Annotated in this window: 97 protein-coding genes, 1 other RNA gene and 5 pseudogenes (2 of these 103 running past the window's edge); 39 read left to right on the plus strand and 64 right to left on the minus strand. The window is 63.1% G+C overall.

The genetic code is table 11. The features are described 5' to 3' along the window. The 5 genes in view from X743_RS158795 to mraZ are tightly spaced (at most 54 nt apart) and all read right to left on the minus strand, a layout consistent with a single transcriptional unit that may run on beyond the window. Positions 1-965: the 5' portion of a UDP-N-acetylmuramoyl-L-alanyl-D-glutamate--2,6-diaminopimelate ligase gene (locus tag X743_RS158795; RefSeq protein WP_023765132.1), read on the minus strand. 493 nt of this gene lie to the left of the window's left edge; the window shows 965 of its 1,458 coding nt (coding positions 1-965); the start codon lies at positions 963-965; its stop codon lies beyond the left edge, outside the window. A 54-nt stretch (positions 966-1,019) separates the two neighbouring features. Next, the gene (locus X743_RS158790; RefSeq protein ID WP_023765133.1) at positions 1,020-2,729 is read right to left on the minus strand and encodes a penicillin-binding protein 2; all 1,710 of its coding nucleotides are present in this window, start codon (positions 2,727-2,729) and stop codon (positions 1,020-1,022) included. Further along, the gene (locus X743_RS158785; protein ID WP_023765134.1) at positions 2,726-3,121 is read right to left on the minus strand and encodes a hypothetical protein; all 396 of its coding nucleotides are present in this window, start codon (positions 3,119-3,121) and stop codon (positions 2,726-2,728) included. The genes X743_RS158790 and X743_RS158785 overlap by 4 nt, the downstream gene beginning before the upstream one ends. 4 nt (positions 3,122-3,125) lie before the next feature. Continuing rightward, on the minus strand, positions 3,126-4,142 hold the full coding sequence (gene rsmH, locus X743_RS158780; RefSeq protein ID WP_023765135.1) for a 16S rRNA (cytosine(1402)-N(4))-methyltransferase RsmH: 1,017 nt from the start codon (positions 4,140-4,142) through the stop codon (positions 3,126-3,128). Further along, complete coding sequence (mraZ, locus tag X743_RS158775) at positions 4,139-4,597, minus strand: division/cell wall cluster transcriptional repressor MraZ (RefSeq protein ID WP_023765136.1); 459 nt, start codon at positions 4,595-4,597, stop codon at positions 4,139-4,141. Before mraZ ends, rsmH begins: the two co-directional genes overlap by 4 nt. A 409-nt stretch (positions 4,598-5,006) precedes the next feature. On the opposite strand from mraZ, the gene X743_RS158770 reads away from it, so the two are divergent. Then, the gene (locus X743_RS158770) at positions 5,007-6,122 is read left to right on the plus strand and encodes a cystathionine gamma-lyase (protein WP_023765137.1); all 1,116 of its coding nucleotides are present in this window, start codon (positions 5,007-5,009) and stop codon (positions 6,120-6,122) included. A gap of 9 nt (positions 6,123-6,131) precedes the next feature. Here the strand turns inward: X743_RS158770 and X743_RS158765 are convergent, their stop codons facing one another. The 7 genes from X743_RS158765 to X743_RS158740 all read right to left on the minus strand — a co-directional run bounded on the left by X743_RS158765 (position 6,132) and on the right by X743_RS158740 (position 10,126). Next, on the minus strand, positions 6,132-6,434 hold the full coding sequence (locus X743_RS158765) for a type II toxin-antitoxin system RelE/ParE family toxin (RefSeq protein WP_023765138.1): 303 nt from the start codon (positions 6,432-6,434) through the stop codon (positions 6,132-6,134). Next, on the minus strand, positions 6,431-6,706 hold the full coding sequence (locus X743_RS158760; RefSeq protein WP_013894659.1) for a type II toxin-antitoxin system ParD family antitoxin: 276 nt from the start codon (positions 6,704-6,706) through the stop codon (positions 6,431-6,433). Before X743_RS158760 ends, X743_RS158765 begins: the two co-directional genes overlap by 4 nt. Before the next feature lie 167 nt (positions 6,707-6,873). After that, positions 6,874-7,273: RNase P RNA component class A (gene rnpB / locus X743_RS1000000169810), an RNA gene on the minus strand. An 80-nt stretch (positions 7,274-7,353) separates the two neighbouring features. Further along, positions 7,354-8,073 carry a transglycosylase SLT domain-containing protein gene (locus tag X743_RS158755; protein ID WP_023765139.1) on the minus strand — a complete coding sequence of 240 codons (720 nt, stop codon included), beginning with the start codon at positions 8,071-8,073 and terminating at the stop codon, positions 7,354-7,356. Between the two features lie 211 nt (positions 8,074-8,284). Then, on the minus strand, positions 8,285-9,040 hold the full coding sequence (locus tag X743_RS158750; RefSeq protein WP_023765140.1) for an N-acetylmuramoyl-L-alanine amidase: 756 nt from the start codon (positions 9,038-9,040) through the stop codon (positions 8,285-8,287). Beyond that, complete coding sequence (locus X743_RS158745; RefSeq protein WP_023765141.1) at positions 9,037-9,756, minus strand: DnaJ family molecular chaperone; 720 nt, start codon at positions 9,754-9,756, stop codon at positions 9,037-9,039. Before X743_RS158745 ends, X743_RS158750 begins: the two co-directional genes overlap by 4 nt. A 160-nt stretch (positions 9,757-9,916) precedes the next feature. Next, positions 9,917-10,126, minus strand: a complete 210-nt coding sequence (locus X743_RS158740) for a hypothetical protein (protein ID WP_023765142.1) — start codon at positions 10,124-10,126, stop codon at positions 9,917-9,919. Between the two features lie 181 nt (positions 10,127-10,307). On the opposite strand from X743_RS158740, the gene X743_RS158735 reads away from it, so the two are divergent. The 5 genes from X743_RS158735 to X743_RS158715 all read left to right on the plus strand — a co-directional run bounded on the left by X743_RS158735 (position 10,308) and on the right by X743_RS158715 (position 16,909). Next, on the plus strand, positions 10,308-14,057 hold the full coding sequence (locus X743_RS158735) for a hydantoinase B/oxoprolinase family protein (protein WP_023765143.1): 3,750 nt from the start codon (positions 10,308-10,310) through the stop codon (positions 14,055-14,057). A 158-nt stretch (positions 14,058-14,215) separates the two neighbouring features. Next, on the plus strand, positions 14,216-15,514 hold the full coding sequence (locus tag X743_RS158730; protein WP_031250049.1) for a DUF3419 family protein: 1,299 nt from the start codon (positions 14,216-14,218) through the stop codon (positions 15,512-15,514). Then, entirely contained in the window at positions 15,511-16,176 is a 666-nt protein-coding gene (locus X743_RS158725; RefSeq protein ID WP_023765145.1) for a class I SAM-dependent methyltransferase, read from the plus strand. Before X743_RS158730 ends, X743_RS158725 begins: the two co-directional genes overlap by 4 nt. 119 nt (positions 16,177-16,295) lie before the next feature. Further along, complete coding sequence (locus X743_RS158720; protein WP_023765146.1) at positions 16,296-16,592, plus strand: type II toxin-antitoxin system RelE/ParE family toxin; 297 nt, start codon at positions 16,296-16,298, stop codon at positions 16,590-16,592. Positions 16,593-16,600: 8 nt separating this feature from the next. Continuing rightward, a complete protein-coding gene (locus tag X743_RS158715; RefSeq protein ID WP_013894649.1) occupies positions 16,601-16,909 on the plus strand; it encodes a HigA family addiction module antitoxin in 309 nt (102 codons plus the stop codon). A gap of 34 nt (positions 16,910-16,943) precedes the next feature. On the opposite strand, the gene X743_RS158710 is transcribed toward X743_RS158715, so the two are convergent. Next, positions 16,944-18,323 carry a serine hydrolase gene (locus X743_RS158710; RefSeq protein ID WP_023765147.1) on the minus strand — a complete coding sequence of 460 codons (1,380 nt, stop codon included), beginning with the start codon at positions 18,321-18,323 and terminating at the stop codon, positions 16,944-16,946. Positions 18,324-18,581: 258 nt separating this feature from the next. Between X743_RS158710 and X743_RS158705 the strand changes: the two genes are divergently transcribed. Then, positions 18,582-19,382, plus strand: a complete 801-nt coding sequence (locus X743_RS158705; protein ID WP_023765148.1) for a GH25 family lysozyme — start codon at positions 18,582-18,584, stop codon at positions 19,380-19,382. Positions 19,383-19,794: 412 nt separating this feature from the next. Beyond that, on the plus strand, positions 19,795-20,973 hold the full coding sequence (locus X743_RS158700) for a lytic murein transglycosylase (RefSeq protein ID WP_023765149.1): 1,179 nt from the start codon (positions 19,795-19,797) through the stop codon (positions 20,971-20,973). 64 nt (positions 20,974-21,037) lie between these two features. Here X743_RS158700 and X743_RS158695 read toward each other — a convergent pair whose 3' ends face one another. Next, positions 21,038-22,258: an alanine racemase gene (locus X743_RS158695; RefSeq protein WP_023765150.1), complete on the minus strand. Its 1,221-nt coding sequence runs from the start codon at positions 22,256-22,258 to the stop codon at positions 21,038-21,040. A 223-nt stretch (positions 22,259-22,481) separates the two neighbouring features. On the opposite strand from X743_RS158695, the gene X743_RS158690 reads away from it, so the two are divergent. Next, entirely contained in the window at positions 22,482-23,399 is a 918-nt protein-coding gene (locus tag X743_RS158690; protein WP_023765151.1) for a DMT family transporter, read from the plus strand. Positions 23,400-23,779: 380 nt separating this feature from the next. Here the strand turns inward: X743_RS158690 and metF are convergent, their stop codons facing one another. Both metF and X743_RS158680 read right to left on the minus strand, forming a co-directional pair. After that, positions 23,780-24,697 (minus strand): methylenetetrahydrofolate reductase [NAD(P)H], encoded by a 918-nt coding sequence (gene metF / locus X743_RS158685; protein WP_013894643.1) that lies wholly within the window; start codon positions 24,695-24,697, stop codon positions 23,780-23,782. Beyond that, complete coding sequence (locus X743_RS158680) at positions 24,697-25,719, minus strand: metalloregulator ArsR/SmtB family transcription factor (protein ID WP_023765152.1); 1,023 nt, start codon at positions 25,717-25,719, stop codon at positions 24,697-24,699. The genes metF and X743_RS158680 overlap by 1 nt, the downstream gene beginning before the upstream one ends. Before the next feature lie 191 nt (positions 25,720-25,910). On the opposite strand from X743_RS158680, the gene tsaA reads away from it, so the two are divergent. Continuing rightward, complete coding sequence (tsaA, locus tag X743_RS158675) at positions 25,911-26,450, plus strand: tRNA (N6-threonylcarbamoyladenosine(37)-N6)-methyltransferase TrmO (protein ID WP_023765153.1); 540 nt, start codon at positions 25,911-25,913, stop codon at positions 26,448-26,450. Continuing rightward, a complete protein-coding gene (locus tag X743_RS158670) occupies positions 26,447-26,761 on the plus strand; it encodes a DUF2293 domain-containing protein (RefSeq protein WP_023765154.1) in 315 nt (104 codons plus the stop codon). Before tsaA ends, X743_RS158670 begins: the two co-directional genes overlap by 4 nt. A gap of 6 nt (positions 26,762-26,767) precedes the next feature. On the opposite strand, the gene X743_RS158665 is transcribed toward X743_RS158670, so the two are convergent. Beyond that, positions 26,768-27,271 (minus strand): hypothetical protein, encoded by a 504-nt coding sequence (locus tag X743_RS158665; RefSeq protein ID WP_023765155.1) that lies wholly within the window; start codon positions 27,269-27,271, stop codon positions 26,768-26,770. A gap of 159 nt (positions 27,272-27,430) precedes the next feature. Between X743_RS158665 and X743_RS158660 the strand changes: the two genes are divergently transcribed. Both X743_RS158660 and X743_RS158655 read left to right on the plus strand, forming a co-directional pair. Further along, positions 27,431-28,393 (plus strand): D-amino acid aminotransferase, encoded by a 963-nt coding sequence (locus tag X743_RS158660; protein WP_023765156.1) that lies wholly within the window; start codon positions 27,431-27,433, stop codon positions 28,391-28,393. Positions 28,394-28,525: 132 nt separating this feature from the next. Next, positions 28,526-29,368 (plus strand): SDR family oxidoreductase, encoded by an 843-nt coding sequence (locus X743_RS158655; RefSeq protein ID WP_023765157.1) that lies wholly within the window; start codon positions 28,526-28,528, stop codon positions 29,366-29,368. 50 nt (positions 29,369-29,418) lie between these two features. Here X743_RS158655 and X743_RS158650 read toward each other — a convergent pair whose 3' ends face one another. Together X743_RS158650 and X743_RS158645 are read right to left on the minus strand one after the other, a co-directional pair. Continuing rightward, positions 29,419-30,036, minus strand: a complete 618-nt coding sequence (locus X743_RS158650) for an MOSC domain-containing protein (RefSeq protein ID WP_023765158.1) — start codon at positions 30,034-30,036, stop codon at positions 29,419-29,421. A gap of 4 nt (positions 30,037-30,040) precedes the next feature. Continuing rightward, positions 30,041-30,610, minus strand: coding sequence for a TetR/AcrR family transcriptional regulator (locus X743_RS158645; RefSeq protein ID WP_245264197.1), 570 nt, complete (start codon positions 30,608-30,610; stop codon positions 30,041-30,043). A gap of 199 nt (positions 30,611-30,809) precedes the next feature. Between X743_RS158645 and X743_RS158640 the strand changes: the two genes are divergently transcribed. The 3 genes from X743_RS158640 to X743_RS01000000168850 all read left to right on the plus strand — a co-directional run bounded on the left by X743_RS158640 (position 30,810) and on the right by X743_RS01000000168850 (position 32,320). Further along, on the plus strand, positions 30,810-31,232 hold the full coding sequence (locus X743_RS158640; protein ID WP_023765160.1) for a hypothetical protein: 423 nt from the start codon (positions 30,810-30,812) through the stop codon (positions 31,230-31,232). Positions 31,233-31,251: 19 nt separating this feature from the next. Then, positions 31,252-31,650, plus strand: a complete 399-nt coding sequence (locus X743_RS158635; protein ID WP_023765161.1) for a glyoxalase/bleomycin resistance/extradiol dioxygenase family protein — start codon at positions 31,252-31,254, stop codon at positions 31,648-31,650. A 154-nt stretch (positions 31,651-31,804) separates the two neighbouring features. Next, positions 31,805-32,320 carry an isoprenylcysteine carboxylmethyltransferase family protein gene (locus X743_RS01000000168850; protein ID WP_245264198.1) on the plus strand — a complete coding sequence of 172 codons (516 nt, stop codon included), beginning with the start codon at positions 31,805-31,807 and terminating at the stop codon, positions 32,318-32,320. A gap of 21 nt (positions 32,321-32,341) precedes the next feature. Here the strand turns inward: X743_RS01000000168850 and X743_RS158630 are convergent, their stop codons facing one another. From X743_RS158630 to ettA, 5 genes are all read right to left on the minus strand, one after another. After that, positions 32,342-33,463, minus strand: coding sequence for a beta-ketoacyl-ACP synthase III (locus X743_RS158630; RefSeq protein WP_023765162.1), 1,122 nt, complete (start codon positions 33,461-33,463; stop codon positions 32,342-32,344). Between the two features lie 148 nt (positions 33,464-33,611). Continuing rightward, the gene (gene tam / locus X743_RS158625) at positions 33,612-34,406 is read right to left on the minus strand and encodes a trans-aconitate 2-methyltransferase (RefSeq protein ID WP_023765163.1); all 795 of its coding nucleotides are present in this window, start codon (positions 34,404-34,406) and stop codon (positions 33,612-33,614) included. Next, entirely contained in the window at positions 34,403-34,669 is a 267-nt protein-coding gene (locus X743_RS158620) for a type II toxin-antitoxin system RelE/ParE family toxin (protein ID WP_023765164.1), read from the minus strand. Before X743_RS158620 ends, tam begins: the two co-directional genes overlap by 4 nt. Then, positions 34,666-34,914, minus strand: a complete 249-nt coding sequence (locus tag X743_RS158615) for a DUF6290 family protein (protein WP_023765165.1) — start codon at positions 34,912-34,914, stop codon at positions 34,666-34,668. The genes X743_RS158620 and X743_RS158615 overlap by 4 nt, the downstream gene beginning before the upstream one ends. Before the next feature lie 62 nt (positions 34,915-34,976). After that, on the minus strand, positions 34,977-36,626 hold the full coding sequence (gene ettA / locus X743_RS158610) for an energy-dependent translational throttle protein EttA (protein WP_013894629.1): 1,650 nt from the start codon (positions 36,624-36,626) through the stop codon (positions 34,977-34,979). A gap of 243 nt (positions 36,627-36,869) precedes the next feature. Between ettA and X743_RS1000000173930 the strand changes: the two genes are divergently transcribed. Continuing rightward, positions 36,870-38,156, plus strand: coding sequence for a GGDEF domain-containing protein (locus X743_RS1000000173930; protein WP_023765167.1), 1,287 nt, complete (start codon positions 36,870-36,872; stop codon positions 38,154-38,156). A 46-nt stretch (positions 38,157-38,202) separates the two neighbouring features. Here the strand turns inward: X743_RS1000000173930 and X743_RS158600 are convergent, their stop codons facing one another. Further along, positions 38,203-39,210 (minus strand): ribonuclease, encoded by a 1,008-nt coding sequence (locus tag X743_RS158600; protein ID WP_023765168.1) that lies wholly within the window; start codon positions 39,208-39,210, stop codon positions 38,203-38,205. Between the two features lie 188 nt (positions 39,211-39,398). Between X743_RS158600 and X743_RS158595 the strand changes: the two genes are divergently transcribed. The 3 genes from X743_RS158595 to X743_RS158585 all read left to right on the plus strand — a co-directional run bounded on the left by X743_RS158595 (position 39,399) and on the right by X743_RS158585 (position 43,235). Beyond that, positions 39,399-40,331: an alpha/beta hydrolase gene (locus tag X743_RS158595; protein ID WP_023765169.1), complete on the plus strand. Its 933-nt coding sequence runs from the start codon at positions 39,399-39,401 to the stop codon at positions 40,329-40,331. An 82-nt stretch (positions 40,332-40,413) separates the two neighbouring features. Beyond that, entirely contained in the window at positions 40,414-41,589 is a 1,176-nt protein-coding gene (locus X743_RS158590) for a CaiB/BaiF CoA-transferase family protein (RefSeq protein WP_023765170.1), read from the plus strand. Next, a complete protein-coding gene (locus tag X743_RS158585) occupies positions 41,586-43,235 on the plus strand; it encodes a thiamine pyrophosphate-binding protein (RefSeq protein ID WP_023765171.1) in 1,650 nt (549 codons plus the stop codon). The genes X743_RS158590 and X743_RS158585 overlap by 4 nt, the downstream gene beginning before the upstream one ends. Positions 43,236-43,270: 35 nt before the next feature. On the opposite strand, the gene X743_RS158580 is transcribed toward X743_RS158585, so the two are convergent. From X743_RS158580 to X743_RS158560, 5 genes are all read right to left on the minus strand, one after another. Continuing rightward, the gene (locus X743_RS158580; RefSeq protein WP_023765172.1) at positions 43,271-43,711 is read right to left on the minus strand and encodes a CHRD domain-containing protein; all 441 of its coding nucleotides are present in this window, start codon (positions 43,709-43,711) and stop codon (positions 43,271-43,273) included. A 170-nt stretch (positions 43,712-43,881) separates the two neighbouring features. After that, positions 43,882-44,853 (minus strand): ABC transporter substrate-binding protein, encoded by a 972-nt coding sequence (locus X743_RS158575; RefSeq protein WP_013894623.1) that lies wholly within the window; start codon positions 44,851-44,853, stop codon positions 43,882-43,884. A 40-nt stretch (positions 44,854-44,893) separates the two neighbouring features. Next, on the minus strand, positions 44,894-46,048 hold the full coding sequence (locus tag X743_RS158570) for an ABC transporter permease (RefSeq protein WP_023765173.1): 1,155 nt from the start codon (positions 46,046-46,048) through the stop codon (positions 44,894-44,896). Continuing rightward, positions 46,045-46,923, minus strand: coding sequence for an ABC transporter permease (locus X743_RS158565; RefSeq protein WP_023765174.1), 879 nt, complete (start codon positions 46,921-46,923; stop codon positions 46,045-46,047). The genes X743_RS158570 and X743_RS158565 overlap by 4 nt, the downstream gene beginning before the upstream one ends. A 430-nt stretch (positions 46,924-47,353) precedes the next feature. Beyond that, positions 47,354-48,145 carry an ABC transporter ATP-binding protein gene (locus X743_RS158560; protein ID WP_023765175.1) on the minus strand — a complete coding sequence of 264 codons (792 nt, stop codon included), beginning with the start codon at positions 48,143-48,145 and terminating at the stop codon, positions 47,354-47,356. A gap of 130 nt (positions 48,146-48,275) precedes the next feature. Between X743_RS158560 and X743_RS158555 the strand changes: the two genes are divergently transcribed. Continuing rightward, a complete protein-coding gene (locus tag X743_RS158555) occupies positions 48,276-48,680 on the plus strand; it encodes a cupin domain-containing protein (protein ID WP_015317160.1) in 405 nt (134 codons plus the stop codon). Positions 48,681-48,697: 17 nt separating this feature from the next. On the opposite strand, the gene X743_RS158550 is transcribed toward X743_RS158555, so the two are convergent. The 6 genes from X743_RS158550 to X743_RS158530 form a co-directional block, all read right to left on the minus strand. Beyond that, positions 48,698-49,075, minus strand: a complete 378-nt coding sequence (locus X743_RS158550) for a hypothetical protein (RefSeq protein WP_023765176.1) — start codon at positions 49,073-49,075, stop codon at positions 48,698-48,700. A gap of 23 nt (positions 49,076-49,098) precedes the next feature. Continuing rightward, the gene (locus tag X743_RS158545; protein WP_023765177.1) at positions 49,099-49,470 is read right to left on the minus strand and encodes a hypothetical protein; all 372 of its coding nucleotides are present in this window, start codon (positions 49,468-49,470) and stop codon (positions 49,099-49,101) included. 2 nt (positions 49,471-49,472) lie between these two features. After that, the gene (gene hydA, locus X743_RS158540) at positions 49,473-50,924 is read right to left on the minus strand and encodes a dihydropyrimidinase (protein WP_023765178.1); all 1,452 of its coding nucleotides are present in this window, start codon (positions 50,922-50,924) and stop codon (positions 49,473-49,475) included. A gap of 65 nt (positions 50,925-50,989) precedes the next feature. Next, entirely contained in the window at positions 50,990-52,240 is a 1,251-nt protein-coding gene (locus X743_RS158535) for a Zn-dependent hydrolase (protein WP_023765179.1), read from the minus strand. Between the two features lie 3 nt (positions 52,241-52,243). Continuing rightward, positions 52,244-52,690, minus strand: a complete 447-nt coding sequence (locus X743_RS21040) for an endonuclease domain-containing protein (RefSeq protein ID WP_023765180.1) — start codon at positions 52,688-52,690, stop codon at positions 52,244-52,246. A gap of 112 nt (positions 52,691-52,802) precedes the next feature. After that, positions 52,803-54,131 carry an aspartate aminotransferase family protein gene (locus X743_RS158530; protein WP_013894612.1) on the minus strand — a complete coding sequence of 443 codons (1,329 nt, stop codon included), beginning with the start codon at positions 54,129-54,131 and terminating at the stop codon, positions 52,803-52,805. Between the two features lie 226 nt (positions 54,132-54,357). Here X743_RS158530 and X743_RS158525 point away from each other — a divergent pair, with 226 nt between their 5' ends. Next, complete coding sequence (locus X743_RS158525) at positions 54,358-54,993, plus strand: TetR family transcriptional regulator C-terminal domain-containing protein (protein ID WP_023765181.1); 636 nt, start codon at positions 54,358-54,360, stop codon at positions 54,991-54,993. A gap of 21 nt (positions 54,994-55,014) precedes the next feature. On the opposite strand, the gene X743_RS158520 is transcribed toward X743_RS158525, so the two are convergent. Continuing rightward, positions 55,015-55,887: a helix-turn-helix transcriptional regulator gene (locus tag X743_RS158520; protein ID WP_023765182.1), complete on the minus strand. Its 873-nt coding sequence runs from the start codon at positions 55,885-55,887 to the stop codon at positions 55,015-55,017. A 118-nt stretch (positions 55,888-56,005) separates the two neighbouring features. Between X743_RS158520 and X743_RS158515 the strand changes: the two genes are divergently transcribed. Continuing rightward, entirely contained in the window at positions 56,006-56,845 is an 840-nt protein-coding gene (locus X743_RS158515; RefSeq protein ID WP_023765183.1) for an SDR family NAD(P)-dependent oxidoreductase, read from the plus strand. Continuing rightward, a complete protein-coding gene (locus X743_RS158510; protein WP_023765184.1) occupies positions 56,842-57,564 on the plus strand; it encodes an SDR family oxidoreductase in 723 nt (240 codons plus the stop codon). The genes X743_RS158515 and X743_RS158510 overlap by 4 nt, the downstream gene beginning before the upstream one ends. A 27-nt stretch (positions 57,565-57,591) precedes the next feature. On the opposite strand, the gene X743_RS158505 is transcribed toward X743_RS158510, so the two are convergent. The 8 genes from X743_RS158505 to X743_RS158470 form a co-directional block, all read right to left on the minus strand. Continuing rightward, a complete protein-coding gene (locus tag X743_RS158505) occupies positions 57,592-58,044 on the minus strand; it encodes a hypothetical protein (protein ID WP_156934411.1) in 453 nt (150 codons plus the stop codon). 158 nt (positions 58,045-58,202) lie between these two features. After that, on the minus strand, positions 58,203-58,580 hold the full coding sequence (locus X743_RS158500; RefSeq protein WP_023765186.1) for a DoxX family protein: 378 nt from the start codon (positions 58,578-58,580) through the stop codon (positions 58,203-58,205). A 70-nt stretch (positions 58,581-58,650) separates the two neighbouring features. Next, positions 58,651-59,109, minus strand: coding sequence for a carboxymuconolactone decarboxylase family protein (locus tag X743_RS158495; protein ID WP_023765187.1), 459 nt, complete (start codon positions 59,107-59,109; stop codon positions 58,651-58,653). Then, entirely contained in the window at positions 59,106-59,642 is a 537-nt protein-coding gene (locus X743_RS158490) for an Rrf2 family transcriptional regulator (RefSeq protein ID WP_023765188.1), read from the minus strand. The genes X743_RS158495 and X743_RS158490 overlap by 4 nt, the downstream gene beginning before the upstream one ends. Positions 59,643-60,057: 415 nt before the next feature. Further along, complete coding sequence (preA, locus tag X743_RS158485) at positions 60,058-61,371, minus strand: NAD-dependent dihydropyrimidine dehydrogenase subunit PreA (RefSeq protein ID WP_023765189.1); 1,314 nt, start codon at positions 61,369-61,371, stop codon at positions 60,058-60,060. 12 nt (positions 61,372-61,383) lie between these two features. Then, complete coding sequence (locus X743_RS158480; RefSeq protein WP_023765190.1) at positions 61,384-62,226, minus strand: methyltransferase domain-containing protein; 843 nt, start codon at positions 62,224-62,226, stop codon at positions 61,384-61,386. A gap of 5 nt (positions 62,227-62,231) precedes the next feature. After that, a complete protein-coding gene (locus X743_RS158475) occupies positions 62,232-63,587 on the minus strand; it encodes an NAD(P)-dependent oxidoreductase (protein WP_023765191.1) in 1,356 nt (451 codons plus the stop codon). Positions 63,588-63,704: 117 nt separating this feature from the next. After that, positions 63,705-64,448: a gamma-glutamylcyclotransferase gene (locus X743_RS158470; protein ID WP_023765192.1), complete on the minus strand. Its 744-nt coding sequence runs from the start codon at positions 64,446-64,448 to the stop codon at positions 63,705-63,707. A 170-nt stretch (positions 64,449-64,618) separates the two neighbouring features. Here X743_RS158470 and X743_RS158465 point away from each other — a divergent pair, with 170 nt between their 5' ends. Further along, positions 64,619-65,395 (plus strand): VOC family protein, encoded by a 777-nt coding sequence (locus tag X743_RS158465; RefSeq protein ID WP_023765193.1) that lies wholly within the window; start codon positions 64,619-64,621, stop codon positions 65,393-65,395. A gap of 125 nt (positions 65,396-65,520) precedes the next feature. On the opposite strand, the gene X743_RS158460 is transcribed toward X743_RS158465, so the two are convergent. After that, positions 65,521-66,009 carry a hypothetical protein gene (locus X743_RS158460; protein ID WP_023765194.1) on the minus strand — a complete coding sequence of 163 codons (489 nt, stop codon included), beginning with the start codon at positions 66,007-66,009 and terminating at the stop codon, positions 65,521-65,523. A gap of 199 nt (positions 66,010-66,208) precedes the next feature. Here X743_RS158460 and X743_RS158455 point away from each other — a divergent pair, with 199 nt between their 5' ends. Beyond that, positions 66,209-66,601 carry a DoxX family protein gene (locus X743_RS158455; RefSeq protein WP_023765195.1) on the plus strand — a complete coding sequence of 131 codons (393 nt, stop codon included), beginning with the start codon at positions 66,209-66,211 and terminating at the stop codon, positions 66,599-66,601. Positions 66,602-66,622: 21 nt separating this feature from the next. Here the strand turns inward: X743_RS158455 and X743_RS158450 are convergent, their stop codons facing one another. Together X743_RS158450 and X743_RS158445 are read right to left on the minus strand one after the other, a co-directional pair. Further along, positions 66,623-69,049 (minus strand): FAD-dependent oxidoreductase, encoded by a 2,427-nt coding sequence (locus X743_RS158450; RefSeq protein WP_023765196.1) that lies wholly within the window; start codon positions 69,047-69,049, stop codon positions 66,623-66,625. A 93-nt stretch (positions 69,050-69,142) separates the two neighbouring features. Continuing rightward, positions 69,143-70,681 (minus strand): trimethylamine methyltransferase family protein, encoded by a 1,539-nt coding sequence (locus X743_RS158445; RefSeq protein WP_023765197.1) that lies wholly within the window; start codon positions 70,679-70,681, stop codon positions 69,143-69,145. A 216-nt stretch (positions 70,682-70,897) separates the two neighbouring features. On the opposite strand from X743_RS158445, the gene X743_RS158440 reads away from it, so the two are divergent. Further along, positions 70,898-71,488, plus strand: coding sequence for a transglycosylase SLT domain-containing protein (locus X743_RS158440; protein ID WP_023765198.1), 591 nt, complete (start codon positions 70,898-70,900; stop codon positions 71,486-71,488). An 88-nt stretch (positions 71,489-71,576) separates the two neighbouring features. Here X743_RS158440 and X743_RS158435 read toward each other — a convergent pair whose 3' ends face one another. The 8 genes from X743_RS158435 to X743_RS158405 form a co-directional block, all read right to left on the minus strand. Continuing rightward, entirely contained in the window at positions 71,577-72,014 is a 438-nt protein-coding gene (locus tag X743_RS158435) for a TA system VapC family ribonuclease toxin (RefSeq protein WP_023765199.1), read from the minus strand. After that, positions 72,011-72,238, minus strand: a complete 228-nt coding sequence (locus tag X743_RS158430) for a hypothetical protein (RefSeq protein ID WP_023765200.1) — start codon at positions 72,236-72,238, stop codon at positions 72,011-72,013. The genes X743_RS158435 and X743_RS158430 overlap by 4 nt, the downstream gene beginning before the upstream one ends. Positions 72,239-72,392: 154 nt before the next feature. Then, on the minus strand, positions 72,393-74,597 hold the full coding sequence (locus X743_RS158425) for an ABC transporter ATP-binding protein (protein ID WP_023765201.1): 2,205 nt from the start codon (positions 74,595-74,597) through the stop codon (positions 72,393-72,395). Positions 74,598-74,652: 55 nt separating this feature from the next. Continuing rightward, positions 74,653-75,810 carry an ABC transporter permease gene (locus X743_RS158420; RefSeq protein ID WP_023765202.1) on the minus strand — a complete coding sequence of 386 codons (1,158 nt, stop codon included), beginning with the start codon at positions 75,808-75,810 and terminating at the stop codon, positions 74,653-74,655. Positions 75,811-75,821: 11 nt separating this feature from the next. After that, positions 75,822-76,856 carry an ABC transporter permease gene (locus X743_RS158415; protein ID WP_013894591.1) on the minus strand — a complete coding sequence of 345 codons (1,035 nt, stop codon included), beginning with the start codon at positions 76,854-76,856 and terminating at the stop codon, positions 75,822-75,824. A gap of 149 nt (positions 76,857-77,005) precedes the next feature. After that, the gene (locus tag X743_RS158410; RefSeq protein ID WP_023765203.1) at positions 77,006-78,664 is read right to left on the minus strand and encodes an ABC transporter substrate-binding protein; all 1,659 of its coding nucleotides are present in this window, start codon (positions 78,662-78,664) and stop codon (positions 77,006-77,008) included. Between the two features lie 253 nt (positions 78,665-78,917). Next, positions 78,918-83,354 (minus strand): translocation/assembly module TamB domain-containing protein, encoded by a 4,437-nt coding sequence (locus X743_RS1000000174105; protein WP_348625898.1) that lies wholly within the window; start codon positions 83,352-83,354, stop codon positions 78,918-78,920. Between the two features lie 1,677 nt (positions 83,355-85,031). After that, positions 85,032-86,960, minus strand: a complete 1,929-nt coding sequence (locus tag X743_RS158405; RefSeq protein ID WP_023765204.1) for an autotransporter assembly complex family protein — start codon at positions 86,958-86,960, stop codon at positions 85,032-85,034. 282 nt (positions 86,961-87,242) lie between these two features. Between X743_RS158405 and X743_RS158400 the strand changes: the two genes are divergently transcribed. The 9 genes and pseudogenes from X743_RS158400 to X743_RS1000000174110 all read left to right on the plus strand — a co-directional run. Continuing rightward, the gene (locus X743_RS158400; protein ID WP_023765205.1) at positions 87,243-92,741 is read left to right on the plus strand and encodes an alpha-2-macroglobulin family protein; all 5,499 of its coding nucleotides are present in this window, start codon (positions 87,243-87,245) and stop codon (positions 92,739-92,741) included. Positions 92,742-92,921: 180 nt separating this feature from the next. Continuing rightward, on the plus strand, positions 92,922-95,012 hold the full coding sequence (pbpC, locus tag X743_RS158395) for a penicillin-binding protein 1C (protein ID WP_023765206.1): 2,091 nt from the start codon (positions 92,922-92,924) through the stop codon (positions 95,010-95,012). Between the two features lie 255 nt (positions 95,013-95,267). Next, positions 95,268-95,966 (plus strand): M15 family metallopeptidase, encoded by a 699-nt coding sequence (locus X743_RS158390; protein ID WP_023765207.1) that lies wholly within the window; start codon positions 95,268-95,270, stop codon positions 95,964-95,966. Between the two features lie 217 nt (positions 95,967-96,183). Further along, positions 96,184-97,160 (plus strand): annotated as a pseudogene (locus tag X743_RS01000000168860) (sulfate ABC transporter substrate-binding protein). A gap of 81 nt (positions 97,161-97,241) precedes the next feature. Next, complete coding sequence (cysT, locus tag X743_RS158385; RefSeq protein ID WP_023765208.1) at positions 97,242-98,093, plus strand: sulfate ABC transporter permease subunit CysT; 852 nt, start codon at positions 97,242-97,244, stop codon at positions 98,091-98,093. A gap of 41 nt (positions 98,094-98,134) precedes the next feature. Continuing rightward, positions 98,135-98,374, plus strand: a pseudogene (locus X743_RS158380) (molybdate ABC transporter permease subunit); the annotation flags it as partial. Then, complete coding sequence (cysW, locus tag X743_RS158375) at positions 98,367-99,251, plus strand: sulfate ABC transporter permease subunit CysW (RefSeq protein ID WP_023765210.1); 885 nt, start codon at positions 98,367-98,369, stop codon at positions 99,249-99,251. The pseudogene X743_RS158380 and the gene cysW, both read left to right, overlap by 8 nt. 350 nt (positions 99,252-99,601) lie before the next feature. After that, positions 99,602-100,261, plus strand: a pseudogene (locus tag X743_RS1000000173270) (ATP-binding cassette domain-containing protein); the annotation flags it as partial. A gap of 384 nt (positions 100,262-100,645) precedes the next feature. Beyond that, a pseudogene (locus X743_RS1000000174110) lies at positions 100,646-100,915 on the plus strand (TOBE-like domain-containing protein); the annotation flags it as partial. A gap of 24 nt (positions 100,916-100,939) precedes the next feature. Here the strand turns inward: X743_RS1000000174110 and X743_RS158365 are convergent. The 4 genes and pseudogenes from X743_RS158365 to X743_RS1000000172000 all read right to left on the minus strand — a co-directional run bounded on the left by X743_RS158365 (position 100,940) and on the right by X743_RS1000000172000 (position 103,868). Then, a complete protein-coding gene (locus X743_RS158365) occupies positions 100,940-101,176 on the minus strand; it encodes a hypothetical protein (RefSeq protein WP_023765213.1) in 237 nt (78 codons plus the stop codon). A 178-nt stretch (positions 101,177-101,354) separates the two neighbouring features. Continuing rightward, positions 101,355-102,083, minus strand: a pseudogene (locus X743_RS01000000168865) (sulfate ABC transporter substrate-binding protein). 551 nt (positions 102,084-102,634) lie between these two features. After that, complete coding sequence (locus X743_RS158360) at positions 102,635-103,189, minus strand: transglutaminase-like cysteine peptidase (RefSeq protein ID WP_031257638.1); 555 nt, start codon at positions 103,187-103,189, stop codon at positions 102,635-102,637. A gap of 433 nt (positions 103,190-103,622) precedes the next feature. Further along, positions 103,623-103,868, minus strand: a complete 246-nt coding sequence (locus tag X743_RS1000000172000) for a hypothetical protein (RefSeq protein ID WP_156934412.1) — start codon at positions 103,866-103,868, stop codon at positions 103,623-103,625. A 226-nt stretch (positions 103,869-104,094) separates the two neighbouring features. Between X743_RS1000000172000 and X743_RS20855 the strand changes: the two genes are divergently transcribed. From X743_RS20855 to X743_RS158345, 3 genes are all read left to right on the plus strand, one after another. Then, positions 104,095-104,448 (plus strand): metalloregulator ArsR/SmtB family transcription factor, encoded by a 354-nt coding sequence (locus X743_RS20855; RefSeq protein WP_023765216.1) that lies wholly within the window; start codon positions 104,095-104,097, stop codon positions 104,446-104,448. Positions 104,449-104,813: 365 nt separating this feature from the next. Next, entirely contained in the window at positions 104,814-106,595 is a 1,782-nt protein-coding gene (locus tag X743_RS158350; protein WP_023765217.1) for an adenylate/guanylate cyclase domain-containing protein, read from the plus strand. Positions 106,596-106,712: 117 nt separating this feature from the next. Next, positions 106,713-110,948 carry a cytochrome P450 gene (locus X743_RS158345; RefSeq protein ID WP_023765218.1) on the plus strand — a complete coding sequence of 1,412 codons (4,236 nt, stop codon included), beginning with the start codon at positions 106,713-106,715 and terminating at the stop codon, positions 110,946-110,948. 28 nt (positions 110,949-110,976) lie between these two features. Here X743_RS158345 and X743_RS158340 read toward each other — a convergent pair whose 3' ends face one another. The 4 genes from X743_RS158340 to X743_RS158325 form a co-directional block, all read right to left on the minus strand. Next, complete coding sequence (locus tag X743_RS158340; RefSeq protein WP_023765219.1) at positions 110,977-111,663, minus strand: Crp/Fnr family transcriptional regulator; 687 nt, start codon at positions 111,661-111,663, stop codon at positions 110,977-110,979. An 844-nt stretch (positions 111,664-112,507) separates the two neighbouring features. Beyond that, positions 112,508-113,047 (minus strand): NADH-quinone oxidoreductase subunit B family protein, encoded by a 540-nt coding sequence (locus X743_RS158335; RefSeq protein ID WP_023765220.1) that lies wholly within the window; start codon positions 113,045-113,047, stop codon positions 112,508-112,510. A 12-nt stretch (positions 113,048-113,059) separates the two neighbouring features. Beyond that, a complete protein-coding gene (locus X743_RS158330; protein ID WP_023765221.1) occupies positions 113,060-114,577 on the minus strand; it encodes an NADH-quinone oxidoreductase subunit C in 1,518 nt (505 codons plus the stop codon). An 18-nt stretch (positions 114,578-114,595) separates the two neighbouring features. Further along, positions 114,596-115,343: the 3' portion of a hydrogenase 4 subunit F gene (locus X743_RS158325; protein WP_023765222.1), read on the minus strand. 704 nt of this gene lie beyond the right edge of the window; only the last 748 of its 1,452 coding nucleotides appear in the window; its start codon lies off the right edge, out of view; the stop codon is at positions 114,596-114,598.

Below are 115,343 nucleotides of genomic sequence, written 5' to 3' on the forward strand. Positions count from 1 at the left end.
GACATCAAAGTCTTGGCAGTGGGTGTTCCCGTGGAAATGGCGAGCCCCGCGGAAACCAGCGCGTTCGAAATCTGGAAATCGCCGGCCAGCGGCAAGTCGATCTCGTAAAGCACACCGTCGGCCTCGACCTCGGCGCGCTGGCGATGACGCTCATGCTCGACCCGCTTCAGCCGGAGGAAATCGCCATGGCGGCCAACGGTCAGCACCTCGAGCCCGGCGGCCCACGCCGCCTGGATCGTCGGCGCCGACCACGGATCGTCGGCGAAGATGACCGCCGGCGCGCCTTTCGGCAGCAGCGTGTCGAACAGGCGCAATTTGGCGCGGTGATAATCCTCGACCGTTGGATGGTAGTCCATGTGGTCGCGGCCAAGATTGGTGAAGCCGCCGGCGGCGAGCTTGACGCCGTCGAGGCGGCGCTGGTCGAGCCCGTGGCTGGAAGCCTCCATCGAGGCGTGGGTAACGCCGGCGTCGGCCAATTCCTTGAGCAGTTGGTGCAGGGCGACCGGATCGGGAGTCGTCAGAGAACCATATTCGTTGCGGCCCGGCGCCACCACGCCGGTGGTGCCGATCGAGGCGGCGGCGTAGCCCGCCTGCTCCCAGATCTGCCTGGTGAAGGCGGCGACCGACGTCTTGCCGCTGGTGCCGGTCACCGCAATCATGGTTTGTGGCTGCTTGCCGAAAAAGCGGGCGGCTCCGAGCGCCAGCGCCAGGCGCGGATCGTCCACCGCCAGCACTGGCACCTGCTGCCCGCCAACGGCGGTGCCCTTGGCTGTTACGATCGCCACGGCACCGCGCCTGGCGGCATCGGCGGCATAGGCCGAGCCGTCGGCTTTGCTTCCCGCAAGCGCGAAGAAGATGACGCCGGGTTTAACCTGCCGGGAATCCGACGAGATGCCGGTAACCTCCAGATCGGCGGAAGCTGTTCCTTCGACTGGCAGGATACCGTCTAGATCTCTGAGCTTCATCGAGTTCCGTTCACCGCAACAAAATAGCGCGCAGTTACCGGCGCGCCCCAAGAATCACTGATAGGACACCAGCGTTGCACCATTTTCATGGCTGAAATCTGGCTTCACGCCAAGCATGGCCGCTGAACGCCTGATGATATTACCGGCTATAACCCCGGCATTCGCCGCCGCGACGTCGGTCATCCCGGGCTTTTCGGGGTGCGGGGCATCGGCAATCGTAAACACGAGATATTGCGGATCGTCCATCGGGAAGGCGGCGACGAAGGTGTTGAAATTCAAATCCTTAGAATAGCGGCCGTTGATCACCTTCTCGGCCGTTCCGGTCTTGCCGCCGACCCGGTAGCCGGGGACCCTGGCGTTTCTGGCCGAGCCCTTCTCGGCGTTGAGCGTATAGAGGTAGCGCATGCCTTCGACGGTTTTGTCGCTGACCACTTTCTTGGCCGTCGCCATCGCTTCCTGCTCGCTGCGGACCAGGAACGTCGGTTCCATCAAGTAGCCGCCATTCATCAGCGCCGCGCAGCCGACAGCCGCTTGCAGCGGTGTCGTCGACACGCCATGGCCAAAGGCGATGGTGAACGAATTGACCTGTTTCCAGACCTTCGGTTCCGTCGGGCGGGCGACTTCGGGCAGTTCGGTCTGCATCTTGTCCAGGATGCCAAGGCGATGCAGGAATTCCCGGTGCCCGGCGATGCCGACCAGTTCGGCCTCTCGGGCCGACCCGATATTGGACGAATAGAGGAACACCTCCGGCAACGACAGCACACGGTTCTTGCCGTGGAAATCATGGATGGCCTGATGGCCGACCCGGATTGGATGCGAAGCGTCGAAGCGGCTCGCCATCGTCGCCTTGCCGGAATCGAGCGCCATGGCCGAGGTGAAGCTCTTGAAAGTCGAGCCCATCTCATAGAGCCCCGCCGACATCCGGTTCAGCCGGTCCTTTTCCTGTGCATTGTAGGGATTATTCGGATCGAAATCCGGCACCGAAGCCATGGCCACCACTTCGCCAGTCTTGACGTTGAGCACGACGGCTCCGGCGCCCATGGCGCGATAGCGCTCCAGGCCGGCGGCGATCTCGTCACGCACCACATGCTGGATGCGCAGATCGATCGAAAGCTTCACCGGCTTGAGATCCTTGGCCACCGCCAGGCCCGACGCCTGCAGGTCGCTCAGGCCCTGCTCGTCGATGTACTTCTCCATGCCGGAGATGCCCTGGTTGTCGATGTTGGTCAGGCCGACAATGTAGGAGGAGGTCTCGCCACTTGGATAGAAACGGCGCTTCTCGGTGCGGAAGCCGAAGCCGGGAATGCCGAGCTGCATGATGTCGGCCTGCTGCTTGGGCGTCAGCTGGCGCTGCAGCCAGACGAAGCCGGCGCCGCTCTTGAGCTTGTGGTAGGTCTGCTCATAATCGATCTCGGGCAGAACGGTCGACAGTTTTTCGATCGCCTCGTCGGCATCGACGATGCGGCGCGGCTCTGCGAACAATGACGCTGTCTTGATGTCGGTAGCCAGCACTTCGCCATTGCGGTCGACGATGTCGGGCCGCGAGGCGGTGACCCGGCTCTGCGGGCCGCCCGACAGGTCGGGTGTCTGGAAGCCGAGATAGACCAGCCGCCCGGAAATGACCGAGAAGATGCCGAAGAACACCGCCATCGTCATCACGATGCGCGCCTTGCCCTTGCCGCCGGTCGCCTTGCGGGCGCCCTCGACGACGATGGACCCGTCCTCGACCGTCCTGGCCCGGCGCTTCAGCAGTTTGCCGATCATTGGGCGATGCCTCCGGTGACGACGGGATCCTTGTCGCCCGGGGGCGCCTTGTCGGAATTGTCGGCCATGCCGCCCTGGCGGCCGTTCAGTATGTCCTGGATGTCCAGGGCCTTGGACGGCAGGTCGCCCAGGCCCACGATCTGGCGCGCGCTGACCGGCTCGAGGGCGAGCTGCGCCTTGTAGAGTTCGGCGAGCTTCTGCAGCCGCGACGGCTGGGTGAGCAGGCTCCAGTCGGCTTTGAGCAGGTCGATCGTCTCCTCCTCGTAGCGTATCTGGGTATGGATCTTCTGCACCGCCGCCAGTTGGTCCTCGGCCTCGCGCTTGATCTTGTAGGTCAGGGCCGCCGCCGAAACCATGACGGCGATCAGGACAATGTCGCTGGTACGGAACACGTGTTTACCTCTCCCCCTGCCGGTCGATACCGGGAAGCTTTGGAAGGCCGAAAATCGAAAAATCGCCGGGGCGCGCCGGCGCCTCGGTGCGGATCGCGGCGCGCAGCCTCGCCGAGCGGGCGCGTGGATTGGCCGCGATCTCGGCGTCACCAGGCGTCACGCCGCCGCCTGCCTTGCGGAAGGTGGCGGTGCGCGCCGGCGCCTCGGGCATGTGGCGAGACCCCGTCACGGCATCGGCGCGGTCGGCTATGAAGCGCTTGACGATACGGTCTTCCAGCGAATGGAACGTCACCACGACGAGGCGTCCGCCCGGCTTCAGCGCGCGTTCGGCAGCGAACAGGGCCTTGGCCAACTCGCCGAGCTCGTCGTTGACGAAGATGCGCAGCGCCTGGAAGACGCGGGTGGCCGGATGGATCTTGTCCTTCGGCGCGCGGCCGATATGCGTCTCGATGGCGTCGGCGAGTTCCAGCGTGCGTTCGAACGGCCGCTTTTCGCGGCGCGCCTCGATCATGCGGGCGATACGCCCGGCGTGACGCTCCTCGCCGAGAAAGCCGAAGATGCGGGCAAGGTCGCCCGGCTTGAAGCTGTTGACGACATCGGCGGCGCTGAGACCCGCCTGCGCCATGCGCATGTCGAGCGGCCCGTCGGAGCGGAAGGAAAACCCGCGTTCGGCCTGGTCGAGCTGCATCGAGGACACGCCAATGTCGAGCACGACGCCATCAACGCTTTCGGCATGCTCGTCCAGCGTCGAGAACGGCGCCTGCACCAACTTCAGCCTGCCGCCCGAGTGTGCCTCGAGATCGCGACCGGCGGCGATCGCATCCGGGTCGCGGTCGATGGCCACCACCGAAGCCCCCGTCGCCAGGATGGCTTTGGTGTAGCCGCCGGCGCCGAACGTGCCGTCAATGATGATGTCGCCTTCCGCCGGCGCCAGTGCCTTTAGCACTTCGCCAAGGAGGACCGGAATGTGGCGGGCCGATCCGCCAACGGCGTTGATGTCATCGCCGTGGCCCGCCGTCATTCCGGTCGCTCCCCAGGCTTCGTCCCCTGCCGAAGCTGCAAAAGCCGGGCGCGCGCCTGCGCGCCATAGGCAGCAAGCCGTCCCGGCTCCCAGATCTGAAAGAAATTGCCGCGGCCGACAAAGGTCACCTCCGCCGAGATGCCGGTATGCTCGCGAATGAAATCGGTCATGGTGATGCGGCCATCCTGGTCGAGTTTCAGGAACGCGCCATCGCCATGACAGAAGAAGGACATGTCGTCCGCCGTCTGCAGGAAGGGATCCTCGAGCGCGATGCGCTGCTCGTACCGATCGAGCAGGTCGAGCCCACCGACATCCATCGCCGGCAGATCCAGGCAACGCAGCGCGTAGAGTTCCGAATAGCCGCGCTTCTGCACGACGGCACGGAAATGCGCCGGAACGGATACCCGTCCCTTCGCATCGATCCTGCTCACCGTGTTCGACAGAAACCGGTCCATCACGCGTTACAGCCGCTTGCGCCGCCGCACCCCTCTTCATGGTGTCGCACGCGCCGCCGCAGCGCGTTCCCTGCCTTGCACCCACCTCGTTTACGCGGGCAAAAACCGGCAAACGCGCAGCCGCCGCGGCTGCCCGATTGGCGTACGCTTTACCCTGACGCGGAACGAAGGCTTGAGTATCGGAATGGGATATCATGGGGCACTATGGGCGTCAACGGGAATAGGCTTCACAAACACGCGCATCGCGACCGATGAGGGCAGCCGTTACGGCACGTCTCGTCTTTATGGATCATTAAGCCTAACGAAGCGTTTAGAGCGCTTGGCCCAACCGGAGGCGGCTTGCTGGGGCGCGTTGCCGGGCATAGCGTTCGCTCGCGTCCGGCCGGTCACCAGGAGGGTTTGAGAATCGATGCCTGAATCAGCGAACACACGCGCTGCAGCACTTCCCCATCTGCGCAACAACGGGCTCGCCATGGGCGACCCGATCCCGCTGCCTCTGACCATGGCCGCGATCTACCATGCGCCTGGCGATGCCACCGGCTACGATCAGTATGGCCGCTTCAGCAATCCGACCTGGGACGCGGTCGAACATATGCTGGCGCATCTGGAAGACGCGCCCTGTGTGGCCTTCCCTTCCGGAATGGGCGCGATCTCGGCCGTGTTCTTCGGACTGCTCAAGACTGGCGACCGTATCCTGCTGCCGTCGGACGGCTATCACACGACAAGGGCACTGGCCGATCGCTTCCTGAAGCCTTTCGGCGTCAGCTATGATGTCCGTCCGACCTCGGCGTACCTCGATGGCGGCTTCGATGGCTACCGGCTTGCTTTCGTCGAAACCCCGGCCAATCCGGGACTGGATATCTGCGACATAGCGGCCGTTGCCGCGGCGGTTCACAAAGCAGGTGCGCTGCTGGCGATCGACAACACGACGATGACGCCGTTCGGCCAGCGCCCGCTCGACCATGGCGCCGATATCGTCGTCGCCGCCGACACCAAGGCGCCGAACGGCCATTCCGACGTGCTGTTCGGCCACGTCGCCAGCCGCAACGCCGACATCATAGCCGCCGTGACCGGCTGGCGTGAAATTTCGGGCAGCATTCCCGGACCATTCGAAGCCTGGCTGGTGCACCGTGGCCTGGAGACACTCGATGTGCGCTTCGACCGCATGTGCACCTCCGCGGAAGTGATCGCGCGGCGACTGCAGGGCCACCGGGGGATCAGCGGCCTGCGCTTTCCCGGACTGGAGAGCGATCCGTCGCACAACCTTGCCCGCGCCCAGATGGAGCGCTTCGGCTTTCTCATCTCGTTCGAGCTTGCCTCGGAACAGAAGGCCGAGGATTTCATCAACAATTGCGACCTGATGCAGGCAGCGACATCCTTCGGCGGCGTCCACACCTCGGCCGAGCGGCGCTTGAAGCGAGGCGATGCGGTTGCGCCTGGCTTCGTACGCCTCTCGGTCGGATGTGAACCGGTGGAAGAACTCTGGAAAGCAATCGAGATGTCGCTGGACGGGATCAGAGGCTGACAGGATCGATCACGAACCGAGATCGTCGGCTTCGATGTCGCGATGGCCGTGCAGCACGCGAAGAATTTCGATCGCTTCGCCACCGACGCGATACAGGGTGAGATAATCGCCGACCACCAGATGACGGATGCCGGGCGCAATATCGTCGCGTGGCGCACCTGAGAGGGGAAAGATGGCCAGTTGCTGCCATCGCGCTTCGATGCGATCGAGGAGCCGATCGGCTGCAGCCTCGCTGTCCTGGGCAATATGCAGCCAGATCGCGATCAGATCGTCTTCAACGCGTGCATTCCGGACGATGGACAACAGATTCATGCTGCGTCGTCAGATCGCAACCGTCTCCGCGCCTCGGCTTTGATTTCATCCATCGATGCAAATCGACCAGGCCCGCTATCGGTCCCTTCCTGCACCAGCTTGCGCAGTTCCTCGACCGTATAGCCGAGCAGATCGCGGCGGTCCTTCCATTGCCGCAGCGCATCGCGGATCACTTCGCTCGCCGAAGCATATTCGCCGGCGGCAACCACATCGTCCACCGCTTGCGCCAGTTCCGGCGACAGCGTGATGCTGCGTTTATCGACATGTCCCATGATAGGCTCCCGATGCCTTTCGTCGATCCTATGGTACGATTTAATCGTACCTGCTTCAAGCAATGGCTTGGTGTCGATCCAGCCGGCAAAAGCCGCACCGACTTGAATCGGCAGGCGCGCTGGAGGGCGCAACCTGCTGATCTCAAGCGTTTTTCTTTCGAAGGAAAACTGCCAGCCGGCCTGTAAGCCGGGTTTTGTATGGCTCTCGCCCCTTGCGGGACGAGAACGTGGCGGCCATTCATCTTGGGCGCATGTCGCCATGCGCCTCACGCAACCTACCCGGACGGTGAGCCGGAAACAGCCCTCGAGGGTTTCCCCTCGCACCGCCCCTATTCGGTCTTGCTCCCGGTGGGGTTTACCGTGCCGCTCCTGTTGCCAGTCGCGCGGTGGGCTCTTACCCCACCCTTTCACCCTTACCACGGTGAAACCGTGGCGGTTTGCTTTCTGTGGCACTTTCCCTGGGGTCGCCCCCGCCGGCCATTAACCGGCACCGTGTCTCCATGGAGCCCGGACTTTCCTCACCCGCGGCCTTTCGGCGTTTGCGAGTGCGGCCGCCCGGCCAGCTGGCAAGGCGTATAAAGGGGTTCAGCCCAGAAAACGCAACCGAAAAAGCCGGTTGCGGCCAGCTCTTCTTACGCCAACTCTTCTCAGGCAGGCGCACCAACGGCGGCCAACTGCACCTTGACCTTGCTGCAATAGGCGGCAGAGACAGGGTTCATCCGTGTCGCGCCATGGCCGGCATTGTATTTCAGGATCGTGCCGCAGGTCGTGCCGCCGCCGAGATCCCGCGCCATGGCGAGATACTTCATGCCGTATTTGATGTTGGTATCGGGATCGAAGAGGCCCTTGGCCGAACCGTTGTAGCCCATCATCCGCGCCGTTGCCGGCTTGATCTGCATCAGGCCGATCTCGCCGGCGCCGCCGACCATGTTCGGCCGGTAATTGCTCTCGATCTTGATGACGGCATTAGCCAGTGACACCGGGATGCCGTAGCTCGCCGCATAGCGGGCGACGATCGCGGAATACTGGCCGCTGCTGGCCACCGCTGCCGTCGACGCGGCTGCATTCCCGAGGCCGATCGATGCCGTCGTCATCATGTCGACGGTCTTGCGTCCGCGCTTGGTCTGCTTTTTGGCGGTGGATTTCTTCGCCTTGGTCCAGCTTGCCTTTTCCACTTTCGCGGAAGCCTGCTTCTTCGCCGTCTTCACACTCCTGCTGCTTTTGGCCGAAATGGCCTTGCCCTTGGCGGTTGCCACTACGAGCCCTTGATCGGCCCGGGGGCTTAACGGCGCAGCATTGGCCGCACCAAAGGCAAAAGTCATTACGCCGGCAGCAAGAGCTGCCGTTACAACGGTCAATTTCTGCATGTGATCCTGTTCTGTTTGGACCACGCGAAGATCATCGCGTGGCACGCCTTGATTAATATCGGAACATCCGGGGGGATAGACGTCCGACAAACTGTACGAATTGCCCTTTGAAGTCCGAATTGGCGCCAATGAAGGCGGGGCAAGTCACTTTAAGTGACAGTTTGTAACCTGAAAGGCGAAAAGGATTACTTGGGCAGGCCTTGACCCTGGGTCAGCGGCTCATGGAGGCAAGCAGTTTTTGCAGCGTACGCATCGTCGAGCCGTCGGCCAGCCCGTCAACCAGGCGGGGCCGGAAATGCCGTTGGAAAGCCTCGACGACAATCCGTGTCTGATGATCGAAAACGCCCGATATCTCGGCACCATAGCCATAGAGCGCCAGCATCGACTGCAGTGCCTCGACATCGGCGCCGCTGTCGCCGGGCTTCAGCGCGGCTCCACGCCTCACGGGAACGGCCGGCACGAGATGGCCGACGCCGGCGTCGAACAGCGCGCGCCACGGAAACTTCTCGCCTGGATCGACTTTGCGCCCAGGCGCCACGTCCGAATGGGCCAGCACCCGCGTGGCGGGGATCGCATGCCGCGCGGCAATGCCTTTGCACAGGCCGATCACCGCGTCGATCTGGCGCTGGGGAAATCCGCGATAGCCCAGCGAATGTCCCGGATTGACGATCTCGATGCCGATCGAACAGGAGTTGATGTCGCTGTGTCCGAACCAGGAACTCTTGCCGGCGTGCCAGGCGCGGTCGCTTTCCCTGACCATCTGCACGATGTGGCCCTTCTCATGCACGAGATAATGCGACGAGACTTCGCTGGCCGGGTCGCACAGCCACGCCTCCGCCCCGGCACCCGTTGCCATGCCGGTATAGTGCAGCACGATCATGTCGGGTTTCAGCGTGTCGCGCCTTGGCCCGAAATTCGGCGACACCCTGACCTCGGCGCGCGGCTCGTCGGGCAGGAAGCCGCTCATACGTGCCGCAGGCCTCGCTCGATCATCTCATAGGCGGCGTTGATCGCCGCGACCCTGGTCGTCGCGATCTTGATGAATTCCTGCGGCAGGCCGCGCGCGATCAGCCGGTCGGGATGATTGTCGGAAACCAGCTTGCGGTACCGCTTCCTGACCTCCTCGAACGGCTTGCCGCGCTCGATGCCGAGCACGACATAGGGGTCGCCAGCGCCAAGATTGACGTGCCGCGCCAGGATGGCCTCGTAATGCGCCTCGTCGATGCGGAAAATCTCCGCTATCCGGTGCAGGAAGACGCCTTCATGCTCATGCACCAAGCCGTCGGCCTTGGCGATGTGGAACAGGCCGTCGAGTATGTCTTCCAGCATCACGCAGTTAGAATGCCCCGAGCCGCACATCTGCGCAATCCGTTCGGCATAGGTCTCGAAACCGGCCACGTCGCGCTGCGCCAGATCGAACAGCCGCGCCACATTGCGCGTCTCCTTCGGGGGCACTTCGAAGATTTCCTGGAAAGCGCGCACCTCGTCCTGGGTGACGATGCCGTCGGCCTTGGCCATCTTGGCCGAAAGCGCGATCATGGCCACCGAGAAGGCGACGCGGCGGCGCAGGTCCGCGTCGCCGGAGAACACCGTGCGCACGGCCTCGACGACGTCGGCGACGCCCGACGTCGTCGAAGACGAAACCCGTGTTATGAATTCGCCAAGGCGGTCCCAAATCGACATGGCCAGCTTCATAGAGCCAACCGGACCCCGCTATCAAGCCAATAACGGCCACTGTCCGGGGTCGGTGAGGAGAGCGCCTCGTCGGTTCCGATGGCCGCCTCCACAAGAAAAGGCCGGCATGACGCCGGCCTTTTCTCCCAAGACACTTACTGCTTACAAGCTACTGCGCGGGCGCAGGAGCAGGCGTTGCCGGAGCCGGCTCGGCAGGCTTGGTCGAATTATCGGCGGGGGCCGCGGGTTTCATCGGCTCGGAGGCCGGCGGATTGGTGCTCTGCGTGGTGGTGTTGTCAGTGCCTGTGCCGCTGTCGCTGCAGGCGGCGAGGCCCAGCAGGGCAAGCGCGGACACGGACGCAAGAATGAGCTTTTTCATGACATCTCTCCTTCAACACACGTTCACGTTGCAGTGAACGGTCGAAGGGGAAATGCATCACATCGCCATGAGTTTCGTAACGTTGCGTTTCCGCGTGTAACATCAACGGGATGCGTTGCCGCTGATGCCTTAGCGCATTAACAACGAAAGCTGGAAACGAAAAATGCCGGAGACAGCCGCCATGGCCGCGAAATGGGACTTCTGGATCGACCGCGGCGGCACCTTCACCGATGTCGTCGGCCGAGACCCGCAAGGGGGGCTGCATCCGCGCAAGCTCCTTTCGGAGAACCCGGAAGCCTATGGCGATGCCGCCATCCAGGGCATCCGTGACCTGCTCGGGCTTGAACCTGGGGTCGCGCTTCCGCCCGGCCGGCTCGGCGACATCAAGATGGGCACCACGGTGGCTACCAATGCGCTTCTGGAGCGCAAGGGCGACCGCGTGCTCCTGCTCATCACCAAGGGGTTTCGCGATGCGCTCAGGATCGCCTATCAGGCGCGCCCGGACATCTTCGCCAAGGAGATCATCCTTCCCGAACAGCTTTATGAGCGCGTCATCGAGGTCAACGAGCGTGTGCTGGCCGATGGCTCCGTCGAACGGCTGCTCGACATCGCCGCTTGTCGGCCGGCAATCGAACAGGCCAAGGCCGACGGCATCGATGCCGTAGCCATCGTCTTCATGCATGCCTGGAAATACCCCGATCACGAGAAGGCCGTGGCAAAAGTCTGCCGCAAGCTTGGTTTCGGCCAGGTCTCGGTCAGCCACGAGGTTTCGCCGCTGATCAAGCTGGTGGGCCGCGGCGACACAACCGTGGTCGACGCCTATCTGTCGCCCATCCTGTCGAGGTATGTGCAGAAGGTGGCGGGAGAACTGGGTGCGGCGGAAGAGACTGACCAATCCCCCCGCCTGATGTTCATGATGTCTTCTGGCGGCCTCACCGCCGCCAATATGTTCCAGGGCAAGGACGCGCTGCTGTCGGGTCCGGCCGGCGGCGTCGTCGGCATGGTCGAGACAGCGAAATCCGCCGGTTTCGACAAGGTCATCGGCTTCGACATGGGCGGTACATCAACCGATGTCGCCCACTATGATGGCGAGTATGAACGCGCCTTCGATACCGAAGTCGCCGGCGTGCGGGTCCGCGCCCCGATGATGCGCATCCACACCGTCGCCGCTGGCGGCGGTTCGATCTTGCACTACGAGGCCGGCCGCTTTCGTGCCGGCCCGGACTCCGCCGGCGCCAATCCCGGCCCCGCCGCCTACCGGCGTGGCGGACCGCTCGCCGTCACCGACGCCAACGTCATGCTGGGCAAGCTGCAGCCTGATTTCTTCCCGGCGATCTTCGGCCCCGGCCAGGATCAGCCGCTCGACGTCGAGGCCGTGCGCGCGAAATTCAGCGCACTTGCCGCCGAGATCGGTGACGGCCGCTCGCCCGAGGCGGTCGCGGAAGGCTTCATCACCATCGCCGTCGAGAACATGGCCAACGCCATCAAGAAGATTTCCGTGCAGCGCGGCTACGACGTCACCGAATATCTGCTCAACTGCTTTGGCGGCGCCGGCGGCCAGCACGCATGCCTGGTTGCCGACGCGCTCGGCATGGAGGCGGTGCTGATCCACCCTTTCTCCGGCCTGCTTTCGGCCTATGGCATCGGCCTGGCCTCCGTCTTTGCCTCGCGCCAGCAGGCGCTGCTAAAGCCGCTTGCGGAGGAGTCCCGAACGGAGATCGGTAGCCTCATTGACAATTTGAAAAACATCGTCATTGCCGAACTCGCTGCGCAAGGCATCGCCGAGGACGCGGTCGCCGCAAGGCCGGTGCTGCACATTCGCTACGACGGCACCGACGCGACACTGCCGGTGAATTTCGAAAGTGACTCGATTTTCCAGGCGAAGCGCGATTTCGAGATCGCCCACAAGGCGCAATTCGGTTTCGTCTATGACGACAAGCCGATGATCGTCGAGACGGTCGGCGTCGAGGGCACCGACACCGGCGGCGGCGGCCGCGACGAAAGTGATTCAGAAACCGAGGATCTCACCTTAAGCCCTTCGCAGAGCCGCGAAATCTTTACAGAGGGAGAATGGCGTCCATCCGGCATTTTCCGCCGTGAGGCGCTGAAGCCGGGCAACAGGATTGCCGGTCCCGCCCTGGTCATCGAGCCGAACCAGACCATCGTCATCGAGCCGGGCTGGCAGGCCGAGATTACCGCCAGGAACCATGTGCTGCTGCGCCGCATCGAAAGAAAGCGGCGTCAGGCAGCGCTCGGCACCGAAGCCGACCCGGTGATGCTGGAGGTCTTCAACAACCTCTTCATGTCGATCGCCGAGCAGATGGGGGTCACGCTGCAAAACACCGCCTACTCCGTCAACATCAAGGAAAGGCTGGATTTTTCCTGCGCTGTCTTCGATCACACCGGTGCGCTGGTCGCCAACGCGCCGCACATGCCGGTCCACCTCGGCTCGATGGACCGTTCGGTCGAGACCATCATCCGGCTGAACTCCGGCGACATCCATCCCGGCGACGTCTTTGCCCTCAACGCGCCCTATAATGGCGGCACCCATTTGCCCGACATCACCGTTGTGACGCCGGTGTTTTCCCTCCCCCTTGAGGGGAGGGTGGCCGCGCAGCGGCCGGGTGGGGTCCTCTCAGAAGGCACCGCAAGAACGTCGAGCACTGCCTCGGCGACCCCCTCCACCGCCTTCGGCGGCACCTCCCCCTCAAGGGGGGAGGAAATCCTCTTCTACGTTGCCTCGCGCGGTCACCACGCCGATATCGGCGGCACAGCGCCCGGATCGATGACGCCGCTCGCCACCACGGTCGACGAGGAAGGTGTCCTGTTCGACAATTTCCGCATCGTCGACCGCGGGAAATTCCGCGAGACGGAATTGCAGACGCTGCTCGCCGACCACCGCTATCCGGCCCGCAACCCGCACCAGAACATCGCCGACCTCAAGGCGCAGATCGCCGCCAACGAGAAAGGCGTCGCCGAACTGCGCAAGATGGTCGCGCATTTTGGCCTCGATGTCGTCGAGGCCTATATGGGTCACGTCCAGGACAACGCCGCCGAAAGCGTGCGCCGCGTGCTGGAGCGATTGCCCGACACGTCGCGATACGAATACCCGACCGACACCGGCCAGGTCATCAAGGTGAAGATATCGGTCGACCGGCAAAAACGCGAGGCGACCGTCGACTTCACCGGCACGTCGCCGGTCATGAAGAACAACTTCAACGCACCCGAGCCTGTCGCCCGTGCGGCGGTGCTTTATGCCTTCCGTGTCATGGTCGAGGACATGATCCCGATGAATGCCGGGTGCCTCAGGCCAATCAACATCATCATTCCCGATGGCTGCATGCTGAAGCCCGCCTACCCCGCCGCCGTCGTCGCCGGCAATGTCGAAACCTCGCAGCATGTCACCAACGCACTGTTCGGCGCCATGGGCGCGATGGCCAATGCGCAGGGCACGATGAACAATTTGACCTTCGGCAACAAGCAGTACCAGTATTACGAGACGATCTGCTCCGGCTCGCCGGCAGGCCAGATGAACTCCGGCCGCGGCTTTGCCGGCACGTCCGGCGTCCACACCCACATGACCAATTCCCGCCTCACCGACCCGGAAGTGCTGGAACTCCGCTTTCCCGTGGTGCTGGAGGATTTCCACATCCGCGAAGGGTCCGGCGGCACGGGCAAATGGAATGCCGGCGACGGCACCAAACGCACCATCCGCTTTCTCGAGAAGATGGAATGCGCGATCCTGTCCTCGCACCGCAACCGCCCGCCGCAGGGGCTGGACGGTGGTGGTGATGGTGAGGTCGGCTCGACCCAGGTTCGCCGCACGGACGGTGGCGTCGACACGTTGAAGGCCTGCGACCAGACCGTGCTGGATGCCGGTGAGGCTGTTATCCTGACGACACCGACGCCGGGCGGGTTTGGCCGCGCCTGAGGAAGCTTCGAGAAGTCGCTGCGGCGAGTCGGGTGACGTGACTTTCGAGAACCGGAGCGGAGCGGACATTAAGTCCGTGAGCACCGGAAGCGCAGAAAGCCGCGCTACATGACCGCCGCAGCAGAATTATCGGTGCTTCCTACTGTCACCGGCCTGTCATGACCCTGCGCTACCCGCTTGCGGCAAAGCAAATGGGGAATCACTTTGCCATGACGGACGTCTCCTCGGATCTGGTTTTTCGCCGCGGCAAGGAAGTTGGAAGGGCCGTCTACCAGAACCGCGCGCTTTCGAAAGCCGGCATTTCCGAGCGGCTGTTCGCCTTCCTGTTTTCCGGCCTCGTCTATCCGCAGATCTGGGAAGACCCCGATGTCGACATGGAGGCCATGCAGCTTGGCCAGGGCCACCGCGTCGTCACCATCGCCTCGGGCGGCTGCAACATCCTGGCCTACCTCACCCGCTCGCCCGCAAGGATCGACGCCGTCGACCTCAACGCCGCGCACATCGCGCTGAACCGCATGAAACTGGAGGCGGTGCGCCGTCTGCCCTCGCAGGGCGATCTGTTTCGTTTCTTCGGTGCTGCCGACACCAGCCACAATTCGCAAGCCTACGACCGCTTCATCGCGCCGCATCTCGATCCGGTCAGCCGTCACTATTGGGAGCGCCGCAACTGGCGCGGCATCAGGCGCATCGGCGTTTTCGACCGCAACTTCTACCAGACCGGCCTGCTCGGCCTGTTCATCGCCATGGGCCATCGCACGGCGAAATTCTTCGGCGTCGACCCAGCGGGCATCATGCAGGCCCGCAACATCGGCGAACAGCGCCGCTTCTTCAACGAGGAACTGGCGCCGGTCTTCGACAGGAAGCTTCTGAAATGGGCGACCTCGCGCAAGGCCTCCCTTTTCGGCCTCGGCATTCCGCCGGCGCAGTACGATTCCCTGATCACCTCCGGCGACGGCACCATGGCCAGCGTGCTGAAGGCCCGGCTGGAAAAACTCGCCTGCGATTTTCCCTTGGAAAACAATTATTTCGCCTGGCAGGCTTTCGCCCGCCGCTATCCCGAGCCCGGCGAAGCCGCCCTGCCCGCCTATCTGGAAAAGCATAACTACGACACCATCCGCGGCAACATCGATCGCGTCGCCATCCACCATGCCAATCTGATCGAGTTCCTGGCCGGCAAGGATGCCGGCACCGTCGACCGCTTCATCCTGCTCGACGCCCAGGACTGGATGACCGACGACCAGCTCAATGCACTGTGGTCGGAAATCACCCGCACCGCCTCCACCGGCGCCCGCGTCATCTTCCGCACCGCCGCCGAGCCCAGCCTGTTGCCGGGCCGCGTCTCCACTTCGTTGCTCGACCAGTGGGACTACCAGAATGAGGCCTCGCGCGACTTCTCGGCCCGCGACCGCTCCGCCATCTATGGCGGCTTCCACCTCTATGTGAAGCGCCCGGCATGAGCACGACGGAGCTGCCGGCCAACCATGCCGAACTGATGGACGGCGTCTACCGCTGGCAGCGCCACATCTACGACCTGACCCGCAAATATTATCTTCTCGGCCGCGACCGGCTGATATCAGGACTGGACGTTCCAGCAGGCGGCAGCGTGCTGGAACTCGGCTGCGGCACCGGGCGCAACATCATCCTGGCCGCCCGTCGCTATCCCGATGCCCGCTTCTTCGGCCTCGACATTTCGGCCGAGATGCTGGACACGGCCAGCAAGGCGATCGACCGCGAAGGCCTGTCCAGCCGCGTCACGCTGGCAAGAGGCGACGCGACCGATTTCGATGCCGGCGCGCTCTTCGGCACCGAACGCTTCGACCGCGTCTTCGTGTCCTATTCGCTGTCGATGATCCCCGGCTGGGAGAAGACAGTGTCGGCGGCACTGGCAGCACTTGCCCCCAACGGTTCGCTGCATATCGTCGACTTCGGCCAGCAGGAGGGGCTGCCCGGCTGGTTCCGAACGTTGCTGCGCGGCTGGCTCAGAAAATTCCACGTCTCGCCACGTGAGTCTCTGCGCGAAGTTCTGGAATCGGAATCCCGGCGAACCGATGCAAGCTTCCATTTTCGCACCCTTTATCGCGGCTACGCGTGGCTGGCTGTGATCAAGATCGCCATTTGAAAAATAGCAGCCATCGGCATCAATCCCCTCAGTGAGACGATAGCTACCGCGCTCAGCAAGATAGATTGCCTGGTGACCCAAGGAGTGGTACATTATCTCCATGCTGCTGAAAGCATGTGATGATCGTCGGCTTTAGGGACGGATGGCTGCGGGCTTTCTTCGTAGAAGATACCCACTCCCGCAATATTCCGTCCGACCTCGAAAGCCGCTTGTTCCGCAAGCTCCAGATGATTGACGACGCGATGGTCGATCAGGATTTGCGCGTGCCGCCAAGCAATCATTTCGAGAAGTTGCGCGGCAATCTCGAAGGCTTCCATTCCATCCGCGTCAACAAGCAATGGCGGCTGGTCTTCCGCTGGGATGGCGGCCGCGGTGAGGCGTCGGACATCCATCTGGACGACCACGGTTATAAGTGAGGTGAGACATGTTGATGACTGCACGCAAGCCGGCAACGGTTGGTGAAATTCTCTCGGAAGAATTCATGCAGCCGCTCGGCCTGACACAGGCAGCCTTGGCCGACGCGATGGGCGTTCAACGCAAGCACGTGAACGAATTGTGCAACGACCGCCGCAGCGTGACGGCGGCGACTGCACTCATTTTGGCGCGGGTGTTTGGCAACAGTCCGGACTTCTGGTTGAACGTCCAACGCCGCAGCGATCTTTGGGCGGTTATGAATTCGCCCGACGAGCGCGCGCGTGTCGATCGCGCCAAGCCTTTGGCGACGGCTGCATAGACAGGACTTTGAGGCGACCGGCGGCCGCCGCGTTCTAATGCAATGCCTTCACCAGCGCTCCCACCATCGTCCGCGGGCGGTAGCCGAGCTTGGCCGGCGTCAGGCCGAGCCGTACCACCACCAACTGCTCGGACGGGATGATGGTGACGGTCTGCCCGTCATGACCTTGCATCCAGTAAGTGTCCTTGGGCAGGCCCGCTGCGACACCAGCGCCAGGCTTCTCCTCGTCGCCGGGTGCTTCGATCCACAACTGGCCCTTGCCGTAGACCTTGGAAGCCGGTGCCGGTTCGCGCATCCAGTCGACGAAGCCGGCCGGCAGGATCTGGTTGCCGTTCCAGACACCGCCCTGCAGCAGGAACTGGCCGAAGCGCGCCCAGTCATGCGCGGTGGCGTAGAGATAGGACGAGCCGACGAATGTGCCCTGCTCATCGGTTTCGAGCACCGCACTGTGCATGCCGAGCGGCTCGAACAGCGCGCTGCGCGGCAATGTCAGCGCTTTGGCCTTGTCGCCGATCGCGTCCTGCCAGAGCCGCGACAGCATCACCGCCGTGCCGCTTGAATAGGAAAACACCTTGCCGACCTCGCCAGTCAGCGGCTTGGATTCGGCAAAGCCCGCCATGTCGGGTTCGAGATAGAGCATGCGCGTGACATCGGCGACGTCGCCGTAATCCTCGTTGAATTCCAGCCCGCTCGACATCGCCATCATGTCGGCAAGGCTGATCGCGGCGCGGCCATCTGTCTTCCACGGCGCGAACAGGCCCTTGTTGTCGATGGTCATCTTGCCGTCCTTGACCAGCGTGCCGATGATGGCGGCATTCACCGTCTTGGTCATCGACCAGCCGAGCAGCGGCGTCTTGGCGGAAAACCCCTCGCCATAGCGTTCGGCGACGACGCGACCGTTCTTGACCACCACGATCGCCCGCATGCCGGCGCCGGTCAGCGCCGCATCGTCGAGCAGCTTTGCAATCACTGGATCCTGTGAAGCGTCGACCCGCTCGCCCTCCGGCCACAGCGTATCCCGGCTGGTCGCGACAGGCTCGACATGGACTGCCGTGCGCCGCGCCTTGCCGACGTCGCCGTCGGGGACCGAGGCGCAGCCCAGCCCGTCGCGGGCGACGGCGACGCTCTTGCCGAGGAAGCCGAGCAAACCAGCGGAAACGGTACCGCGGTTCTTGTCGACCGAAACCCGCATCAGCCGCAGCAGTGGATGGCCCGGCGCCTGCACGTCGACGGCAAGCACCTCGTTGGGGTCGCGCCCGGCTATGAAGACATTGGAGCAGACGATCTTGGCCGAATAGCCCGAGCCGACGCGGATCAATTCCGGCGGCGCGATATAAAGCCAGGCAAACAAAGCGGCGACCGCCAGCACGATCAGGCCAAGCAGCCATTTGACGATCTTGAGGACGATCCGCATCTTTTCGGTCCCTGCTCTTCAGCTGCCCGGTCACTTCCGGCTCGATTTATGTCATCGATTTGCCGCCATTGCTTCGGCAAAATCGAGGTTCTTGTCGAGCGCCATCAACCTGTTATCAACCATGATCGGCGATCACTGGAGAATCAGGAGATGCTGTGGGGCGATCTCCTGAGGGCTGACACGTGCCGACCAAGGCACTGAGGTCACCCCGCAACAACAACCCATCAGCGACCGGCTGAATCCGGCTTGGAAGTTGTGATGCGCCGTCTTGCGGCTCTTTTCATGCTTACGCTGCTTGGCGCCTGCTCGACCGTGGACGATCTCTCGCCGCTGTCGCCGTCTTCGTCCAGCAGTGGGACGGTTGCCGTGCGCGCGCCGCGCTTCGGCGATTCCAAGCCGCATGAATGGGACAGCGGGGCGCCATGGAACTATGCCGTCCATGGCACCGACGTCTCCAAGTACCAGACCTCGGTCGATTGGCCGGCGGCCAGGGCGAGCGGCATTTCCTTCGCCTTCATCAAAGCCACCGAGGGCGGAGACCGCTTCGACGAATATTTCAACGAGCATTGGGCGCGCACCAAAGCCGCGGGCGTTCCGCGCGCGGCCTATCACTTCTTCTATTTCTGCACGCCGGCGGCCGTCCAGGCGCGCTGGTTCATCCAGAATGTCCCCGTCGACCGCTCCTCGATGCCGCCGGTCCTCGACATGGAATGGAACCCGAAATCGCCGACCTGCAGGCTGCGCCCCGACGCGGCCACGGTGCGCGCGGAGATGGCCACCTTCCTCGAAATCGTCGAGCGGCACTACGGCAAGAAGCCGATCATCTACACCTCGGTCGATTTCTTCGACGACAACGAACTGTCGACCTTCCGCGGTTATCCCTACTGGCTGCGCTCCGTCGCCGGCCATCCGCGCGAGAAGTACGGCAGCCATCCCTTCACCTTCTGGCAGTACACCGGCACGGGCATCGTTCCCGGCATGACCGGCAAGTCCGATATCAACGTGTTCAACGGCAGCGAGGCCGCCTGGAACAAGTGGCTGCGGCAGAACACCCGTTGATATCAGGTTCAACGGCAGCACCGCCTTAGATCAAATCACTCCTGCAGAGTTCCGTTGAACCGGGTTCAACGGCAGCACCGCCTTAGATCAAATCACTCCAGTAAAGTTTCCGTTGAACCGGGTTCAACGGCGGCAACGCCTTGGATCAAATCACTCCAGCAGAGTTGCCGTTGAACCGGGTTCAACGTCAGCACCGCTTGGATTGATCACTCCTGCAGAGCTCCCGTTGAGCCAGGTTCAGCGGCAGCGAATCCGCCCGGATATGTGGCTACGGCAGAAGAACCGTTGACACCGGGCCTGCCGCCTGCTTTTCGACACAGCCAGCGGTAATGAGTGCAACCGCCGGTAATTCAGGGCGTTGGGCTTACCGGCAAACCACCACATTACCCTTCTTCGTTTCGAAAGGAAGCCGATGCGACTGCGTTCTCAAGCCCTCGCGGCGCTGTTCCTGTGCGCCACGGCCTTGCCGGCGGTGGCGCAGGAATGCGGCGGCGACTTCGAAACCTGGAAACAGGGCGTCGCGGCCGAGGCCAAGGCGGCAGGCGTCGGTCCTGTCGGCCTCGATGCGCTTGAAGATGCCAACTTCGACGAGAGGGCGCTGGCGCGCGACCGCGCCCAGGGCGTCTTCACCCAGACCTTCGTCCAATTCTCAAACCGCATGATCTCGGCCTACCGGCTGAAGCAAGGTGCGGCGAATATGAAGAAATACGCCGATGTCTTCGCCCGCGCCGACCAGCAGTTCGGCGTCCAAGCGCCGGTCATCACCGCCTTCTGGGCGTTGGAGACCGACTTCGGCGCCGTGCAGGGCGATTTCCACACGCTGAGCGCGCTGGTCACGCTGTCGCATGATTGCCGCCGCCCGCAACTGTTCCGGCAGCAGCTCGTACCACTGCTGGAACTGATCGATCGCGGCGTATTGCCGGCCGATGTCACCGGCGCCTGGGCCGGCGAGATCGGCCAGACCCAAATCCTGCCTTCGGACTATCTGACGCGCGGCGTCGACGGCGATGGCGACGGCAAGATCGACCTGCGCGGCAGCGCGCCCGACGTGATCATGACTACGGCCAACAAGGTACTGTCGCGCGGCTGGAAGCGTGACGAACCCTGGATCCAGGAAGTGCGCGTGCCCGACGAGATGCCGTGGGACCAGACCGGGCGCACCAACAAATTGCCGCTGACACAGTGGGCGCAGTGGGGCATCACCAATCCCGACGGCTCGCCGCTTGTCGACAAGGGCCTGAAGGCTGGCCTCGCCTTGCCCATGGGCCGCAAGGGCCCGGCCTTCCTCACCTACGACAATTTCGACGTCTATCTCGAATGGAACCAGTCCTTCACCTATGCGCTGACCGCGGCCAACCTCGCCGCCCGTCTCGCCGGCGCGCCGCCGCTTGACCCACGCAACCCCGAACCGGGCCTCGACAACGACCAGATGAAGGCACTGCAAACCAAGCTCGAAGCTAGGGGCTACGATGTCGGCACGGTCGACGGCATCCTTGGCACCAACACCCGCGAAGCCATTCGCAAGGAGCAGATGCGGCTGGGGTTGCCCGTGGACGGTTGGCCGACACCGGAGCTTTTGGCGAAACTGTGAAGGGAGCGAGTAGCGAGTAGCGAGGAAGATAATGCCCTATTCGCTATTCACTATTCCCTATTCGCTAATCCGCCATCGTCTCCAAACTGGCGAAGCCCTGCGGCGCGTCGCCCTCGTCGAACGGCGTCGCCACCTCGACGAAGGTGTCGGGATAGAACCCGTTGAAGCGGGTCCTTAGCGACAGCGAATAGGCGCCGATATGGCCGATCTCGATCCAGTCGCCGGTGTCGACGGTTTCCGGCAGCCAGAACGGCCGGGACAGGATGTCGACGGAATCGCAGGTCGCGCCGCAGACCTTGAACGGCACAATGTTCTTTTCCTCGCCATTGCGCGAACGGATCGCCGGATCGGGGATGAAGCGGGCCGGCAGCGTGATCTTGCCGGTCCATGAATCAGACAGCGAAGCCCAGATGCCGTCATTGATGTAGAGCCGCTTGCCCTTGCGCAACAGCACCCGCACGATCAGCGACAGGCAGCGCGCCACGATCACCCTGCCCGGCTCAGCCACCAATGGAATCTGATCGAACTGGTACTCCTTCAGGTCGCCGGAAAGCCGCGACATGATCTGGCCGAGCGACGGCATCTCGATCTGCTTGCGGTTGGGATCGTGCCCGTATTCAGCGGGAAAGCCGCCGCCGACATCCAACCCGGCAATATCGAAGGTCAGCCGGTTGCGCACCCAGTCGGCCGAGGCCAGCGCCCGCTCATAGGTGTCGGGGTCCTCGATCTGGCTGCCGACGTGGAAGCAAAGCCCAACCTTGTAGCCGGTGCGGTTCAGCCGCTCTGCGAGTTCGACCGCATAAGCCGGTCCAGCGCCGAACTTCTTCGACAATTCGTAAGCAGCCGATCCTTTCGTCTGGATGCGCACGAACACGCTGATCGCACCCGGATCGATATCGAGCGCCCGCACCACGCGTGTCAGCTTGGTGATCTCGTCCTCGTGGTCGAGGGAGATGACGCGGATGGCGTATTTCTCGAGCGCCAGCTTGATGTCCGACTGCGCCTTGACCGGGTGCATATAAAGCATCTCGGCATCGGGCGAGACGGTGCGCACGGCGGCGAATTCGCCCGGCGAAGCGACGTCGAAGGCAGTGACACCAGCCTCGACCAGGGTCTTCAGCACGATCTGCTCGCCATTGGTCTTGACCGCATAGGCGGTCTTGCCGGGAAACATGCCCATGAACTGCCTGGCGTCTGCCTTGAGCACCTGCGGGCGGAAGCAATAGACCGGATCGTCCGGGCGAAGCGCCAGGGCCGCCTCGCGGGCATTCTCGAATCGCTGCATTGACGAATCCTCGACTTCGGCCTGCGCACAATTAATCCAAGCTAGCGGCCAATGAAAACAATTCTGTGTCTCGTGCGCCCGGCGCAGCGACTCTAGTTTTGGGGCAGCGTTTGCCATCGATCAGGTTTCGGGTGGCCCTTGCCGCCGAACCCGATATGCCATCTGCCTGACCGGTCGGGATTCAAACCGGCATTTCAGCCCGTCTTGGGGGAGGATGATTCACATGGCAATGGCCGCGACAGCACAGCCACGCGGACCGATGACGCTCACCGACTGGGGGCAATTGCTGCTGCTCGGTGCGATCTGGGGCGGCTCGTTCTTCTTCGCCCGCATAGCGGTGGCGGAACTTCACCCGCTGGTGCTGGTGCTGTTTCGCGTCGCCATCGCCGCGATCGCGCTGCAGCTTTATCTCGGCCTGCGCGGCCCCTCCTTCCGCCTCGCCCTGCCTCACGCCGGCCTGTTCTTCCTGCTGGCCTTCACCAACAACGTCATCCCCTTCTCGCTAATCTTTGCCGGCCAGACGAAGCTTGGCGCCGGTGTCGCCTCGGTGCTCAATGCCACCACGCCGTTCTGGACGCTGATCCTCGCCAATGCGCTGACATCGGACGAGAAGCTCTCCTGGAACAAGCTTGCCGGCATTGCGCTTGGCGTTGCCGGCACCGCGGTGATGATCGGACCGGGCCTGCTCGCCGGGCTCGGCGGCCCGGTCTGGGCCAAATTCGCGCTGATCGGCGCTTCGCTATCCTATGGCGTCGCCCTGATGGTCGCACGCCGCTTCAAGGGCGTGCCCTCGCCGGTCATCGCCACCGGACAGATGACCGCCTCGACCATCATCATGATCCCGATCGTGCTCTTCGCCCATGGCCCGGCCGGCCTGTTCTCGGCCTCGCCGCCGGTATGGACGGCCGTCTTTGCGCTGGCGCTGCTGTCCACCGCCTTCGCCTACATCCTCTATTTCAATCTCGTCGCCTCGGCCGGGGCGACCAACGCCTCGCTGGTCACGCTCATCGTGCCGGCCAGCGCCATGCTGCTCGGTTTCATGTTCCTCGGCGAACGGCTGGAACTGTTCGAGATCGGCGGCGTGGTGCTGATCGCGCTTGGCCTTGTCACCATCGATGGGCGGCTATTTGTCAAAAGGTAGCGCTGCCATGACACAGCAACGACACGCCGTCGCCACAATTTATTCACAGGCCTGAAGCGGGTTTTTGCGCAGGAGTTTCAAAGCCTAACGGCAAAACCGGGGTCGCAAATTCCACAATCACGTCGCAATGCAGCACATTTTCCGCTTGCCTGTGGCACAAATGAACCTAGACTCCCACTCATAGCTCTTTAAGAGGAGGCTATGTCATGGGACTTACGAGGCCAATCAACGCATTGATGATCTGTGCTGCGTTTGCTTTCATCGGCGCCCTCATTATGGGCGTCCTTCCCTGAACCCGCCAACCGGGGAAGACCAGCACCAAATAGTCCAGACAATTCGAAAGGCCGGGTTTTTACCCGGCCTTTTGCTATTCAGCGTGCCTATGCTGCGGCCGAACCCGCCACCTCAGCCTCGTGCGAACGGATGCCGATCATGTGGCAGATCGCGAACACCAGGTCGGCCCGATTCATGGTGTAGAAGTGGAAGTCGCCCACCCCGCGCTCGACCAGGTCCAGCACCTGTTCGGCGGCCACGGCTGACGCCACCAGCGCATGCGTCTGCGGGTCGTTCTGCAAGCCGTCGAAACGCTCGGCCAGCCATGCCGGCACCAGCGCACCGCAGCGCGCCGAGAAATTGGCGACCTGGGTAAAATTGTGCACTGGCAAGATCCCGGGAACGATCGGGATGTAGATGCCGGCGCGGCGCGCGCGCTCGACATAGCGTTCGTAGAGATCGTTGTCGAAGAAGAACTGGGTGATCGCCCGCGTCGCGCCATTGTCGACCTTGCGCTTCAGCATGTCGATGTCGGTGGCAAAGTCAGGGCTTTCCGGATGCTTTTCCGGATAGGCCGAGACCGAAATGTCGAAGTCGCCGGCGCTCTTCAGCGCCCCGACCAGCTCAGCCCCGTTGGCATAGCCGTCCGCATGCGGACGGTAAGCGGTGCCGACGCCCGCGGCCGGATCGCCGCGCAAGGCGACGAAGCGCTTCACGCCCATATCGGCGAATTCCTGGATGACCGCATCGACCTCATGGCGGGCGGCATCCACGCAGGTCATGTGCGCAGCCGGCGTCAGGCTTGTTTCCTGCAGGATGCGGCTGATGGTGCGCGCGGTCCGCTCACGCGTCGAACCGCCTGCGCCGTAGGTCACCGAGACGAATTTCGGCTTCAGCGGCTCCAGCCGCGTGACCGTGTCCCACAGCCTTGCCTCCATCTCGTCGGACTTCGGCGGGAAGAATTCGAACGAAACCCGGACCTTGTCGCCAATGTCGGGGCGGCGGGAAAAACGGAACTGGTTCATCAGGCGATTTCCCCTATCGAGGTCATTTTGGTCTGCTGGCTGTCATTGGCGGGATCGGCAATCAGCAGGCGACGGTCGCGGCCAAGCCAGAGTTTTACCGTGAGCCTGGCCTCGTTGCCGCCGCGCGGCTCGAACTCTTGGGCGTCCTCGACGTCGAGGCCGGCCTCGGCAAACCACTCGCCGATCTGCCGGTCGGAGAAGCCGAGCCGCATGTGGGCATGCTCTTCGCGCAGGAACTCCAGCGTGTGCGGTGCAAAGTCGACGATGACCAGCCTGCCCGCCGGCCGCAACAGCCGCGCCGCCTCATGGATGGCGCGGGCCGGATCGTCGAGGTAATGCAGCACCTGATGGATGGTGACGAGATCGAAGGCGTCGCGCTCGACCGGCGGCGAAAAGATGTCGCCCTGCCGCACCTGCGCATTCGAAACGCCGGCCTTGTCGAGGTTGGCGCGCGCCACGGTCAGCATCTCGCGCGACATGTCGATGCCGATGCCGCGCCGGTAGAGCTGCGAGAAGATTTCGAGCAGCCGCCCGGTGCCGGTGCCGAGATCGAGCATCGACTGGAACGGCCGCTTGCCGACCAGCTTCAGCATGGCGGCCTCGACGGCGCGGTCCGGCACGTGCAGCGAACGGATATGGTCCCAGCTCGCCGCGTTCACCGAAAAATACTCGGTGGCGCGGTCCTGCCGCTTGCGCTTGACCGAGGCCAGCCGTTCCAGATCGCGCTCGACTTGCGGATCGGCGCCGCGAATGCCGGAAACCAGCCCCATGACGAAGTCACGCGCGGAATCGGCATCCGACAGCCGGAAGAAGGCCCACGAGCCTTCCTGGTAGCGGCCGATCAGCCCTGCCTCCAGCAACAGCTTCAGGTGCCGGGAGACACGCGGCTGCGACTGGCCGAGAATTTCGGTAAGATCGGAAACCGTGAGGTCGCCGCGCGACAACAATGCCAGTATGCGCAGGCGGCTGGATTCGGCCGCCGCCTTCAATGTGTCCACCATGGTGTCGAGCGAGACGTGCATCAGCGTATTCTTTTCAGCCTATTCACTTTGAAAAAGATATAAACATATGTTTATGTCGATTTTCAAAACCTTGCAAGCGCTATGTCGCTTCCGGACAAGAAAATGCCGCATGCGTGATTTCCCGGCGCATATCTCCCAAAAGTGCGCAACGGTTTTGGGGCAATGACATGCACCAGCAAGAGATGGGTAAAATGACCGGACCGCGTGAGATGTTCGAGGCACGCGAAGGCGAGCGGAGGCTGGACCATGATCCGGCAACAATGCCGCCCGATGCCGGCGTCATCTTCATCGGCCGCATCACCTCGCCATGGACGACGCGGGAAAGCTGCCCGAAGAACATGCGCGCTGCCCGTGAGACCGGACAGCCCGCCATGCTCACCATCGATGCGCCCTACCGCGAAGGCCTGCGCGGCCTGGAGCGGTCCAGCCACGTCGTTATCCTGTCCTGGCTGCATCACGCGCCGCGGAATCTAATCGTGCAGAAACCGCGCCATGCGGCTGAAGCCAAAGGCGTATTCGGCCTGCGCTCCCCTGCCCGCCCGAACCCGGTCGGCCTGCATGTGGCGCGGCTCGTGGGACTCGACATCGCCACCGGGCGCGTCGATCTCGACGCCATCGACGTGCTCGACGGCACGCCGGTTATCGACATCAAGCCTTACTTCGCCTCGACCGATGCCATTGCCGAGGCGACCGTTGAGGGGCGAGAGGAATCCGATCGGAGTCGGCGATGACCGCGCCGACAGGCCGCCGCCGCGCGATCGCCAAGGCGCTGACAGCGCTTCTGCCGCTGGCGCCCTACGCCGACATGGAGAAGATCCGCACGGATGCCGGCTCGGTGCATATGAAAACCTTGCCGCCGACGATCGCGGTGTGGCTGGCGGCGATTGCCCATATCCGCCATATGCACACCGATTACGAAAAACTGCTCGCCGACGGCTATGACCGCGACTCGGCGCGTTTCTTCGTCATCGAGCAGACCAACGTGGTGCTGACCCGCTGGCGCGCCACCCGCCTGCTTGACGCCGACGACGAGGACGAATGAGACCGGCTATTGGCGCGTCAGCACGGCGACGGCATTGTACGGCCGGCCATCGGCGTGGCCGACCCATGTCCAGGACAGTTTTGCCTTGAAAAACCGGACGGTGATGTCGCCGCCGTCGATGCACTTGTCCTGACCGTAGGTGATGCTCTCGTGGAACTCCGCCGAGCCGCTGGAGGTTTGGGCCAATGATCCGCCGCAGCCGAGCGAGGGATAGTCGATCGACCCGCTGCCATCGCCAATCGTCATGGCGATCGACCAGTCGGCGCCGGCGTCGCCCGCCGGACTCTGGTGGCCGCTGCCGACCCAGGTGCCGGTCAGCGTCGGCGCCGGCACGCTCGCCGCGCAAGGCAGGTTCTGGAAGATCGGCGTCAGTTCGCTGCCCGTCTTCTCGCAGCGATAGCTCTGGCCACTTTGGCAGAACTCGTCGCCCTCTTTCACGCACTGCGCGCTGGCTTCGCCGGCTGCGGCGAAAATCGACAAAGCCGCAACAACGATCTCAAGCCTGTTCATTTTCCCCCTCCATCTCAGCACCCGACCATAAGGCAATTCCAGCCTGATGTATCGGCCACGTCCCCTGGGAGGACGAACAGCGCCGGGCGGCTGGCTCTATGCCTTCTGACCGGGGCCGATAGCCTGCGGATACCCCGCCTTACGCGACAGGAGGCCCTGATGAGCCAGACCACGGCAATAGAGAATTCGAAGCCGCTGCCCGCGGTCAGCGAGCATCACGTTGACCCGCATTCCTATCCGGACGGCATCGCCTACCTCGACGGCCAGTACCTGCCGATGTCGCAAGCCAAGATATCGGTGCTGGACTGGGGGTTCCTGCATTCCGACGCCACCTATGACACCGTGCATGTCTGGGACGGCCGCTTCTTTCGCCTTGATCTGCATCTCGACCGTTTCTTCGGCGGGCTGGAAAAACTGCGCATGACGATACCCTTCGACCGCGACGGCGTGGCCGAGATCCTGCACGATTGCGTGGCCTTGTCGGGCCATCGCGCCGCCTATGTCGAAATGCTGTGCACGCGCGGCGCCTCGCCGAGCTTCAGCCGCGACCCGCGCCAGGCGATCAACCGCTTCATGGCGTTCGCCGTGCCGTTCGGCTCCGTCGCCAATGCCGAGCAGTTGCGGCGCGGCCTGCGCGTCGCCATCAGCGACAAGGTGCGCATTCCGCCGGTCTCGATCGACCCAGCGATCAAGAATTACCACTGGCTCGACCTGGTGCGCGGCCTCTACGATGCCTATGACCGCGGCGCAGAGACCGCATTGGTTCTCGACTTCAACGGCAACGTCGCCGAAGGCCCGGGCTTCAACGTCTTCTGCGTCAAGGACGGCAAATTGTCGACGCCGGCCATCGGCGTGTTGCCGGGCATAACGAGGCGCACCGTATTCGATCTCTGTGCCGAGTCAGGCCTTGCCGCGACGGCCGCCGATGTCAGCGTCGCCGCGCTGCGCGAAGCCGACGAGGTCTTCATCACCTCGACCGCCGGCGGCATCATGCCGGTGACGGAGATCGACGGCGCAGCGATCGCCGGCGGCAAAGTCGGACCGGTCACCAGCCGGCTGATGGCGCTCTATTGGCAAAAGCACGACGATCCGGCGTGGTCGAGTGCGGTGAATTATCGCTGACGCCAGACGTCTCATTCAAAAAAGTTCCCCCTCGCCTCTGGAAAATCGCGGGATAGGCCGTATATGCCCGAAAGCGGAGAAGCCTCCGCTTTCATCAGAAAATTGCGCCCGCAGGGGCAAGGATTCCACATCATGACAAACAAGGTTTGGTTCATCACCGGATCGTCGAAGGGCTTTGGCCGCGTCTGGGCCGAGGCCGCGTTGGCACGTGGCGACCGCGTTGCCGCTACGGCCCGCGATGCCGGCACGCTCGCCGATCTCGTCGAGGAATATGGCGACAACATCGCTGCGATAAAGCTCGATGTCACCGACAAGAAAGCCGTCGATGCCGCGATTGCCGAAGCGCACAAGCGCTTTGGCCGGCTTGACGTCGTCATCAACAACGCCGGCTACGGCCATTTCGGCGCCATCGAGGAAGTCAGCGTGCAGGAAGCTCGCGACCAGATCGAAACCAACGTGTTCGGCGCGCTCTGGGTCACGCAGGCCGCACTGCCGATCATGCGGGCGCAGCGGTCCGGCCACATCATCCAGATCTCGTCGATCGGCGGCGTCAACGCCTTTGCCTCGCTCGGCCTTTACCACGCGTCGAAATGGGCACTGGAAGCCTTCAGCCAATCGCTGAGCATCGAGGTCGCGGAATTCGGCATCCATGTCACGCTGGTCGAGCCGGGTGGTTTTTCCACCGACTGGGCCGGCCCGTCGGCCAAGGTCTCCCAGGCGATCGAAGCCTATGCGCCCGCCCGCGCGAGGATGGCCGAGCGCCGCGCCAACTCGGTCGCCGGCGATCCCGAGGCGACAGGCCCGGCGATGCTGGCCATCGTCGACGCCGCCGAGCCGCCGCTCAGGGTATTCTTCGGCGACGGCGGCCTGCCGATGATCCGCCAGGAATACGCCAACCGCCTCGCCACCTGGGAAAAGTGGGATGAGGTTTCCATCATGGCGCAAGGCGCCAAGAAGAACCGCAAGGCTGCCTGACAGGGCCTCGGCTGGGCGGCCAAGGGCTGCGCAGCCGCACCGTTCCCGATCTAGGTGGGATAGATCCACTGCTCCGGCACCCGCGCCGAAATCTCTTCGCCGGCCCTGATCGTCCCGGGCTTTTCCACCCAGGCGACCACACCGCGCAGGCGCTTGGCCGCCTTCGGGAACAACAGCGCACCGGCTTCGATGTCGGCCATCCCGGCATGTTCGGCGATCGACCGGCCGGCGATGCGGCATGGTCCGTTCTGTGCGTCGACCTTGAGGGTCACGCCGCCCTTGAAGAACAGCAGCGTGCCGGCCGGCAGCATCGACAGATGCGGCACGCCTTCGATCACCAGATTGGCGCCGATCCATTCCGGCTTGATCTGGGCCAAGCCCATCCGTTCGGCGACGATGGCGAGTTCGTCCCCGGCCACGATCGACAACTGCCGTTCGTTGCGCATTTCGGTGCCGCGTGGATACCAGGGCTCGCGGCCGCCCGAGCGTCGCGTCGCGCCTGCGTGGAAATCACCCGATATGCCGTCGAAGCCCAGCCGCAGCTCCTCCACTGGACGCGTCTCGAAATGATCTGACGGCGCGACATAGAGAGCGGCCGCGTGTGCGGAAAGCTTCTTTGCCGGGATGATTTCGACCGGCTTTTCGGCCTCGGGGAAGAGATCCAGCATGGCTTCAGTCCTTGGATGACGCGCCCTGGTTTTGCCCTTCGGCCGGCAGAGCCGCAAGAGCGGTTTGGGCCAAAATACGCAACTCTTCGACCGACGCGCCATCCCGCGCCTGGATCGACATGCCGTTCATGACACCGGCGAGGTATTTGGCAAAGCCCTCGACCAAGAGAGCTTCAGGAAAGTCGCCCGTCGCCCTGCCCTTGGCCAATCGTTCCGCGATCGCCGCTTCGCTCGCCTTGCGATAGGCCTTGAGTTCATCCGCAATGGCTTGCGCCTGCGGCGAGGCCGCCAACGCACCGCTGACGAACAGGCATCCGCCGGGTTTGCCGGGCCTGGAATAGGCCTCCGCCGCGCCAAGCAGCAACCGCCTGATCGCCTCCCGCGTCGGCACCGGCGCGCTCAGCGCATCCAGCGCAAAGCCGATCTCGGTCTGGTGGTAGCGCGTCAGCGCCCTGCGGAACAAGGTCTCTTTGTCGGTGAAGGCGTTGTAGATCTGCGGCGGCGTCAGCCCCATAGCCTCGCGCAGCATGGCCAGCGACGTCGCCTCGTAGCCATGCTCCCAGAACAGGTGCATCGCCGCATCCAGTGCCTGATCGGGATTGAACGCACGCGGCCTGCCCCCGCGCGGCTTTTCCAAATTATCCATAGTGATCGATACGAAACCTATTGACTCATCTCCGACGCATAACGTACCAATCGATACGAAACATGGCAAGCCGTGAAGACAACCCGACCGGCAAGGCCCTGCAACCCGAGGATAAAGGAGAGCCCAAATGCCAATCACCGTGATCGCCCCCGAAGGCGTACTGACCCCGGCCGGAGAGCGCCAAATCCTGCCGCGCCTCAGCGCCGCCCTCATCGAAGCCTCCGGTGCCACCGGCAATTCCTTCTTCACTGCGATCGTCGGCGGCACGGTCCACATTTTGCAGCCTCACCACATCTATGCCGGTGGCGCCAATCGGCCGGTCGTCATGGTCGAGCTGAAATTGCCGAACATCGGCCTGGCCTCGGTCGAAGCCCGCAAGGACTTCATCTCCGCTGCCGCCGCGATTGTGGCCGAGCTCTGCGTGCCGGACCACAGACCTGAAAACACCTGGATCAACATCGTCAATGCGCCCGACGGCGGCTGGGGCATTGGTGACAGGCAATATTCAGGCGACACGCTCATTGCAGCCGCCGCCGCCGCCGCGCAGTGACCTGGCAGGAGCGACAAGGATGCGGCTCTCCCCTTCGCTGTTCTTCACCACCGGCTGCGAACCGGCATTGGCCTTCTACGAACAATGCGGTCTTGGCCGGGGGACGATCCTGCTGCGCTGGGGCGACAACGACATGCCGGTGCGGACCGAGGCGATGCGCGGAAAAATCCTGCATGCGCGGTTTGAAGGTCCGGGTGTGCTGTTCCATGCTTCCGACAATGACGATGCGGAGCCAATGAGGGGCTCCGCAATAATGCTGGAGTTCGAAGACCTGGCCGCCATGCGGGAGCTGTTCGCCCGCATGGCCGTAGGCGGACGGATCACCGTGCCCCTGGCAAGGCAATATTGGGGAACCTTTTTCGGCATGCTGGTCGACGCCTTTGGCGTGCAGTGGATGTTCAGCTGTTCGGGTGAATGAGGACGGAATCACGATCTTCTTACTGGAAATGGACCCAGCGCCGCATTGCTGCCGCGCCGAGCCGGTCTCATGGTAACGTCCAGATAATTTGACGGAGGTTCGTGATGCGCCCCGGCACGGCAATCGCGCTGCTTTGGTTGATCTGGGCGGTATCGTGGGCCGCCGCGGCGTTCTGGGCCGCCCGGCAATGAAGCGCGCCGGCTTTCAGGCGGAGGCGCCGTACCGCGCGGTGCTGATACTCGGCACGATCCTGCTGTTCATTCCGGCGCATAACTATGTCGGCCATTTTCGCATGTGGTTTCCCAACCTTGCCGTGGCCTGGATCTGTGTCGCGCTGATCGCAATCGGCCTCACCTTCTCATGGTGGGCGCGGCTGCATCTTGGCCGGCTGTGGTCGGGAACGGTCACCGCCAAGGCCGAGCACCGCGTCATCGACACCGGGCCTTACGGCCTCGTTCGCCACCCGATCTACACCGGACTGCTCCTGGGAATCCTGGCCACCATGGCGACGAAAGGCACCGTCTGGGGCATGGTCGGCGCCATCCTTTTGACCCTCGGCATCGTCATGAAGGCCAAGCTGGAGGAGCGTTTCCTGCGCACAGAACTCGGAACCGCCTATGACGATTACGCCGGGCGAGTGCCGATGCTGGTGCCCTTCGCGCCAGCCTGACGCGGCGGAGCGCCCCAGACGTCAGAGCATCCTGATCAGCGCGCCGCCTATCGAATAGCCCGCGCCAAACGCGCAGATCAGGCCGAAATCACCGGGCTTCATGTCGGCATGGTTCTCCGACAACGCCACGATGGCGCCGGCGCCCGCCGTATTGCCCAGCCGCTCCAGCACCATCGGCGCACGATCGTGATCGACATCGTGGCCGAAGGACAGCTTCAAAATCATCGCGTTCATGCGCGCATTGGCCTGGTGCAGCCAGAAGCGCCTGATCGCCTGCGGCGTCAGCCCGTGCTCGGCCAGGAATTCGACGATGAACTTTTGCCCGGCGACGGTGACTTCCTTGAACACCTTGTTGCCGACCTGCTTGATCAAATTGCCTTCCAGGTTGATCATGTAGGGATCGTCCTGGGCGGTGCGGGTGTGATAGCCCAGATTGGTGCGGATGTTGTTCGACATCTGCGTCCAGATGCGGGTGTCGAGCACCTCGAAGCGTCCCGGCCGCTTCTCGCCTTGGGCAAGCCCCTCCACCACCATCGACACCGAGGCGTCACCGAAGATGAAGTGCGTCTGCCGGTCGCGGAAATTGAGATGGCCGGTGATGATTTCCGGCGTGGTCACCAGGATGCACTTGTGCGCGCCCGAGCGCACCAGATTGACGGCCATGTGAAGCGCCGCCGCGGCGGACGAACAGCCAAGCCCCATGTCGAAGCCGGCGCCCTTCGTACCCAGGGCCTCCTGCATTTCGATGGCGATCGCCGGATAGGGCCGCTGGTGATGCGAGGCCGAACAGATGATCAGGTCGATGTCGGATGGCTGCAGCCCGGCATGGTCGAGTGCCTTCCTGGCCGAGGCAATGCCGAACTCGGCCTCCAGCGACAGCGCATCGTCCGGACGTGCCGGAATGCGCGGCGTCATGCGGGTCGGATCTAGGATGCCTTCGCGCTCGATCACATGACGGGAGCGCACGCCGGAGGCATGGACGATGAAATCGCTGTCGGATTTCTGCAGCAAGGTCTCGCCGGTGCGCTCGCGCCGCGCGTTCTCCGTATCGACCCAGCTGTTGAAGCTCTCGACCAGCTCTTCATTCGTGATGACAGCTTCAGGGATTTCAGCGCCGATGCCGCTGATGATGACGCGATGCATATTTCAGTCCGTCCCATCCGCAGGCGTTGCGGCTTCATGTGGGCGCCGAAGCGCTTCGGCGCAACCCTTTTCTCATCGGCGGGTTTACGCCGGCTTAAACCGGCTCGATTTCACAGGCCCACAATTTGGTGTTGGTCTACGGATAGCCCTAGCCGGCCCGCTTGGCGACGATGAAGATGCGCGGGAAGCGCAGCAGCACCTTGCCATTCGCGGTCTTCGGATAGGCCTTGGCGATCTTGGCCGTGTAACTATCGAGGAACATCTTGCGCTCGTCCGCCTCAAGTGGATCGAGGAACGGCTTCAGCCCGGTCGACTTCACCCATTCGACGATCGCCTCGGCATCGGCCAGCGGATGGTTGTAGACGGTGTGCCAGATATCGAGCCGATCGGAGTGCGGCGATAAAAGGTCGTAATAGAACGACACCGGCGGCAGCGGCGCACGCGCCGCGTTTCCTATCTTTGCCGCAAACGGCACTTCAGCGGCGGTTTCCCGCATCAGACGATGCGAATCCTCGCCCATATTGTCGGGCATCTGCACAGCAAGCGCGCCGCCGGGCGCCAGAAAACCCATCAGTCCTTGGAACACCGCCGGATGCGTGGGCAACCACTGGAACACCGCATTGGCGAAGATGACGTTGACCGGCTCGGCCGGCTTCCATGTCGCGGCATCGGCCAGATCGAACGTCACGTTGGGCAGGCGCGCCCTCGCCTTTTCGATCATGTCGGGAGAGCTGTCGAAGCCGCGCACCTCGGCATCCGGCCAGCGCTCGACCAGCAATTCGGTCGAGTTGCCCGGCCCGCAGCCGATATCGATGACCCGGCGTGGGAAGTCAACCGGCACTTGCGCAACCAGATCCCGCGCGGGCCGCGTGCGCTCATCCTCGAATTTCAGATATTGGGTGGCGGACCAGTCGGGCTTTTGTGAAGCGGCGGTATGGTTCATCGATAGACCTCGCGACGGTTACCTACTTCCACCACCAGGACGACAAGTCTGCTGTCATGGAACTGAGCAATGATCCTGTAGTCACCGACGCGAAAGCGCCAAGCCTCTTCCTTGGTCGCTGTCAGGCGCTTGGCAAGCGCCCTCGGATTGGGATGCGCTGAAACTCTCTGATTCAAGAACTCCAGGATGCGCCGTTGATCTTTCGTCGAAAGCTGCTCGATGTCTTTCTCGGCGCGCCGGGTGAACTCGACGCGCCAAGTCATTCAGCGGCAGGCTTCTTCCTGCGCTCCTCGACTTCACGACGTTCAAGCTTGCTGATCATCTCCTTCAGCGGAATGCGAACACCGTCATCATCTTTCAGGCGTTCGTTCGCGATCTTGGCGTCCTGCCAATCCTCAATAGCCTCAAGGATCGCATCGACTGCGACCTGATCGGCTGTTCGACCGCTGGCCTTGGCCATGTCGGCCAGAAGCTTCTCGGTCTTTGGCGGCAGTTTGACTGTGATCATGGAAAGCTCCGTCAGCCCAATTTAGGTCAAACGACGATCCCCCGCAACGATCTCCAGCCCCCTTACCGCGTCAGCCTCTTATACGTCATGCGGTGCGGGTTGACGGCTTCGGGCCCGAGCCGGCGGATCTTGTCCTGCTCGTAATCCTCGAAATTGCCTTCGAACCATTCGACATGGCTGTCGCCCTCGAAGGCGAGGATGTGCGTCGCCAGACGGTCGAGGAACATGCGATCGTGCGAGATGATGACCGCGCAGCCGCCGAAATTTTCCAGCGCGTCTTCGAGCGCCGCCAGCGTTTCCGTATCGAGATCGTTGGTCGGTTCGTCGAGCAGCAGCACATTGCCGCCTGTCTTCAGCATCTTGGCCAGGTGCACGCGGTTGCGCTGGCCGCCGGAGAGGTTGCCGACCTTCTGCTGCTGGTCGCCGCCACGGAAGTTGAACGACGCGCAATAGGCGCGGGTGTTGGCCTCGAACTTGCCGAGCTTGACCACTTCGGCGCCACCCGAAATTTCTTCCCAGACGGTCTTCGACGGATCGAGAGCGTCGCGGCTCTGGTCGACATAGCCGAGCTTGACCGTCTCGCCGACGCGGATCGTGCCGGCATCGGGCTTTTCCTGGCCGGTGATCATGCGGAACAGCGTCGTCTTGCCGGCGCCGTTCGGGCCGATGACACCGACGATGCCGCCTGGCGGCAGCTTGAATTCCAGTCCGTCGATCAGCAGCGTGTCGCCAAAGCCCTTGGACAGGCCGTCGACCTCGATCACCACATTGCCGAGCCGCTCACCGTGCGGGATGACGATCTGGGTATCGCTCGGCCGCCGCTTGTCGGCTGCATCCAACAGGTCCTGGAAGGCCTGGATACGCGCCTTGGACTTGGTCTGGCGAGCCTTCGGGCTCGACTGGATCCACTCGCGCTCGCGGCCGATGGCGCGCTGGCGGGCGTCGTCCTCGCGGCCTTCCTGCTTGAGGCGCTTGGCCTTGGCTTCGAGATATTTGGTGTAATTGCCCTCATAGGGAATGCCGCGGCCGCGATCGAGTTCGAGGATCCAACCGGTGACATTGTCGAGGAAGTAACGATCGTGGGTGATGATCATCACGGCGCCCGGATAGGCGCGCAGATGCTTTTCCAGCCACGCCGTGGTTTCGGCGTCGAGATGGTTGGTCGGTTCGTCGAGCAGCAGAAGATCGGGCTGGCGCAGCAGCAACTGGCAGAGCGCGACGCGGCGGCGCTCGCCGCCCGAAAGCTTGGTGACTTCGGAATCCTTGGGCGGGCAGCCCAGCGCTTCCATGGCCATTTCGACCTGCTGTTCGAGATCCCACAGGTTCAGCCGGTCCATCTCGTCCTGGAGCTTGGCCGACTCGTCGGCCGTCTCGTCGGAATAGTTCATCATCAATTCGTTGTAGCGTTCGATGATGGCGGTCTTGGCGGCGACGCCTTCCATGATGTTCTCGAACACCGTCTTCTTCGGGTCGAGCGCCGGCTCCTGCGCCAGGTAACCGACGGTGGCGCCTTCGGCGAGCCACGCCTCGCCGCTCCACTCCTTGTCGATGCCGGCCATGATCTTGAGGATCGTCGACTTGCCGGCGCCGTTGGGGCCCAGAATGCCGATCTTGGCATCCGGATAGAAGGACAGATGAACATTCTCGAGCACCTTCTTGGTGCCGTAGGCCTTGTTGAGGCCGGCCATGTGATAGATGAACTGGCGTGCCACGCGCGCTTTCCCTGAAAAACTGAATGGATTTGTCGAATTGAATGGAGGTTGGCCGCTATGTAGGCGATGCCGGGCCGAACGGCAATCCTTTTGCCACATCAGGCAAGCCACACGCGGAAAGGGAGAAGTTTTCCACCGCCACCGGTCGCGCTGAAATCTCCGGTTAACCGTTCGGCGTCAAAACAGGAGCGGTGGAATCGCCGGCTCGCCGCGATTTCGGGAAAGAGATCGGATCGAACGGCAGTGCTGAACAGTTTCCTGCTCCTTGCCGAGGCGGTCGTCTACTTCAGCGTCATGGTGACGCTTTTCCGGTTCCGCAAGCGCATTGGCCTTGGCGTCTTCGTCTGCGCGCTCGGCGTCATGCATTTCCTCGAGACCTACCTCGCCAGCGTCTTTTACGTCGCCTTGCCGTTTGGAATGGTCTCGCCGGGCTCGGCCGTGCTGTTTTCGGGCAAGCTGGTGATGCTGCTCCTGCTCTACATGAAGGAGGACGCCGCCACCGTGCGCCAGCCGATCTACGGCCTCTTGCTCGGCAATGGGCTGATGATCGGGCTGGTGCTGCTCTTGCGTCTGCACGCCATCGCACCGCTCCCCGACGGCAAGCTGCCCGATATCGGCTTCATCGACGAGATGGGCTGGCTGATGGTGTGGGGCACGACGCTGCTGTTCATCGACGCCATCCTGATCATCCTGCTCTATGAAAAGCTTGGACGCACCCTGCGCAAGGCGCAGTTCGCGCGCATCCTGATTTGCGTCGCCTGCGTGCTGACCTTCGACCAGGCGGGCTTCTTCACCGCTTTGCATTTCGTCGCCGGCGCGCCGATCGCGGTCTTCTTCGGCGGCTGGTTCGCCAAGATGGCGGCGGCGCTGACCTTCAGCGCCATGCTCGTCGCCTACCTCAGATGGTTCGAGGCCCGGGAGATTTCGGTTCCGCGTGGATTGACCGACATTTTCGACACGCTGACCTATCGCGAACGCTATGAAGCGCTGGTCGAGCATGTCGGCCGCGACGGCCTGACCGGCCTGCTGCACCGCGGGCGCTTCGACGCCGATGGCGAGGCCGCCGTCGAGGTCAGCTTGCGCACCGCCAGGCCGCTCAGCCTGCTGATCATCGATGTCGACCATTTCAAGTCGATCAACGACCGCTTCGGCCACGCCGAGGGCGACAAGGTGCTGAAAGCGCTGGCGACCTTGCTTCGCGAGGCGACCAGCGCCGAGGACCAGGTGTTCCGGATCGGCGGCGAGGAATTCGCCATCCTGAGCTCGCGTCCGCATGCGGTCGCCCGACTGTTTGGCGAAAGCATCCGTCATGCCGTCAAGGCATCGGCGGCCGCCAGCCGCTTCGAACTGACCGTCAGCGCCGGTGTTTCCAGCGTCGGCGAGACGACCCGCTGTCTTGCCGACCTGTTCGCCCTCGCCGACCAGCGCCTCTACAAGGCGAAGTCCACCGGGCGCGACCGCATCGTCGGCGAGCCGGGCGGCCATGAGCCCGACACCGCGGTCGCCTGGACCAAATCCGCGCAGATCTAGCTCTGTTTGTTACGCCTTTCGCTGCGGCAGGCGCGGCGACAGCCCGTCACTGGAACCCGATCGCGTCGACGGTGCCGGTCGGGCAACCGGCCTTGTTGGTCGGCACCGAGGCCAGCAGCAAATCCTTGAGCGAGCTGTTCGGGCCGATCGGGCCGGCAAGGCCGAGCGTCAGTTCGCCGATCAGCCGCCTGCCGCTCGACGGATCGATGACGCAGGAGACACGCACGCGGTCCCCCGCCCCAGCGCCGAACGCGGTGTCGAAGGCACCGCGGATCTGGTCCGCCGTCAGCTTGCCGCCGATGCTCTTGGCAAACAGATCGCGCACCGGCGAACTGTTGACCGCGCGCATCAGGCCGAGGGCGTCGGAAAAATACTCCTGCTGGGTTTTGCCGTAGCAGGTGCCGTGCTTGATCCATTCATGTCGCTCGAGTTGGGAAGCCGTGCCCGGCATGACCTTGTTGAGCTCCGCGCGCGTGCCGGCGTCCAGATTGACAGGCGGAAGATCCTTCCAGTGACCCGGATTGTCATTGGCCTTGTCGCTTGCCGGCACCTGGCAATAGAAATTGCCGTTTGGCTGCGGCCACAGGCCGTGCAGGGTGAAATTGGTGGCGTCGAATTCGCCCGGGCTCTGCGCCCTGCATTCGGTCTTGTTCGACTTGGTCTCGCAAAACGCCGGCTGCCAGCTCAAAGCGAAGACATATTCGGGCTTTCCGGAAGCGGCAGGCTTGCCTTGCCCGCCCGGTGCTGCCGGCGTTGTTGCGGCACTGCTGCCCGAGAGGTGACCGCAGGAAACCTTCACCCACCGGCGCTCCGGATCGGCGCCCGGCACCTGGATGAGGTAGTGCGTTGGCGTGTCCTTGTTGCCGGCAAGCAACTGGTAGCCCTTTCCGGCATCGGTAGACACGTTGCCGGGGTTCTTGCCGTTCTTGATGGCCTGTGTCGCCGGACAGGAGGCATCGGCGACGAAGGTGCCGCTCATCTTGACGTCGGCACGCGCGGCACCAGTCAGTGATGCCGCCAGCAAGGCCAATCCGAAAACGACACCAATGCGCATGAGAAATCCCCGGCTGAAGGAGTGGGCGACAGACTGAAGCTGTCTCCATGTCAGAATTGCGATATTTTGCTGGCCAAACGCAAGAAACATCGTCGTGTGAAAGCACGCAAGGCGGATTGACGCAAAACCGGCACCGGCGCAAACAAAGTCCTGTAACAGACAGGACACGGGTGGGGGACCGGGCGGCCATGCCATTCAGCCAACAGCGCTTGGTTCGTTCGCCGACCGGCGCCGACCTCAATCTCCTGGTCAGGCAGGCCGATGGCCGGCCACGGGCAGTCATCCAAATCAATCACGGGCTGGCCGAGCATGCCGCGCGCTATGCCCGTTTCGCCGACTTCCTCGCCGAGCGCGGTTTCCATGTCTATGTCCACGACCATCGCGGCCACGGCGCGACCAGGGCACCCGACGCGCCGCTCGGCAGATTCGCCGACAAGGACGGACCTTCCAAGGTGATCGCCGATGTCGACGCGATCCACGATCTCATCGCCGTCGAATGCCCTAGCCTTCCGGTCTTCCTCTTCGGCCACTCGATGGGCGCGTCCGTGGCGCTGAACTACCTTTTGGCCCATTCGCCGCGCGTCCACGCCGCCGCGATCTGGAACGGCAATTTTTCGCAAGGGCTGCTTGGGCAGCTGGCACTCGGCATCCTCGCCTGGGAACGGATGCGGCTGGGCTCCGACGTCCCGTCGCGCCTGCTGCCGAAACTCACCTTCCAGGCCTGGGGCAAGGCAGTGCCCAACCACCGAACGCTGTTCGACTGGCTGTCGCGTGACGAGGCCGAGGTGGCCAAATACATCGCCGATCCACTGTGTGGCTGGGACGCCTCTATCTCGATGTGGCGCGATGTGGTCTCGATGGCGCTGAACGGCGGCAAGGATACCGGCTTTGCCGGTATCCGGCGCGACCTTCCCGTCGCCATTGTCGGCGGCGAGAAGGACCCGGCTTCCGACTACGGCAAGGGCGTCACCCATCTCGCCAACCGCATGCGCAGGATGGGCTTTTCGAATCTCGTTTCAAAGGTTTACGCCGACACGCGCCACGAAAGCCTGAACGAGGTGAACCGCGATGCCATTATGGACGATTTCGCCGCCTGGGCCGACGGCGTGCTGAAGGCTTGAAAGGGTTTGGCCCATCGCAAGGGCCGTGACAGCGGCACAAGGTGTTGATAGAGGCTGCGGTTCCGACCAATTCTGGTGATTTATGGCCGAACCACCCCTGAAAGGCGTCCGCGTCGTCGAACTCGCCCGCATCCTTGCCGGGCCCTGGGCCGGGCAGTTGCTTGCCGATCTCGGCGCCGACGTCATCAAGGTCGAAAGCCCCGATGGCGGCGACGACACCCGCAAATGGGGACCGCCCTTCGTCATGAGCCATGACGGCGAAAACCTGTCGGCCGCCTATTACCACTCCTGCAATCGCGGCAAGCGTTCGATCGCCGTCGACTTTTCGACACCGGAAGGTGCCGAGACCGTGCGCCGACTGGTCGCCACCTCGGACGTGCTGATCGAGAACTTCAAGCTCGGCGGGCTCAGGAAATACGGGCTCGACTATGACAGCCTGCGCAAGACAAACCCGCGCCTCGTCTATTGCTCGATCACCGGCTTTGGCCAGGACGGACCTTATGCGCCACGCGCCGGCTACGACTTCATCATCCAGGCCATGGCCGGCATGATGTCGATAACCGGCGAGGCCGGCCGCGAACCGCAGAAGGCCGGCGTCGCCATCTCCGACATCTTCACCGGCCTTTATTCCGTCATCGCCATCCAGGCAGCCCTGCGCCACGCTGAGCAGACCGGCGAAGGCCAGCACATCGACATGGCGCTGTTCGACACCCAGATCTCGGCGCTCGGCAACCAGAACCTCAACTATCTCGTCTCCGGCAAGTCGCCGGTGCAGATGGGCAATGCGCATATGAACATCGCCCCTTACGAGGTGGTGCCGGTCCGGGACGGCCACATCATCCTGGCGGTCGGCAATGACGGCCAGTTCGCCAAATTCTGTGGGGTCGTCGGGCTGGACGAGCTGCCCGCAAACCCCGATTTCGCCACCAATCCGGCGCGGGTCGCCAACCGGGTCAAGTTGCGCGAGCACATGATCGAGGCGCTGAAAAGCCGGGATCGAGACCCGCTGCTGGCCAAGCTGGAAGCGGCGAGCGTGCCGGCGAGCCCGATCAACACGATCGGCCAGATGTTCGCCGACCCGCAGACCATCGCGCGCGGCATGCGGCTCGACCTCGACGACGGTCACGGCAACCGCCTGCCTTCGGTGCGCGCGCCGATGGTGATGTCCGGCACACCGCTCGTCTATGAACGCCCCTCGCCGCGCCTCGGCGAGCACACGCAAGAAATCCTTGCCGAACTGGAGAGGTCTGGAAAATGAAGACCGGCGGACAACTCATCGTCGACGCGCTCGAAGCCAACGGCACCGACCGCATCTATTGCGTGCCGGGCGAATCCTATCTCGCGGTGCTCGACGCGCTGCATGATTCCAATATCCGCACCATTGTCTGCCGCCAGGAAGGCGGTGCGGCGATGATGGCCGACTGCCATGGCCGGCTGACCGGCAAGCCAGGCATCTGCTTCGTCACCCGCGGTCCGGGCGCCACCAACGCGTCGGCCGGCATCCACATCGCCATGCAGGATTCGGTGCCACTCATCCTGTTCATCGGCCAGGTCGCCAGCCATGCCAAGGAGCGCGAGGCGTTCCAGGAGGTGGACTACAAGAGGTTCTTCGGCGACATCGCCAAATGGGTGGTCGAGATCGACGATGCCTCGCGCATCCCCGAATTCGTCACCCGCGCCTTCGCGGTGGCGACATCGGGCCGTCCGGGTCCCGTGGTCATCTCGCTGCCCGAGGACATGCTGACCAGCGTCGTCGAAGCGCCCATCGCCTTGCCGCACACGCCCGTTGAAACCCGGCCGGGTGAAGCCGAACTCGACGCGCTGGAAATACTGCTGGGCAAAGCCAAGCGTCCCTTCGTCATTCTCGGCGGAACGCGCTGGGACGCGGAGGCCGTGGCACGGATACGCGCGATCGCCGAAGCGTGGTCGCTGCCGGTTGGCTGCTCCTTCCGCCGCCAGATGCTGTTCGATCACCTGCATCCGAACTATGCCGGCGATGTCGGCATCGGCATCAACCCGAAACTGGCCACCGCCATCAAGCAAGCCGACCTCGTGCTGCTGATCGGCGGCCGCATGGGCGAAATGCCATCCTCCGACTACACGCTGCTGAAAAGCCCCTACCCCGACCAGACACTGGTGCATGTCCATGCCGATGCCGGCGAGCTCGGCCGCGTCTACCGGCCGACACTGGCGATCAACGCATCGCCTTCCGCCTTCGTCCAAGCCTTTGCCAAGCGCAAGCCGGCTGCGGCGCCGACCTGGGCCGATGAGACCGCCAAACTGCACGCCGCCTATCTCGACTGGTCGACACCGCCGGAGAGCGGCCCCGGCCCGGTCCAGATGGGGCCGATCATGACTTATCTGGAGAAGATGCTGCCCGACGACGCCATCCTCACCAATGGCGCCGGCAATTACGCCACCTGGGTGCATCGCTTCCACCGCTTCCGCCGCTTCGCCACTCAGGGTGCGCCGACATCGGGCTCGATGGGCTATGGCACGCCGGCCGCCGTCGCCGCCAAGGATCTGTTCCCGGACCGGACCGTCGTCGCCTTTGCCGGCGACGGTTGCTTCCTGATGAACGGACAGGAATTCGCCACCGCGGTCCAGTACGACCTGCCGATCGTCGTCGTTGTCGTCAACAACGGTATCTACGGCACCATCCGCATGCACCAGGAGCGCGAATATCCCGGCCGGGTGGTCGCCACCGATCTCAAGAACCCCGACTTCGCCGCCTTGGCCCGCGCCTATGGCGGCCATGGCGAGACGGTGGAGAGGACGGCGGATTTCCCAGCCGCTTTCGAGCGTGCCCGCGCCAGCGGCAAGCCGGCGATCGTCGAAATCCGGCTCGATCCGGAGGCGATCACGCCGACCCGGACAATGACGCAGATCCGCGACAAGAGCTAAGGCGAAAGGCAGCCTGCTGCCTCTCGCCGACTACGCTACATCGCCTTTTCGATCTGCCCGCGGATCTCGCCGTCCGGGTTAGCCTTGGTATGGACATTGACGTAATATTTGCCGGCCTCCAGGTCGGCTGCCTGCGCATCGGTGAGCGTCGCCGACCCCTTGATCGGGCTCTTCAGCTTCTTGAATGGGATGACGGGGTCCGCATTCGCACCCATCGCGGCCGGGCCATGAATGTGCGCGGCCGAAGCCGGTCCGCTGAGGCCGGAATATTTGACGTTCCAGCTAAGCTTTTTCTTGGTGGTGTCGAAGGTTAAGGTGGCGGTGCCCTTGCCCTTGGTGGTGACGGGCGGGCTCTGCTGACTGCCGTCGAGCGTCGCCTTGTATTTCACCGTTTCGGCCATGGCCGGTGATGAGATCAGGAATGCGGTCGAAATGGCCAGCGCCGAAAGCACTGGCAGAAAAGATAGTGTGCGCATGAAGAACCTCCGATTGGCTTTGGCATGCCTCGCACCGACCTAGGCGCACGCACGCTCAACCTAACGGCCAGGCGCCGCAATGTTTCCCTGCACACGCATTTGTGACTGGCCACGCAAAAAGGGGCGGTCGCCCGCCCCTTTTCGCATTCGCATGAAGCGGATCGTGCCGCTTACTTGACCGCCTTGTCGGTGATCGCGGTCGTGTAGGCGCCGGTCGGCTCCTTGGTGATGATCTTCTGATCGAGCAACGCCTTGGCGGTGCGCTCGTAGGTCGCCGGATCGAGCTTGCCGTCGGCGTTGTCGATCAGCTTGGCGACTTCGCTCATCATGCGCTTCTGGTGGTTCTCGTCCTGGCCGCCACCGTCCATGACGATGCCTGCGGCTTCGTCATTGTTGTCGATGGCGTATTTCCAACCCTTCATCGAGGCGCGTACGAAACGCACCATCTTGTCCTCGAAGGCAGGATCCTTGAGCTTGTCTTCCGAGGCATAGAGCCCGTCCTCGAGCAGGTCGTTGCCCATCGCCGAGTAATTGAAGACGGTCAGCTGTTCCGGCTTGTAGCCGGCATCGATCAGCTGCCAGTACTCGTTGTAGGTCATGACCGAGATGCAGTCCGCCTGCTTCTGGATCAGCGGCTGGACGTCGAAACTCTGCTTGAGAACGGTGACGCCGTCGGGGCCGCCATCGGTCTTGAGGCCGAGCTTGTTCATCCAGGCGTAGAACGGGTATTCGTTGCCGAAGAACCAGACGCCGAGCGTGTGGCCCTTGAAGTCGGCTTCGGTCTTGATCGGACCGTCCTTCGGGCAGACCAGCTCCATGCCGGCCTTCTTGAACGGCTGGGCGATGTTGACCAGCGGCACGCCCTTTTCGCGGGCGGCCAGCGCGCCGCCCATCCAGTCGACGATGACGTCGGCGCCGCCGCCGGCGATCACCTGCTCGGGAGCGATATCGGGGCCGCCGGGCTTGATGTCGACGTCGAGACCCTCGGCCTCATAGAAACCCTTGGCCTTGGCGACATAGTAGCCGGCAAACTGGGCCTGCGTGACCCATTTCAGCTGCAACGTCACCTTGTCGGCGGCCATTGCCTGGAACGCGGCGAGCGACATCGCGCCGGCCAGAACAGGAATAATCAGTCTTTTCATTTTTTTACCCTCTGAAGTTAGTGCCCTAAACCCACCGCCCCTATCCACCACGGACAGAGGGATGCCAAAACGTGACGGCTCTTTCGACAAGAGCGACCACGCCATAAAAGACCGAACCCGCAAGTGCTGCAACTGCGATTTCGGCCCAGACCATGTCGATGTTCATCCGCCCGACCTCGGTCGAGATGCGGAAGCCCATGCCGACGACAGGCGTGCCGAAGAACTCGGCGACGATGGCGCCGATCAGCGCCAGCGTCGAGTTGATCTTCAGCGCGTTGAAGATGAAAGGTGCTGCGGCCGGCAGCCTTAACTTGATGAGCGTCGGCCAATAGCCCGACGCATAGGTGCGCATCAGGTCGCGCTCCATATGGCCGGAAGCGGCGAGGCCGGCTACCGTGTTCACCAGCATCGGGAAGAAGGTCATGATGATGACGACAGCCGCCTTGGACTGCCAGTCGAAGCCGAACCACATCACCATGATGGGCGCTACGCCGATGATCGGCAGTGCCGACACCATGTTGCCGATCGGCAGCAGCCCGCGCCGCAGGAACGGCACCCGGTCGGCCAGGATCGCGGTGATGAAGCCGGCGCCGCTGCCCACGACGTAGCCGAAGATTACCGCCTTGAAGATGGTCTGCCGGACGTCGGCGCCGAGTATCGGCAGCGAACCGGCGATGCGCGCGCCGATGGCGCTCGGCGGCGGCAGCAGGATGAAGGGAATGCCGGCGCCACGCGTCACCGCTTCCCAGATGATCAGGATCCATGCCCCGAAGATGGCCGGAATGATCAGGCGGAGCGCGGTGCGGGCCCAATTTGCCATCGGGCGAAGCCCCGACAACCCCGCCACGCAACGCCAGCCAAGCAACCAGGCCGCCGTGAGCAGCAGAAAGTACGGTGCCAGTGCCGAGCCTTCAAAACCTGCAATGCCTGAGATCAGCAACCAGGCGACGAGATGGGCACCGGCAAACAGGACGACGGCTTCCGCAAGCGAAGGAATCCTGATCATCGAGATCAGCGCCGCCACTATGGCCAAGGCGAGCATCAAGCTCTTCGTTCCGAGGTAGGGATAGTTGATGCTTGCGGTCGGGTCCGCAAGCGCTGCCGCTTCCGGCTTCGACATCGCGCCGAGCGCCACTGCGATCACGCACAGCACGATCGCCAGCACCGCTTGCCAGGATGGCTTCAGCCAGTTCATGCCGGCCTCCCGCCCATGGCGCGGTCGACGAGGCGCCCGGCAATGCCGACCACCATGACCAGAAGTGCCGCCACGATCGAACCGGCAACCAGCGCCGACCAGATGTCGATCGACTGGCTGTAATAGGCGCCGGCGAGCAGCTTGGCGCCGATGCCCGCGACCGCACCGGTCGGCAGTTCGCCGACGATGGCGCCGACCAGACTTGCCGCCACCGCCACCTTCATCGAGGTGAACAGGAACGGCACCGAGGCCGGCACGCGCAGTTTCCAGAAGGTCTGCGAGGCACTGGCATTGTAGGTGTGCATCAGGTCGAGATGCATGATCTCGGGCGAGCGCAGTCCCTTCACCATGCCCACCGTCACCGGAAAGAAGGACAGATAGGTCGAGATCATCGCCTTCGGAATCAGCCCGCTGATGCCGATCGCCCCCAGCACGACGATGATCATCGGCGCCACCGCCAGGATCGGAATGGTCTGCGAAGCGATGATCCACGGCATCAGGCTGCGGTCGAGCGTCGCCACATGCACGATGCCGACGGCGATGATGATGCCGAGCGCGGTGCCGAAGGCGAAGCCGAGCAGCGTCGACGACAGCGTCACCCAGGCATTATAGACGAGGCTGCGGTTCGAATTGATGGGCCGCAGGAAGGTGTTTTCGAAGAAATTCACCGCCACCTGATGCGGCGCCGGCAGCGTCGGCTTCGGCTGCGCCAGCGTCTTACCGATGAATTCTACGGTGCCGGGGGTTTCGTTGGCACGGCTATCGAGATCGCGCTGGAACGGCGCGTTGAGGATAACGGCGAAGACGTACCAGAGCACGACCACGCCCAAGAGGATGGAGGTGACCGGGATGAGCTTGTCGCGGAAGGTGTCCATCAGGGACATTCCCTTCTTCCCGCCAACGGGAGAGAGCGATGCCACCCATTCTTCGTCATCCTAGGGCGAAGCAAGGAGCGAAGCGACGCGGCGCAGACCCTAGGATCCATGCCGTGACATCGATCGAANCATCCTAGGGCGAAGCAAGGAGCGAAGCGACGCGGCGCAGACCCTAGGATCCATGCCGTTACCTGTCCGACCCTCAGCGGCGCGGAATATAGCCCCCTGCGCCTCGCTCTGCGTGGCGGGTATTCTCAGCCGCTTGCACCCTTCGGCCGGCGTCACGGCATGGATCCTAGGGTCTGCGCACGCCGCTTCGCGTCGGCTCCGCCCTAGGATGACGAAGGCGTGGTTGGCCTCACCCGACCTCCGCTTCGCTCCGGCCACCCTCTCCCCGTGGGAGAGAGGAGGGAACTCATCTCCCGCCCGCTCAATCATCATAGCTGTGCCCTGCCCTCAGCCCATCGCGGACGCGCGCGGCAATTGCCAGGAATTCCGGCGTCTCGCGGATGTCGAGCGGCCGCTCCTTCGGCAGTGTCGATTCGATGATGTCGCTGACACGGCCCGGGCGCGGCGACATGACGACGATCCGTGTCGACAGGTAGACGGCTTCGGGAATGGAGTGGGTGACGAAGCAGATGGTCTTGTTGGTGCGCCCCCACAGCTCCAGCAATTGCTCGTTGAGATGGTCGCGCACGATCTCGTCCAGCGCGCCGAACGGCTCGTCCATCAAAAGCAGGTCGGCGTCGAAGGCCAGCGCGCGGGCGATCGAGGCGCGCTGCTGCATGCCGCCGGACAGCTGCCAGGGATATTTCTTCTCGAAACCCGCGAGGTTGACGAGGTCGAGCGTGCGCTTGATCCGTTCGCCCTGCTCGGCCCTGGACAGCCCCATGATCTCGAGCGGCAGCGCGACGTTGCGCTCGATGGTGCGCCAGGGAAACAGGGCGGCGGCTTGAAAAACATAGCCATAGGCGCGTTTCTCGCGCGCCTGTTCTGCTGTCATGCCGTTGACCGAGATCGTTCCCGAGGTCGGCTTCTCCAGGTCCGCTATGACGCGCAGCAAGGTGGTCTTGCCACAACCCGACGGCCCGATGAAGGAGACGAACTCGCCCTTGCCGATGGTCAGGTCGACGTTGGACAGCGCCTGGACCGGTCCGTCATTGGTCTGGAAAGTGAGGCCAAGTTTGCTTGCCGCGACGACGGCTGGCGAAATCCCTGTCATCGGCCGCGGCCTGCCTGTTCCCGCCACAGGGGCGCCGGCCGGATTCCGATTGCTTTTATCGCGATGTTGTTTTCCACTCGCCCTGTCCCATTGGCCCTGTTTCGCTCAATCGACGCCCGGAGTTTCCCCGATGTCGCCCAAACCCACTTGTCATCTTATCCGCCCTGAAAGCACTTATGAAGGCAAGCAGGGTTTGACCTATTTCGCCGGTATTGCAACGGAGTCGGTAGGCTCCTCCGGCATCTGCATGCATGTGCTCACCATGCCGCCCGGCGCTCGCGCCAAGGCGCATCTGCACGAGAACCATGAAACGGCGATCTACGTGCTCTCCGGCGAGGTCCATACCTGGTACGGCGACAGGCTCGAACATCACATCGTTGTCAAGGCCGGCGATCTCTTCTACATTCCGGCCGGCGTGCCGCATCTTCCGGCCAATCTGAGCAACGCCCCGTCTTCGGCCGTCATCGCCCGCACCGATCCCAATGAACAGGAAAGCGTCGTCCTGCTGCCGGAACTGGATGCGCTGGTCGCCTGAGGTCGACGGGATCGCCGTCATTTGCACCGCGCGACTTCCCCCATCACATTGCCGTCCTCATCGGCGATCGTCAATTTCTTGGCGTTCTTGGCGCTGCGCTTGATGGTGAACTTGGTCGGCTCCTGTCCCTCTTCACCTTCCGCCTCACATGTCGCGGTCATCACGAACGATCCGTCAGCCAGCGTTTGCGTCTTCGTGAACGTGCAGGCGCTGGCGGCGGTGATCAATTCCTTGGCGGTCAAAAGCAGCATCTGATCGGCGGCGACTTCCTGGCCATTGCGGTTGATGCAGCCATATTTGTCGCCATAGGGTTTCGACAGGTCGATGCCTGCCGCGAAAGCCTGGCCAGCAGCCAGAACGGCAACCATTGCAACAGACAGACCATAACCACGCATGCTCATTCCCCCATTGCCCAACGTCAAGAACATGATTGCAGCGGCCCCAGTTCTTCCAGGCCGGGAATGGTGACGAAGAAGCCAGCCTCTCCGTTGTTGGTGACCAGGATTGTTTCGACCGTCGTTCCCGCCTCGCCCTCGGCGGAACAGGTCGAACGCAACGATTGCGTACCCAGCGCCGACGTCAATTGCTGGTCGAACCGGCAACCACTGCCATAGGTCTCGATGCCTTCCGCGGTCAGCAGGATATAGGTATCGCTGTCCTGGTAGCCGGCCTTTACGCCGGCACAACCGACATCGTTGCCCCAGGAACCAGGCAGCACGCCGGCCGCATTTGCCGGACCACCGGCAACAGCCGCCAAGACCACCGAGAGCAGCGCGGCCGAACGCGCCAAGCTCAGACCCCCGTCGCCGGGATGCCTGACCGTTCCACTTTACGCGGCGCGGTGATGTCCTTCCACGTCGACAGCGCCCGGTTCACCGCCGCGTTGGGCTCTCGTCCGACGAATTGGCCGTGGCCGGGCTTGGCCTTGACCTCGGCTTCCTCGATCGACAGTTCGCCGCGCGAGAACACGAAGCGCGGCAGGCCGGTCACCTCGACACCTTCGAACACATTGTAGTCGATGACCGACTGCTGCTTCTTCGACGAAATCGTCTTTTTGCGTTTCGGATCCCAGACGATGATGTCGGCATCCGCGCCTTCGACGATGGCGCCCTTCTTCGGGTACATGTTGAGTATCTTGGCGATGTTGGTCGATGTCACCGCGACGAACTCGTTCATTGTCAGCCGCCCGGTGTTGACGCCCTTGGTCCACAGCACAGGCATGCGATCCTCGAGGCCGCCGGTGCCGTTCGGAATCTTCGTGAAATCGCCGACGCCGTTGCGTTTCTGCTTGGTGGTGAAAGCGCAATGGTCGGTCGCCACCACTTGCAGTGAGCCTGCCTGCAGACCGGCCCACAGCGAATCCTGGTGCAGTTTGTTACGGAAGGGCGGGCTCATCACGCGGCGCGCCGCATGGTCCCAGTCCTTGTTGAAATACTCGCTCTCGTCCAGCGTCAAATGCTGGATCAGCGGCTCACCGAACACCCGCATGCCCTTCTGGCGCGCCCGGCGGATCGCCTCATGGCTCTGCTCGCAGGAGACATGCACGACGTAAAGCGGCACACCGGCCATATCAGCGATCATGATGGCACGGTTGGTCGCCTCGCCTTCCACTTCCGGTGGACGCGAATAGGCGTGGCCCTCGGGACCGTTATTGCCGGCTGCCAGCAGCTTCTGCGAAAGGGCCGCGACCACGTCGCCATTCTCGGCGTGCACCAGCGGCAGCGCGCCAAGGTCGGCGCAGCGCTGGAACGACGCATACATCTCGTCGTCATCCACCATCAGCGCGCCCTTGTAGGCCATGAAGTGCTTGAACGAGGTGATGCCCTTGTCGACGACGGTTGCCATCTCGTCGAACACCTGCTTGCTCCACCAGGTGACCGCCATGTGGAAGGAGTAGTCGCAGGCAGCCTTGGAGGTCTTGTTGTCCCACATCTGCAGGGCTTCGAGCAGCGATTGCTGCGGCGCCGGCAGGCAGAAATCGACCACCATCGTCGTCCCGCCGGCAAGGGCGGCCCGCGTGCCGGATTCGAAATCGTCGGCCGAATAGGTACCCATGAACGGCATTTCGAGATGGGTGTGCGGATCGATGCCGCCCGGCATGATGTAGCAGCCGGTGGCGTCATACTCGTGGTCGCCATGCAGATCCGAGCCGATGGCGACGATCCTGCCGTGGCTGAACAGCACATCGGCCTTCCAGGTGCGGTCGGCGGTGACGACGGTGCCGTTCTTGATGACTTTGGTCATTTTCTTGTTCCCTTGTTCTCTTCGCGCTTCTTTGCGAGCGGCGTTTGGAAGGTAAATCTTTGAATTCACTCCACGATGACAGCCGTCTCCACCACCGCATGGAACAGCACGTCGGCGCCAGCGCTCGCCCATTCCTTGGTGATCTCCTCGGCCTCGTTGTGGCTCAACCCATCAACGCAGGGGCACATCACCATGGCGGTCGGAGCGACGCGGTTGATCCAGCAGGCGTCGTGGCCGGCGCCGGAGACGATGTTGCGGTGCGTATAGCCGAGCCGTTCGGCGGCATCGCGGATCGCCTTGACGCAGCCGGCATCGAAGGTCACCGGATCGAAATGGCCGACCTGTTCGATCTTGTACTGGATGTCGAGCGCATCGCAGATCGTCTCGATGCCTTCGCGGATGCGGCCATCCATGGCGTCGAGCACTTCCTTCTCCGGCGAGCGGATATCGATGGTGAAGACGGTGCGTCCGGCGATGATGTTGCGCGAGTTGGGATAGACTTCCATATGGCCGACCGCGCCGACGGCGTCGGGCTGGTAGTCCATGGCGATCTCGTGCACCAGTTCGATCACCCGGGCCATGCCGAGCCCGGCATTGCGGCGCTTGGGCATCGGCGTCGAGCCGGTATGCGCCTCCTTGCCGGTCAGCGTCACCTGCAGCCATTTCAGTCCCTGGCCGTGGGTGACGACGCCGATGTCGATATCTTCGTCCTCGAGGATCGGGCCTTGCTCGATATGCAATTCGAAAAAGGCGTGAATCTTGCGGTCGCCGACCTTCTCCGAACCCTTCCAGCCGATGCGCTCCAGCTCCTCGCCGAATTTCTTGCCGTTCTTGTCGGTATGCTCGTAGACGTCGGCCTGGTCGAGCACGCCGGCGAACACGCCGGATGCCATCATCGCCGGCGCGAAGCGAGCGCCTTCCTCGTTGGTCCAGTTGGTGACGACGATCGGATGTTTGGTTTTGATGCCGAGATCGTTGAGCGAGCGCACCACTTCCAGCCCGCCGAGCACGCCGAGCACGCCATCATACTTGCCACCGGTCGGCTGCGTGTCGAGATGGCTGCCGACATAGACCGGCGGCAGGCTGGGATCGGTGCCCTCGCGACGGGCAAACATCGTGCCCATCTCGTCGACGCCCATGTCGAGCCCGGCCGCATCGCACCAGCGCTTGAACAGGTGCCGGCCCTCGCCGTCCTCATCGGTCACCGTCTGGCGATTGTTGCCACCGGCAATGCCGGGACCGATCTTCGCCATCTCCATGATCGAATCCCACAAACGATCTGAATTGATTCGCAGATTCTCGCCGGGTGCGGCCATGCTCTAAAACCCTATCGATTGCGGGGGCGCCAACGTCCCCCTCCCCCTCGAGGGGAGGGTGGCCGCGAAGCGGTCGGGCGGGTCGCCTGACATAGACTCGACCTTCCCCTTGACCACCTGCGCGACATGCCACGCGCTATTTATGACATCGGGCTCGTCAACACGAAAGACATCAAAGCCGAGCGAACGCAGATACGCATCACGAGCGGCATCGTGGCGTTTGCCCTTCTCATGCTCGTGCATATCACCGTCGACCTCCACGATCAGCTTTACCCCGAGGCAAGCAAAGTCGACGATATAGGGGCCGATCGGGCACTGGCGGCGAAACTTGATGCCAGCCGCTTTCAGCTCGCGCAGCTCGTACCACAACAGCGATTCGCCCTTGGTCGCGTGAACTCGAAGCGCACGCGCTTTCTGGCGCATTTCGAAGCTCACGCGGGTACGGGGCATCAGAGGCAGCCTCGCGGCAAAAGATCAGGTCGGCGCCCGGTCGCACGGACCCCACCCGACCGCTTCGCGGCCACCCTCCCCTCGAGGGGGAGGGATATCCGCGCCCAAATCTTCAATCTATCGACCTCAGCACTTCGCGCACATGGTCGATCAATTCGTTGATCTGGCCCTTGGTGATGATCAGCGGCGGCGACAGCGCGATGATGTCGCCGGTGGTGCGGATCAGCGCGCCGCGTTCGAACGCCTTGACGAAGGCCGAGAAGGCCCGCTTGGTCGGGCTGCCGGCGATGGGCGCCAGTTCGATCGCGCCGATCAGGCCGATATTCCTGATGTCGATGACATGCGGCTCGCCCTTCAGCGAATGCAGCGCGTCTTCCCAATAGGGTGCCAGTTCCTCGCCACGGGTCAGCAGCCCCTCTTCCTTGTAGGTGTCGAGCGTGCCGAGTGCCGCCGCGCAGGCGACCGGATTGCCCGAATAGGTGTAGCCGTGGAAGAACTCGATCATGTGCTCGGGGCCGGTCATGAAGGCGTCGTGGATTTCCTTCTTCACGAACACCGCGCCCATCGGGATGACGCCGTTGGAGACACCCTTGGCGGTGGTCATGATGTCGGGCGTGACGCCGAAATAATCGGCGGCGAACGGTGCCCCGAGACGGCCGAAACCGGTGATCACCTCGTCGAAGATCAACAGGATGCCGTGCTTGGTGCAGATTTCGCGAAGCTTCTCAAGATAACCCTTGGGCGGCAGGATGACGCCGGTGGAACCGGCGACCGGCTCGACGATGACGGCGGCGATGGTCGAGGCGTCATGGAGCGTAACGATGCGCTCCAGTTCGTTGGCGAGCTCCGCGCCATATTCCGGCACGCCCTTCGAGAAAGCGTTCTTCTCCGGCAAATGGGTGTGCGGCATGTGGTCGACGCCGCCGAGCAGCGTGCCGAACATCTTGCGGTTGGTGACGATGCCGCCGACCGAGATGCCGCCGAAATTGACGCCGTGATAGCCGCGTTCGCGGCCGATCAGGCGGGTGCGCGAGCCTTCGCCCTTCACCCGGTGATAGGCGATCGCCATCTTCAGCGCGGTCTCGACCGATTCCGAACCGGAATTGGTGAAGAACACATGGTCCATGCCCTTGGGCGCGATGTCGACGAGCCGGTTGGCCAGTTCGAACACGATGGGGTGGCCCATCTGGAAGGCCGGCGCGTAGTCGAGCTCGGCGGCCTGATGCTGGATCGCCTCGGTGATCTTCGGCCGGCAATGGCCGGCATTGACGCACCACAGGCCCGCGGTGCCGTCCAGCACCTTGCGGCCATCGCTGGTCGTGTAGTGCATGTCCTTGGCGGACACGAACATGCGTGGCGCCTGCTTGAACTGCCGGTTTGCCGTGAACGGCATCCAGAATGCGCTGAGATCGTTCGGCGTGACTTTCAGCCGGTTGGACATGACCAAGACTTCCCCTTGTAACCTGTTTCGGTGCGTCCAACGCTTGGTCTTTGCCGCGCTTTCGTGCTACGCAAATTTTGACCGATTGGACAAACGTTAGCACCGCCCTGTCGGCGGTCAAGGGATTACTAGCGGAAATGCGGCTCCTGAAGTGCGTTCCACAGCCTGGGGAAAAACTGGTCCAGAGAATTGGTCCAGATGATCCTGAACACGAGGTGTTGCAACGGTGAACACTGGCACGGAAGCCCCTCGCCGCACCCGCATACAGCAGGAAAAGCGCGAACTGATCCTGGAAGCAGCCCTCGAGGTGTTCTCCACCAACGGTTTCCGTGGCTCGACCATCGACCAGATCGCTGAAGCCGCGGGCATGTCGAAGCCCAACCTGCTCTATTATTTCCGCCGCAAGGAAGACATTCACGAGACGTTGATGCAGCGCCTGCTCGACACATGGCTGGCGCCGCTCAGGGAACTCGACGACATCGGCGATCCGATGACGGAACTCAGGAGCTACATCAGGCGCAAGCTGGAGATGGCGCGCGATTTTCCGCGCGAGAGCCGGCTATTCGCCAACGAGATCCTGCAAGGCGCGCCGCGCATCATGCCGCTGCTGGCCGGCGAGTTGAAGACGCTGGTCGACGAGAAGGCCGCCGTCATCAAGGGCTGGATGCGCGCCGGCAAGATCGCCAGGACCGATCCCTGGCACCTGATCTTCTCGATCTGGGCAACCACGCAGCATTACGCCGATTTCGACGTCCAGGTCCGCGCCGTGCTCGGCCCGAACCGTGGCGGCGACGGCCGCTTCGAGGATGCCGCCCGTTTCCTGGAGCAGTTGTTCCTCGAAGGACTGAAGCCGAAGGCCTGACTTCGGCCTTGCCGCGACCGCTCAGGCGCTGCGCCGCTTGGCCGGCAGCGCGTCCAGCAATGTTTGCAGCTTGGCGATCGAGTTCTGCTCGGCGAGCGGCGTGTAGACGACCAGCCGCATGTCGGAACCATCGTCGATCGACAGGCTCATATGCTCGAAGGCCATCGCGCCGGCCGTGGGGTGCCGGACGTGTTTCAGGCCAGCCAGCCTTCGGGCCACGTCCCGCCGGGGCCACCAGTCGCGGAACTCCGGGCTCGATCGCATCATCAGCGCGATCAGCCGGTCGAAGGCCGGGTCGCCGACATATTTGGCGCTTTCGGCGCGAAACGATGCGAGCACCACGCGGGCAAGTTCCTCCCAGTCGACCAGCAGGCGGCGGTGGTGCGGACTTGTGAACACCATATGGACGATGTTGCGGGCATCTCCCTCAAGCAGGCCATAATCGCCGAACACCGCGACCGCCGCCGGGTTCCAGGCAAGCACGTCCCAGCGCCGGCCGACGACATAGGCGGGTTGCAGGACAAGGCTCTGCAGCATGTGCAGCAAGGCGCCATCGACCTTTTCCGGTGCGGCCACGCGGCGCTCCGGCTGTTGGCGGCCGGCAAGGATGAACAGATGGCGCTTCTCGATGGCGTCGAGGCGCAACGCCTCGCTCAGCGCGGTCAGCACCTCCACCGATGGGCGCACGTCCCTGCCCTGTTCCAGCCAGGTGTACCAGGTCGTGCCGACGCCGGCGATCATCGCCACCTCCTCGCGACGCAGGCCCGGCGTGCGACGCCTGAGGCCCGTGGCGATGCCCGTTGCGGACGGCGTCAGCCTTTCTCGGCGCGAGCGCAGGAAGGCGCCAAGCTCGCGCCGGCGGCTGTCTTCAGCGGAATGTGAGGGAGCATCCATGCGTCTATTATAGCAGTACCGATACCAGGATAAAGTTTGAACTGTTTGAGATCGACCCGATGTCCCATCTTGCGGCGGGAGCAGCAGACAGGAGGCTCCAAACATGGACCTGCCAAACATGGATCTGAAAGACAAGACTATCCTCATCACCGGCTCGACCGACGGCGTCGGCCACGTCGTCGCGCAAAGGCTGGGCGGGGCCGGCGCCCGCATCCTGGTACACGGCCGCGATGCTGCGCGTGGCAAGGCAACGGTCGCCGACATCGAAGCCGCCGGCGGCAAGGCCGAGTTCTTCGCCGCCGACCTCGCCTCCCTGGCGCAGGTTCGCCACCTCGCCGAGGCCGTACGTGAAAAGACAGGCCGGCTTGATATCCTCATCAACAATGCCGGCGTCGGGACGGCCGGAGCCAAACGGCAGATCAGCGCCGACGGCCATGAACTGCGTTTCGCGGTCAATTATCTCGCCGGCTTCCTGCTGACCTCGGAGCTTCTGCCACTACTGAAGGCGAGTGCTCCAGCGCGCATCGTCAATGTCGCCTCCGCCGGCCAACAGGCGATCGACTTCGGCGACGTCATGCTGACCCATGGCTATAGCGGCGTGCGCGCGTACTGCCAGAGCAAGCTGGCGCAGATCCTGTTCACCGTCGATCTGGCCGAGCAGTTGAAAGGCACCGGGGTCACCGTCAACGCCCTGCATCCGGCGAGCTACATGAACACGACCATGGTCCGGCAGGCCGGGGTCACGCCATGGAATTCGGTCGAGACCGGTGCCGACGCCATCGTCAATCTCGCCACGTCGCCAGCACTCGAAAGCCGCAGCGGCCTCTATTTCGATGGCCTGCGAGAAGCGCGCGCCGACGCCCAGGCCTACGACGCCGGAGCACGACAACAATTGCGAAGCCTCAGCCTCGACCTTGTCGGCCAGGCTTCCACAAAATCGAAGGAACAGCATTCATGACCGACGGAACTGAACACACAGTCATCATCGGCGGTTCGTCCGGCATCGGCTTGGCGACGGCGCGAAAACTGCTAGGCCCGGGCATGAAGGTGACCATCACCGGGCGCAACCAGGATAAGCTCAACGGCGCCTGGAAGAGCCTTGGCGGCGCCGCCAACAAGGCAGCATTCGATGCTTCAAAGCCGGACGAGGTCCGCCAGTTCTTCGATCGCCTCGGTCCGTTCGACCACCTTGTTCTGGCGGCCAGCGGTGGCAAGGGCCTAGGCCCGTTCCACACCCTCGATCTCGCCGATATCGGCAGCGGCGTCGAGGAGAAGGTGCGGCCGCAACTGTCCTGCCTGCAGGCGGCATTGCCGACACTCAACAAATCCGGATCGGTGACCTTCATATCGGCGGTATCAGCCCAGACCACCATGCCCGGCGTTGCCGGCATCGGTGCCGTCAACGGCATGCTGCTGACCGTGACACCGATCCTGGCCGTCGAGCTAAAGCCGCTGCGCGTCAATGTCGTCGCTCCCGGCGTCATCGACACGCCATGGTGGGATTTTCTGCCGGACGAGCAACGCCAGGCGGTCTTTGCTGAATATGCCGGCAAGACGCCGGTCGGCAGGATCGGCCGCGCCGACGACGTCGCTTCGGCGATAGCCTTCCTCGTCTCCAACGGCTTCATGACCGGCCAGGTGCTGACCTGCGACGGCGGGCTGCGGTTCGCGGCGTAATGGAGGGAACGCGGCAGCCGGAGCGGGCTAGCGTCCAGCGATTATCCCTGCACCGATAGACGCGACGACGAACAGCAGCAGTATCCAAAAGCCGAATAGGCTTGCTTTTTGATATATAGGTTTACCGGTATCGGTTTTTGTTCGCAGGAAAAGTAGTACATCGGGAAATCCCATCACCAAGAGAATAATAAAAAAACCAATCTCGCCTATAAATTCGGAACGAAAACGCTTCTCAACCAAGGGATACAGCGCGACTGATCCATAGACAAGGAAAATGAACAGAGTGAACCGTGTCGCTGACTTTTCTAAAAAAGCAGGTGACGCTAGCAAGCTTTTTTCACCTGAATTTCGCAAAAACACGAAAATTATCAATAGACTTGAGATGAAATAAAGATCAAGTAATACAAAAGCTTCTCCGGCCGTAATTGAACGAAAATGGTCTGAAAGGACAACGACGATCGTCATCACCATGCCTGCCATTAGCAGCCATCTCAGCTCGCTTCGCCTTCTCCCTCTGAAAATGTACATCTAGCGCTCAACGAAATTTCGAACAGGGATTTTAATATCGTCGCCATCCTAACAATAGGTATCAAAGTTATCTGTATGCACCGAGCCAGTGAACGGCCTACGTCTGTCGACTAAAGCGACTGCGCGATCAGCTTCAGAAAACCGCCGCCCAGCGCGACATTGCCGACGAAGCCGTTGATGCGCGCCGCGCGGTCCGGACCCTGATGATCCCAGAAATCGTGGAACATCGGCGTGGCGGCGACCAGGAACAGCACGAGCACCGCGCAGGCAAGCGCGGTCCAGAGCCCCGCCATCACCAGCGCGCCGGCGATGATCTGCAGGACGATGCCGGCCCACAGCGCCAGCCGCGCCCGCGGCACACCACGCGCGGCCATGAGCCCTGTGAGGAAGGCCGCGTTCTGGATGTTGCGCAGGCCGGCGAGGACAAAGGCGCCGCCGAGCAACAGGCGGCCGAGGAACAACAAGGTCGAAGGCAAATCGGCAGGCATCAGACTCTCCCCTTTGAAAACAGTTGGAGCGCCGCCCTCTCGGACGGCGCTCCATTGCTAAACCGGACGGTCAGGCTGCTTTGGCAGCCGGCATCGGATGAATGGCATGGAACGGGATGCAAAGCCGGTTCCAGGTGTTGATCATGCCGATCGCAACCGACAGCTTGACCAGTTCCTCTTCCGAGAAATGCGCGAGCGTGCTCGCATAGAGTTCGTCCGAAACGCCATTGTTGGAGATCAGGGTCGTTGCCTCGGTCCAGGCCAAGGCCGCGCGTTCGCGCTCGGAAAACAGCGGCGATTCCTTCCAGGCCGAAACCAGATAGAGCCGTTGCTCGGTTTCGCCGTCGCGCCGCGCCTCGCGGCTGTGCATCTCGACGCAATAGGAGCAACCGTTGATCTGCGAGGCCCTGAGCTTGATCAGGTGCAGCACGCTCACCTCGAGTCCACATTCGTCGACCGCCTTGTTGAGCGCCGACACCGCCTTCATGATCTCGGGCGCCTTGGCGAAAAATTGCAGCCTCTGTTTCATTGTCTTGTCCTTTCACGTGGTTGGGAATTGGGATCGGATTTCTGCGGCCGCTGGTGGCGCTCGACGAAGGCGCAACTCGCGGCGAGCGATCTCGGGTCGCCTTCCGCCTGGTAAGTGGCCACGATGTCGGACAGCCTCGTTTCGGCGAGTGCTGCTCGATAGGCGCGCTCGGCCTTCAGCATCGCGGCGTTGATGCCGCAGGGCTTGACGTAGGCCGAGGCATCGAGCTTGACCGGGCCGTTGCGGCGGATCTCGCCACACCGAAACGCCGGCTCGCGTCCTTCGATGGCCAGCACGATGTCGAGCAGCGTGATGCGCTCGGCCGGCCGCGCCAGCCGGTAACCGCCCGCCGGGCCCGGCACCGATTCCAGGATATGCGCCGCGCTCAGCATGTTGAGATGCTTCAGGAGATAGCTCGGCGACAGCCCGAAGGACTCTGCGAGCGCTGCGCCCGGCATGGTGCTGTTGCCCTCGACGCTGGCCAGCGTGGCCGCGCAGTGGATGGCCGCTTCAACGCCCTCGCCCAGCTTCATGGTGCCGATCTCCTACTCATGGATATACATTATCGTGGATATTTTTTATCTGCAATAGGAAAATGGAGAGTCCTCTGCTTTCGAAACGAGAATACGCTGGTGATTGGCGAAAGCGGCGATGACAGCCTCTTTCTCCCCGTCACTATACGGGGAGAAATGCCCGGCAGGGCAATGAGGGGCAGCGCCGACTTTGCAATCTAATTTTTGAGCCCTTACAAAATCGACCCGCGCGAACCCAGGGCGATTGCGCCAGACGTCAGTGACGCAGGAGGTTTGCAAAGTTGCGGGGGCGACTGGTGGGCAGGTCATCCCAAAGGTCGCGCCGCCCCTCATCCGCCTGCCGGCACCTTCTCCCGTGTAGTGACGGGGAGAAGGGAAGCTGCTGCGCCCTCGGCGCTCTTCTCGCGACGAATCCCTACTCCGCCGCCACCTTGGCCATCGGGTTGTTCGGATGCGTGGTCCAGTTGGCGTAGACCGGCGACACCGGCCTGCCGGTACGCTGGTCCAGAGCGCCGGCGGCCAGCGGCTCCATAGTGATGCAATTGTCGACCGGGCAGACATTGACGCACAGATTGCAGCCGACGCACTCCGCCTCGATTACCTCGAAATGCCTGACGCCATTGACCATGCTGGTGATCGCCTGATGCGAGGTGTCCTCGCAGGCGATGTGGCAGCGGCCGCATTTGATGCAGGCGTCCTGGTCGATACGCGCCTTGGCGACATAGTTGAGGTTGAGGTACTGCCAGTCGGTGACGTTGGGCGTGGCACGGCCGACGATGTCGTCGAGCGTGGCGTGGCCCTTCTCGTCCATCCAGTTTTCGAGACCGGCGATCATCTCCTGCACGATCTTGAAGCCGTAGGTCATCGCCGCCGTGCAGACCTGCACATTGCCGGCGCCCAGCGCCATGAATTCCGCCGCATCGCGCCAGGTGGTGATGCCGCCAATGCCGGAGATCGGCAGGCCGCGGGTTTCGGAATCGCGCGCGATCTCGGCCACCATATTCATGGCGATCGGCTTCACCGCCGGACCGCAATAGCCGCCATGCGAACCCTTGCCGTCGATGGTCGGTTGCGGCGCGAAACTGTCGAGATCGACACCGGTGATCGAATTGATGGTGTTGATCAGCGAAACCGCGTCGGTTCCGCCGGCGAGTGCGGCCCTCGCCGGCTTGCGCACATCGGTGATGTTGGGCGTCAGCTTGGTGATGACCGGCATGCGCGTGTTCTGCTTGCACCAGCGCACAACCATTTCGATATATTCCGGCACCTGGCCGACGGCGGCACCCATGCCGCGTTCCGACATGCCGTGCGGACAGCCGAAATTGAGCTCGATGCCGTCGGCTTCCGTCTCCTCGACCACCGGCAGGATCGCCTTCCAGCTCTCCTCGACGCAGGGCACCATCAGCGAGACGACGATGGCGCGGTCGGGCCAGTCCTTCTTGACCTGCTTGATCTCGCGCAGATTGACCTGCAGGTCGCGGTCGGTGATCAACTCGATGTTGTTGAGGCCGAGCAGGCGGCGGTCGGCACCCCAGATCGCGCCATAGCGCGGGCCGTTGACGTTGACGACAGGCGGCCCTTCCTCGCCCAGCGTCTTCCACACCACGCCGCCCCAGCCGGCCTTGAAGGCGCGGATGACATTGTAGGCCTTGTCGGTCGGCGGCGCCGAGGCCAGCCAGAACGGATTGGGCGATTTGATGCCGACGAAATTGTTGCGGATGTCAGCCATGACAGGTCCCTTTCAACCGAGACGAAGGAGCATTTCCACGGGTGCAAGAATGCCACCTTCAAGCGCGGCGGTGATATTGGCGATTTTGGTGCGGGCATCCCCGCCCATGATCAGGCCAACACCAGGCGGTGGCTTTGTGCCGTCGGCCTGAGCGGCAGCCATCCGTGCGCGCATCGTGGCAAAGAATTCGACGGCAAAGGCGCCGCGTGGCCGTTCCGACGTCACCGAGAAGCCCGCGGCGGTGGCGGCCAATCGATAGTCGTCGGGCGTGGCGACAAAGGACATGGTTTCGTCCGATGCCCATGGCAGCGGAAACGTCAGTGCGCCGGGCTTGAGCCGCATCACATCGTAGACGGCAAAGACACCGCCCGGCCGCAGCACACGGGCGGCCTCGCTCATCAGTTTCGCCTTGTCGGGAAGGTTCATGCCGACATGCAGGATCATTGCCGCATCGAAGCTGGCATTGCCGAACGGCATGTCCAGTGCGCTGCCCTGGACGAAGTGCGTCCTGTCCGCCATTCCCGTGCGCTTCGACAGACCGGTCGCGACGTCGACATAGCTCTGCGTCAGGTCGATGCCGGTGACATCGGCGTCGGCACTGTTGGCGACAAAGCGGGCCGGACCGCCTATACCCGATCCGATGTCAAGAAGCCTGCCAGCCGGCTTCAAACCCATCTGATCGACGAGTTCCCTGGTGGCTGCCACGCCACCGATGTGAAATTCATCGATCGCTTCGAGATCGCTGACGCTCAGATGGGCAACGTCCACGCCCATATCGGCGAGCGCGGCAAGGACGCGCTGCTCCAGCCCCGATATCTCGTAGTGACGGGCGATGCCCGGTTCCACTGTGGCCATGATCCCTACCCCTGCGTCAGGCTCCTGTTGATGCTCTCCGCCGCATCGCGGCCCTGCGCCACGGCCGAGACGGTCAGGTCGTCGCCGCCAAAAATGCAGTCGCCGCCTGCCCAGACCTTGGCCAGCGAGGTCCGCCCTTCCGCATCGACCTTGATGCGGCCGGCTTCGAGCTCGATCGATGCGCCGCTGCCGTTGAGAGCGGTCGGGACAAAGCTCTGGCCGATCGCCTTGAATACCTGGTCGGCAACGAGCGTCAGCGTCTCGCCGGTGCCGGCAAGCTTGTCGCCGTTCATGGCGGTGTATTCGAGTTCGATGGCACTCACCTTGCCGCCATTGGCAACCACCCGCTTCGGCTGCAGCCAATGGCGGATGGTGACGCCGTTGGCGGCAGCCAGATCCTGCTCGAACTCGGAGGCGTTCATATGCTCCTGGCCGCGCCGGTAGCAGATCGTCACCTCCTCGGCGCCGAGCAGCTTCGACTGCACGGCGGCATCGATCGCCGTCATGCCGCCGCCGATGACGACCACCCGCCGGCCGACCGGCAGGCTCGAGAGGTCGCTGGCCTGGCGCAGTTCGGAGATGAATTCCACCGCATTGGTGACGCCGTCGGCGTCCTCGCCATCGGCGCGCAGCGCATTGACGCCGCCCAAGCCCATGCCGAGGAACACCGCGTCGTAATTGCGGATCAGGTCGGAGAGCTGATAGTCGCGGCCGAGCGCTTTGCCGTTCTGGATGTCGATGCCGCCGATCGAAGTGACATAGTCGACTTCGGCCTGGGCGAAATTGTCGACACTCTTGTAGGCGGCGATGCCGTATTCGTTGAGACCGCCGGCCTTCGGCCGCGCCTCCAGGATGGTCACGTCATGGCCGTGGCGGGCGAGCCGGTGCGCGGCGGCGAGGCCGGCAGGCCCGGCGCCGACCACGGCAATCGTCTTGCCCGTCGGCGTGGGGCGCGGATAGAACTGCTTGTTCTCGGCCATCGCGACATCGGTGGCGTAGCGCTGCAGGCGGCCGATCTGCACCGGCTTGCCCTCCGCCACCTCGCGCACGCAGACCTCTTCGCACAGCGTCTCGGTCGGGCAGACGCGGGCGCACATGCCGCCCAAAATGTTTTGGTCGAAGATGGTCTTGGCCGAGCCGATCGGATTGCCGGTCGAGATCTGGCGGATGAACAGCGGGATGTCGATCGAGGTCGGACACGCGTTCATGCACGGCGCGTCGTAGCAGAAATAGCAGCGATCGGATTCGACCAGCGCCTCGTGGTGATCGAGCGGTGGATGCAGGTCGGAAAAATTGTCCGCATACTGATCGGTCTGAAGCCGGCCGCCGGTAATACCCTCTTTGAACTGGCCTTCTGGCATCGTCAGTTCCCCATGTTTTTCGTTTTGCGGAAGGCTAGCACGTTTTATTTTTTTATCAATTGGTCAATTTTCGGCGCAAGACACTGAAAAGACTGAGTAATAATATGATTTTTTTACTCATGTTATGACTTTGAGCAATTGCTGTTGCGGGATGGCCGAGTGAACTGGATCGAGGGCCCGAGCATGGATGGTCCGGATCTCGTCAGCGACCAGTTTCTGCAATCGCCACAGATTGCGGTCATGAATGCCGAACGCTTCGAGATGGCTGACGGTATTGTAGAGATATTCGGCCCCGGAGCCGATATGCCCGCAGGCCCTGGCCAGCACGCTTGCCACCCTGTCCAGCGGCTGGCTCAGCGACGTGCCCCTGCCCTTCACGCCAACCCAGAAGCCGAGCGCCCGCAGCGCACCTTGCGCCGTATGCACGGGCAGCCACCTGACAGAGCTGACACTCTCATGATCATTGATCTCGCGCCGCAGCAGTCTTTCGATCTGAGCCGGTTTCTCGCCTTCCGGCAAGCGGCAGATCACGCCGTTGCAGCGTCCGCCCCGTTCGAGCGCCATCATCAGGCCCGGCTGCGCGGCGCTGCCGCGCCAACGCACCATGTCGAGACAGAACGAGCGGTGCCAGCCATAGGCGGTGGCGAGCCGTTGTTCGACGGATTCGAATTCCGGTTTCCAGATCAGCGACCCATAGGCGAACACCCACAGCGGTCCCTCGTCCGCCTCGTCGGAGAGCCGCAAGGCAAGGGTCCGGAAGTCACCGTCGTTCATCTCGGTCCAGCTCGGATCGGGACCCGGATCGGCCTCTTCCCGATGGCACAGCGCGACAAGCTCGGGCGTAAGCGACATAAGGCGCATGGACGACAACCCCCTCGTCACCGCAGAGAAATCGAAAACCGCCGGATGCGCAACCGGGGAACGCCTGGCATCTAAAGACATTGTTGTTCGGGCGGGTGTCGGTTTTCCGTCGTGAAGATCGTCCTAGGATGGATCGGACGACGATCGACGCAAAGGTGAGGAGACCCGAAATGCCCAAATCCCCGATGCCCTTCTTCTGGTACGAGTTGATGACATCAGACCTCGATGCAGCCGAGGCGTTCTATACCAACGTTGTCGGCTGGACGGCGCAGCCCTTCGACGCGGCTCCCGGCATGCCGCGCTACATCGTCATGAATGTCGGCGAGCGTGGCGTCGGCGGCCTGATGACGCTGCCCGAGGATGCGGCCAAGATGGGCATGCCGCCGGCCTGGCTCGGCTATATCCATACAAAGGATGTCGACGCCTCCACGGCATCGTTGGAGAAAGCGGGCGGCTCCGTTCATCGCCAGCCCGCCGACATTCCAGGCGTCGGCCGCTTTGCCGTCGTAGCCGATCCGCAGGGCGCGACCTTCATGTTCCTGCAGCCGAACGGCCCCGACCAGCCTGTCGTGCCGGCCAGCACGCCGGGCCATATCGGCTGGCACGAGCTCTACACCAGCGACTGGAAGGCGGCGTTCGATTTCTATTCCGACCAGTTCGGATGGGCCAATGCCGGTGACTTCGACATGGGCCCGATGGGCACCTATCAGACCTTTACGGCCGGCCCCGAATCCGGCGGCGGTATCATGAACAAGCCGCAGCAGATCCCGGTGCCGGTCTGGCAGTTCTATTTCAACGTCACCGGCATCGACGCGGCGGCCAAACGCGTCACCGACAATGGCGGCAAGATCCTGATGGGGCCGATGGAGGTCCCCGGCGGCAGCTGGATCGTGCAATGCCAGGATCCGCAAGGCGCGCATTTCGCGCTGATGGCGCCGGTGCGGTAAGCGCTGCATACGGAAACTTGCCAACTTCTGAAGGCTAGCACCCCTTGTTGCCCCACTCTGTCCTGCAGGACAGAGGGGGCACTGTCCCGCAGACTCCTGCTATTGTTGAACGAAGTGTCGTAAGGCTACTCCGGCGTCAGAACCGCGACCTTCAACTCAGCCCTCTTCGCGCCGCTGAACTGCACGGTGGCCGGACCGGGCGTAAGCTTGAAGCGCACGCTCTTGCGGATGGTGGGGCAGGTTTTCACGCCGCTGTAGCCAGCCGACTTGATGGCGTGGCCGTCCTGAATGACATCGACCCAGGCCTCGCCCGACAGGCTTATCTGTATGACCCCGTCCGGCGGCACCTCCACGCTGGCGACAGCGCCGAACGTGCCTTGTGCCGGGGCACGTTCGGGCGGCAGCGTAAAGCCGGCCTTCTCGACCGGCACCAGCCCCAGGTCCGCCGCGGCACCGACCGCCAGGGGCGCGCCTGAGGGTGTCGCAGGTGGCGCGGCAAACAGCGCCTGTTCCCGCGTCACCGGCCATTTGAAGGCCTCGCAGCCGGCGTCCTCGGCCATGGTGAAGCTGGTTCCTGCAAGGAGAGCGAAGAGGCTGACGACGACTCTTTTCATGGCAAAGGGAACCCTCATTTTTAGACTGTTCACGCTAATACAACCATGGCGATAGGAATGCAACCCTTGCGGGAGCAATATAAAGGATCTAACTGGGGAACATTACCAGTCACCCATTGTTGATGGCGTGCCATGGGAAGTGAATGGTTCATCGCCGGCTGATAATCTATGGCCGGGCGGACTGAAAAATGGAGTCATCATGAAGCTTTTCGAAAGCCTCTCCAGATACCGGCCGCAGGCGCTCGGCGTGTTGCGCATCATGACCGCGTTGCAGTTCATCGAGCATGGCAGCCAGAAACTGTTCAACTTCCCAGTCAGCGCCGATCCCCACGCCCTCTCCGGGTTATCCACGACCGCCGCCATCCTCGAATTCGCCGGCGGCATCCTGCTGGCACTCGGCCTGCTCACTCGGCCCGTTGCCTTCCTCCTGGCTGGCGAGATGGCGATCGCCTATTTCATGGCGCACATGCCGCGCGATTTCTTCCCGGTCAACAACGGCGGCGATGCGGCGATCTCCTTCTGCTTCATCTTCCTTTATCTGTTCTTTGCCGGCCCCGGCGCGTTCGCGTTGGACAATCGCTGCAACGCTTGATGCGCGACAAGGGGGTGGATTTCACCCCCGCATCCGCTCGAAATTCGCATCGAACAGCGGCGTGGCCTGCATGCGCGCAGCGTGGCGCTTGCCCAACAGCTCGATCTCGAAGCCGTCACTCTCCTCGGCGATCTCCTTCGGCACATAGCCGACGGCGACCGACTTTTTCGAGTGATGCGCATAGCCGCCCGACGTCACCCAGCCGCGCACGGCACCGCCGAACCAGATCGGCTCGTCGCCGATGACGTCGGCGTCGTCGGCATCGACGACGAAGGCGCGCAGCCGCAACTTGCCGCCTTGCTTGCGCTCGGCCAGCGCCGCCGCCTTGCCGATGAAGTCCGCCTCCTTGCCGTAGGCGACGAAGCGGTCGAGCCCGGCTTCCAGCGGTCCGTAGATCGGCCGGTATTCGCGCCCCCATGAGCCGTAATTCTTCTCCAGCCGCAGGGCGTTCAGCGCTCGCGAGCCGAACAGGCCGATACCGAATTCCTCGCCGGCCGCCATCAGCGCGTTGAACGCGGCACGCTGGTATTCCGGCGCCACCCAGATCTCGTAGCCGAGATCGCCGGTGTAGCTGACGCGGCCGACCAGGCACGGCGCCATGCCGATATCCATTTTTGCGACGGCCATGAACGGAAACGCCGTGTTGGACACGTCGGCGCGGCTGACCTTGGCCAGCACATCCCTCGCCTTCGGCCCGGCAATCGCAAGGCCGGTGAGTTTCGCTCCCTGCGCCTCGATGCGAACCGAACCATCCCCGGGCAGATGCGCCTCGAACCATCGCATGTGATACTGCTCGGCAATGCCGGAACCGGCAAGGAACCAGCCATCGCCGCCCAGATTGGCCAGCGTGAAATCGCCGATCAGCCTGCCGTCTTGCTTCAGCATCGGCGCCAGCGTCATGCGGCCGGGCTTGGGCAGTTTGCAGGCAAGCATGCGGTCGAGCCATGCGGCCGCCCCCTCGCCGGTCACCGTGTATTTGGCGAAGCTCGAAATCTCCGACAGGCCAACGCCGTCGCGAACCGCGGCGACTTCGCCGGCAACATGGGTAAAATCGCTGGAACGCCGCCAGGAGAACTCGTCCTTGACCCCTTCAGGCGCATACCACAGCGGCACCTCCAGCCCGTAGGCAACGCCAAACTGCGCGCCCTTGGCCGACAGGAGGTCGTAGACCGGCGTCGTCTTCAGCGGCCGCCCGGCCGGCAATTCCTCGTTTGGGAAGCGGATCGAGAAGCGCCTGGAATAGTTTTCGCGCACCTTGGCGTTTGTGTAGGCCATCGTCGCCCAGTCGCCGTAGCGCGCGACATCCATCGCCCAGATGTCGGCGCCGGGATCGCCCTCGATTATCCAGTTCGACAGCGCCAGGCCGACACCGCCGCCTTGGGAGAAGCCCGCCATGACACCGCAGGCAACCCAGAAACCGGGCAGGCCGCGCACCGGCCCGACCAGCGGGTTGCCGTCCGGCGCGAAGGTGAAGGGGCCGTTGATGATCTGCTTGATACCGGTGTTCTGGAAGGCCGGGAAATGCCGGAAGCCGACTTCCAGCGACGGCGCGATGCGATCGATATCCGGTTCCAGCAACTCGTGGCCGAAGTTCCACGGCGTCTGGTATTCGGACCAAGGCTTGTTGGCCTTCTCGTAGGTGCCCATCAGCATGCCGCCGCGCTCCTGGCGCAGGTAGAGCTCGCCGTCGAAATCCACTGCATGGATGATTTCGGTGCCGGTTTTCTGGTTCCATGCAGCGACCTCCGGCATGTCCTCGGTGATCAGGTACATGTGCTCCATGGCCAGTACCGGCAGCTCCAGCCCGACCATACGGCCGACCTCGCGCGCCCACAGGCCACCGGCATTGACGACATGCTCGGTCACCACCTCGCCCTTGTTGGTGATGACGCGCCACATCCCGTCGGGCCGCCGCACGATGTCCTCGACCTTGGTGAAGCGCTCGACCTCGGCGCCCAGCTTGCGCGCCGCCTTGGCATAGGCGTGGGTGACGCCCGAGGGGTCGAGGTGGCCATCCTCCTTGTTGCGGACGGCGCCGACGAACTGCTTTGGGTCGAGCAGCGGCATCAGTTCGGCCGCCTCTTTAGGCGAGATTTCCTCGAGATCGATGCCGAGATAGCGGCCCTTGGCAACGACACCGCGCAGCCAGTCGAGCCGCGCCTCGGTCGCCGCCAGAAGCACACCGCCGGTCAGGTGCACGCCGGTCGCCTGGCCGGAAAGCTCCTCGATCTCCTTGTAGAGGTTGATCGTGTATTTCTGCAGCTTGGCGACGTTGGGATCGCCATTGATGGTGTGCATGCCGCCCGCCGCATGCCAGGTCGAGCCCGAAGTCAGTTCGTCGCGCTCAAGCAGCACCACATCGGTCCAGCCGTGGCGGGCAAGATGGAACAACATCGAGCAGCCGACGACGCCACCGCCAATGACCACGACCTTTGCATGCGATTTCATGGGTTTCTTCTCTGCTATCAACGAGTTGGATGGGTGAAATGAATCAAGACGGGAGGAGCCAAGCGGGGGTCCACGCGCGCAAATCTGTGACCATCACGGCTCGCCCTGCCCGATCGCTTCCTTGCGCCTGGCTACATAGGCCTCCAGCGCTTCGCGCGCGGCGATATCGATCGCCGGCTCGACATAATCCTCCAGCGCCTTCTTCCACAGCCGCGTCGCGCGCGCGGTGGCGTCGAGCCCGCCGGCCTCCTGCCAGGCTTCGAAATTCTGCCAGTTGGATAGCATCGGCTGGTAGAAGGCCGTCGCATAGCGCTCCAGCGTATGCGGCTCGCCGAAGAAATGGCCGCCGGTCGGCACCGCGCCCAGCGCCTCGATGGCAAGCTCGGCCTCGTCGACCACGATCGGGCGCAGGAACTCCATCATGTGCTGGATCATCTCGACATCGATGATGAACTTTTCGAACGACGCCGTCAGCCCGCCCTCCTGCCAGCCAGCGGCGTGGTAGACGAGATTGCCGTGGCCGAGGACCGCGCCCCACAGCGCCATCAGCGTCTCGTAGGCGCCTTGCGCGTCGGCGGCGTTTGAGGCCGAGCCCGGTGTTGTGCGGTATGGCAGCCCATAGCGCCGCGCCAACTGTCCCGAGGCGATGTTGGCCTTGGTGTTCTCCGGCGTGCCGAAGGCCGGCGCACCCGACTTCATGTCGACATTGGAGGTGAAGGCGCCATACATGACCGGTGCGCCGGGACGCACGAGCTGAGTCAGGACGACACCGAACAGCGCCTCGGCATTCTGCTGCGCCAGCGCGCCGGCCAGCGTCACCGGGCTCATCGCCCCCATCAGCGTGAACGGCGTCACCGCCACCGACTGGCCGAACTCGGCCATCGTCATCAGCCCCTCAGCCATCATCTCGTCGAAGCGTCGCGGTGAGTTGACCGAGATGATGGTGGCGATGCCCGGGTCGTCAGCCATCTGGTCCAGCGTCAGCCCGCGCGCGATTGCCATCATCTCTATGCCGTCCAGCGCCCTGCCCCGGCCGATCGCCGAGACATGGAAACTCTTGTCGGTCAGGGTCAGATTGGTGAAATAAGTGTCGAGATGACGCGAATTCGCCGGCAGCTCGACCGGCGCGCAGACCTGGTTGCCGAGCATGTGGACACAGTTGAAATGCTGCGCCAGCCGCGTGAGATCCGCATAGTCGCGCAGATTGCCCGCCCGGCGGCCACGCTCCATGTCATGCACATTGGGCGGCCCCGCGACGAGTGTGAAATTGATGGTGTTGCCGCCGAGATGGATGGTGTTGGCAGGATTGCGCGGTGTCAGGCGGTAGTTGGACCGCGTCGTCCTCAGCGCCTCGTCGACCATGCCGCGATCGATGCGGACATTGGCCGAGGCGTGGTCGACCCTGGCGCCGGCTTTCTCGAAAAGCGCCAGCGCCCGCGGGCTCATCACCTCGATGCCGAAATTTTCCAGTATATGCATCGAGGCTTGGTGGATCGCCTCGATCTGGTCTGGAGACAGCAAGGCCATCGGCGGATAGGGATTGACGACGCGCCTGAGCGGCAGCTGTGGAATGGGCGCCGGCCCCCGGTTGCTGGTGCGCTCGGCGCCGCGTTTGCGTCTTGGTTCGTTCATGCCGGCATCAAAGCCTCGGCAAACCGGCCAAGCTGTCAGAAATACGCCGTTTGCGGGCGTGATTTTAGCCAAGGCGGCATTTCCGCAATAGGAATTGAGAAAAAGCGACAGAACAAGTCGGATTTTCAATATGGCATTTTCTGAAGCGCTGGCGCCGACGAGGCGTTAACGGACACAGCAAGATTCCCTTTATGATTTCGGCCTATTGATCTGCCCATGGGTAGGTCGAGTTTTAGTAAAATTGTAGCGATTGGCGTGCTGCTGGCGCTTTCGGCCTGCGCGACGGCGCCCAGCCGCATCAACAATGTGTGCGCCGTCTTCGACCAGAATGACGGGTGGTTCGACAATTGGCAGTCGGCGGCCGAGCGCACGCAGCAGAAATACGGCGTACCCGTGCCCGTGCTGATGGCGACGGTGCGCAAGGAATCCGGCTTCAAGAGCAACGCCCGGCCGCCACGCACCAAGCTTCTCGGCTTCATCCCGTGGAAGCACGTCTCGTCCGCCACCGGCTTCTCCCAGGCGCTGGACGGCACCTGGTCGCAATATCAGAACGAAACCGGCAACTGGGCGGCACGGCGGACGAAATTCGCCGACGCCGTCGATTTCGTCGGCTGGTACCATTCCAAGACCGCCGACACGTTCGGCGTCGCGCGCAACGACACCTACAATCTCTATCTCGCCTATTATCTCGGCTGGACCGCCTATGGCCGCGGCAACCGTGGCGACGCCGGCGTCCAGGGCTATGCCCGGGCCACGGAGAAAATGGCCCGGGATTACGCCGTTCAGTTGCAGCAATGCGGCAATTGACTTTGCCGGGGCATTTCACGGCCAAGTGAAATCAGCTGCCGCTACGGAAAAGCGAGATTGCCCTGGGGTCGCGATAGACCTCAGCGATTCATTCGCTCGGGATCAGATGGAGGATCGGCTTTCCTCCCCTTACCGCCGCCGTCGACAGCTTTCGGTCAAACGTCGCCAATTTGCCGCCACGCGCCTTGGCCAGCCCCAGCAGATAACTGTCTGTTACCTGTGCCGAGGTTAGGATCCTGGATGCATCAATGTCGCTGAAGTTGACGAGGCTGATGTCGTCCGTCCAGAACTGATGTCCTGCAAGGACATGCAACTTGCCCACAATCTGCGCAACGACAGCGGGCGAACCCGGAGAATTGGGGTATTTCGGGTTGCTCAAAATCCTGATGACACCATTTTCGGTAATGGGACATGTAGCCCATGACAAATGCCCTGTGGATTGGAACCACCGATGGGCATCTTCATGCGCGACATGAGCCGGATCGATCAAGGCAATCAAGACATTGACGTCGAACAGGAAGGTCACGGCAGTTCGTCGCGAAGCGCATTGACCATTTCGAGATCGACTATCGGGCCGTCGGACCGCGACGAAAGTAAGGGGATACCGTTGCGTTCGCCGCCAGCCTGCGGCCTGCGCAGCGAGTGGCGAGCCAGATCGGAAATGACCTCGCCAATGCTGCGATCCTGCTGCCGCGCCATGGCCTTGGCTGCAAGGAGGACATCGTCATCGATTGCAAGCGTCGTTCTCACAATACGTCTCCCTGCGGCGCATCAAACATCACGCATCAGATAAGGCAGTGGACGGAGATATTCAAGGGAACGTCGCCTGTCGTCCCTTGACACATATGAGATATGACGAAGCTGCGGAGCAATGCACCAGCAAGCGATATTGCCCCTGTGCTGGTCAGCTCGGGTTCTTGCCGCGCGGACGCTTCGGCGGCGTGCCGGCAAATCCTGGACCCTCGCCATGCGGCGCGTCGTCCGGAACGCCTTCGTGGGCGGCATGTTCCTTGTCGAACTTGATCACCGGCTCCATCGTCGCAAGCACATCGTCGGAGAGCCAGCATAGGCTCATATGGCCATCGCCCAGATGCTTGACCGGCGGTACCTTGGTCTCGCACAGATTGTCCGGCACCAGCTTCTTGTAGCCGCAGCGTGTCTGGAACGGGCAGCCGGATGGCGGGTTCATCGCCGACGGGATGTCGCCTTCGAGTACGATGTGCTTCTTGATCACACTTGTGTCGGCGATCGGGATCGCCGACAGCAGCGCCTCGGTATAGGGATGGTAAGGCGGCGCGAAGATCTGGTCGGTCGTGCCTTGCTCGACGATATAGCCCAGATACATGACGACGACGCGGTCGGCGATGTAGCGCACCACGGAAAGATCGTGGCTGATGAACAGCATCGTTGTCTTGTTCTTGCGCTGGATGTCCATCAGGAGTTCGGTCACCGCCGCCTGCACCGACACGTCGAGCGCCGACACCGGCTCGTCCGCCACCACCACCTTGGCATCGCCGGCAAAGGCACGCGCCACGCCGATGCGCTGCTTCTGGCCGCCCGAAAGCTGGCGCGGCTTGCGCGTCTCGAAGGCACGCGGCAGCTTCACTAGGTCGAGCAGTTCCAGCATGCGCTTGCGCCGGTCGGCGACCGTCTTGCCGACATTGAATTTTTCCAGCGTGCGGATGATCTGAGAACCGACCGAATGGCTGGGGTTCAGCGTATCGAACGGGTTCTGGAACACCATCTGGATCGACGACACGGTGTCGACGCTGCGGCTCTCGATGCCGGTCGACTGGATTTCCTTGTTGCCCAGCGTCACGCTGCCGGAACTCGCCGTCTCCAGCCCGAGCAGCACCTTGGCCAGCGTCGACTTTCCGCAGCCGGACTCGCCGACGATGGCGACGGTTTCGGATTCGCGCGCCATGAACGAGATCGTCTCGTTGGCCTTGACGACACGGCCCTCGCTCGAGCCGAACACCTCGCTGCCGCCGACCTTGTAGTACTTCCTGAGATCCTCGATCTTGAGCACCGGCGCGCCGGGCACGACGCGCTCGTTGACCTTCTTGGCGCCGGGCGGCAGGGCTTCCCAGTCGATCTCGTTGAAGCGCACGCAGCGCGAGAAATGGCCTTCGTGGCCCGCGACCTCGACCATCGGGATTTCGGCCGCGTTGCAGACGCCCTCGACGAAATGGTGGCAGCGCGGGCCGAAATTGCAGCCCTTCGGCCGCTCATGCGGCAGCGGCAATTGTCCCGGGATCGAGATCAGCGGCCGCGAATTCTTGTCCGCACCCGGCAGCGGGATCGAGCGGAACAGCCCTTGCGTATAGGGGTGGCGCATCCGGTCGAACACATCCTTGATCTTGCCGGTCTCCACCGCCTCGCCCGAATACATCACAGTGATGCGGTCGCAGGTTTCCAGGATCAGACCAAGATTGTGCGACACGAAGATCATCGAGGTGCCGAACTTCTCGCCCAGCCCCTTGACCAGATCGACGATGCCAGCTTCCACCGTCACGTCGAGCGCCGTGGTCGGCTCGTCGAGCAAAAGCAGCGCCGGCTTCGACAGCAGCGCCATGGCGATGACGATGCGCTGCTGCTGGCCGCCCGAGAGCTGGTGCGGATAGGAGCGCATCATGCGCTCGGGATCGGGAAGCTTGACCGAGCGCACCATTTCCAGAGCGCGCTTATAGGCCTCTTCCTTCGACACCTTGTCGTGGATCAGTGGCACTTCCATCAACTGCTGGCCGACCTTCATCGCCGGATTGAGGCTTGCCATCGGCTCCTGGTAGATCATGGCGATCTTGTTGCCGCGGATGGCGCGCAGTTCCTCATCGGAGAGCTCGCCCATGTCCTTGCCCTGGAACTTGATCTTGCCGCCGACGATCTTCCCGATGTTGGAAAGGTCGCGCATGATGCCGAGCGACACTGTCGACTTGCCGCAGCCGGATTCACCGACGATGCCCATCGCCTCGCCCGGCATGACCGTGCAGGAAAAATCCATGACGGCCGGTATCTCGCCCTTGCGGGTGAAAAAGGAGATCGACAGGTTCTCGATCTCGATGATCGGCCCGTTGGTCGGATTAGCCGGATTTCGAACTGCCTCGTTCATGGGTCGCTCCAATCCTAGTTTTTTAGCCAAGTGGGATCTGGGATCGATCCCACCGTCAATCCTTCATCGATTGCTCACGCAGGGAATCGGCGAGCAGGTTGAGCCCCAGCACGAAGCTCATCAGCGCGATCGTCGGCGGCAGCGCCGGGTGGATGAAGGAGCGCAGTAGCCGGCTGGCATCCTTGATCGCCGTGCCCCAGTCCGGGCTCTCGGGTGCAAGACCGAGGCCAAAATACCCCAGTGTGCCGAGCAGGATCGTGGTGTAGCCGATGCGCAGGCAGGCGTCGACGATCAGTGGTCCGCGCGCATTGGGCAGGATTTCCCACAGCATTATGTACCAGGGCGATTCACCGCGCGTCTGCGCCGCCGCCACATAGTCGCGCGTCTTGATGTCCATCACCAGGCCGCGCACGATGCGGAACACGCCGGGACTGGAGGCGAACACCACGGCCACGAAGATGTTGAGCTGGTTGGGATCGATATGGACGATCTTCAGCGGGTCCCGGTCGAAGACAAGGCCGAGATAGATCCAGCCGCCTATGATGAGCGTCAGCCCGAGCAGGATGTAGATCCGGTCCGGCCGGTTCTTGTAACGTGTCCAGAACAGCACGCTGAAGAAGATGATCGGAAACAGGAAGAAGACGCCGGCCAGCGCATAGGGGATCGGCGTGTCCATGATACCCGGCGTCACCAGCAGGTAGAACAGCAGGATCACCGGGAAAGCCAGCACGAGGTTGGCCAGGAACGACAGGATGGAATCGATCTTGCCGCCGTAATAGCCGGCCGGCAGGCCGAGCGTGATGCCGACCATCAGCGCGAACCCGGTCGCCGCGGGTGCGATGATCAGCACGATCTGGCTGCCATAGACCATGCGCGAGAACACGTCGCGCGCCAGCTTGTCGCCGCCGAACAGATAGACGAGACCTGACTGCGGTTCGATGGCGCCGGGCAAAGTGTCCTTCATGATCGGGATTTGGCCGAGCGGATCGAAAGGCGAGATGGTCGAGGCGAAGATCGCGGTGAACAGCCAGAACAGGCAGATGAAGACACCCGCGATGCCGACGCCGCTATCGAACAACTGGCCGTAAAGGGCCAGCTTCTTCTTATAGAGGAAGCTCGCACCCATGACGATGACGAGCGCGACCCAGACCGGCCAGAAGCGCCAGAGCACTTCGAGGATGATGGTGGAGGCGCCGATATATTGAGCTTGCATGCGCCTTCTCCCTACTGAACCCGGATGCGCGGATTGAGGAATGCGTAGCCGACATCGGAAATGAGCTGCGTGATCAGGACGATGAACACCGAGACCAGCGAACAGCCGAGCAAAAGGTCGATGTCGTTGTTGCCGGCGGCCTCGACCAGCGTGTAGCCGAAGCCCTGGTAGCGGAACATCACCTCGACGATGACGACGCCGGTGAGCAGCCAGGGAAACTGCAGCATGATGACGGTGAAGGGCGCGATCAGCGCGTTGCGTAGCGCATGCTTGACCACCACGTTGCCGAACGACAGGCCCTTGAGCCGGGCGGTGCGGATATATTGCTGCGTCATCACCTCGACCATGGAGGCGCGCGTCATGCGCGCGATGTAGCCGATGCCGTAGATCGCCAGCGTGATCACCGGCAGCGTGAAATTATAGAAGGTGATGCCCTGGCTCGCCGATGCCGCCGAACCGTTCAGCCAGCCGAGCCACGAGGCGAAGATGACGGTGAAGATGACGCCCGACACATATTCAGGCGTTGCCGTCGAGGCGATCGAGGCGACCGAAAGCACCCGATCGGTGCGCGAGCCCTCGCGCATGCCGGCGAGAATCCCGATCAGCAGCGAGACCGGCACCATCACGACCAGCACCCAGAACATCAGGATGCCGGTGGCCCCGAGCGCCGGAAACAGCTTGGCCGCGACCGTGGTCTTGAATTTGGTCGAACAGCCGAAATCGCCCTCGATCACGCCCGAGAATGTCGGCACGGCCGGGTCGTTGCAGAAGGAGAAACGCTGTGTCGTCTTGCCGGTCGCCGGGTCCGTGATCGGCTGCTTGGGCAGCACGCCCAGCCACTGGCCGTAGCGGACGAAGAAGTTCTGGCGATAACCGTGATTGACCAGCCAGCTTTCGAGTTGCTCGGCCGATGTGTGCATTTCGGTCTGGCTGATCGCCAGCTTCTTCAGATTGGGTTCGAGATTGACGAGGAAGAAGACGACCAGCGTCAGGCACAGCATCGTGAGCAGAATCGTACCGACGCGTCTGATTATGAATGAGAACATTGTGCCCCCCTGCCGGCCGGGTTGGGGTCAGATATGGTCAACCCTGTTTCGAAAACCTTGCAACGTCACGCCGCCGCTGCACGAATGCAACGGCGGCGATCCCGCGAATGCGAGGGGCGGTGCGCCCTTCGCATTCGTCAAGCTGTGGGTCACGCCTGATCGAGCCAGACCTTGCCGAAATCGTGCTCGTAGGTGGGGTGCATCGAGTGGTTCTTCACCTCGGGCTTGATGTTGATGTAGAGCTTGCGCCAGTAAGGCTGGATGATGATGCCGGATTCCTGCAGCATCGTCTCGATTTCCTTCATCACCACCTTGCGCTTCTCCGCATCGGCGATCCCGAGCGCCTCGTTGACCTTCTTGTCGAAGTCCGGATTGGCATAGGCCGTCTCGTTCCAGGCTTCGCCCGAGCGGTAGGCGATGGCGATGACCTGGATGCCAAGCGGACGCATGTTCCAGTTGGTTTCCGAGAAGGGGTACTTCGTCCAGTCGTTCCAGAAGGTCGAGCTCGGCAGCACGGTGCGCTTCACCTTGATGCCGGCCTCGCGCAGCTGGGCCGCGATCGCGTCCGTGGTGTTCTTGTGGTAGTCCTCGTCGTTGCTGATCAGCTCGTGCTCGAAATCGATCACGCCGGCTTCGGTCAGCATCTGCTTGGCCTTGGCCATGTCGCGCGGGATCTTGGGCAGCTCGACATATTCCGGATGGATCGGTGCGACATGGTGGTTTTCCGCCGGCGTGCCGGCATTGCCGTAGCCGAGCTGGAGCACCACCGAATTGTCGACGGCCAGGCACATCGCCTGACGCACCTTCTGGTCGCCGTACGGCTTGGCATTGACGTTGAAGCGCGAGACCACGGTCGCCGCGGTCACCACTTCCGAAGCCGGCGCGCCGACGTCCGAGATAATCTTGACGTAGTCGGCGGTCGTCTCATGGTTGGTCTGCACTTCGCCCGACTCGAACGCCGAAACCGTAGCAGCCGGATCCGTGCCATAGTCGATGAACTCGACGCCATCGAGGAAGGCCTCGCCCTGCCACCACTTGCCGGTCGTGCGGCGCTTGTAGACGACCTTCTGGCCGACATCGTAGGAAACGAGTTCGAACGGGCCGGTGCCGATCGGGCAGTTCTTGAAGTTCGCGCCCTTTTCGTCGAAGGTCTTGTGCACGATGAGGCCGGGATAATCGCACAGGTTCGGGATGATGGCGATATCGGGCTTGGTCAGCTTGAGCTTGACCGTCATGTCGTCGACCTTGACGACCGAACCTTCGCGCAGCTTCTTGGTCGTGTCGTCGACGAGACTGCCAAGGCGTCCCGGCATCGAGTTGCCTTCCGCCGACTTGTCGGCCCAGCGGGTGAAGTTGTAGATCACGTCGTCGGCGGTGAACTTGTCGCCGTTGTTCCACTCGACACCAGGCCGCACATGCAGCGTGTATTCGGTGGCGTCGTCATTGATATCCCAGCTCGCCAGCAGATATGGCGCGAAGGTGTATTCCTTCGTGTATTTCACCAGCGGCTCGAGCGCCTGACGTTCCGCGTTGGAAATCTCAGACCAGTCGGCGGTGCGCGGATCCTTGGGATCCTTGACCGACATGGCGACTTTCAGCACGCCGCCCTTCTTGCCCTGCACGTCCTCGGCCCTTGCCGGGGTCGGAGCGGCAAGGCCGAGCAGGCCGTAAGCCATGGCCGTCGACGCGCCGAAGACGCTGGCAAGCGCCAGGAATTCGCGGCGATCCACCGTTCCTGCCTTGGCTTCTTTGGCCATGGCCAGGATGTGATCCGGAACGCTGTCGCCATTACTCTTATAGATTGTCATGACTAACTCCCATTGTTGGCTTTCCGCCGATTAACATTCCGCATCCAGGCCATGATGTCAAAGACGGCTTGGATTGGGAACATGTTAGCGAATGTGCAACTTTGAAAAGAGAGCGGTACGCGCGATAGCGACAGTCTTGACGCAAAATTGCTAGTGCGCCCAGATTCCGCCAAAATCTCTTCGGGCGATTAGACTGAGACATTTGCCTCGCTTCTGACAGCGCCAGTCCTGGCCACGGTGAAGGGCCAGACCGTCAGTATTCCTTCTCATAGAAGATGCCGCCCTTGGCTTCGCCGGCGTCCGTCGCCTCGCCGCGCAATTTGACGCCGCGACCGACATTGAGGTCGATGGTCGCCTTGCCCGAACCTGGCTTGTCGCCCTTCTGGATCGTCACATAGGTGCGGTCGTTCAGGTACTTGCCTGCGGAGACAGCGGTGCCGCCCTTGTCGTCGGTGGTGACGTCGAGATCGTCGACGCCAATGGCGCTGCGCAGGTTTTCAAGCAATGACGTCGAGCCGCCGACGCCGGCCAGTTGCCCCGCCGCTTCAGCCAGCTGCGCGATCTGCAGCGGCGACAGGTTCGACATCGAGCGACCGAAGATCAGTTGCGCCAGCACCTCGTCCTCGGGCAGCGCCGGCACCGAGGAGAAGGTGAATTTCGGATTGGTCGCCTCGCCCGACACCACGATGGTGACGGTTGCGCCGGTCGTGGTCGTTGTCGCGGTCAGGTTGAGATAGGGCACCAGCGAGCCGGAAAAGCCGACCGTGCCTTCGGTGAAGGTCAGTCGCTTGCCGAGGATCGAAAGCCGCCCGCGCTGCAGGGTGAAGGTGCCGATCGCTTGCGGCGACGAGGCCGGGCCGGTGAGCTTGAGCGAGCCGCCGAGTTCGGCATCGACGCCCCTGCCCTGGATGAAGATCTGGTTTGGCGCGCTGACGGTGACGTCCAGCGCGAGGCCGCTGCCGCCGCTCTTGCCGCTGGTCGTCGCCGGGCGCAGCGCCTTGTCCTGCGCCCGCACCGCACCGGGGGCGTTCTTGTGCTTGACATCGAGCGCTGCGAGCGAGCCCGGCAATTTATCCGGAACCGTGATGACGGTCTTGGCGAGGTTGACGGTGCCGGCGATCGCCGGAGCGGAAACGAGCGGCCCCTTGATCGTCAGGTCGCCGCCCAGATTGGCGGTCACCACGCGCCCGTCCGTGTAGCGGCCGTCGGTGAGTTTGATCGACAGGTCGGCCGGAAAGCCCTGCGCCGGATTGATGCCGACCGTGCCGCTGGCCGAAAGGCTGCCACGCGTCGACAGCGTTCCGGTCAGCCGGTTGATCCTGGCGAGGCCGCCGCCGATCGAGATGTCGGCCGCAATATCGTTGACGGCAAGGCCCGAGCGCGCATCGACCAGCCGCGCGCCGGAGGTGCTGACGCTGCCACTGATGACAGGCGATGTCGCCGGGCCGCGCACCTGGACTTTGACGTTGGCGGTTCCCGTCAGCGACAGGCCTTGCGCGGCAAGCTTCTGGCTGAGGATGCCGAACGGCACGCCGCCATTGAAATCGAGCGCCAGCGCCGGCGTGCCCGCCGTCGTCACCGTGCCGCCACCCTTGAGGCCAAGCCCGGCGCCGTCGCTGACATTGGCATTGAAGGTCAGCTTGTTGCCGGCAAAGGTGCCGGACGATGAAACGCTCACCGCACCAACACCCGCGCCGCGGGTCTGCGACGTCTGCACGCCGGCCGCGTCGATGTTGAAGGCGACAGCCGGGCTGGCTGGGGCACCGGTCACCTTGACCGTGCCCGAAATCGACCCGGCGGCATCGAGCCCGGGCGAGAAACTGTTGGCGAGCGACATCGGCACCCGCGCCAGCGCCGCGTTGATGTCGAGCGCCTGCCCAACCTTGCCGGTCACCGTTGCCGTGCCGCCGCCGAGGTTGAGCACCAGCCGGTCCAGCGTCGTCGTGCCATTGGCGATACTGACCGTCGAGGCCTGGGCGATGGCTGCCTTGATGCCCTGCACGGTCGCCTGGCCGGAAGCGAGTTCGATGGTCGTCGTGCCATTCGCCACTTTCACCCGGCCGGCGGCCTTGGCCGGAATGCCCTTCACCGTGGCGCCGCCGGAAAAGCCGGTCCAGTCGCCGTCGCGCTTCAAATCGACATCGATGCCGCTGATGACGGTGCCGCCCGAGGTGACGGTGTCAGCGCGAATCTTGCCTGAGATCACCGGAGCGGCGAGATAGTTGGCGATCAGCGCATCGATGGAAACGGCTTTCGCCTGGAGATCGCCGCGCGTGATCGAGGCGGTCGTCGCCTTGACGGCGACCTGGGGCGCTGCGCCGTTCTTCGAGAAGGCGATTGTGCCCCGCACATCGCCTTCCGCCTTTTCCAGCGCGAGCGCGGCGAGCGGGCCGATATCGGGCAGGTCGAGCGTGATAGTGCCTTCAGGGACGAACTTGTCGTCCAGCGCCAGGTCGCCGGAAATCTTGTTCTTGCCCAGCGACAGGAGCAGGCCGTTGATGGCGCTCTTGCCGTCCGCCGTCGCCAGCACCGCACTGCCTTGCAGGGCCTGACCCGCGACATTGCCGGTCAACTGCACGTTCGCCGCCGGATTGGCGGCATCCGCCTTGCCGGTGGCCGTGAGCCTCAGCCCGGTGATCTCGCGCGCCGCCACCGACAGCCTGTCGCTATCGACGGTCAGTGACAGGTCGGGTGCGGTGGCCGGCCCCTGGGCGCTCAGCCCGAAGGCGATGGCGCCCCTGGCATCCTTCGACAGCCGCGAGATGTCGCTCAGCGCGCCCTTGATGTCGGCCGCCACCTTGTTGTCGGCAAGGCTCGCCTGCCCGCCGGCGGTGAGCGCGCCAGAGGTCAGCTTCAACGCATCGATGTTTATGCTGCCGTTGGGGTCGCGTTTCAGCGTGGCGCTGATTTGCGCACGTTCGCCAAGCATGCCGCGCACCGCAGCGGGCAAGGCCGATGACGGGGCGTCCGCATTCAGCTTGAGGTCGATGGCGCCGTCACGCAGCGATACCTGGCCGGCGACCTGGCTGTTGAGCGCATCGCTCTTGAGCGAACCGCTGTCGATGGCGACGGCATCCGATGTCAGCCGGGCACTGAGGGCGGCCGTGATCTTGCCGGCGATCAGCGGTGCGATCATGGGATTGTCGAGCCCGACCTTGTCCACCGACACCGTGCCGGAAACCGGTCCGGCGCGGTTCTTGAGATCGAAAGCGTCCGAGTGCAGCGCCAGCACAAGACCGTCCACCTTCGTCGGGCTGGTGGCGATCGAAGGGACGATCGCGGACACGTCGAGGCGGGCTTTCGTGCTTTCCCCCGCCACTTTCGCTGACAAAGACCGGACCTCGATCCTGACCGGGCTTTCGGTGCTGCCGACCGTCAGCGGCAGGCTGGGGCCGGATGAAGTAAGATCAAGCGCAAAATCGCTGGCGCCGTTGGGATTGATGGTGCCGGAGGCCGTGCCGGAAATCTTGTCGCCGGAAAGCGTGGCATGATCGAGGGCGACGCCGCCGGCCACGGTGTAGGCGCCCGCTGCATCGACAGCGAGCGGTCCGAGCCCGGCCTGGCGGGTCTGGCTGGTCTCGACGCCGGTAAGCTGCGCGTCGAAGTGGACCTCTGGAGCAGCCGGCGTTCCGGTCACCTGCGCTGTACCGCCGAGCGTACCCACGGCATCGAGCCCGGGCGCAAAATCATTGGCAAGGGCGGCCGGCAGCGCGGAGAATTGCGCCGCGAGATCGAGCGTCTGGCCGGCGCTGCCCGACAGCGTCACCGAGCCGCCACCGATATCGAGCGCCAGTCTTTCGATGCTGGCCGTGCCATTGGCGATGGTCAGCGCCGAGGCCTGGGCGATGGCCGCCTTGATGCCACGCACCGTGGCCTCGCCCGAGGCGACCTCGACGGTCGTGGTACCCTCGGCGATCTTGACCCGTCCTGCCGCGGTCGCCGGGATGCCTGCTATCGTCGCGCCGCCAGTGAAATTGGTCCAGTCGCCGTCGCGCTTCAGGTCGACGCCGATGCCACTGATTTCGGTGGTGCCCGAAGTCACCGCGTCGGCCTTGATCGTACCCGAGATCGCCGGCGCCTTGAGATAGTTGGCGACCAGCGCGTTGACGGTGATCGCCTTGGCTGTCACCTCGCCGCGCGCGATCGACGTGCTCTTCGCGTCGATCGCGACGGACGGCACGTCGCCCGCCTTGGCGAAGTCGATGGTGCCGTTGATGTCGCCGGTCACCGCCTGGCCGGCGAGTGCCGCCAGTTGGTCGATTGCCGGCGCGGCGAGCGTCAGCGTGCCCAGGGGCATGAACTTGTCATCGAGCGCCAGGTCGCCCGAGACCTTGTTGTCGCCCAGCGAAACCAGGAAGCCGTTGATCGAACGCTTGCCCTCGCTCGTCACCAGTGACGCCTTGACGTCGAGAGGCTGGTCGTTGACGGCGCCCGTCAGCGAGATATCGGCGGAGGGGTTTGCGATGTCGGCCTTGCCGCTCGCCGTCAGCTTGATCGTCTTCACAGTGCGGCCGGAGGCGGTCAGGCTGTCGCTGTCGGCGGAGACGGTGAAATCGGGCGCTGTCAGGGCGCCGCTTGCCGACAGCGCGAAACCAACGCCGCCAGCGACCGGAACGCCGACCGTCGGCGACAGCACCGAAACGTCGCCCAGTTTGCCCTTGATATCAGCCTGGATGTCGGTGCCTTGCATGCTGGCGGTGCCGCTGGCGCTGAGCGAACCGGACGTGAGCGAGATCGAATTGGCGGCGAACGCCCCTTGCGGATCGCGCGTCGCGGCGGCCGAGAACTTCACGCGTCCACCGAGCACCGAGGCGATCTGGGGCGGGAAGGCTGTCGCCACCGCATCGGCATNGCCTGCTGCATGGCGAGGAAGAACCACATAAGGCTGTCGCCACCGCATCGGCATTCATCTTGAGCTGCATCGACAGATCGGCGAGCTCCACCGTGGCCGTCAGCGACGCGTTGACCGCATCGGAGCGCAATGTGCCCTGATCGATGGCAATGGCGTCCTTGCTGACCGACCCGGCCAGGTCGACATTGACCTTCCCGGTGATCAACGGCGCCAAGGTCGCGACGTCGGTTTTCAAGCCGCCCGCCTCCAGCTTGACCGTGACCGGCCCGGCGCGGTTCTGGATGTCGAAACCGTCGGAATGCACCTGCGCCGCCAGATCGTCCAGCCGCGTGCCGCCGACGACGATCGAAACGAAGGAGGCGCCGATGTCGACGATCGGCGCCTTGCCGTCGCCAAACGCCCTGGCGGTGGCATTCTTGATCGCCAGTGTAATCGGTTGCGCCTTGCTGCCGACGCTGACCACCACGGGCGGCCCCTTGGCGGCGAGTTCGACCGCGAGATCGCTGGCGCCGGCGGGATCGACGATGCCGGTCGCTGTGCCGTGCACGGCGTCGCTCTCGATATTGGCCCGGTCGACACTGAGACCGCCGGCCGAAGTGGCGGTGCCCGCCACGTCGAAGCTGGTCTTGCCGGCAAACAGCGGCTTCAGGTTTTCCGGCAGGAAGGAAGCGAAGTCACCGTCACCCTTGGCTTCGAGGTGGTGGCCCTTGTCGGTCAGCTGATGGCGGCCGGTGAGTTGGGTGACGATCTGATGATCGACGAGGAAGGTGCCGACACCGCTCCAGTTGGCCAGCGGCCCCGTGCCCGAAACGACGATATCGACCGGCGGCGCATCCGGCAGGTTGAGCAGGTTGGCGATGATGCCGCCGGCCGGCTCCGATGCCTTGAGGTCGAGGTCGAGCTTGTTGTCGGCCGGAGCGAAATGGACTTTGGCATCGACATTGCCTTGCTTGCCGTCATGGCGGGTGACGTTGAGCACCGTGTCGACCGCCAGCGGCGCGGCATCGGCCTTGACCGACCCCTTGGCCGCAAGCTCGGCGATGCCGCTGCCGGCCAGTTGCTCGCCGAGCGCGATTTCCGGCAGGTCGATCTGCTTGATGTCGATGGACACCGGCAGCGTCGTCGTGCCGCTCGGCGCCGGCTGTTGTTGCGTGCCGGCCACCGGCAGGCGCGCCAGTTCGATGCGCTCGGCCGCGATGCGCTCGGCGCTGAAGTTTTTCGACAAAAGCGCCGTCGGCGACCAGTCGACGGCCACCTTGCGCGCCACCAGCCAGGCGCCTTCGCGGTCCTCCAGCACGACATGGTCGACGCTGAGATTGCCCGACCAGATGCCGTCGATGCCGCTGACGGTGACCTTGCGCTCGTCGCTCGAGGCGAGCCGCGAGATGATGCCGGCGAGATTGTCGCGGCCGCGTTCGGTCTTGGTCAGCACGACAAGCGCACCGATTGCGCCCGCGACCACGATCAGCAGCGTGTAGAGGACAATGCGAAGGATGCGCCAGACCGTCTTCATGTCTAGAACGCCTGTCCGATGCCGGCATAGATGCCGAAACGCGGATCGCCGGGGTCACGGTTGAGCGGCACGGCCGCGTCGATGCGCAGCGGCCCGAACGGCGTCACATAGCGCAGGCCGACGCCGGCGCCGACCTTGACGTCGGAGAAGTTGGGAACCGACTTCTCCGACACCGTGCCGGCATCGACGAACGGCACGATGCCGATCGTGTCGGTGATGGCGATGCGCATCTCCACCGAGGTTTCGAAGAAGGACAGGCCGCCGATCGGCTGGCCGGTGAAATCCTTGGGGCCGATGCCCTGGTAGGCATAACCGCGCACCGAGCCGCCACCGCCGGAATAGAAGCGCCGGTCGGCAGGGACGTTCTGCAGGCTGGTGCCGACGATCGAGCCGATCGCGACGCGTTCGGCCAGAACGAATTTCGAAGCCGTATCCAGCGACTGATAGGCCGATCCCTCGCCCTTGAGCTTGAGGAAGGCGGCACCGCTCAGAATATCGTAGCTCGGCTCGGCATAGGCCAGCACCCGGAAGCCCCTGGTCGGGTTCAACCGATTGTCCCTGTTGTCGTAGACATATTGCAGCGGGATGCTGGCGATCAGGTATTTGTGCTTGCCGAAGGCATCGTGGATGCGTGAGTAGTCGAGCGCGAACTCGGCCGACACCGTCTGCTTCTTGGTCAGCTCGTAGGACAGGCCGGTGCTGCCCTTGATCGAGAAATGGTCGTAGGCGTCGGGATGTTCGAGCACCGTCTTGATGCCGCCGAAGAATTTCGACGCCGGGCCGATCACGCCGGGTTTCTCGAACATGATGCCGGCATTGTAATTCAGCTCGGACAGATCGTTGCTGCCGATGCCGCTGATGGCGCCGTCGATGCGCAGCTTCTCGGCGTGACCAAACAGGTTGCGATGCCCCCAATAACCTTCCAGGCCCAGCCCCTCGGTGTTGGAGAAGGTGCCGCCGAGGCCGAAATAACGCGGTTTGCGCTCGCTGACCTGGACGCCGATCGGAATGTTGCCGTCGGCATCGAGCTTGTCGGCTTCCTTGAACGTCACGCTGTTGAAGACCTCGAGCGCCAGCAGCCTGTCGCGCGCGTCGCTGATCTCCTGCGGCGAGTACTGCTTGCCGCGCTTCAGCCCGGTCATGTATTCGGTGAAGTCGCGGTCGACCTTCTCGGTGCCTTCAACCGTGGTCGCGCCATAGCCGGCGACCGGTCCGGCGGCGACCGTCAGCGTCACGTCGAGCGTCGATGTGGCATGGTCGGCGACGATCTGCCGGTCCGTCACCGTGGCCAGTGGCCTGCCCTGCTCCTTCAGCGTCCGCACGATCAGCGCCTCGGCCTTCAGCACCGCACCGGACCCGGCGTCGCCGCCCGCGATCAGGCCGTAGTCGGCGCTCATCAGACCCGCCGCGTCGCCTTCAAGCCTGATCGTGCCAAGGGTGAATTTGGGGCCGGCGGCGATGTTGACGACCACCGGAATGGGCTGCGGGCCCTTGAATTCGGCGTCCGGCGGCAATTCGTCGAGCGGCTTGCCGTCGATGGTGATGGTGACCACGCCTTCGTAGCGGGCATCGGCATAAAGCGCGGCGACAAGCTGTTCGCGGTCGCTGCGCGCCTTGGCCATCAGCCCGAGCGAGCCCGAGACCGGCCGATCCTCGTCGCTTTTCAGCGCCGAGGCGTTTTCGAGCTTCTTGACGAGATCCTTGTCGGCATCGGGGGCGGAGATGGTCACGGCGTAGCGCAGCGGATCGACGATATCGGCGTCCTCGTCGTTGGAGGAACCCCACAGTTTGATGCCGAAAAGCTCGAACGCAGCCGCGGATCTGGATTCGGCGACCAGCGCGGTCGAGCACATCACGGCGAAAAGCAGGGCGCGCGGAAGCACGCGCCCTGGCGCGATCCTTCCTGACATCTGCCTTTCATGCGCCGGCATTAAAACACCCTAGTTCACAAAACTAAAATTGGAATGAAGTTCTGAAGCGCTCGTAAAGGGGCCACAATCCAATTGTCTGAAATAGGACGGGCTTGGAATTCACACCTTCTGCGTTTCCGCAAGAATGCGTGATCCCCTGTCCTATGGAGATTACTGTCCCGCATACCGGTCCTTGGCCGGAAAATAAACCGTTGGCAGGCGGAACCTGCCGCGTTCGCGCGTTGACAAGCCTGGCTGAAGCTTGAACATGCCCGGACGTCTGCAATTGTCTGGAGGGGTGTTATGGCAATGCGCGCGGCTCGTGGTCTGTCGATTCTTCTGCTTCTCTTCTTTGCATGGGGCAATGCCCTCGTCTGGAACGACCCCGCGCAAGCGGCCGAAGCGCGCAGAATCGCAACGACCGACAATTCCGACTATTTCGGTTTCGATCTCAGGTCCGACCAGAATGTCACGCTCGACCAATGCAAGACGACGTGCCTTGGCGATCCGGCCTGCCGCGCCTTCACCTACAACACCAAGGCCAAATGGTGCTTTCTCAAATCCGACTACAACCAGATGAAGCCGTTCAGCGGCGCGGTCGCCGGCAAGGTCGTCAACATCGACGGCGACCCCGATATCGGCGCGCCGCCGGAACTCGCCTTCTTCCCCAACTGGATGGCCGACCAGGCCCAGCAATACCGCAACAAGCTGCTTGGCCCGGCCTATGACAAGCCGACCGAGGGCATGGCGGCACTGACGAAGGCCGCCGAACAGGCCGTGCAGACCGGCGACCATCGCTCGGCCATGCAGAAATACGAGGCCGCCGTCTCGGTGATGCCCGACGATGGCCAGCTCTGGCTCAACCTGGCGCGCGAAACCTTGGCCGTGCAGCCCACGGCCAGCACCGCGGAAGTCTCCACCTTGCCCATGAACGGCACTTCGGCTGCTTTCAACGCCTATAAGCTCGTGCGCACCACCAAGACGCGCGCCGACGTGCTGGCGCTGCTCGGCAACGGCCTCGACAAGCGCGATCTCTACCGCCCCGCCCTGCAGGCCTATGAAGCCAGTCTTGCGCTGATCGCATCGCCGGCGGTCCAGGCGGAGTATGCCGACCTCAAGGCTCGCAAGGGTTTCCGCGTCGTCGACCACAGTGTCGATGCCGACACCAGCGCGCCGCGCATCTGCGCTCAGTTTTCCGAGGATCTGGTCAAGACCGGCGTCGACTACGCGCAGTTCGTCACCGTCGACAACGCCCCGCCAAAGGGCGTCGAGGCCAAGGACAAGCAGATCTGCGTCGAGGGCCTCGAACACGGCCAGCACTACGATGTCACCTTCCGCGCCGGCCTGCCGGCGGCGATAGGCGAAGTGACCGCCGCCCCCGTGGTGCTGTCGATCTATGTGCAGGACCGCGCTCCGTCCGCCCGCTTCACTGGCGACAGCTTCGTGCTGCCGGCCGGCGCGCGCCGCGGTATCCCGGTGGTCACCGTCAACATGAACGCCGCCGAGATGAAGCTCTACCGTATCGGCGACCGGTCGCTGGCGCAGCTTCTGTCGGGCTACCAGTTCCTGCACCAGCTCGACGGCTACGACATCTCCAACATTTCCGAGCAGATGGGCGCGCCGGTCTGGCAAGGCCAGCTCGACATCGCCAACGACCTCAACAAGGAGGTCACCACTTCCTTCCCGGTCGACGAGGCGCTGCCGCAGCGCAAGCCCGGCGTCTATGTGCTGACCGCCCAGGCCGTCAACGACAAGAGCGACGACTATGGTTCGATGGCCACGCAGTGGTTCGTCGTCTCCGACATCGGCCTGTCGACCTATACCGGCCAGGACGGGCTCAATGTCTTTGCCCGTTCGCTGGGCAGCGCCAAGCCCATAGCAGGCGCCGAACTGACGCTGGTTGCGCGCAACAACGAGGTTCTTGGCACCGCGACATCCGATGCCGACGGCCATGCCGTCTTCAACCCCGGCCTGACCCGCGGCGACGGCGGCATGGTGCCGGCCGTGCTGATGGCCAAACAGGGCGACAATGACTTCGTCTTCCTAGACATGTCCAAGGCCGGTTTCGACCTGTCGGATCGCGGCGTCACCGGACGCGCCGCGCCCGGCGCGCTCGACGTCTATGCCTGGACCGAACGCGGCATCTACCGCGCCGGCGAGGACGTCCATGTCGCCGCCCTTGCCCGCGACGGCGCCGCCAAGGCGGTCGAGAACCTGCCGCTGACCTTCATCTTCTCGCGTCCCGACGGGGTCGAGGACCGCCGCATCGTCAGCGACGGCGCCTCGGCCGGCGGCCATGCCGTCGACCTGCCGCTCGAGCCCAACGCCATGCGCGGCACCTGGTCGGTGTCGATCTACACCGATCCCAAGCAGCCGGCCGTTGCCAGCCAGATGTTCCTGGTCGAGGATTTCGTGCCGGACCGCATCGAATTCGACATGAAGGCTGACAAGCAGGAGATCGCGCAGGGCGAAACCGCCAACATCGACATCGACGGCCGCTTCCTCTATGGCGCGCCGGCGGCGGGGCTGGCGCTGGAAGGCGAACTGACGCTGTCGACGTCCCGCGACTGGGACCGCTTCCCCAACTTTGCCTTCGGCCTCGCCGACGAACAGTCGGCCGAACCCACCGTCACGGCGCTCACCGGTCTGCCGGTGGTTGGCGATGACGGCAAGGCGACCTTCCCGGTCTCCGTCGACCAGTTGCCCTCGACCACCAAGCTGGTCGACGGCAAGGTGACGGTGCGCATGCGCGAAACCGGCGGCCGCGCCATCGAGCGCTCGCTCAACATCGGCATCCGCCCGCAAGGCCATATGATCGGCATCCGGCCGGACTTCGCCGATGGTGAAGTGCCGCAGGGCGGCGCGGCGAAGTTCAGCCTGATCGCCGTCGATCCGGACGGCAAGCGCGAGGCGCTGAAAGGCGCGCAGTGGACGCTGGTCAAGGTCGAACGCAATTACCAGTGGTACCGCTCCAACAATTCTTGGAACTACGAGCCGGTCACCTTCACCAAGTCGATCGCCAACGGCCAGGTCGACCTCGGCGCCGATGGCGACGCCACGGTCTCCGTGCCCGTCGATTGGGGCCAATACAGGCTCGAAGTCGAGACCTCGGATCCCGAGGGACCGGCGACCAGCTACGAATTCGACGCCGGCTGGTATGTCGCCTCGACCACCACCGAAACCCCCGACGGCCTGGAAATCGCCCTCGACAAGGACAATTATGCCGCCGGCGAAGTGGCCAAGCTGAAAATCTCGCCGCATTTTGCCGGCGAACTCCTGATCAACATCGGCTCGGACAAGCTGTTGAAGACCATCACGGCGACCGTGCCGGCCGGCGGCAGCACCGTCGACATCCCGGTCGGCGATGACTGGGGCGCCGGCGCCTATGTCACGGCAACCTTGTTCCGGCCGGGCGACGCGCAGGAAACGCGCATGCCGGCCCGCGCCATCGGCGTGAAATGGCTGAAGGTCGATCCGGGCTCGAAGAAGCTCGCCATCACCTTGACGCCGCCGGACAAGACCATGCCGCGCCAGCAGCTGTCGATTCCGGTTTCCGTGGCCGGCGTGCAGCCAGGCAGCAATGCCTATGTCATGATTGCCGCCGTCGATGTCGGCATCCTCAACCTGACCAACTACAAGGCGCCGGATCCGGAGAACTGGTTCTTCGGCCAGCGCATGCTGGGCATGGAAATCCGTGACATCTACGGTCGCCTGATCGACGGCTCGCTGGGCACCACCGGCAAGCTCAGGACCGGCGGTGACGGCGCCAACATGCAAGCGCAAGGCAGCCCGCCCACCGAAAAGCTGGTTGCCTTCTTCTCCGGCCCGGTCGAGCTCGACGCCGACGGCAAGGCACGGATCGACTTCGACATCCCGCAGTTCAACGGCACCGTGCGCGTCATGGCCGTCGCCTGGACCAAGGATGCGGTCGGTCATGCCCAGTCGGATGTGATCGTGCGCGATCCCATAGTTGTCACCGCCGGCCTGCCGCGCTTCCTGGCGCCTGGCGATGACGCCGTCATGCGGCTCGACGTGGCCGACACCGACGGCCCGGCCGGTGACTATGCGCTGTCGATCGACACGACGGGCGACTTGTCGACCGGCGACAAGCCCCTGCCCCAGAAGCTGACGCTCGCCCAGGGCAAGCGCCAGACGCTGACCGTGCCGCTGATCGCAAAGACGGCAGGCAACGCCTCGCTTACCATCAAGCTTGCCCATGCCGACGGCACCAAGGTCGAGCAGACGCTCTATGTGCCGGTGCGCCCGGCGCAATTGCCTGTCACCACACGCCTCGTGGTCGACCTCAAGGGCAATGGCGGCGCGCTGCGCGTCGACAAGGAACTGTTGGCGGCAAGCCTGCTGGACGGCGCTTCCGTCAGCGTTGGCGTTTCTCAAGCCGCGGCCTTCGACGTGCCCTCGCTCTTGATGACGCTCGACCGCTACCCCTATGGCTGCGCCGAGCAGACCACCAGCCGGGCCATGCCGCTTCTCTATGTCAATGACATGGCATCGGGCATCGGCATGCAAAGCGACCCCGATCTGCATGGCCGCATCCAGGATGCCATCTACAAGGTCCTGAGCTACCAGTCCTCGAGCGGCAGCTTCGGCCTTTGGGGTCCTGGCTCCGGTGATCTGTGGCTCGACGCCTATGTCAGCGAGTTCCTGACCAGGGCGCGCGAGCAGAAATACGACGTGCCGGCGCTGGCCATGAACCAGGCGCTGAGCAATCTGCAGAACTCGCTCGGCTACGACCAGAGCGTACAGGACCGTGGCAGCGAGATCGCCTACGCGCTCTACGTTCTGGCCCGCAACAAGAAGGCCTCGATCGGCGACCTGCGCTACTACGCCGATACCCAGCTCGAAGCCTTCTCCAGCCCGATGGCCGTTGCCCAGCTGGCGGCGAGCCTGGCGCTTTACGGCGACACCCAGCGCTCGGAAGCGACGTTCAAGACTGCGCTGCAGCTCGCCAAGTCGGCGACCGAGTACGACTACTACCGCTCCGACTACGGCTCGCCATTGCGTGACGGCGCGGCGATGCTGGCGCTGGCAGCGGAATCGAAACCGGTGTCGACGATCGTGCCCGAGCTGATCAGGCTGGTGACCAGGGAACGCGCCGAAGCCCGCTGGACCAGCACCCAGGACGACTCCTGGATGCTGCTGGCGGCCCGCGCGCTGAAGGAGGGCAATGACTCGATCACGCTGACCGTCAATGGCGCGCCGCATTCGGGCGGCTACTCCAACCAGGTCAACGGCTCCGAGCTGGCCGACAGCCCGCTCGAAATCGCCAACACCGGCGCGACCCCGCTGCAGGCCGTCGTCACCACCGTGGCGTCGCCGATCGAGCCTCTGCCGGCCGGCGGCGACGGCTTCACCGTCAGCCGCACCTACTACAAACTCGATGGCACCGAAGCCAATGTCACCGAAGCCACCCAGAACGAACGCTATGTCGTCGTGCTCAAGGTCACCGAGCAGAACAGCTGGCCGTCGCGCCTGCTGGTCACGGACCTTCTGCCGGCCGGCTTCGAGATCGACAATCCCGGCCTGGTCTCCAGCGCGCAATTGTCGAACTTCTCCTGGCTGGCCCAGACCGACGCCGCCCACCTCGAATTCCGCGACGACCGTTTCGTCGCGGCGTTCAATCCGGCCGACGGCGACCACGACCACAATCTGACGCTCGCCTATGTCGTGCGCGCCGTGACGCCGGGCACCTACGCCCACCCGGCCGCAACGGTGGAGGACATGTACCGGCCGCAATATTCCGCCCGTACCGCCACCGGCATGATGGAGATCAAGGCACCGTAAGGCGCCGATGGTGGCGATCATGAAAATCGCGAGTGCGCTCATGACAGCTTCCTTCTCCCCGTCTCTATACGGGGAGGTGAGCCGTGGTCCGCGCAGCGGACGAAAAGCCAATTGCTTGGCTTTTCGAACGGCGAACGCCCGAAGGGCCGTCGTGCCGGCAAGCGGATGAGGGACACCGCCATGCTCTCAAGAAAATTCGTCCGCCGCACCGCCATAACCGCAGCTTCCTGCGCCGGCGTCCTCGCTCTCGCCACAGCCACATTTTGGGAACTCGACCGCGCCTTCCCGCCCCCGCTCCCGGCGGAACTCACGGTCTCCACGGAAGTGCAGGACCGCGACGGCCAGCTGTTGCGCGCCTTCGCCACGCCGGACGGCTACTGGCGGCTCGAAACCCGGCTCGACCAGGTCGACAAGCAGTTCGTCGATATGCTGGTCACCTATGAGGACAAGCGTTTCTGGGACCATGAAGGCGTCGACGTGCTGGCGCTGGCGCGCGCCGCCGGCCAGTTCGCCACCAGCGGCCACATCGTCTCCGGCGGCTCGACGCTGTCGATGCAGCTTGCCCGGCTGATCGAGCCGCGCGAAAGCCGCAGCCTTGGCTCCAAGATCAAGCAGATGCTGCGCGCCATCCAGATCGAGCGGCGGCTGTCCAAGCGCGAGATCCTCGAACGCTATCTGACGCTGGCACCCTATGGCGGCAACCTCGAAGGGGTGCGCGCCGCCTCGCTCGCCTATTTCGGCAAGGAACCGAAGCGGCTGAGCGTTTCCGAGGCCTCCCTGCTCGTCGCCTTGCCCCAATTGCCGGAAAAGCGCCGCCCCGACCGCAACCTCGGGATTGCCCACGCCGCCCGCGACCGCGTGCTGACCCGCATGGTCTCGTCGGGGCTGCTCGGTGAACGCGAGGCCGCGCGCGCCGCTTTGGACGATGTGTCGGGTCTGCGCCGCACCTTGCCGGCGCTCGCCGCGCACGCCGCCTATGCGCTGCTGCCCAAGGCCGTTCCCGGCCAGCTGCTGAAACTGACGATCCGCAAAAGCGTCCAGCAAGGCTTGGAACAGGTGGCCAGGGATGCCGCCATCCGGCTCGGCCCGCGTCTCTCCGTCGCCATGGTGCTGGCCGACGCGCGCACCGGCGACATTCTGGGCGAAGTCGGCTCGGCCAATTTCTTCGACGCCAGCCGCTCCGGCTGGATCGACATGACCAAGGTCGTGCGCTCGCCCGGTTCGACGCTGAAGCCATTTATCTATGGCCTTGCTTTCGAGCAAGGGCTGGTGGCGCAGGAAACGCTGATCGAGGACAGCCCGGTCGATTTCGGCGGCTACCGGCCGAAGAACTTCGACATGGGCTACCAGGGCGATGTCAGCATCCGCCAGGCGCTGCAACTGTCGCTCAACGTGCCGGCGATCCGGGTGCTCGATGCTGTCGGGCCGGCGCGGCTGACGGCGCGCTTCCGCCAGGCCGGCGTGAACCCCATCCTGCCGGTCAACCAGGCGCCGGGCCTGGCCATCGGTCTCGGCGGCGTTGGCGTCACGCTCCGCGATCTGGTCCAGCTCTATACGGGGCTCGCCAATGGCGGCAAGACGCACACATTGCGTGACGGCACCGAGCCGGCCAATGCCGAAAGCGCGACCACCACCATCCTCAACGACCAGGCGAACTGGCAGATCATCGACATATTGTCCGGCGTCAAGCCGCCCGAGGGCGCCTTGCAGCGCGGCATCGCCTACAAGACCGGCACCTCCTACGGCTACCGCGACGCCTGGTCGGTGGGCTTCGACGGCCGCTATGTGCTGGGCGTCTGGGTCGGCCGGCCCGATGCCGGCGCGGTACCGGGCCTCTCCGGCTACGTCTCGGCGGCTCCCATCCTGTTCGAAGGCTTTGTCCGCTCGGGCCTTGCCACGGTGCCGTTGCCGGGCAAGCCGCCGGGCGTTTTCAGCCCCAAGCGCGAGGATCTGCCGGTGACGCTCGCCCGCTTCGGAGCCGGCGCGGACGGCCTGGTGCAGGCGTCACCGACCGAACCAGCGCCGACCATCATCTTCCCGCCGAATGGTGCGCGCGTCGATCTCGGCACCAACTCGGCCGATGCCTCGCCGCTGGTGCTGAAACTGCAGGGCGGCCGCGCGCCGTTCCGCTGGCTGGCCAATGGCAAACCGCTGGTGGGCATCGACCGCCGCCGCACCGCGACATGGCAGCCGGACGGCGCTGGTTATTCGACGCTGACCGTGATCGACGCGGCGGGGCGGGCGGCGAGTGTGAAGGTATTCGTTGAATAGACCGAGCCAAACGATTCATAGAATTGGTCTTCTGAGAACTCAGCGAATAGCGAGATACACCTTCTGATGTTAGTCGCGAGGCGCCCCCCTCTGTCCTGCCGGACATCTCCCCCTCAAGGAGGGAGATTGGATGTCCTTGCCGCTTTCGCCAATTATCGATGGTTGAGCAAGACGCCAAAGCTGCCAATCTCCCCACTTGAGGGGGAGATGTCCGGCAGGACAGAGGGGGGCGCCTCGCCCAAGCCTCGAGCCTCAATGCTGGCAGCAATCCTCGTCGCGACAATCCCTCTCCCCGCACACGCCGGCCCCCTCCCCGCTGGTTTCGTCCGGCTCGCCGATGTCGATCCCACCATCGGCCAGGACATCCGCTACGCCGGCCACGAGAACTTCCTTCACCGCAAGGCGAGCGGCTATGAAGCGCCCGTCTGCATCCTGACCGAACAGGCAGCAAACGCACTCTCCGGCGTCCAGAAGGCAATTGCCGCCGATGGCCTGACGCTGGTCGTCTTCGACTGCTACCGCCCGGCGCAGGCCGTCACAGACATGGGCAAATGGACCAGAGAGGGCGGACCACCCGATCCGCAATGGTATCCGAAGCTCAAGCGTAGCGACCTCATCGCCAAGGGCTATGTCGGTGAACTGTCCAGCCATTCGCGTGGCTCGACGCTCGACGTCGCCATCGCGCGAGCCGACGGTCCGTCCGCGTCGAAACCGGCCTGCGGCGCCATCGATGCGGTTACACTCGATTTCGGCACCGGCTTCGATTGTTTCGATCCGTTGAGCGAGACGGCGCACCGCCCGCTCGGCCGCGAAGCGGCGGCAAACCGCAAATTGCTTGTCGATGCCATGCGCGCCGGCGGCTTCAAGAACTATGCCCGCGAATGGTGGCACTTTACGTTGGCGAATGAACCATTCCCGATCCAGCGCTTCGATTTTCCGGTCAGCGCCAGGTAACTTGCCGGATCGTCCAAAGCGCTCTTGCCTAGCCACCATGCATCTCTAGATAGCCGGATGGCGGGGATCAGAGGGCCTTGAGCGTCGAGAGGAAGAAATTTCTCCGCAGCCCGAAATCTCATCTAATATTTTCTCCAGGAGGACGAAAAAGGCAACATTCAATGCATCTAATTTCTATAAATTCGGTAGATTTGGCGCGGGTTCAACGGAGGCAGAAATGACCAAACCTCATTTCAAGAAGCTGCTCGGCGTACTGGTCGCCGCATCTGTCCAGTTCGGCACGCTCGGTTTCGCGTTTGCCGACACCACCATTCTCAACGTGTCCTACGATCCGACACGCGAGCTCTACAAGGCCTATGACGAGGCCTTCGTCGCGCACTGGAAGGCCGAGACCGGCGAGACGGTCACCATCCAGCAGTCGCATGGCGGATCGGGCGCCCAGGCGCGCGCCGTGATCGACGGCCTCGAGGCCGATGTGGTGACGCTGGCGCTCGAGGGCGACATCAACGCCATCGCCTCGAAGTCGAAGAAGATCAATCCCGACTGGCGCAAGAAATTCGAAAACAATTCGGCGCCCTACACCTCGACCATCATCTTCCTGGTCCGCAAGGGCAATCCCAAGGGCATCCACGACTGGAACGACCTCGTCAAGGACGGCACCCAGGTGATCACGCCCAACCCCAAGACCTCCGGCGGCGCCCGCTGGAACTATCTGGCGGCCTGGGCTTACGCCAACGCCAACGATGGCGGCGACGAAGCCAAGACCAAGGAATTCGTCGGCAAGATCTATGCCAATGCTCCCGTGCTCGACACCGGCGCGCGCGGCTCGACCGTGACCTTCGCGCAAAAGGGCATNTCGGCGCCGACAATTTCGAGATCGTCTATCCGCCGACATCGATCCTGGCCGAGCCGCCGGTGGCGATCGTCGATGCCAATGTCGATGCCAAGGGCACGCGCAAGGTCGCCGAAGCCTATCTCGGCTGGCTCTATTCCAAGGAAGGCCAGACCATCATCGCCAAGAACCACTATCGCCCGGCCAAGCCCGAACTGGTGGCGCCGGCGGATCTGCCGAAGACCCCCGCTATCAAGCTGATCTCCATCGACGATCCGCTTTTCGGCGGCTGGAAGAAGGCACAGCCTTATCATTTCGGCGACGGTGGTATATTCGACCAGATCTACAAGCCGGCCCAGTGAGGTTCGGTAGTGCCGAAGAAGCCCGCGAATGGGCTTCTTCGACGAAGTCTGGCTGAGTAAGAAGGGACGATCCAGAACTCCATGACCACAACACCCGCGCAGGCGGGGTGGCGGTTCAGGCAGCCGAGCGTCATTCCGGGTTTCGGATTGACGCTCGGCTTGTCGCTTGCCTACCTCACCCTCATCATCCTCATCCCGCTGTCCGGGCTGATCTGGCGCTCGGCCGCGCTTGGCTGGACCGATTTCTGGGCGATCGCCACCGACCGCCGCACCATCAATGCGCTGGAGATCAGCTTCGGCACCGCCTTTGTCGCGGCGATCGTCAATGTCGTCTTCGGCACGCTGGTCGCCTGGGTGCTGGTGCGCTACCGCTTTCCCGGCCGCCGCATCGTCGATGCCATGGTCGACCTGCCCTTCGCGTTGCCGACGGCGGTCGCCGGCATCGCGCTGACCACGCTCTATGCGCCGAACGGCTGGATTGGCAAACTCCTGATGCCGCTCGGCATCAAGGTCGCCTACACGCCGCTCGGCATCGTCATCGCCCTGGTCTTCATCGGCCTGCCCTTCGTCGTGCGCACCGTGCAGCCGATCATGGAAGAGATCGACAAGGAGGTCGAGGANGCCGCCGCCACGCTTGGCGCCAGCCGCTTCCAGATCATCACCCGCGTGCTGTTCCCGGGCCTGGCGCCGGCCATCATCACCGGCTTTTCGCTGGCCTTTGCCCGCGGCGTCGGCGAATACGGCTCGGTCATCTTCATCGCCGGCAATTTGCCTTACAAATCCGAGATCGCGCCGCTTTTGATCGTCATCCGGCTCGAGGAATACAACTATCCGGCGGCGACCGCGATCGCGGCGATCATGCTGGCCCTGTCGTTCGTCATGCTTCTGGTCGTCAATTTGGTGCAGACATGGAGCCGCAAGCGCTATGGCTGATCCCGAAATCAAATCCTGGGAACCCTACCATGAGAGCCGTNATCATCACCGGCTTTTCGCTGGCCTTTGCCCGCGGCGTCGGCGAATACGGCTCGGTCATCTTCATCGCCGGCAATCTGCCCTACAAATCCGAGATCGCGCCGCTTTTGATCGTCATCCGGCTCGAGGAATACAACTATCCGGCGGCGACCGCGATCGCGGCGATCATGCTGGCTCTGTCGTTCGTCATGCTTCTGGTCGTCAATCTGGTGCAGACATGGAGCCGCAAGCGCTATGGCTGATCCCGAAATCAAATCCTGGGAACCCTACCATGAGAGCCGTTCGGCGGCGGTGACCGAAAGCCGTCCGGCGCAGGCCGTGCTGATGGCGATCGCCTTTGCCTTCCTCGGCGTCTTCCTGCTCTTGCCGCTGATCATCGTCTTCCATGAGGCGCTGGCGAAAGGCGTCGGTGCCTATACGCAGGCCCTGGGCGAAGCGGATGCGCGCTCGGCCATCCACCTGACATTGCTCGTCGCCGCGATCTCGGTGCCGCTCAATGTCGTCTTCGGCATCTCCGCCGCCTGGGCGATCGCCAAGTTCGAATTCAAGGGCAAGGCCTTCCTGACCACGCTGATCGACCTGCCCTTCTCGGTCTCGCCGGTGATCTCGGGCCTGGTCTATGTGCTTTTGTTCGGCGCGCAAGGGTTGCTCGGCGAATGGCTGAAGGGACATGGCATCCAGATCCTGTTCGCCGTGCCGGGCATTGTGCTGGCCACCGTCTTCGTCACCTTCCCGTTCGTCGCCCGCGAGTTGATCCCGCTGATGCAGGAACAGGGCAATGGCGATGAGGAGGCAGCACTTTCGCTCGGCGCCAATGGCTGGCAGACCTTCTGGTTCGTCACCTTGCCGAACGTCAAATGGGGGCTGCTCTACGGCGTGCTGTTGTGCAATGCGCGCGCCATGGGCGAATTCGGCGCGGTCTCGGTGGTGTCGGGCCATATACGCGGCCTGACCAACACCATGCCGCTGCATGTCGAAATCCTCTACAACGAGTACAACGCTGTCGGCGCCTTCGCCGTCGCCTCGTTGCTGGCCGGGCTGGCGCTGGTCACGCTGGTCTTGAAAACACTGCTCGAGATGCGCTACGGCGCCGAACTCGCCGCGACGCGCGGGCATTAGAAGGTTCTTTAAATGGAAGTTCGCGTTGCCAATGTGCGCAAGGAATTCGAGCGGTTTCCCGCGCTCCACGACGTGTCGCTCGACATCNCGCTGGTCACGCTGGTCTTGAAAACACTGCTCGAGATGCGCTACGGCGCCGAACTCGCCGCGACGCGCGGGCATTGACAATGCATGTCGCCCAAAAGTGGAATCCGGTTTTGGGGCAACGACATGCATGAACCAAAAGATATGTCGCCCAAAAGTGGAATCCGGTTTTGGGGCAACGACATGCATGAACCAAAAGATATGTCGCCCAAAAGTGGGAACCGGTTTTCGGCTGAAGACATGCATCCATTACAAAGGGGCTGTTGATGGAAGTTCGCGTTGCCAATGTGCGCAAGGAATTCGAGCGGTTTCCCGCGCTCCACGACGTGTCGCTCGACATCAAGTCGGGCGAGTTGATCGCGTTGCTGGGGCCGTCCGGCTCCGGCAAGACGACGCTGCTCAGGCTGATCGCCGGGCTGGAGCGGCCGACGCGGGGAAAGATCTTCTTCGGCGACGAGGANCCATCGCGGCCGCCGGCGCGGGAAATCCGCCGCCGCGCCTCCGAGCTTCTCGATCTCGTCCAGCTTTCGGGCCTGGAAAAGCGCTATCCGGCGCAACTCTCCGGCGGCCAGCGCCAGCGTGTGGCGCTGGCCCGCGCCATGGCGATCGAGCCCAAGGTGCTGCTGCTCGACGAGCCGTTCGGCGCGCTCGATGCGCAGGTGCGGCGTGAACTGCGCCGCTGGCTGCGCGAGATCCATGATGCGACCGGCCACACCACCGTCTTCGTCACCCACGACCAGGAAGAGGCGCTGGAGCTNCCATCGCGGCCGCCGGCGCGGGAAATCCGCCGCCGCGCCTCCGAGCTTCTCGATCTCGTCCAGCTTTCGGGCCTGGAAAAGCGCTATCCGGCGCAACTTTCCGGCGGCCAGCGCCAGCGCGTGGCGCTGGCACGCGCCATGGCCATCGAACCCAAGGTGCTGCTGCTCGACGAGCCGTTCGGCGCGCTTGATGCGCAGGTGCGGCGTGAACTGCGCCGCTGGCTGCGCGAAATCCATGATGCGACCGGCCACACCACCGTCTTCGTCACCCACGACCAGGAAGAGGCGCTGGAGCTTGCCGACCGCGTCGTGGTGATGAGCCAGGGCCGCATCGAGCAGGTCGGCACCGCCGACGACATCTACGACACGCCGAACTCGCCCTTCGTCTACGGCTTCATCGGCGAATCGAGCTCGCTCCCCGTCAAGGTCGAGAACGGCGAGATCTGGCTCGCCGACCGCCCGATCGGGCTTGCCGCGCCCGGTGAGCCCTCTGGCGATGCGACGTTGTATTTCCGCCCGCACGATGTCGACCTGCTGGATGGCTGCAGCGGCTGCATCGCCGGCACGGTGACCGCCAGCCGCCGCGTCGCCGGCACACGGCGCGTCGAGCTCGAAATCGGCGGCGAACGCCAGCGGGTCGAGATCGAGCTGCCGGTCGACCACCCGGCGGCGCAGAAAAGCCGGGTGGCTTTCCGGCCGGGGCGTTGGAAGCTGTTCCCGGCGTCGACCGCGATCCAGAATCGCACGTTCGCATTTGCGAGCGGCAAGAAACGGGCTTTGGAAAAGCCCGAGCGGCTAAAGCCCACTACGCGCGCCGCCTGAACTGGGCCGATCACAGCGTCGGCTTCAGGATCGACGCTTCTTCGTGTCTGGAGCCGGCGCCAGCATCGTGAAAGCGCGCCCGATCTCGTGATCGCCCTCAGCCACGATGGTCGCCGAGATTAGTACATGTTCTTTTTGCAGCAGGACCGAATGGGTCATTCTCCCGGCGGCCATCATTGTCGTCGAGTACCCGACAACGGACCAGCCTGAGGCAAGAAGACGACTGAGCTTGTCATCCGGTTGCAGTTCTCCAACAGCCATAAGGTTCCTCCCACGAGACCGAGAATCTGGAGGTGTGCAGACGCTGCCACCCCTCGTTCCCGGTTCGAGGCCAATCCGACGTTATAATCGGGTCACCATTATGGTTGTTCAACCGACGGCACGGGCATCAGGGGGTGGAGAAGCCGTTTGGAAGCTTCTCCCGTTCCCACCAGCGGGCTTACTCGGGCTTATAGATCTGGTCGAATATACCACCGTCGCCGAAATGATAAGGCTGTGCCTTCTTCCAGCCGCCGAAAAGCGGATCGTCGATGGAGATCAGCTTGATATCGGGGGTCTTCGGCAGATCCGCCGGCGCCACCAGTTCGGGCTTGGCCGGNGAAAAGCGGATCGTCGATGGAGATCAGCTTGATATCGGGGGTCTTCGGCAGATCCGCCGGCGCCACCAGTTCGGGCTTGGCCGGACGATAATGGTTCTTGGCGATGATGGTCTGGCCTTCCTTGGAATAGAGCCAGCCGAGATAGGCTTCGGCGACCTTGCGCGTGCCCTTGGCATCGACATTGGCGTCGACGATCGCCACCGGCGGCTCGGCCAGGATCGATGTCGGCGGATAGACGATCTCGAAATTGTCGGCGCCGAACTCATCGAGCGCCAGATAGGCGTCGTTTTCCCAGCCGATCAGCACGTCGCCGATGCCCTTTTGCGCGAAGGTCACGGTCGAGCCGCGCGCGCCGGTGTCGAGCACGGGAGCATTGGCATAGAGCTTGCCGACGAATGCCTTGGTCTTGGCTTCGTCGCCGCCATCGTTGGCGTTGGCGTAAGCCCAGGCCGCCAGATAGTTCCAGCGGGCNGAATGGTGGTGTCGGCAAACGCGAAACCGAGCGTGCCGAACTGGACAGATGCGGCGACCAGTACGCCGAGCAGTTTCTTGAAATGAGGTTTGGTCATTTCTGCCTCCGTTGATGACGGATTTAACTCTACCAAATTTATAGAAAAAAGGTGCATTCATCCGAAAGGACAGACATGCCGCATCAGCTAATCCAAAAGGCGGGCCTTGGGACGAAGACCGCGGCAAAAGGCCGTCACGCCGGTGCGGGCTTTTGTTGGGAAGAACTTGGCCACCACAATCGTTTTGCAAGGTGGATGGGCAACGGGGCTAGAAAAATGTCTCACAATGACGCGAACCTATGTGCTCGGGCGCAAGCACGAGGCATCACGATCTATCAGCGTTCAAAGACTGTATGGATCGCGGCGGGAAGCCATCGGGGGCAAGATTTTGAAGTGAAGGGACGTTCTCCAGCAATTGCGCTCGCATTCTGGGTGGAAGCCGCCCGATACAGAGGCTCGGGCATATAGGCCGCTCCGTGCTTTGGAGGCGCATTGCGTTGGAAAAGGGTGTCCGGTCGACACCCTTCAAACCATTTTGCGCAGGTCGCTATCCCAAAACAGCCGCGCATTCTTGCCGGTATGCCTCGGTGGATCGGGTTTTGCACCGGAGTTCAAGAACCGATCCGTACCCACTTCCCGTTGGCCGATTGCGACTGTCTGGCAAAATAACGGTACGAAGTGTTTGACCAATCGCGGATGACACTGCCACGGTTATCCAGGATCAAGTCGCCCTTGTCGGTTCGAACCGTGAGAACCGTGTGACCCTCGCCGCCAAGCGAAGCGACCGTCAGAAGCAAGGCGGAAGCGGGCCATCCACGCTTCAAAAGCTCGCTCTTTTTCAGGATCGCAATATCCTCGCAATCACCCTGTTTGGTCGGTAGACGCCAGTCGTCGGCACTGCCTGCCGTGGCGAGGTCACTGCGCTCCTCGATCCGGCGATTGACGGAGGTGTTCACCGCTTCGAGTTCGGCTCTGCGTGCCGGTGTCAGCGTCACCAGCTTGACCTGCCCGCTGGTGCTGCAGAGTCGTGGCTGGTTGGCGCAGAACACACGAGCGGCCGGCGGAGGGAATGCATACCCCTTTGTGACCATCATCGCATGGGAGCCGGCTGTCGCGCTGCAACCAGTTGCCACCATGGCTACGGCAACAAGCGTAGCGAAACGCATCACGTACCATCTCCTTTTGGCTGTCAAGCTGCCAACAAGCCTCGCAGAAAATGGTAAATCAATCCTTAAAAAGGTATTCTCGGCAAACATACATAACAATATGTTACCGGATTGTAGAAATTAATTGATAGCGTCTTGGTTTGGGACCATGCGCACCTTTGCGTTGGAGGAAGAAATGCTGCGATCCATGACTTTGATGGGAAAGGTTTATTCGACCTTACTCGTCTCATCTGCTGTTCTGGCTGCGAGTATGACGAGTTCTACGGCAGCACAGGATAGTATACGGCCGCAGATGACGGCAGCCCAATGCCAACCTCTTACCGACGCGAACTATGCGATGTGTTGTATCGCGATCAATCGCGGAAGCATCCTTTCGTCAGATCAACTCGATCAATGCCCACCCATCACCACCTCGCTCATCGCAACCACGCTTTCACGCATTGGCGACAGCAACGGGCCTGGCAGCGGAGGCGGTTCCAGTGGCGGTGATACGGGCGGCAAGGGTGGCGACGACGGCGGCAAGGGCGGCGATGACGGCGGCAAGGGCGGAGACAACGGTGGCAAGAGCGGCGATGACGGTGGCAAAAGCGGCGACGACGGTGGCAAAAGCGGCGACGACGGTGGCAAAAGCGGCGACAATGGCGGCAAGGGTGGCGATTCCGGGCGCGGCTCCGGCCATTAGCAGAGGCTCCGCAACTCGGTGTCGGATGTTGCTGGAGCGCATGTGATATCCGGCTTCGCGCCTGACTGATCCGCTCCAAATTCAGGAAGGCGCGTCGCGCTCCAGCGGGTCCAAGCGACGCGCCTTGACACCGAGCGTTGCCGCTTGGCCGGACAACGGGTCAAGGCTAATGCAACACAATCGCAAAGAATTTTCTGTCAGGCGACTGCAGCCTATCAACACCATGGAGGCAAACTCTCCGAACCTGGACAGGTTGTCTGACCATGCAGCGCCAGCGGCCGAACTTCTGGCGGTTTTGGGCAATGAGAGAAGACTTGTGATTCTGGGCCATCTGACGGAAGGCGAGATTTCGGTTGGCGAATTGGCTGTGCTGGTCGGACTTAGCAAAAGCGCTCTTTCTCAGCATCTGAGTAAGCTGCGCAAACACCAACTGGTTTCCACCAGGCGTCACCGACAGACCGTCTACTATTCCTGTGGTTTTGGGATCAGTCAAAAAATTACCCAGATATTCGATGTAGCCGTGAACCTGGCTGCAGTCTCGCAGGCCGAGAAGCCTCGCAAGTCCCCCGCCGCATAAGCCCGCGCCCTTCGATCCAGACGTCCGGATCCATGACATCCTGCAGATCCTGGCAGCTCGCGCAGGCAGCAGATAGGGGCAGGTTCTGCTTCGCCGCCAGTCATCAAACGCCGCGTGGCCTTCCCGGCATGGCGTCTGGCGCGTCATTGCCGGCTGTCAAGCGTGGAAACGATGCTTAAGCCCACGATCTATTAGTTGATCGTGGTAGAGCTTTTGCAGCGGCACTGTTAGAGTTCCTGACAGGGACAGGGGCGATATCGGCGCGGGCGCACCTGCCAAGACGATTCTCACAGCAACGCGACGAAGGTTCAGGAGCGGGTGGTCGCCTGTGCTGCAGCAGGACCAGAAGGAATCGGGACTCAAACATGGCTGAACGGAATTACACCCGTCAGCTGGCGACGATCGTCTCCATCGATGCCGTTGGATTTTCACGGTTGATGGGTCTTGACGATGAATCGGCTGTCGCTGCCTTCGAGGAACGACGCGACATCATCGCCGAGAGCTGCAGCACCTTCGGCGGCCGCACCTTCGGCGATGCCGGCGACAGCGTCATGGCCGAATTCGGCAATCCGATCGAGGCGCTGCGCGCGGCGTTCGATTTTCAGGATCGAATTGTCACGCTCAATTCATCGCTGGACGAACCCATGCGCATGCCGTTTCGCGCCGGCATCAACACGGGTGATGTCATCGTCCGTGAAGGCCGGCTTTATGGCGACGACGTCAACATCGCAGCCAGGATCCAGGAATTCGCGCCCCACGATGGTCTCGCCGTGTCGGAAACCACCTGGCACCACGTGAAGGACAAGACAGCGGCTGAATTCACCGACCTCGGCGAACTCATGCTGAAGAATATCGCGCTGCCGGTGCGCGTTTTGATTGCGAGGCGCGGCGGCAACCTCTCACCGCCACCGGCGCTGATGGCGGCAATCCCTTCCGTCAATGGTCGGCAGAACGTGTCGCCCAAAGGTCCACCAGCGATCGCCGTGCTGCCGTTCCAGGGCGATGGAGGCGAGCGCGACGTCGGCTATATGGCCGACGGCATAGCCGAAGACATCATTTACGGGCTTTCCCACAGAAGATGGCTCTCGGTGATTGCCAAGAACTCAAGCTTCCAGTTTCGCGACGACACCCTGGGAACGCGCGTTATCGGCAATGCCCTTGGTGCACGCTACATCGTCAGCGGCACGCTGATGCGCAACGATGAGCGGATTCGTCTGACAACATCGCTTGCCGACGTGTCAAACGGCCGATTGGTATGGTCGCAACGCTTCGATCGCGCGCTGGCCGACATCTTCAGTCTCCGCGACGAGATCGGCGCGGAGATCGTCTCGATCCTCGACAAGGAGGTCGACCGGGCCGAACAGGCGCGGACCTTCCAGGTGCCGTGGGAAAGTCTGGAAACGTGGCAATTGGTGCGGCGTGGGCGCTGGCATATGAATCGGCGCACACGCGGCGACACTGAAATCGCGCTGGAGTTTTTCGAAAAGGCTTACCGGGAAGATCCGAATTCGAGTGCGGTGCTGAACGAACTGGCATGGTGGTATTTCTGGCGAGCGTGGCTGCGGTTCGGCGACAGTGACGATCTGGACAAGGTCAAGCAATATTCACGCAAAGCCTTGCTCATGGACAGTCTGGATGCCCGCCCGCACGCTCATCTCGGCGTCATGGACATCATGAGAGGGCGGCCCGCATCGGCGGTCGATCATCTCGAGGAAGCGCTTCACATCAATCCAAGCTTCGCCTTTGCGCACTCGGCGATGGGCAGCGCGCGCCTGCTGCTGGGCGATGCCGCCGGTGCAATACCGTTCTTCGTCGAGACGGAGCGGTTGAGCCCGTTTGACCTCTACCGGTTCCACAATCTGGGGGAATTGGCCGCAGCTTACAGTTTCCTAGAGGATTGGCCATCGGCGATCTCTACCGCGGACCGATCGCTCGATCTGTCGCCCGGCTATTTCTATTCCCGGTTTCTGAAGATCGGCGCCCTGGCGAAGAGCGGGCGCAAGCAAGAGGCCATGCGGGAGCATGCTATACTTATGACACGACATCCGGATTTTTCGGAGCAGAGGGTGCGCTGGATACCGTTCGTGGACAAAGCGGCAAACGAATTTCTCATCGCCAATTTCAAATCCGCCGTGAGCGACGATTAATTGAGGTGCCGAATGCCGACAACTGTGAAAGTATTCACATACGCGAGAAGGCTGCAAACCTAGCCATGGGTTAGCCGGCATCGCAATGACGTGGACAGCCGGGGGGCTTGAACGCGCATGATCCGTTTAAAGTATTTCGACGCCGTCCGGGCCGGACAAGAAAACCAGCGCCCACTAACCGAAATGCCGCCATTCGATCTGGAGCGACTCCGCTCCAAGGGCATCATGTCGCGCATCATCGGCGTTCTCTTCAATGATCCGCGCTGGATGCTGGCGCTGCTGCGCAGGTTCTGGCCCAATCTCGCCATCGGCAACTTCCTGCTCGTAACCAGGAATGCGGACGTCCGTGAGATACTGGAGCGCGGCGACGAATTCGAGACGCCTTACGGGCCGGAAATGGCCGAACTGGCACGCGGATCGAACTTCATTCTCGGCATGCAGGACGGCGCCGATTACCGGCGCATGAAATCGTCAGTGCTGGGCGCTTTCCCACCGGGAGAAGTCGAGGCCCTGGTCAGGCCGATCGCCGCGAGGCATTCACAAGAAATAATGATGCGCGCAAGCCCCGGCTTCGATGCGATAGCGGATCTGATAAAGATCGTTCCGGTGCGCATCTGCCGCGATTACTTCGGCCTCGAGATCGACGATGAATCCGAGTTTGCCGATTGGGCCATAGCGTTGAGTGCGCTGTTTTTTTCGGACCCGACGGCAAGCCCCACCACGCGTCAGCTCGCGGTGGTGGCTGGCGATCGGCTGATCAGGGTGATCGACCGCTCCATTGATGCGATCCGCGAGAGGAAGGGGACCAAGGATCGGCTGCCGCTGGCAAGGCTTGTCGATCTCATGGATCAGGATCGCCTCTCGCTTCCCGACATTCATTCGATCATGCTTGGCATGATCGCCGGCTTTGTCCCGACCAATGTGCTCGCCGGCGGCAACTGCCTCGACGTGATCCTGTCCCGCGCCGATGCGCGGCAGGCCATCGATGCAGCCTTGGCCAAGAACGACACAGGCAGCCTGGACAGAGCCATTTTGGAAGCCATGCGCTTCAAGCCCATCTGGATTGGTCCCTGGCGTTACACCGCGCGCGACGCAACCATCGCCATGGGCACGCGCCGCGAGCGCCTGGTGAAGGCCGGAACGGTGGTCATGCCGGCAACGCTGTCGGCGATGTTCGATCCCGAGGCCGTGCAAAGCCCCAATCACTTTGACACGTCGCGCCCGCATCGCGATTACCTGGTCTTCGGTTACGGCATTCATCAATGCATCGGCGCCGAAATCGCCAGGATCCAGATTGGCGAAAGCGTTCGCGCCCTGTTCCAGAAGAACAATGTCCGCCGCGCGCGCGGCAAGGCCGGCAGGATGACACATATCGGCGCCTATCCGGACAGCCTGAAGGTCGATTTCGAGCCGCCCGCTCTTTGCCGCACGGTCACCCATTCGATGGCGACGGTGGTGTGCCCGATCACCCTGCCTGCGTCGCTGGACGCCATCCGCGAAGAGGTCGCCGGGTTCGGCAACCCTGCCAGCGACGAGATTCGTGCCGCGCTCAATGCCACCGGCATCATCCATTTCGCCAGCCTGGCTGTTGTTCCAACCGGCGAGGCGGGCAATGCCCCCGCCGATGGGAAAGGAGCGCTTGTCCTGGAGGTATCCGGCGACGGCAGCACCGAGGATGTCATCAATGCTGTTGCGCATGCCATCGGGGACAGGCTGCGGCCAATCCTGAAGGACGTCTGTGACCTGCCTGACGGCCTCGCCTTGGACGCATTCCTGCGCAAGCACAATGTCGAGATTTCACCATCTTTCGGCAGCAACGCCGGACTGGTTTTTTCCGGTACACCGGGCCATTCGGTGCAGCGCATCCTGGCGGAAGCCGAACTTGCCGATGCAGTTCGCCTGCTGGTCGAACAGCCGTGCGCCACCAAGGGCGGAGCGGCGGCCGCGCTTGAGGAAGCCCGTCGGCATGTTCGGTCCCTGGGAAAATTCGACTGGGCATTCGAGCCTGCCGAAAGCTTGCTCGAACGGCCCCCCGGGAAATGGTGGCAAGCCATAACAACCACGCTGCTGGCGCCGGCCGTGCTGGCCGCAGTCGCCGTGCTGGTGCTCGCCTTCTGGTGGATGACCTATGTGCTGGTGTTCGGCGATCCGCCCGGTCTCACACTAGGCACCATTGCCATAGCCGGCACTGCGCTTCTATTGGCCGTGCTCGGAATCCTGGCGCTGGCGGCGGTGATCCTCGGTCTGTGCTTTCTCGCCTTGCGTCGCCTCGAAGACATTGATCTGCCGCACAGCACGCCGGTCGATCTCGGCGATCTCGACAAGATTCTGGCCCGCGAAGACCAGCCTGGGCAAGCCCAGAACCATCTCACGGCGATTTCGAGCATGAAGGTCGGCATATTGCGGAGGCTGGCGCTCAGGCTGTCGTTCTACCTGATCTCGATCTCGGCGCAGAAGGTCTTCAGGCCGGGGTTCCTTGCCACCATCAACACCATCCATTTTGCCCGATGGGTGCTGTTGCCCGGCACCAACAGGCTGATGTTCTTCTCCAACTATGGCGGCAGCTGGGAAAGCTATCTCGAGGATTTCATCGCCAAGGCCGCCGCCGGCCTGACGGGCGTATGGAGCAACACCGAGGGTTATCCTCGCACACGCTGGCTTTTCCTCGATGGCGCCCGCGACGGCGACCGTTTCAAGCGCTGGGCGCGCCGCCAGCAGGTGCCCACCCTGTTCTGGTATTCGGCCTATCCTGCTCTCAACACATTGCGCATTCGCGCCAATTCCAGGATCAGGCACGGCATCGCCACCGTGACCGGCAGTGGGGCGCGTGACTGGCTGAGCCTGTTCGGCTCCCTGCCGCGCCCGCAGGCCAGGAAGGCGGACGTCGGACCAGCAGCGCCCGACCCGTTGCCCGTCGAACAATTGGAGACCGGTGAGATCCAGTCGTTGTTCTTCGGTCCGTTCGGATCGTTGGGGCATGCCCATATGCTGGCGATGGCCATACCGGAAAACCTTTCCAGGGGCAGGCGCAGGGCCTGGCTGGAATTCGTTGTCGAGCAGACCAGCTTCGGCGACGGCGTGCCGGCGGGGCGGGCGATGACCGTTGCGTTCGGTCCCGATGGCCTTCGTCGTCTCGGACTGGACGGCAGCGTCGATGACAATCCGCTCGACACATTTCCCGTCGCCTTTCGCCACGGCATGGGCAATCCCGAGCGCAGCCGCATCCTCGACGATCTCGGCGAAAGCGTGCCTCAGAAGTGGCAATGGGGTTCGCCGCAAAAGCCGGTTGACGCGGTGGTCGTCTGCTATGCGGAAAGCCCGGAGCGATTGAAGGTCGAGGTCGGCACCGCAAAGGCAAAGCTGACGGCGGCGGGGATGGACCTCGTCTCGGAGCTGCCGCTCGCGACCAAGCGCGACGGCAAGCGCGCCGTCGAGCACTTTGGCTTCGTCGACGGCGTCTCACAGCCGATCGTCAGGGGAACCGCCCGCGCCAACGTTGGGGCGGCACCCATGCATCTTGTCGCGCCCGGCGAGTTTCTGTTCGGCTATCGCGACGAGCACGGTTTCTATCCGGCATCGCCCTCTGTCGAGGCGTCGCTCGACCGGACCGGTATCCTCTCGGCGGTGCGCCGCAACCGGCAGATACCAGGCCTGCCGCCGCCGCGCCGCGACTTCGGCCGCAACGGAACCTTCCTCGTCATGCGCCAGTTCGAGCAGCACGTCGATACTTTCAACGCGTATTGCAAGGCGGCGGCGGTACAGGCGGCCAGCGAAACCGACGACCCCGCCATTACCCCGCGTTGGGTTGCCGCCAAGATGCTTGGCCGCTGGCCCGATGGCAGCTCGCTGGTGCGCAATCCCGACGGCCGGCCGGGGCGCGGTGCCGATAATGACTTTGCTTTTGGCACCGAGGATCCCCAAGGGCACCGCTGCCCGCTGGGTGCTCATGTCCGGCGGTCGAATCCTCGCGATTCGCTGGGTGAGGACCGTGAAACGCAGATCAGGATCGGCAAGCGCCATCGGATCATCCGGGTCGGTCGCAGCTACGAAAAACAGGGCAAGAAGGGGGGCAAGGTCGAAAAAGGACTGCTCTTCATGTGCCTCAATGCGGATATCGAGCGGCAGTACGAATTCATCCAGCAGACCTGGGTATCATCGACCTCATTCCAGGGGCTCGTGGCCGAAAAGGATCCGACGATCGGCTCGCGCGACGGCAATGGCAGGTTCACCATACCATCCTGGGAAAAGGTGACGGTGCTGAAAGGTATCCCGCAATTCGTGACCACCCGGGGGGGCGGCTATTTCTTCATGCCGAGCAGGTCGGCATTGCGGTTTCTGATTTCGCGGCTCTGATCTCCCGGCACTTCGATTGTGGGCGCCGTCAGTAGTCGTCTTGCGACTCGGCGATACGACGAAGCGCGCCAGCGTCGGATATGCGCAGGCCGCCGCGCCTGATGGCGATGACCCGCCGGTTGCGCCAATCGTTGAGTGTCTTGTTGATCGACTCTCTGGTGACGCCAAGGAATTCACCCAGTTCGGATTGCGAGATCGATATCCAGCCCGCGCCGTCGGCCATGACACCCTCCAGAAAGACCAGTCGTTTTGCCAGCCTCGCCTCGATACCGAAAAAAGCCTGGTCACCGAGCTCGCCGCTGACCCAGCGCAACCTTGCACACAACAGTTCGATCATGGCACGCGCCAGGGATGGGTTTTTCTCAATTCGATCAAACAGATGTATCCGGCTGAGCGAAACCAGCTCGCATGCTGTGAGGCATATCGCCGTGGCCGTGCGCGGGCGCCCATCGAGCGCGCCGATCTCTCCGACCAAGCTGCGCGACAGCTCGATATTCGCGACCAGCTTCTGGCCATCCGGCGAATAGATCGAGATCTCCACTGTGCCGCTCATCACACCGAAGATACGGTCGGCAGCGTCTTCCTGGAGGAACAGATGCTGGCCGGCGGCATAGCGTTCGAGCTTGCAGCCGCTGAAAAGGAGGTCGAATTGGCTCGGATCGATGCGCGCCAGGTGCGGCAGATCCTGTCTGGCGTTCGCACTGGCGGCTGGCATGAAGGCTTCCCGGTGTTGTCGTGACCGGATTGATTGTATGACAACCGGGTGATCGATCAAAGCAAATGTCATTTCGAATCGTGCCCCTTCTGACAGCAGAAAGGGGACCGGAAAGCCCGATCCCCTCTCGCCCCAGCGCCCTTCCTGAATCGCGGCCGAACAGCTCAACCAGTGGCTGTACGAGAAACCCAGCCCGCGAATGATCTCTTTCTCGACTCTTTGACTGACACGAAGGATGCGGCAGTCACGATCTCCAAACATCGGCACCTGCAACCGCGTGTTTTGCCGCTCGACGGATTGATCTCCCGACCAGCACTATTTGTAGAGGGCCGTCTGCACGCACGGTTGGAGGTACACCTATAAACGTGCAGACGGCAGTGCGCCCGGCATATCCGTGCCGACCGCCTTGTTCAGACCGCCAAGATCGGCGCGTGCGATCCGCACGACGATCTCGGCACGGCCGTGGGCCAGTGCCTTGCATTGGGCAAAGCTCCAATTTGGTGTCGACGGCAGCGTCGAAGATGGTCGTGACAAGGACGTAGGTATCCGTCGGTGCCATCGGCGGAGGTAAAAGCCGCGGCGAGAAACGAGCCGCACGCAAACGAGACCCGCATCTGTTCGCCCCAGGTTGGAAACAAATTCTAAATTGGCGGAAGGCCGATCGAAGGTGGCCAGTTCCGCTGGGTCACACTTCTGTCTGGAAATCTCCTGGCGGTCTGTGAAGGTGGTCACAGAAGCTCGAAAGCACTTGATCGAAACCGTTGAGGTGTTTCGAGATCCATCGAGGATCGGCTGGATCGAAGTCGAATTCACCGGGCGGCCAACGGCACTGCTGGGCGCGGTGTCAGCTTCGGACGTCACCGGTCTTCGAATTCACCCCCTCAAGCAAAGTGAGCAGGCCTTTCAAAATTTCGATTGGCGGTGGCGGACAACCTGGAATGTGCAGATCGACGGGCAAGGCCTCCGATACGCCGCGCATCACGGCGTAGCTGCCCGCAAAACAGCCGCCATTGCCTGCGCAATCTCCAAGTGCGACCACCCATTTTGGGTTGGGTGTTGCGTCGTAGGTCCGCTTCAATGCCTCTCGCATGTTTTTTGTGACCGGTCCGGTGACGAGCAGTACATCGGCATGGCGCGGCGAGGCGACGAACCGGATTCCAAAACGCTCGATGTCATAGAAGGCGTTGTTCAGCGCGTGCATCTCAAGTTCGCAGCCGTTGCAGGAACCGGCATCGACCGCCCGGATCGACAGGCTTCGCCCCAATCGTTTGCGAGCGGCCCCATCGAGCGCGCGTGCGAGTTCGTCGACCGCCGCGCCGCTTGCCCACGGCGGACGCTCGGTAAGAGGGCGGCGTATCAGGCTTTCAAAAAGAAGCTTGCGCATGGCAGCGTGCCTTCAGAGATCATGGCCCGAATAAGAGCAGTTGAACGATTTGTTGCACAGCGGAAAGTCGGCAACGATGTTTCCTTCGATAGCGGCTTCAAGCAGCGGCCATTGAAACCAAGAGGGATCGCGCAGGTGACAACGCTCGATCAGGCCGCTTTTGCCGATGCGCAGCCAGGCCAGAATGTCGCCCCGGAAACCTTCGACCAGCGCCATGCCTTCATGCGGCCCGCCTGTCTGTGGGACCTCGACGCGGGTCGGTCCATCCGGCAGTTGTCGCAGGATCTGCTCGACCAGGGACAAGCCCTGTTCGACCTCGCGGATGCGAATCCAGACACGGGCGTTCACGTCGCCTTCCTGGAGGAGAGGCACATCGAAGTTAAGCGTGTCATAGGGGGGGTAGGCGAGACTTCGCCGCGCATCGAAATCCCGGCCGGAGGCCCGGCCGACATACCCTCCGGCCCGATATTGTCGAGCAAGTTCCACCTTCAGCCGGCCGGTTGCGACTGTCCGATCCTGCAGCGACGCGGTGTTGTCGTAGAGCTCGACCAGTGCGGGAAACCGCTGCCTGATCTCTGCGATCAGGGACCAAAGCGCTGTTGCTCCGTCATCGCTCAGGTTGGCTGCCACGCCTCCCGGCACGATGCGGTCGCGCATCAGACGATGGCCGAAGGCAGCATCGCTTGCCCGCAATACGCGCTCACGCAGCACCCCACAGTGGGCATGCATGAGCGCGAAGGCGGCATCATTGCAGATAGCGCCGATGTCGCCCAGATGGTTGGCCAGGCGCTCCAGCTCGGCCATGAGCGCTCGCAGCCAGATCGCGCGTGGGGGAACCTCGACACCCAACGCCGCTTCGACCGCGCGCGCGAAAGCGAGGGAGTATGCCACGGTGCTGTCGCCGGAGGTTCTGCCCGCTAGGTTGGCTGCACGGTCGATATCGGAGCCCGCCATCAAGCCTTCTATGCCTTTGTGTGCGTATCCGAGGCGCTCCTCCAGCCGGACGACCGTTTCGCCACTCGCTGTAAATCGAAAATGCCCCGGCTCGATGATCCCGGCATGCACGGGTCCGACCGGTATCTGATGCAGGCTCTCTCCCTCGGCCGACAGGAAAGGGTAGGGGGAGGCTGTCGCAGCCGGCGTCCGGACGCGGGTACTCAACGGATGGCTGAGACCCCAATAGCCATGATCAAGCCACGGTCTCGTATCAGGCGCGCCTTGCGGCAGAAGGCCGAACAGGTCAGCGGCCGCGCGTTCGAGCCGCAAGGCGGGCGGATGCAGCCGGCCGACCGATGGGTAGCGGCGATTCGGGCACTCCAGGCTGACAACGCCGATGTCCCCGGCATTTTCGTCATGAAGTGCCATGTGGACGGCGCCTGGCTCACCCCATAGGCCGAGCAGGCTCCAGTGGCCCTCGGCCAATTGCTCGATGGCAAAGTCCCATTTTTTCGAAGTCACCACAGCGCGCGACCATGGGAAATGATTTTCGACACGTTGGCCAGCAAGGATAAGGTCGATCAGCGCGGGCATGCTCTTTCTCTCCTCCGCTCACCCCAGGATAGCTGCGACATGCTGGAACCAGGTGACCAGCGGTGGCGGCAGGTAGATGCCGGCGGCAAACACCAACGCCAAATGGGAATACATCGGAATGTAGGACGCCTCGGCGGGTGCTGTGCTGCCGCGCGGTTCGCCGAAAGCGACGCCGGTTAGTCGAAGCAGCAGGGCTCCGAAAGCGAGCAGAATCCCGAACACCAACGGCATCGCCAGCAGCGGGTGTCTTGCAAATGTCGAACTCACGACCAGGAATTCGCTCATGAAGATGCCGAGCGGAGGCAGGCCGGCAATGGCAACGACACCGATGACGAGCGCCCAGCCAAGCGCCGGATGTGTCTCCGTCAGCCCCCGGATCTCGGCGATGTTCTGTGTCCCCTTGACTTGGGCAATGTGGCCGACCGTGAAAAAGATCGCCGACTTGGTCAGGCTATGCATGACCATATGCAGCAGTCCGGCAAAATTGGCGAGCGGGCCACCCATGCCGAAGGCGAACACGATGATGCCCATGTGCTCGATCGAGGAGTACGCGAACAGGCGTTTTATGTCGCGGCGGCGATAGAGCATGAAGGCCGCGAAAACAAGCGACGTCAGCCCCATCGTGATCATCAGCGGCCCAGGCGCGATCGCTTCAGGGCTTGCCGCGAGCAACAGCTTGAAGCGCAGCACGGCATAGAGGGCGACGTTTAACAGCAAGCCCGACAGCACCGCGGAAATCGGCGTTGGACCCTCGGCATGCGCGTCT

The organism is Mesorhizobium sp. LNHC232B00 (assembly GCF_000502435.1).
In the GTDB taxonomy this organism is placed as follows: domain Bacteria; phylum Pseudomonadota; class Alphaproteobacteria; order Rhizobiales; family Rhizobiaceae; genus Mesorhizobium; species Mesorhizobium opportunistum.

Coding starts and splice junctions, on each gene's coding strand:
- X743_RS158790 (WP_023765133.1), bottom strand. CDS start 2,729: ATGATCGGCAAACTGCTGAAGCGCCGGGCCAGGACGGTCGAGGACGGG.
- rsmH (WP_023765135.1), bottom strand. CDS start 4,142: ATGACGGCGGGCCACGGCGATGACATCAACGCCGTTGGCGGATCGGCC.
- mraZ (WP_023765136.1), bottom strand. CDS start 4,597: ATGGACCGGTTTCTGTCGAACACGGTGAGCAGGATCGATGCGAAGGGA.
- X743_RS158770 (WP_023765137.1), top strand. CDS start 5,007: ATGCCTGAATCAGCGAACACACGCGCTGCAGCACTTCCCCATCTGCGC.
- X743_RS158765 (WP_023765138.1), bottom strand. CDS start 6,434: ATGAATCTGTTGTCCATCGTCCGGAATGCACGCGTTGAAGACGATCTG.
- X743_RS158760 (WP_013894659.1), bottom strand. CDS start 6,706: ATGGGACATGTCGATAAACGCAGCATCACGCTGTCGCCGGAACTGGCG.
- X743_RS158755 (WP_023765139.1), bottom strand. CDS start 8,073: ATGCAGAAATTGACCGTTGTAACGGCAGCTCTTGCTGCCGGCGTAATG.
- X743_RS158750 (WP_023765140.1), bottom strand. CDS start 9,040: ATGAGCGGCTTCCTGCCCGACGAGCCGCGCGCCGAGGTCAGGGTGTCG.
- X743_RS158745 (WP_023765141.1), bottom strand. CDS start 9,756: ATGTCGATTTGGGACCGCCTTGGCGAATTCATAACACGGGTTTCGTCT.
- X743_RS158740 (WP_023765142.1), bottom strand. CDS start 10,126: ATGAAAAAGCTCATTCTTGCGTCCGTGTCCGCGCTTGCCCTGCTGGGC.
- X743_RS158735 (WP_023765143.1), top strand. CDS start 10,308: ATGGCCGCGAAATGGGACTTCTGGATCGACCGCGGCGGCACCTTCACC.
- X743_RS158730 (WP_031250049.1), top strand. CDS start 14,216: ATGACCCTGCGCTACCCGCTTGCGGCAAAGCAAATGGGGAATCACTTT.
- X743_RS158725 (WP_023765145.1), top strand. CDS start 15,511: ATGAGCACGACGGAGCTGCCGGCCAACCATGCCGAACTGATGGACGGC.
- X743_RS158720 (WP_023765146.1), top strand. CDS start 16,296: ATGATCGTCGGCTTTAGGGACGGATGGCTGCGGGCTTTCTTCGTAGAA.
- X743_RS158715 (WP_013894649.1), top strand. CDS start 16,601: ATGTTGATGACTGCACGCAAGCCGGCAACGGTTGGTGAAATTCTCTCG.
- X743_RS158710 (WP_023765147.1), bottom strand. CDS start 18,323: ATGCGGATCGTCCTCAAGATCGTCAAATGGCTGCTTGGCCTGATCGTG.
- X743_RS158705 (WP_023765148.1), top strand. CDS start 18,582: ATGCGCCGTCTTGCGGCTCTTTTCATGCTTACGCTGCTTGGCGCCTGC.
- X743_RS158700 (WP_023765149.1), top strand. CDS start 19,795: ATGCGACTGCGTTCTCAAGCCCTCGCGGCGCTGTTCCTGTGCGCCACG.
- X743_RS158695 (WP_023765150.1), bottom strand. CDS start 22,258: ATGCAGCGATTCGAGAATGCCCGCGAGGCGGCCCTGGCGCTTCGCCCG.
- X743_RS158690 (WP_023765151.1), top strand. CDS start 22,482: ATGGCAATGGCCGCGACAGCACAGCCACGCGGACCGATGACGCTCACC.
- metF (WP_013894643.1), bottom strand. CDS start 24,697: ATGAACCAGTTCCGTTTTTCCCGCCGCCCCGACATTGGCGACAAGGTC.
- X743_RS158680 (WP_023765152.1), bottom strand. CDS start 25,719: ATGCACGTCTCGCTCGACACCATGGTGGACACATTGAAGGCGGCGGCC.
- tsaA (WP_023765153.1), top strand. CDS start 25,911: ATGACCGGACCGCGTGAGATGTTCGAGGCACGCGAAGGCGAGCGGAGG.
- X743_RS158670 (WP_023765154.1), top strand. CDS start 26,447: ATGACCGCGCCGACAGGCCGCCGCCGCGCGATCGCCAAGGCGCTGACA.
- X743_RS158665 (WP_023765155.1), bottom strand. CDS start 27,271: ATGAACAGGCTTGAGATCGTTGTTGCGGCTTTGTCGATTTTCGCCGCA.
- X743_RS158660 (WP_023765156.1), top strand. CDS start 27,431: ATGAGCCAGACCACGGCAATAGAGAATTCGAAGCCGCTGCCCGCGGTC.
- X743_RS158655 (WP_023765157.1), top strand. CDS start 28,526: ATGACAAACAAGGTTTGGTTCATCACCGGATCGTCGAAGGGCTTTGGC.
- X743_RS158650 (WP_023765158.1), bottom strand. CDS start 30,036: ATGCTGGATCTCTTCCCCGAGGCCGAAAAGCCGGTCGAAATCATCCCG.
- X743_RS158645 (WP_245264197.1), bottom strand. CDS start 30,610: ATGCACCTGTTCTGGGAGCATGGCTACGAGGCGACGTCGCTGGCCATG.
- X743_RS158640 (WP_023765160.1), top strand. CDS start 30,810: ATGCCAATCACCGTGATCGCCCCCGAAGGCGTACTGACCCCGGCCGGA.
- X743_RS158635 (WP_023765161.1), top strand. CDS start 31,252: ATGCGGCTCTCCCCTTCGCTGTTCTTCACCACCGGCTGCGAACCGGCA.
- X743_RS158630 (WP_023765162.1), bottom strand. CDS start 33,463: ATGCATCGCGTCATCATCAGCGGCATCGGCGCTGAAATCCCTGAAGCT.
- tam (WP_023765163.1), bottom strand. CDS start 34,406: ATGAACCATACCGCCGCTTCACAAAAGCCCGACTGGTCCGCCACCCAA.
- X743_RS158620 (WP_023765164.1), bottom strand. CDS start 34,669: ATGACTTGGCGCGTCGAGTTCACCCGGCGCGCCGAGAAAGACATCGAG.
- X743_RS158615 (WP_023765165.1), bottom strand. CDS start 34,914: ATGATCACAGTCAAACTGCCGCCAAAGACCGAGAAGCTTCTGGCCGAC.
- X743_RS158600 (WP_023765168.1), bottom strand. CDS start 39,210: ATGCGCATTGGTGTCGTTTTCGGATTGGCCTTGCTGGCGGCATCACTG.
- X743_RS158595 (WP_023765169.1), top strand. CDS start 39,399: ATGCCATTCAGCCAACAGCGCTTGGTTCGTTCGCCGACCGGCGCCGAC.
- X743_RS158590 (WP_023765170.1), top strand. CDS start 40,414: ATGGCCGAACCACCCCTGAAAGGCGTCCGCGTCGTCGAACTCGCCCGC.
- X743_RS158585 (WP_023765171.1), top strand. CDS start 41,586: ATGAAGACCGGCGGACAACTCATCGTCGACGCGCTCGAAGCCAACGGC.
- X743_RS158580 (WP_023765172.1), bottom strand. CDS start 43,711: ATGCGCACACTATCTTTTCTGCCAGTGCTTTCGGCGCTGGCCATTTCG.
- X743_RS158575 (WP_013894623.1), bottom strand. CDS start 44,853: ATGAAAAGACTGATTATTCCTGTTCTGGCCGGCGCGATGTCGCTCGCC.
- X743_RS158570 (WP_023765173.1), bottom strand. CDS start 46,048: ATGAACTGGCTGAAGCCATCCTGGCAAGCGGTGCTGGCGATCGTGCTG.
- X743_RS158565 (WP_023765174.1), bottom strand. CDS start 46,923: ATGGACACCTTCCGCGACAAGCTCATCCCGGTCACCTCCATCCTCTTG.
- X743_RS158560 (WP_023765175.1), bottom strand. CDS start 48,145: ATGACAGGGATTTCGCCAGCCGTCGTCGCGGCAAGCAAACTTGGCCTC.
- X743_RS158555 (WP_015317160.1), top strand. CDS start 48,276: ATGTCGCCCAAACCCACTTGTCATCTTATCCGCCCTGAAAGCACTTAT.
- X743_RS158550 (WP_023765176.1), bottom strand. CDS start 49,075: ATGCGTGGTTATGGTCTGTCTGTTGCAATGGTTGCCGTTCTGGCTGCT.
- hydA (WP_023765178.1), bottom strand. CDS start 50,924: ATGACCAAAGTCATCAAGAACGGCACCGTCGTCACCGCCGACCGCACC.
- X743_RS158535 (WP_023765179.1), bottom strand. CDS start 52,240: ATGGCCGCACCCGGCGAGAATCTGCGAATCAATTCAGATCGTTTGTGG.
- X743_RS21040 (WP_023765180.1), bottom strand. CDS start 52,690: ATGCCCCGTACCCGCGTGAGCTTCGAAATGCGCCAGAAAGCGCGTGCG.
- X743_RS158530 (WP_013894612.1), bottom strand. CDS start 54,131: ATGTCCAACCGGCTGAAAGTCACGCCGAACGATCTCAGCGCATTCTGG.
- X743_RS158520 (WP_023765182.1), bottom strand. CDS start 55,887: ATGGATGCTCCCTCACATTCCGCTGAAGACAGCCGCCGGCGCGAGCTT.
- X743_RS158515 (WP_023765183.1), top strand. CDS start 56,006: ATGGATCTGAAAGACAAGACTATCCTCATCACCGGCTCGACCGACGGC.
- X743_RS158510 (WP_023765184.1), top strand. CDS start 56,842: ATGACCGACGGAACTGAACACACAGTCATCATCGGCGGTTCGTCCGGC.
- X743_RS158505 (WP_156934411.1), bottom strand. CDS start 58,044: ATGGCAGGCATGGTGATGACGATCGTCGTTGTCCTTTCAGACCATTTT.
- X743_RS158500 (WP_023765186.1), bottom strand. CDS start 58,580: ATGCCTGCCGATTTGCCTTCGACCTTGTTGTTCCTCGGCCGCCTGTTG.
- X743_RS158495 (WP_023765187.1), bottom strand. CDS start 59,109: ATGAAACAGAGGCTGCAATTTTTCGCCAAGGCGCCCGAGATCATGAAG.
- X743_RS158490 (WP_023765188.1), bottom strand. CDS start 59,642: ATGAAGCTGGGCGAGGGCGTTGAAGCGGCCATCCACTGCGCGGCCACG.
- preA (WP_023765189.1), bottom strand. CDS start 61,371: ATGGCTGACATCCGCAACAATTTCGTCGGCATCAAATCGCCCAATCCG.
- X743_RS158480 (WP_023765190.1), bottom strand. CDS start 62,226: ATGGCCACAGTGGAACCGGGCATCGCCCGTCACTACGAGATATCGGGG.
- X743_RS158475 (WP_023765191.1), bottom strand. CDS start 63,587: ATGCCAGAAGGCCAGTTCAAAGAGGGTATTACCGGCGGCCGGCTTCAG.
- X743_RS158470 (WP_023765192.1), bottom strand. CDS start 64,448: ATGCGCCTTATGTCGCTTACGCCCGAGCTTGTCGCGCTGTGCCATCGG.
- X743_RS158465 (WP_023765193.1), top strand. CDS start 64,619: ATGCCCAAATCCCCGATGCCCTTCTTCTGGTACGAGTTGATGACATCA.
- X743_RS158460 (WP_023765194.1), bottom strand. CDS start 66,009: ATGAAAAGAGTCGTCGTCAGCCTCTTCGCTCTCCTTGCAGGAACCAGC.
- X743_RS158455 (WP_023765195.1), top strand. CDS start 66,209: ATGAAGCTTTTCGAAAGCCTCTCCAGATACCGGCCGCAGGCGCTCGGC.
- X743_RS158450 (WP_023765196.1), bottom strand. CDS start 69,049: ATGAAATCGCATGCAAAGGTCGTGGTCATTGGCGGTGGCGTCGTCGGC.
- X743_RS158445 (WP_023765197.1), bottom strand. CDS start 70,681: ATGAACGAACCAAGACGCAAACGCGGCGCCGAGCGCACCAGCAACCGG.
- X743_RS158440 (WP_023765198.1), top strand. CDS start 70,898: ATGGGTAGGTCGAGTTTTAGTAAAATTGTAGCGATTGGCGTGCTGCTG.
- X743_RS158425 (WP_023765201.1), bottom strand. CDS start 74,597: ATGAACGAGGCAGTTCGAAATCCGGCTAATCCGACCAACGGGCCGATC.
- X743_RS158420 (WP_023765202.1), bottom strand. CDS start 75,810: ATGCAAGCTCAATATATCGGCGCCTCCACCATCATCCTCGAAGTGCTC.
- X743_RS158415 (WP_013894591.1), bottom strand. CDS start 76,856: ATGTTCTCATTCATAATCAGACGCGTCGGTACGATTCTGCTCACGATG.
- X743_RS158410 (WP_023765203.1), bottom strand. CDS start 78,664: ATGACAATCTATAAGAGTAATGGCGACAGCGTTCCGGATCACATCCTG.
- X743_RS1000000174105 (WP_348625898.1), bottom strand. CDS start 83,354: ATGCAAGGCACCGACATCCAGGCTGATATCAAGGGCAAACTGGGCGAC.
- X743_RS158405 (WP_023765204.1), bottom strand. CDS start 86,960: ATGCCGGCGCATGAAAGGCAGATGTCAGGAAGGATCGCGCCAGGGCGC.
- X743_RS158400 (WP_023765205.1), top strand. CDS start 87,243: ATGGCAATGCGCGCGGCTCGTGGTCTGTCGATTCTTCTGCTTCTCTTC.
- pbpC (WP_023765206.1), top strand. CDS start 92,922: ATGCTCTCAAGAAAATTCGTCCGCCGCACCGCCATAACCGCAGCTTCC.
- X743_RS158390 (WP_023765207.1), top strand. CDS start 95,268: ATGCTGGCAGCAATCCTCGTCGCGACAATCCCTCTCCCCGCACACGCC.
- cysW (WP_023765210.1), top strand. CDS start 98,367: ATGGCTGATCCCGAAATCAAATCCTGGGAACCCTACCATGAGAGCCGT.
- X743_RS158365 (WP_023765213.1), bottom strand. CDS start 101,176: ATGGCTGTTGGAGAACTGCAACCGGATGACAAGCTCAGTCGTCTTCTT.
- X743_RS158360 (WP_031257638.1), bottom strand. CDS start 103,189: ATGCGTTTCGCTACGCTTGTTGCCGTAGCCATGGTGGCAACTGGTTGC.
- X743_RS1000000172000 (WP_156934412.1), bottom strand. CDS start 103,868: ATGGCCGGAGCCGCGCCCGGAATCGCCACCCTTGCCGCCATTGTCGCC.
- X743_RS20855 (WP_023765216.1), top strand. CDS start 104,095: ATGGAGGCAAACTCTCCGAACCTGGACAGGTTGTCTGACCATGCAGCG.
- X743_RS158350 (WP_023765217.1), top strand. CDS start 104,814: ATGGCTGAACGGAATTACACCCGTCAGCTGGCGACGATCGTCTCCATC.
- X743_RS158345 (WP_023765218.1), top strand. CDS start 106,713: ATGATCCGTTTAAAGTATTTCGACGCCGTCCGGGCCGGACAAGAAAAC.
- X743_RS158340 (WP_023765219.1), bottom strand. CDS start 111,663: ATGCCAGCCGCCAGTGCGAACGCCAGACAGGATCTGCCGCACCTGGCG.
- X743_RS158335 (WP_023765220.1), bottom strand. CDS start 113,047: ATGCGCAAGCTTCTTTTTGAAAGCCTGATACGCCGCCCTCTTACCGAG.
- X743_RS158330 (WP_023765221.1), bottom strand. CDS start 114,577: ATGCCCGCGCTGATCGACCTTATCCTTGCTGGCCAACGTGTCGAAAAT.